At 38.7% G+C, this 115,343-nt stretch carries 105 protein-coding genes and 2 pseudogenes (1 of these 107 running past the window's edge); 4 read left to right on the top strand and 103 right to left on the bottom strand.

All coding sequences use genetic code 11. The features are described from left to right. The 8 genes from glpK to ADM90_RS24200 form a co-directional block, all read right to left on the bottom strand. Positions 1-821: the 5' portion of a glycerol kinase GlpK gene (gene glpK / locus ADM90_RS05405; RefSeq protein ID WP_053994009.1), read on the bottom strand. 673 nt of this gene lie to the left of the window's left edge; 821 of the gene's 1,494 nt are visible here — the first part of the coding sequence; the start codon lies at positions 819-821; its stop codon lies off the left edge, out of view. 18 nt (positions 822-839) lie between these two features. Beyond that, on the bottom strand, positions 840-2,684 hold the full coding sequence (gene mutL, locus ADM90_RS05400) for a DNA mismatch repair endonuclease MutL (protein ID WP_053994008.1): 1,845 nt from the start codon (positions 2,682-2,684) through the stop codon (positions 840-842). A 15-nt stretch (positions 2,685-2,699) separates the two neighbouring features. Further along, positions 2,700-5,270 carry a DNA mismatch repair protein MutS gene (mutS, locus tag ADM90_RS05395; RefSeq protein WP_053994007.1) on the bottom strand — a complete coding sequence of 857 codons (2,571 nt, stop codon included), beginning with the start codon at positions 5,268-5,270 and terminating at the stop codon, positions 2,700-2,702. Positions 5,271-5,398: 128 nt separating this feature from the next. Further along, positions 5,399-6,052, bottom strand: a complete 654-nt coding sequence (cotE, locus tag ADM90_RS05390) for an outer spore coat protein CotE (RefSeq protein WP_235473325.1) — start codon at positions 6,050-6,052, stop codon at positions 5,399-5,401. A 122-nt stretch (positions 6,053-6,174) separates the two neighbouring features. Next, entirely contained in the window at positions 6,175-6,612 is a 438-nt protein-coding gene (locus tag ADM90_RS05385) for a YlbF/YmcA family competence regulator (protein ID WP_053994006.1), read from the bottom strand. Continuing rightward, positions 6,613-8,157, bottom strand: a complete 1,545-nt coding sequence (miaB, locus tag ADM90_RS05380) for a tRNA (N6-isopentenyl adenosine(37)-C2)-methylthiotransferase MiaB (RefSeq protein WP_053994005.1) — start codon at positions 8,155-8,157, stop codon at positions 6,613-6,615. A 249-nt stretch (positions 8,158-8,406) separates the two neighbouring features. Beyond that, positions 8,407-8,784 carry a 2-oxoglutarate ferredoxin oxidoreductase subunit beta gene (locus tag ADM90_RS05375; RefSeq protein ID WP_235473323.1) on the bottom strand — a complete coding sequence of 126 codons (378 nt, stop codon included), beginning with the start codon at positions 8,782-8,784 and terminating at the stop codon, positions 8,407-8,409. Between the two features lie 173 nt (positions 8,785-8,957). Next, positions 8,958-12,374, bottom strand: a complete 3,417-nt coding sequence (locus ADM90_RS24200; RefSeq protein WP_161804054.1) for a cadherin-like beta sandwich domain-containing protein — start codon at positions 12,372-12,374, stop codon at positions 8,958-8,960. Positions 12,375-12,519: 145 nt separating this feature from the next. Here ADM90_RS24200 and ADM90_RS23670 point away from each other — a divergent pair. After that, positions 12,520-13,558, top strand: a protein-coding gene (locus ADM90_RS23670; protein ID WP_152927960.1) for an IS630 family transposase whose coding sequence is annotated in 2 segments (ribosomal slippage) — positions 12,520-13,017 and positions 13,019-13,558 — 1,038 coding nt in all. Because the reading frame shifts where the segments join, the coding sequence is not laid out codon by codon here. Between the two features lie 892 nt (positions 13,559-14,450). Here ADM90_RS23670 and ADM90_RS05350 read toward each other — a convergent pair. From ADM90_RS05350 to ADM90_RS05180, 34 genes are all read right to left on the bottom strand, one after another. After that, positions 14,451-15,059 (bottom strand): TetR/AcrR family transcriptional regulator, encoded by a 609-nt coding sequence (locus tag ADM90_RS05350; RefSeq protein WP_053994002.1) that lies wholly within the window; start codon positions 15,057-15,059, stop codon positions 14,451-14,453. Between the two features lie 167 nt (positions 15,060-15,226). Beyond that, complete coding sequence (locus ADM90_RS24965; RefSeq protein ID WP_161804053.1) at positions 15,227-18,517, bottom strand: cadherin-like beta sandwich domain-containing protein; 3,291 nt, start codon at positions 18,515-18,517, stop codon at positions 15,227-15,229. Further along, complete coding sequence (locus ADM90_RS05340) at positions 18,480-18,707, bottom strand: hypothetical protein (protein WP_053994001.1); 228 nt, start codon at positions 18,705-18,707, stop codon at positions 18,480-18,482. The genes ADM90_RS24965 and ADM90_RS05340 overlap by 38 nt, the downstream gene beginning before the upstream one ends. 79 nt (positions 18,708-18,786) lie before the next feature. After that, positions 18,787-20,097: a hypothetical protein gene (locus tag ADM90_RS05335; RefSeq protein ID WP_152927969.1), complete on the bottom strand. Its 1,311-nt coding sequence runs from the start codon at positions 20,095-20,097 to the stop codon at positions 18,787-18,789. After that, entirely contained in the window at positions 20,051-21,049 is a 999-nt protein-coding gene (locus ADM90_RS05330) for a lysophospholipid acyltransferase family protein (RefSeq protein ID WP_053993999.1), read from the bottom strand. The genes ADM90_RS05335 and ADM90_RS05330 overlap by 47 nt, the downstream gene beginning before the upstream one ends. Positions 21,050-21,328: 279 nt before the next feature. Then, complete coding sequence (locus ADM90_RS05325; RefSeq protein WP_053993998.1) at positions 21,329-21,592, bottom strand: S-layer homology domain-containing protein; 264 nt, start codon at positions 21,590-21,592, stop codon at positions 21,329-21,331. Positions 21,593-22,153: 561 nt separating this feature from the next. Then, positions 22,154-23,192 (bottom strand): IS630 family transposase gene (locus tag ADM90_RS23630; RefSeq protein WP_152927960.1). Its coding sequence is split into 2 segments (ribosomal slippage): positions 22,154-22,693 and positions 22,695-23,192, totalling 1,038 coding nucleotides; the frame shifts between segments, so codons are not numbered across the junction. 215 nt (positions 23,193-23,407) lie between these two features. Beyond that, positions 23,408-24,415, bottom strand: a complete 1,008-nt coding sequence (locus ADM90_RS05310) for an Rpn family recombination-promoting nuclease/putative transposase (RefSeq protein ID WP_053993997.1) — start codon at positions 24,413-24,415, stop codon at positions 23,408-23,410. A 253-nt stretch (positions 24,416-24,668) separates the two neighbouring features. Next, positions 24,669-25,535 (bottom strand): 2-oxoacid:ferredoxin oxidoreductase subunit beta, encoded by an 867-nt coding sequence (locus ADM90_RS05305; RefSeq protein ID WP_053993996.1) that lies wholly within the window; start codon positions 25,533-25,535, stop codon positions 24,669-24,671. Next, a complete protein-coding gene (locus ADM90_RS05300) occupies positions 25,535-27,274 on the bottom strand; it encodes a 2-oxoacid:acceptor oxidoreductase subunit alpha (RefSeq protein WP_053993995.1) in 1,740 nt (579 codons plus the stop codon). The genes ADM90_RS05305 and ADM90_RS05300 overlap by 1 nt, the downstream gene beginning before the upstream one ends. Positions 27,275-27,537: 263 nt before the next feature. Further along, positions 27,538-27,804 carry a stage V sporulation protein S gene (locus tag ADM90_RS05295; protein WP_004224903.1) on the bottom strand — a complete coding sequence of 89 codons (267 nt, stop codon included), beginning with the start codon at positions 27,802-27,804 and terminating at the stop codon, positions 27,538-27,540. Positions 27,805-27,971: 167 nt separating this feature from the next. After that, positions 27,972-28,769 carry a TIGR00282 family metallophosphoesterase gene (locus tag ADM90_RS05290; protein ID WP_053993994.1) on the bottom strand — a complete coding sequence of 266 codons (798 nt, stop codon included), beginning with the start codon at positions 28,767-28,769 and terminating at the stop codon, positions 27,972-27,974. A 205-nt stretch (positions 28,770-28,974) separates the two neighbouring features. Next, on the bottom strand, positions 28,975-30,534 hold the full coding sequence (gene rny, locus ADM90_RS05285) for a ribonuclease Y (RefSeq protein WP_053993993.1): 1,560 nt from the start codon (positions 30,532-30,534) through the stop codon (positions 28,975-28,977). Positions 30,535-31,235: 701 nt separating this feature from the next. Beyond that, positions 31,236-32,297 carry a recombinase RecA gene (gene recA / locus ADM90_RS05280; protein WP_053993992.1) on the bottom strand — a complete coding sequence of 354 codons (1,062 nt, stop codon included), beginning with the start codon at positions 32,295-32,297 and terminating at the stop codon, positions 31,236-31,238. A gap of 161 nt (positions 32,298-32,458) precedes the next feature. Next, positions 32,459-33,718: a competence/damage-inducible protein A gene (locus ADM90_RS05275; protein ID WP_053993991.1), complete on the bottom strand. Its 1,260-nt coding sequence runs from the start codon at positions 33,716-33,718 to the stop codon at positions 32,459-32,461. 17 nt (positions 33,719-33,735) lie between these two features. Then, on the bottom strand, positions 33,736-34,314 hold the full coding sequence (gene pgsA, locus ADM90_RS05270; RefSeq protein WP_053993990.1) for a CDP-diacylglycerol--glycerol-3-phosphate 3-phosphatidyltransferase: 579 nt from the start codon (positions 34,312-34,314) through the stop codon (positions 33,736-33,738). Between the two features lie 47 nt (positions 34,315-34,361). Continuing rightward, on the bottom strand, positions 34,362-35,282 hold the full coding sequence (locus ADM90_RS05265) for a helix-turn-helix domain-containing protein (protein WP_200908516.1): 921 nt from the start codon (positions 35,280-35,282) through the stop codon (positions 34,362-34,364). A 16-nt stretch (positions 35,283-35,298) separates the two neighbouring features. Beyond that, complete coding sequence (locus ADM90_RS05260; RefSeq protein WP_053993989.1) at positions 35,299-36,084, bottom strand: DUF3388 domain-containing protein; 786 nt, start codon at positions 36,082-36,084, stop codon at positions 35,299-35,301. Positions 36,085-36,300: 216 nt separating this feature from the next. Continuing rightward, a complete protein-coding gene (locus ADM90_RS05255) occupies positions 36,301-36,558 on the bottom strand; it encodes a DUF3243 domain-containing protein (RefSeq protein ID WP_053993988.1) in 258 nt (85 codons plus the stop codon). Positions 36,559-36,602: 44 nt separating this feature from the next. Next, on the bottom strand, positions 36,603-37,331 hold the full coding sequence (gene ymfI, locus ADM90_RS05250; protein ID WP_053993987.1) for an elongation factor P 5-aminopentanone reductase: 729 nt from the start codon (positions 37,329-37,331) through the stop codon (positions 36,603-36,605). Next, positions 37,328-38,629, bottom strand: a complete 1,302-nt coding sequence (gene yfmH / locus ADM90_RS05245) for an EF-P 5-aminopentanol modification-associated protein YfmH (RefSeq protein ID WP_053993986.1) — start codon at positions 38,627-38,629, stop codon at positions 37,328-37,330. The genes ymfI and yfmH overlap by 4 nt, the downstream gene beginning before the upstream one ends. Further along, positions 38,626-39,897: an EF-P 5-aminopentanol modification-associated protein YfmF gene (gene yfmF / locus ADM90_RS05240; RefSeq protein ID WP_053993985.1), complete on the bottom strand. Its 1,272-nt coding sequence runs from the start codon at positions 39,895-39,897 to the stop codon at positions 38,626-38,628. Before yfmF ends, yfmH begins: the two co-directional genes overlap by 4 nt. Positions 39,898-40,083: 186 nt before the next feature. Continuing rightward, a complete protein-coding gene (locus ADM90_RS05235; protein ID WP_053993984.1) occupies positions 40,084-41,043 on the bottom strand; it encodes an ABC transporter permease in 960 nt (319 codons plus the stop codon). Between the two features lies 1 nt (position 41,044). Further along, positions 41,045-42,091, bottom strand: a complete 1,047-nt coding sequence (locus ADM90_RS05230) for an ABC transporter permease (protein ID WP_053993983.1) — start codon at positions 42,089-42,091, stop codon at positions 41,045-41,047. Next, positions 42,091-43,638, bottom strand: a complete 1,548-nt coding sequence (locus ADM90_RS05225; protein ID WP_053993982.1) for an ABC transporter ATP-binding protein — start codon at positions 43,636-43,638, stop codon at positions 42,091-42,093. Before ADM90_RS05225 ends, ADM90_RS05230 begins: the two co-directional genes overlap by 1 nt. Positions 43,639-44,052: 414 nt before the next feature. After that, entirely contained in the window at positions 44,053-45,138 is a 1,086-nt protein-coding gene (locus tag ADM90_RS05220) for a BMP family lipoprotein (protein WP_053993981.1), read from the bottom strand. Between the two features lie 52 nt (positions 45,139-45,190). Next, positions 45,191-45,919 carry a GntR family transcriptional regulator gene (locus ADM90_RS05215; RefSeq protein ID WP_053993980.1) on the bottom strand — a complete coding sequence of 243 codons (729 nt, stop codon included), beginning with the start codon at positions 45,917-45,919 and terminating at the stop codon, positions 45,191-45,193. 198 nt (positions 45,920-46,117) lie between these two features. After that, a complete protein-coding gene (locus ADM90_RS05210; RefSeq protein WP_053993979.1) occupies positions 46,118-48,412 on the bottom strand; it encodes an FtsK/SpoIIIE family DNA translocase in 2,295 nt (764 codons plus the stop codon). A 293-nt stretch (positions 48,413-48,705) separates the two neighbouring features. Continuing rightward, positions 48,706-50,376, bottom strand: a complete 1,671-nt coding sequence (locus tag ADM90_RS05205; RefSeq protein WP_053993978.1) for a ribonuclease J — start codon at positions 50,374-50,376, stop codon at positions 48,706-48,708. Positions 50,377-50,778: 402 nt separating this feature from the next. Continuing rightward, positions 50,779-51,678: a 4-hydroxy-tetrahydrodipicolinate synthase gene (gene dapA / locus ADM90_RS05200; RefSeq protein WP_053993977.1), complete on the bottom strand. Its 900-nt coding sequence runs from the start codon at positions 51,676-51,678 to the stop codon at positions 50,779-50,781. Between the two features lie 13 nt (positions 51,679-51,691). Further along, positions 51,692-52,729, bottom strand: a complete 1,038-nt coding sequence (locus ADM90_RS05195) for an aspartate-semialdehyde dehydrogenase (protein WP_053993976.1) — start codon at positions 52,727-52,729, stop codon at positions 51,692-51,694. 82 nt (positions 52,730-52,811) lie between these two features. Then, a complete protein-coding gene (locus ADM90_RS05190) occupies positions 52,812-53,402 on the bottom strand; it encodes a dipicolinate synthase subunit B (RefSeq protein WP_053993975.1) in 591 nt (196 codons plus the stop codon). Then, positions 53,396-54,175 (bottom strand): NAD(P)-dependent oxidoreductase, encoded by a 780-nt coding sequence (locus ADM90_RS05185; protein WP_053993974.1) that lies wholly within the window; start codon positions 54,173-54,175, stop codon positions 53,396-53,398. Before ADM90_RS05185 ends, ADM90_RS05190 begins: the two co-directional genes overlap by 7 nt. Positions 54,176-54,184: 9 nt before the next feature. Next, positions 54,185-54,448 carry a YlmC/YmxH family sporulation protein gene (locus ADM90_RS05180; protein WP_053993973.1) on the bottom strand — a complete coding sequence of 88 codons (264 nt, stop codon included), beginning with the start codon at positions 54,446-54,448 and terminating at the stop codon, positions 54,185-54,187. Between the two features lie 141 nt (positions 54,449-54,589). Here ADM90_RS05180 and ADM90_RS05175 point away from each other — a divergent pair, with 141 nt between their 5' ends. The 3 genes from ADM90_RS05175 to ADM90_RS05165 are packed head-to-tail and all read left to right on the top strand — an operon-like array spanning position 54,590 to position 56,439. Then, positions 54,590-54,967, top strand: coding sequence for a GntR family transcriptional regulator (locus ADM90_RS05175; RefSeq protein ID WP_053993972.1), 378 nt, complete (start codon positions 54,590-54,592; stop codon positions 54,965-54,967). Further along, a complete protein-coding gene (locus ADM90_RS05170) occupies positions 54,968-55,819 on the top strand; it encodes an ABC transporter ATP-binding protein (RefSeq protein WP_053993971.1) in 852 nt (283 codons plus the stop codon). Continuing rightward, on the top strand, positions 55,813-56,439 hold the full coding sequence (locus ADM90_RS05165) for an ABC-2 transporter permease (RefSeq protein WP_053993970.1): 627 nt from the start codon (positions 55,813-55,815) through the stop codon (positions 56,437-56,439). The genes ADM90_RS05170 and ADM90_RS05165 overlap by 7 nt, the downstream gene beginning before the upstream one ends. Before the next feature lie 95 nt (positions 56,440-56,534). Here the strand turns inward: ADM90_RS05165 and ADM90_RS05160 are convergent, their stop codons facing one another. The 61 genes and pseudogenes from ADM90_RS05160 to ADM90_RS04860 form a co-directional block, all read right to left on the bottom strand. Next, a complete protein-coding gene (locus ADM90_RS05160) occupies positions 56,535-57,029 on the bottom strand; it encodes a pyridoxamine 5'-phosphate oxidase family protein (RefSeq protein ID WP_083448461.1) in 495 nt (164 codons plus the stop codon). A gap of 20 nt (positions 57,030-57,049) precedes the next feature. After that, positions 57,050-58,273, bottom strand: a complete 1,224-nt coding sequence (locus ADM90_RS05155) for a M16 family metallopeptidase (protein ID WP_053993969.1) — start codon at positions 58,271-58,273, stop codon at positions 57,050-57,052. A 104-nt stretch (positions 58,274-58,377) separates the two neighbouring features. After that, a complete protein-coding gene (gene pnp / locus ADM90_RS05150; protein ID WP_053993968.1) occupies positions 58,378-60,492 on the bottom strand; it encodes a polyribonucleotide nucleotidyltransferase in 2,115 nt (704 codons plus the stop codon). A 576-nt stretch (positions 60,493-61,068) separates the two neighbouring features. Next, positions 61,069-61,572, bottom strand: coding sequence for a DoxX family protein (locus ADM90_RS05145; protein WP_053993967.1), 504 nt, complete (start codon positions 61,570-61,572; stop codon positions 61,069-61,071). A 220-nt stretch (positions 61,573-61,792) separates the two neighbouring features. Further along, on the bottom strand, positions 61,793-62,062 hold the full coding sequence (rpsO, locus tag ADM90_RS05140) for a 30S ribosomal protein S15 (protein WP_053993966.1): 270 nt from the start codon (positions 62,060-62,062) through the stop codon (positions 61,793-61,795). A 146-nt stretch (positions 62,063-62,208) separates the two neighbouring features. After that, entirely contained in the window at positions 62,209-63,156 is a 948-nt protein-coding gene (gene ribF, locus ADM90_RS05135; RefSeq protein WP_053993965.1) for a riboflavin biosynthesis protein RibF, read from the bottom strand. Between the two features lie 12 nt (positions 63,157-63,168). Beyond that, positions 63,169-64,080, bottom strand: a complete 912-nt coding sequence (gene truB / locus ADM90_RS05130) for a tRNA pseudouridine(55) synthase TruB (protein WP_053993964.1) — start codon at positions 64,078-64,080, stop codon at positions 63,169-63,171. 76 nt (positions 64,081-64,156) lie between these two features. Further along, entirely contained in the window at positions 64,157-64,498 is a 342-nt protein-coding gene (gene rbfA, locus ADM90_RS05125; RefSeq protein WP_004225003.1) for a 30S ribosome-binding factor RbfA, read from the bottom strand. Between the two features lie 77 nt (positions 64,499-64,575). After that, positions 64,576-64,854, bottom strand: coding sequence for a DUF503 domain-containing protein (locus ADM90_RS05120; protein WP_053993963.1), 279 nt, complete (start codon positions 64,852-64,854; stop codon positions 64,576-64,578). After that, positions 64,854-67,118 carry a translation initiation factor IF-2 gene (gene infB, locus ADM90_RS05115; RefSeq protein WP_053993962.1) on the bottom strand — a complete coding sequence of 755 codons (2,265 nt, stop codon included), beginning with the start codon at positions 67,116-67,118 and terminating at the stop codon, positions 64,854-64,856. The genes ADM90_RS05120 and infB overlap by 1 nt, the downstream gene beginning before the upstream one ends. A gap of 14 nt (positions 67,119-67,132) precedes the next feature. Then, positions 67,133-67,441, bottom strand: coding sequence for a YlxQ family RNA-binding protein (locus ADM90_RS05110; RefSeq protein WP_053993961.1), 309 nt, complete (start codon positions 67,439-67,441; stop codon positions 67,133-67,135). Then, positions 67,438-67,716, bottom strand: a complete 279-nt coding sequence (gene rnpM / locus ADM90_RS05105) for an RNase P modulator RnpM (RefSeq protein ID WP_053993960.1) — start codon at positions 67,714-67,716, stop codon at positions 67,438-67,440. Before rnpM ends, ADM90_RS05110 begins: the two co-directional genes overlap by 4 nt. Positions 67,717-67,852: 136 nt before the next feature. Further along, a complete protein-coding gene (gene nusA / locus ADM90_RS05100) occupies positions 67,853-68,992 on the bottom strand; it encodes a transcription termination factor NusA (protein ID WP_053993959.1) in 1,140 nt (379 codons plus the stop codon). Between the two features lie 24 nt (positions 68,993-69,016). Then, entirely contained in the window at positions 69,017-69,493 is a 477-nt protein-coding gene (rimP, locus tag ADM90_RS05095; RefSeq protein WP_053993958.1) for a ribosome maturation factor RimP, read from the bottom strand. Positions 69,494-70,068: 575 nt separating this feature from the next. Next, positions 70,069-71,472 (bottom strand): annotated as a pseudogene (locus ADM90_RS05090) (PolC-type DNA polymerase III); the annotation flags it as partial. A 921-nt stretch (positions 71,473-72,393) separates the two neighbouring features. Beyond that, positions 72,394-75,321, bottom strand: a pseudogene (locus ADM90_RS05085) (PolC-type DNA polymerase III); the annotation flags it as partial. A 256-nt stretch (positions 75,322-75,577) separates the two neighbouring features. Continuing rightward, positions 75,578-77,284, bottom strand: a complete 1,707-nt coding sequence (locus ADM90_RS05080; protein WP_053993957.1) for a proline--tRNA ligase — start codon at positions 77,282-77,284, stop codon at positions 75,578-75,580. Positions 77,285-77,423: 139 nt separating this feature from the next. Beyond that, positions 77,424-78,686, bottom strand: coding sequence for an RIP metalloprotease RseP (rseP, locus tag ADM90_RS05075; RefSeq protein WP_053993956.1), 1,263 nt, complete (start codon positions 78,684-78,686; stop codon positions 77,424-77,426). 46 nt (positions 78,687-78,732) lie between these two features. Beyond that, on the bottom strand, positions 78,733-79,878 hold the full coding sequence (gene dxr, locus ADM90_RS05070; RefSeq protein ID WP_053993955.1) for a 1-deoxy-D-xylulose-5-phosphate reductoisomerase: 1,146 nt from the start codon (positions 79,876-79,878) through the stop codon (positions 78,733-78,735). A 63-nt stretch (positions 79,879-79,941) separates the two neighbouring features. After that, on the bottom strand, positions 79,942-80,742 hold the full coding sequence (locus ADM90_RS05065; RefSeq protein WP_053993954.1) for a phosphatidate cytidylyltransferase: 801 nt from the start codon (positions 80,740-80,742) through the stop codon (positions 79,942-79,944). Then, entirely contained in the window at positions 80,739-81,533 is a 795-nt protein-coding gene (locus ADM90_RS05060; protein WP_053993953.1) for an isoprenyl transferase, read from the bottom strand. Before ADM90_RS05060 ends, ADM90_RS05065 begins: the two co-directional genes overlap by 4 nt. 348 nt (positions 81,534-81,881) lie before the next feature. Then, positions 81,882-82,439, bottom strand: coding sequence for a ribosome recycling factor (gene frr / locus ADM90_RS05055; protein WP_053993952.1), 558 nt, complete (start codon positions 82,437-82,439; stop codon positions 81,882-81,884). Next, positions 82,439-83,164: a UMP kinase gene (pyrH, locus tag ADM90_RS05050; RefSeq protein WP_053993951.1), complete on the bottom strand. Its 726-nt coding sequence runs from the start codon at positions 83,162-83,164 to the stop codon at positions 82,439-82,441. The genes frr and pyrH overlap by 1 nt, the downstream gene beginning before the upstream one ends. Positions 83,165-83,380: 216 nt before the next feature. Next, complete coding sequence (gene tsf, locus ADM90_RS05045; RefSeq protein ID WP_053993950.1) at positions 83,381-84,268, bottom strand: translation elongation factor Ts; 888 nt, start codon at positions 84,266-84,268, stop codon at positions 83,381-83,383. Positions 84,269-84,369: 101 nt separating this feature from the next. After that, positions 84,370-85,092: a 30S ribosomal protein S2 gene (gene rpsB / locus ADM90_RS05040; protein WP_053993949.1), complete on the bottom strand. Its 723-nt coding sequence runs from the start codon at positions 85,090-85,092 to the stop codon at positions 84,370-84,372. Positions 85,093-85,249: 157 nt separating this feature from the next. Next, complete coding sequence (locus ADM90_RS05035; RefSeq protein WP_053993948.1) at positions 85,250-85,822, bottom strand: DUF6115 domain-containing protein; 573 nt, start codon at positions 85,820-85,822, stop codon at positions 85,250-85,252. 15 nt (positions 85,823-85,837) lie between these two features. After that, on the bottom strand, positions 85,838-86,140 hold the full coding sequence (locus ADM90_RS05030) for a hypothetical protein (protein WP_053993947.1): 303 nt from the start codon (positions 86,138-86,140) through the stop codon (positions 85,838-85,840). Positions 86,141-86,163: 23 nt separating this feature from the next. Further along, positions 86,164-86,934: a FliA/WhiG family RNA polymerase sigma factor gene (locus ADM90_RS05025; RefSeq protein WP_053993946.1), complete on the bottom strand. Its 771-nt coding sequence runs from the start codon at positions 86,932-86,934 to the stop codon at positions 86,164-86,166. 524 nt (positions 86,935-87,458) lie between these two features. Further along, positions 87,459-87,827 (bottom strand): hypothetical protein, encoded by a 369-nt coding sequence (locus tag ADM90_RS05020; RefSeq protein ID WP_053993945.1) that lies wholly within the window; start codon positions 87,825-87,827, stop codon positions 87,459-87,461. Continuing rightward, positions 87,827-88,330, bottom strand: a complete 504-nt coding sequence (locus ADM90_RS05015; RefSeq protein ID WP_053993944.1) for a chemotaxis protein CheD — start codon at positions 88,328-88,330, stop codon at positions 87,827-87,829. The genes ADM90_RS05020 and ADM90_RS05015 overlap by 1 nt, the downstream gene beginning before the upstream one ends. Next, positions 88,330-88,962, bottom strand: coding sequence for a chemotaxis protein CheC (locus ADM90_RS05010; protein WP_053993943.1), 633 nt, complete (start codon positions 88,960-88,962; stop codon positions 88,330-88,332). The genes ADM90_RS05015 and ADM90_RS05010 overlap by 1 nt, the downstream gene beginning before the upstream one ends. A gap of 9 nt (positions 88,963-88,971) precedes the next feature. Continuing rightward, entirely contained in the window at positions 88,972-89,418 is a 447-nt protein-coding gene (locus ADM90_RS05005) for a chemotaxis protein CheW (protein ID WP_053993942.1), read from the bottom strand. 26 nt (positions 89,419-89,444) lie between these two features. After that, positions 89,445-91,514, bottom strand: coding sequence for a chemotaxis protein CheA (locus tag ADM90_RS05000; RefSeq protein WP_053993941.1), 2,070 nt, complete (start codon positions 91,512-91,514; stop codon positions 89,445-89,447). A gap of 15 nt (positions 91,515-91,529) precedes the next feature. Next, the gene (locus tag ADM90_RS04995; RefSeq protein ID WP_083448458.1) at positions 91,530-92,684 is read right to left on the bottom strand and encodes a protein-glutamate methylesterase/protein-glutamine glutaminase; all 1,155 of its coding nucleotides are present in this window, start codon (positions 92,682-92,684) and stop codon (positions 91,530-91,532) included. Further along, positions 92,685-93,560, bottom strand: coding sequence for a MinD/ParA family protein (locus tag ADM90_RS04990; RefSeq protein WP_053993940.1), 876 nt, complete (start codon positions 93,558-93,560; stop codon positions 92,685-92,687). It lies immediately after the preceding gene. Continuing rightward, positions 93,557-94,744 (bottom strand): flagellar biosynthesis protein FlhF, encoded by a 1,188-nt coding sequence (flhF, locus tag ADM90_RS04985; protein WP_053993939.1) that lies wholly within the window; start codon positions 94,742-94,744, stop codon positions 93,557-93,559. Before flhF ends, ADM90_RS04990 begins: the two co-directional genes overlap by 4 nt. Then, positions 94,741-96,774 carry a flagellar biosynthesis protein FlhA gene (gene flhA, locus ADM90_RS04980; RefSeq protein WP_053993938.1) on the bottom strand — a complete coding sequence of 678 codons (2,034 nt, stop codon included), beginning with the start codon at positions 96,772-96,774 and terminating at the stop codon, positions 94,741-94,743. Before flhA ends, flhF begins: the two co-directional genes overlap by 4 nt. A gap of 25 nt (positions 96,775-96,799) precedes the next feature. Further along, positions 96,800-97,888 carry a flagellar biosynthesis protein FlhB gene (gene flhB, locus ADM90_RS04975; RefSeq protein WP_053993937.1) on the bottom strand — a complete coding sequence of 363 codons (1,089 nt, stop codon included), beginning with the start codon at positions 97,886-97,888 and terminating at the stop codon, positions 96,800-96,802. A 1-nt stretch (position 97,889) separates the two neighbouring features. After that, complete coding sequence (fliR, locus tag ADM90_RS04970; RefSeq protein ID WP_053993936.1) at positions 97,890-98,663, bottom strand: flagellar biosynthetic protein FliR; 774 nt, start codon at positions 98,661-98,663, stop codon at positions 97,890-97,892. A 4-nt stretch (positions 98,664-98,667) separates the two neighbouring features. Next, positions 98,668-98,937, bottom strand: coding sequence for a flagellar biosynthesis protein FliQ (fliQ, locus tag ADM90_RS04965; RefSeq protein ID WP_053993935.1), 270 nt, complete (start codon positions 98,935-98,937; stop codon positions 98,668-98,670). A 13-nt stretch (positions 98,938-98,950) separates the two neighbouring features. Further along, positions 98,951-99,616 (bottom strand): flagellar type III secretion system pore protein FliP, encoded by a 666-nt coding sequence (fliP, locus tag ADM90_RS04960; RefSeq protein WP_053993934.1) that lies wholly within the window; start codon positions 99,614-99,616, stop codon positions 98,951-98,953. After that, positions 99,613-100,287, bottom strand: a complete 675-nt coding sequence (locus tag ADM90_RS04955) for a flagellar biosynthetic protein FliO (protein ID WP_235473320.1) — start codon at positions 100,285-100,287, stop codon at positions 99,613-99,615. Before ADM90_RS04955 ends, fliP begins: the two co-directional genes overlap by 4 nt. Before the next feature lie 10 nt (positions 100,288-100,297). Next, the gene (locus ADM90_RS04950; protein WP_008180756.1) at positions 100,298-100,660 is read right to left on the bottom strand and encodes a response regulator; all 363 of its coding nucleotides are present in this window, start codon (positions 100,658-100,660) and stop codon (positions 100,298-100,300) included. Positions 100,661-100,681: 21 nt separating this feature from the next. After that, the gene (fliY, locus tag ADM90_RS04945) at positions 100,682-101,890 is read right to left on the bottom strand and encodes a flagellar motor switch phosphatase FliY (RefSeq protein ID WP_053993932.1); all 1,209 of its coding nucleotides are present in this window, start codon (positions 101,888-101,890) and stop codon (positions 100,682-100,684) included. Continuing rightward, positions 101,883-102,878 (bottom strand): flagellar motor switch protein FliM, encoded by a 996-nt coding sequence (fliM, locus tag ADM90_RS04940; protein ID WP_053993931.1) that lies wholly within the window; start codon positions 102,876-102,878, stop codon positions 101,883-101,885. Before fliM ends, fliY begins: the two co-directional genes overlap by 8 nt. Before the next feature lie 31 nt (positions 102,879-102,909). Beyond that, complete coding sequence (gene fliL / locus ADM90_RS04935) at positions 102,910-103,338, bottom strand: flagellar basal body-associated protein FliL (RefSeq protein ID WP_053993930.1); 429 nt, start codon at positions 103,336-103,338, stop codon at positions 102,910-102,912. Further along, positions 103,328-103,549, bottom strand: coding sequence for a flagellar FlbD family protein (locus tag ADM90_RS04930; RefSeq protein WP_053994893.1), 222 nt, complete (start codon positions 103,547-103,549; stop codon positions 103,328-103,330). Before ADM90_RS04930 ends, fliL begins: the two co-directional genes overlap by 11 nt. Before the next feature lie 99 nt (positions 103,550-103,648). Next, entirely contained in the window at positions 103,649-104,617 is a 969-nt protein-coding gene (gene flgG, locus ADM90_RS04925) for a flagellar basal body rod protein FlgG (RefSeq protein WP_053993929.1), read from the bottom strand. A gap of 88 nt (positions 104,618-104,705) precedes the next feature. Continuing rightward, positions 104,706-105,080 (bottom strand): TIGR02530 family flagellar biosynthesis protein, encoded by a 375-nt coding sequence (locus tag ADM90_RS04920; protein ID WP_053993928.1) that lies wholly within the window; start codon positions 105,078-105,080, stop codon positions 104,706-104,708. 15 nt (positions 105,081-105,095) lie between these two features. Next, positions 105,096-105,776, bottom strand: coding sequence for a flagellar hook assembly protein FlgD (gene flgD / locus ADM90_RS04915; RefSeq protein WP_053993927.1), 681 nt, complete (start codon positions 105,774-105,776; stop codon positions 105,096-105,098). A gap of 2 nt (positions 105,777-105,778) precedes the next feature. Further along, complete coding sequence (locus tag ADM90_RS04910; RefSeq protein WP_053993926.1) at positions 105,779-107,053, bottom strand: flagellar hook-length control protein FliK; 1,275 nt, start codon at positions 107,051-107,053, stop codon at positions 105,779-105,781. Positions 107,054-107,082: 29 nt separating this feature from the next. Continuing rightward, complete coding sequence (locus tag ADM90_RS04905; RefSeq protein ID WP_053993925.1) at positions 107,083-107,715, bottom strand: MotE family protein; 633 nt, start codon at positions 107,713-107,715, stop codon at positions 107,083-107,085. Between the two features lie 4 nt (positions 107,716-107,719). Further along, positions 107,720-108,169, bottom strand: coding sequence for a flagellar export protein FliJ (gene fliJ / locus ADM90_RS04900; RefSeq protein ID WP_053993924.1), 450 nt, complete (start codon positions 108,167-108,169; stop codon positions 107,720-107,722). Further along, the gene (fliI, locus tag ADM90_RS04895; RefSeq protein WP_053994892.1) at positions 108,170-109,495 is read right to left on the bottom strand and encodes a flagellar protein export ATPase FliI; all 1,326 of its coding nucleotides are present in this window, start codon (positions 109,493-109,495) and stop codon (positions 108,170-108,172) included. A 5-nt stretch (positions 109,496-109,500) separates the two neighbouring features. Then, the gene (gene fliH, locus ADM90_RS04890; RefSeq protein ID WP_053993923.1) at positions 109,501-110,289 is read right to left on the bottom strand and encodes a flagellar assembly protein FliH; all 789 of its coding nucleotides are present in this window, start codon (positions 110,287-110,289) and stop codon (positions 109,501-109,503) included. Further along, positions 110,282-111,295: a flagellar motor switch protein FliG gene (fliG, locus tag ADM90_RS04885; RefSeq protein WP_053993922.1), complete on the bottom strand. Its 1,014-nt coding sequence runs from the start codon at positions 111,293-111,295 to the stop codon at positions 110,282-110,284. Before fliG ends, fliH begins: the two co-directional genes overlap by 8 nt. Before the next feature lie 15 nt (positions 111,296-111,310). Beyond that, on the bottom strand, positions 111,311-112,903 hold the full coding sequence (gene fliF / locus ADM90_RS04880) for a flagellar basal-body MS-ring/collar protein FliF (RefSeq protein WP_053993921.1): 1,593 nt from the start codon (positions 112,901-112,903) through the stop codon (positions 111,311-111,313). Between the two features lie 121 nt (positions 112,904-113,024). Continuing rightward, positions 113,025-113,330 (bottom strand): flagellar hook-basal body complex protein FliE, encoded by a 306-nt coding sequence (gene fliE / locus ADM90_RS04875; RefSeq protein WP_053993920.1) that lies wholly within the window; start codon positions 113,328-113,330, stop codon positions 113,025-113,027. A 23-nt stretch (positions 113,331-113,353) separates the two neighbouring features. Beyond that, on the bottom strand, positions 113,354-113,815 hold the full coding sequence (gene flgC, locus ADM90_RS04870; RefSeq protein WP_053993919.1) for a flagellar basal body rod protein FlgC: 462 nt from the start codon (positions 113,813-113,815) through the stop codon (positions 113,354-113,356). Between the two features lie 3 nt (positions 113,816-113,818). Next, entirely contained in the window at positions 113,819-114,211 is a 393-nt protein-coding gene (gene flgB / locus ADM90_RS04865; RefSeq protein ID WP_053993918.1) for a flagellar basal body rod protein FlgB, read from the bottom strand. Between the two features lie 528 nt (positions 114,212-114,739). Then, a partial coding sequence (locus ADM90_RS04860; protein ID WP_152927999.1) for a transposase occupies positions 114,740-115,343 on the bottom strand: 604 nt, incomplete at its 5' end.

Below are 115,343 nucleotides of genomic sequence, written 5' to 3'. Positions count from 1 at the left end.
GTATTTAAGAGCATGAAGCAGCCAGTGCCATAGGTATTCTTAGCCATTCCCTTTGTAAAGCAAGTTTGCCCAAAAAGAGCTGCCTGCTGATCACCAGCAATACCTGCAATGGGGACTTTTTCGCCAAAGAAAATACTCGGTGCTGTTGCTGTATAAATTTCTGATGAATTTCTTACTTCAGGTAGCATGGACATGGGGATAGCTAATAGCTGGCAAAGCTCCTGGTCCCATTGCAATTCGTGAATATTATAAAGCATTGTGCGCGCTGCATTCGAATAATCGGTAATATGAGCCTGTCCTTTTGATAATCGCCAAACAATCCACGAATCAATCGTACCGAACAATAAATCACCCTTTTCAGCCTTTACACGTGCACCTTCCACATGATCTAAAATCCATTTAATTTTTGTCGCTGAAAAATAAGCATCTAGGCGCAATCCTGTCTTTTGTTGGAACAGTTCTTCATGACCCTGCTCTTTTAATTCATTGACAATATCCTGTGTTTGACGTGATTGCCAGACAATGGCGTTATAGATGGGCTGTCCTGTCTGTTTATCCCAGACCACGGTTGTTTCTCGTTGATTCGTAATACCAATCGCATGTACCTCGCTGGCTTCATGTCCGCTTTCTGTGAGCACGGCGGCAATCACAGCGAGAATGGAGCCCCAAATTTCATTGGCATTATGCTCTACCCAGCCAGCCTTTGGAAAAATCTGCTGAAATTCCTTTTGCGCAACATGGACAATTTCACCCTTATGATTAAATAAAATAGCTCTGGAGCTTGTTGTTCCTTGATCAATTGCTAAAATAAATTTCCCCATTGCTTCTCCCCCTTTGTACTACATCACTCGTTTGAACATTTTTTCTACTTCATAGGTTGTAAAATGAATCAGCACTGGACGGCCATGTGGGCATGTAAATGGATTCGCTGCCCTGCGTAAATCTCGCAGCAATGCCTCCATTTGCTCCTTTGTTAAATAATGATTCGCTTTAATCGATTTTTTACAGCTCATCATGATGGCTGCATCCTCACGTAGCTTTTTAACATCTGTCTTTTTCGTTGTAAGCACTTGTTCAATTAAATCCTCAATAATTTCTTGCTCCTCGCCTGTAGGAAACCAGCTTGGATGCTCACGTACCACAAAGGAGGACTGTCCAAATTCCTCTAAAAACACCCCTACAGCCTCCAATTCATGCTTATTTTCTCGTAAAATAAGGGCTTCATCAGCTGCATAGTGGAATGTAAGTGGCAGCAATAATGCCTGACGTTCATGCGGATTCACTTGACCAACCTTTTCACGGAAAAATTCGTATTTAATGCGCTCCTGTGCAGCATGTTGATCTATGAGATAAAACCCGTCCTCCATTTGTGCAACAATATAGGTGCCATGAATTTGCCCCACAACCTCAAGCTCTGGAAAAGGTTCTTTCGTGGTTGGTTGTTCTACATCTAGCACTTCTTCAACTGCTGCCGTCTCCTGCTGTAGCATTGGCTGCCAGCTATCCTCCATCACCGTAGCAATAGGCGCTGGCTCTATACTATTATCAAGTGCGGATTCCTTGACAGCTTGTACATCGTATAACTTTTCTACAATGACATTCATTTTGTCAACATCCATTTTAGGTGCTGGCTTCCATATATTTAATTGCTCAGTGGCAGGCTTTACAACCTTTTCTTTTTTCTCCATTTGTGGTACACGCATCACTGAACGGATTGCCCCTCTTATTGTTTCCCCAATTAATGTTAAAAGCTCCGGCTCCTTACTTAAACGGATTTGGTGTTTAGCAGGATGGACGTTCACATCTGTTAAATAGGGATCGCCCTCTATATAAAGAACAACAATTGGAAAGCGCTCAATGGGTAAATACGTATGGTAGGAATCCACAATGGTTTTTTGCACTAAATAATGCTTCACCCAACGGCCATTGACAAAAATGGTCATATAATTTTTCGAAGCGCGTGTTATCTCTGGTAACGACAAAAAGCCAGAAACTTTATAATCATGTGACTCGCCCTGGAAGGACACCATTTTCTTGGCATTGTGTACACCATAAATCGCAGCAAGCACTTGCTGCACATCGCCCCGTCCATTTGTTTGCAGCAATTGCTGACCGTTATGCAATAGCCGAAACGCAATTTGTGGATTGCCAAGGGCCAGACGGTTTATCAGGTCAATGGTATGTCCAAGCTCGGTTTGAATCGTTTTCATATATTTTAGGCGAGCAGGTGTGTTAAAAAATAACTGTGAGACGGTAATATCTGTTCCCTTGCGTAAAGGGCCAGGCTTATGTGTCATCATATGTCCACCCTCAAGCTCTACATATGTACCCGATTCACCATCAGATGTAATCACCGTCATTTTAGAAACGGAGGCAATGGAGGCTAGTGCCTCTCCACGAAAGCCGAGTGTACGAATGCGAAATAAATCATGCTCCTGATAAATTTTACTTGTAGCATGGCGAGAAAATGATTTTAAAGCATCCTCCTCATCCATCCCACTACCATTATCAATCACTTGAATAGAAGTAAGCCCCGCTTCTAGTAAAAAAACATCAATGGACGTACTACCAGCATCAATCGCATTTTCAACAAGCTCTTTGACAACAGAAGCTGGTCGTTCTACCACTTCCCCTGCTGCAATTTTATTGGAGAGCCACTCGTCCATAATTTGTATGTTTCCCACGCTCGTATCACTCCTTTATTTTTTAGCGTTGACTAATTCCTGCTGTAGCTCATATAAAATATTCATCGCCTGCATGGGTGAAGTGCCTAAAATATTGATCTTTTCTAATTTTTTTAGCACCTCTGCCTCAGCTGGTGAAAGAGGCTCCTCCTCTGCAAATAATGACATCTGTACAGGCTGCTCCGTTACTTGTTGCACTTCAGCCACTACCTCTTTACCTGCTTCAAAGTTTTCCAGTAAAACACGCGCCCTTGCTAAAATCTCCTCTGGCAATTGAGCAAGCTGTGCTACATGAATACCATAGGATTTATCAGCCGCACCCTTCTTCACCTTATGCAGGAAGACAACCATCCCATTTTTTTCAGTAGCAGAAACATGCACATTTTGCAGACGTGGCAAATCCTTTTCAAGTGCTGTTAATTCATGATAATGCGTGGAAAATAAAGTATTTGCGCCGATATTATGATGAATATATTCCATCATAGCCTGTGCAAGACTCATCCCATCATAAGTGGAAGTACCACGCCCTATTTCATCAAATAGCAGCAGACTGTTTTTCGTAGCATGGGTAATAGCATGCTGGGATTCAAGCATCTCCACCATAAAGGTTGATTGTCCTGCTGCTAAATCGTCCGCTGCGCCAATACGTGTAAAAATTTGATCGGTAATCGGCAGCTTCGCCCTTTCAGCAGGCACATAACAGCCCATCTGTGCCATCACAACAATTAAGGCTACCTGACGCATATAAGTACTTTTACCAGACATATTGGGCCCTGTAATAAGCATCATATTATGGGCTTCTTCGAGAACACAATCGTTTGGCACATACATTTGTTTATTTAACATTTTTTCCACTACAGGGTGCCGCCCCTCTATAATTTCAAGAGTACGTCCCTCGTGAAATTCGGGCTTTGTAAAACGATATTTTTCCGAAACACTTGCAAAGCTTAGTAATACATCTAATTCACTAATACTTGCTGCTAGCGCTTGTACACGTGGAATAAATGCCTTTAATGTATCACGAATTTCTACAAATAGGTTATATTCTAATGTTAGACTTTCTTCCTCTGCATTTAAAATTAATGCTTCCTTTTCTTTTAATTCCTGCGTAATATAACGCTCAGCATTTGCCAATGTTTGCTTACGCTCATAACGTGTTAAATCAGCCAAATGAATATTGGATTTTGTAATTTCAATGTAATAACCAAAAATACGGTTATAGCCAATTTTTAAATTTTTAATGCCTGTTTTTGCACGCTCCTCCTGCTCAAGCTGGGCAATCCAATCCTTGCCATTGCGAGCAGCATAACGCAGCTCGTCTAAGCGCTCATTATAGCCATCACGAATCACATCTCCCTCTTTAATGGTAATGGGTGGATTATCTGTAATGGCCCGTGCTAAGAATGCCTCAACATCTGCACAACTATCTAGTGCTGTGCCTAATCGTTGAAGTGTGTCCTTATCAGCGTCCAGTAGCTGCTGCTGAATCATCGGCACCTGTCGTAATGAGTCGCGTAGCTGTGCTAAATCACGCCCACCTACATTGCCAAAAGCCACACGACCAGCTAAACGCTCTAAATCATATACTTGTTTTAAAGAGGCCTGTAGCTCTGTTCTAACGAAATATTCCTCCAATAAATCTGTCACAATGGCTAGTCTCATTTCGATAGCTGAACGTGTAGCAAGCGGCTGATGTAGCCATTGCTTTAATTTACGTCCTCCCATTGCTGTCACCGTATCATCCAGTAGCCATAATAGTGTTCCCTTTTGATCCCCACCGCGAATGGATTGAATGAGCTCTAAATTGCGTTTGGAGCTGGAATCAATGTGTAAATAATTTTTGATTTCATGAAATGTGAATGCCTGAATATGTGATAAGGAACGCATCTGTGTTTTATCGATATACGCGAGCAATCGAAGACATGGAATTTGTAATGCTTGTGGTACAGCCTCTAAATAGCTTATCGCTTGCTCCAATGTCATTTCATCTTCTTCAATAGAAAGAACAATTCCCACATTCACCGCATGCTCAGCCAATAACAACTGCAAACTTTCTGTAACAATAAGCTCACAAATACCATACGCCTGCATTTGCATTAACAGCGCCTTGCCATCGCCTTTAATCGAAGAAGCCACTGCTTCACCTGTTGATAAATCCAAATAAGCATAGCCAAATGTCTGATCATCCAGTTGCTCGGCTGCTCCAATAAAATGATTAGATTTCCCTTCAAGCGCCTTGCCTTCCATAATGGTTCCTGGTGTAATCAGCTGAACAACTTCACGCTTGACCACCCCTTTTGCTTGTTTCGGGTCCTCTGTTTGCTCACAGATCGCCACTTTATAGCCCTTTTGCACAAGTGTTTCAATATAGTTTTTAGCCGAATGATGCGGCACGCCACACATAGGAATGCGCTCTTTCGCGCCTGCATCTCGGCTTGTTAATGTAATCTCTAAAATTTGCGAGGCATGAATGGCATCCTCAAAAAACATTTCATAAAAGTCGCCTAATCTAAAAAATAAAAAGGCATCTTTATAATCTTCTTTTACCTGTAGATACTGTTGCATCATTGGCGTATATATCGTCATCTTCAAAATCCCTCACTCTTGCCTAATAGATACTTTTATTATAACAAAAGATACATGCGAAACGCTTTTTTCACCTTTTTTTAAGATGCTAGCATTTCGCATGTATCAAAAAATGATGTTTGATAAACTTATCTTGGGCGTTCATCAGGAAACGATGACGACTCTAACACATACCTGCCTTCTCCATCAGAGCTTGAAGAGGAGCTTGAACTAGAGCTTGAAGAGGAGGATGATGAACTCTCATCTTTAAAGCTCCAATCTTCTTCATAGTCTAGTGGATGCACACTGATACAAATCGTTGTTTCACCCATTACCTCGACAATGACTTCACGCTCTACAACAATTTCAAATTTCGTACCACATGGAGAAATGATGGCTTCAATACAATTTGGCTCCTGAAGAACACGTACTCGTACATCATCACCAACACTAATTTCGCCTTCTCGATAATGCAGCTTTACTTTGTCTTTATAATGAACCGTTTCGGAAAATACAGCTGTCTTCGAGTGATTACTATAGGCATACCACACATTGACATCAAACTTTCCTGTTACCTCCACAAACTTGCCGACTTTTTTCGCGGAGCAAGTATGATTAATCACCCAGCATCCTAAAATACTTGTCGGTTTATTTGTCGGTGATAATGTAACACGCTCTTCCGTTCTTTTCTTCCCCTTGGCAACTACTGCTTTCGTCACGATTTGTCGTAAACGTTTCAGCGCAATTCCTCCTTCGACTCTTTTCACTTCATCATATGCAGGTAGCGCCCATTGGGTGAACATATATTTTTAGAGAATGAAATGTATTGTCCAAATCTTTTTCGCTATAACAAGAGAATGCTTTAATAGAAGAAGACATGAAAAAGCTCGAATGCTGTCATTCGAGCTTTGATTGCTAGGATTTATTAAGAGCAGCTACCTGGCTGAGAGTTAGCTACTTGTGAACCTGTCTCACCGCGCAGTACATCACCGCCTGTTGAACGAACAATTTCATTTGTTACATTATTGGCAATTGTATTCGATACAAGTTGCAATAAATCATTCACATCACCTTGTGATTCTTTAAATTGCTGCACAACAGGAATATCATTAATTTCCTCTTCGATTTTAGCAATTTTATCTTCAATCATTTTTAATGCTTTTTCTTTCCCTAAGTGTTGGAAATTAACCGCTTGTTTTTGTAAGCTTTTTAAACTGGCAATGCGTTCACGTACTTGTTGATTTTCATTAATTTGTGCTTCTGCCTTTTTAAAAAATTCAACCTCTGGCGTATTGGCAATCATATGTGCAATTTCATGTGATTTTTTAATTAAATCCTCTTTTGTATATAAAACTTGTGTCATTTACGCTTCCACCTTTTCATTTTTTACGACTTCCACAAATTCACCAGTAAGTGAATAAGATGTAGTCTCTGTTATTTTTACTTTTACTAATTGACCAATTACCTCTGCTGGTGCTTTAAAGTTAACTAAACGATTTTTCCGCGTATAGCCTGCTAGCACATCGTCGCGTCGTTTACTTGTACCTTCAACTAGTACTTCGACAATTTCACCATTTAAACGCTCTAATGCTTTACGTGAGTATTCACCCACCACTTCATTTAAACGTTGCAGACGCTCTTTTTTTACTTCTTCAGGGACATTATCAACCATTTTTGCAGCTGGTGTGCCTTCACGTGGAGAATAAATATACGTAAACGCTGCCTCAAAGCCGACTTCACGGTATAAAGACAATGTTTCCTCAAACTGCTCCTCTGTTTCATTTGGATAGCCAACAATAATATCCGTTGTTAATGTCACTTCAGGTATTGCGGCTTTGATCTTGTCCACTAATCCAAGGAAATGCTCGCGTGTATATTTACGCGCCATAATTTTTAGCACATCATTTGAGCCAGATTGCACTGGTAAATGAATATGCTCCACTAGGTTGCCCCGTTTTGCAAGCACTTCAATTAAATGATCATCGAAATCGCGCGGATGACTCGTTGTAAAACGAATCCGTGGAATATCAATCTTTCTTAATTCATCCATTAAATCGCCAAGACGATAATCGATATCCTCAAAATCCTTGCCGTAAGCGTTGACATTTTGGCCCAGCAACATAATTTCTTTGTAGCCTGCCGCTGCTAGCTCACGAACTTCAGCAATAATTTCCTCTGGACGGCGACTACGCTCTTTACCACGTGTATATGGAACGATACAATACGTACAGAATTTATCGCAGCCATACATAATATTCACCCAAGCCTTAATGGAGCCCAGACGTTTTTTCGGCAAGTTTTCAATAACATCGCCTTCTTTAGACCAAACCTCTATCACCATTTCCTTCGACATGTAGGCTTCTTTTAAAATATTTGGTAGACGGTGAATATTATGTGTACCAAACACCATATCTACATGCGGGTAGCTTCTTAAAATTTTATTAACAACGGATTCCTCTTGTGACATACAGCCACAAACACCAATCAGCATTTCTGGATTTTTACGTTTATATTTTAGCAGAAAGCCCAGCTCGCCAAATACTTTGTTTTCTGCATTTTCACGAATAGCACATGTATTCAGTAGCACTATATCTGCTTCTTCAATCTTATCTGTTGCTGTATAGCCAAGCTGCATAAAAATCCCAGCCATTACTTCTGTGTCATGTTCATTCATTTGACAGCCATACGTACGAATATAGAAGGTACGATCTTTGCCCATCCCTGTGAATTCTTCTGCTATACTAAAATCTTTGTGGTACTTGACCTCTTCTTTCCCACGCTTTTTAGCATCCTTTAACGAAGGCGCTGTAAAAACCTTCTCAAAATATTTACTATAATCCTTTTCAGGCTTGTCTTCTTTTTTTGGTTGATTGACTTGTTGATTAGCTAAGCGTTGTTCCTCATTCATCGCAATCAGGTAACTCCTTTCAAACGAAATCCATGCACTTGAATTTCCATTTTACTATTATACTGAATAGTTGCTATATCCTACAAGGTTTGTGCATGAAATGTCGTGTTTTCGACTTAAATTAGCAAGCTTGAGCATGGCTAGCTATCCGTCTATCGTTCAGTTCTATCCATTGCTATCCAGCCGTTTTGCCGCTCTATCCATCACTTCATATACAAAGAAAATCTAGGTATACGCTATCTACCTAGATTATGTGGAAAGACCTAAAAATTGAGCATATGTATGTGGCTCATTTTCCTTTAGAATTGTTAAAAATGTAAACGCCAACTGAACTACTGACCACCATTTCATATTGTAGGACATTTCAAAGCGCGCAGGCTCTAACAGAAATACATCCTGAAAAATAGCGAGCGGCTCTATTTGCTCGTCCTTTAAAATGGATAAAAAGCCCAGAAATAATGAATGATCCTTGACCTCAATAAGCCTTTCCTCTACAAGCGCATCAATGTTTTCAGGCTGCTGAAAATTACAGCGCGTAGCTACATAGTGTTCCAAATCCTGAGCGCGCTGCCTTTCCTCACGTTCTCTTTTCTTTGCAATAAAATCAATGACGTTATTCACAGTCATCGCCTCTTTTTTTCTTTTATTGTAGCATAATGTATTATCTGATGTGATATACGAATACTCGCAGTTTACCAACCACTTATTCCTACGAAATAAAAAGAGACGCCATCGAATTCAGACGTCCCTTACTTTATGGCTCGATAAGGAAATCACTCCCTCTTCAAGCCCTTTATTGGTTATTCTTTTTCTATGATTCGATATAAAAATGCTACAAATTCTGCACGTGTGACAGGCACATTTGGATGGAATTTACCATGATCACCAAGCGCAATACCTTCACGCTCTAATACTGCAATATAGCCTGCTCCCCAATGATTGCTACTTACATCGCTAAATGAAGTTGTTCCTGCTGGCGTTAGTCCCATTACACCAACCAGTACCTTTGCTAGCTGGGCACGTGTCGTATTTTCTGTTGGTAGGAACATCCCCTCTGCGCCATCAATAATTCCAGCCTGCTGTAATGTACGTATTGCCTCATAATATGGATTCATTGGTGAAACATCTGAAAAATCATCTGTTGATCGCACCGATTCAAATGAAAAGGCTCTTGTTAATAGTGCGACAACATGCTGACGACTAATCGCTTCATTCGGACGGAAAGTGCCATCCTCATAGCCTTGAATAATATCACGTGTCACTAGTTCCTCAATCATCTCTTGTGCCCAATGGCGTTCAATATCTTCAAACCTCTCGACTGGCTTTGGTGGTTGCTGTGATTCTTGCAGTGGTTCTAGTTCTTCCACCGGCAATGCTATCCACTTGGCATAAAGTACTATATCCTCTCGCACAAGCATCTCCACAACCCATGGTGTTGTCAGCGATTCATCCTGATACCAGCCATCAAATTGGTAGCCCTCTCTTGTTGGCACTGGTAAATCACTAACTCTTGTATTATAGGTAATTTCAATTGGCTCTAGTACTGTACCATTATTTGCATACAATATAATTTTTACAGTTGATGGTGGAGAAAAATCATTATCGTTTATTGGCTGCTGTGTAGGTGTTGGGCTTGGTAGCGGCTCATTCCTAGTTGGAATTTCTTCCACTACTACTAGAGCTGTTGCTGTTTGACCACCATCCGCCGTTGTTACTACAATTTCTGTTTTTCCCGCCGATTTAGCTGTAACCATTCCGTATTCATCAACAGTGGCAATAACTGGGTTAGTACTTCTCCAACTAACACGCTGATTACTCGCATTGCTTGGATATATCGTTGCTGTCAATGCTACTGGATTACTACCTACCTGTAATTGGAACTTTTCTGGCTGTAATCGAACACTGGTCACAGGGATAGATGGTGCTTGTACAAGCAATGTGTAGACACTCTGCTCACCGCTTTGTGCGGTAACTACAATTGGAATGGTCATAGAATGTTCTGTTGTTAAAGTAACTGTATCTGCTGTAGTGGTTTTTCCATTAATCATCACACTTGCATCAACATTCGTTGGCAGTGCTGTCACTTGTAAGGTAGCAGCAGTAAGATCAGGCTGGACGGTATACATTGTTACAGATGAATTGAAGCTTGGATTTAATATACCATGTTCTACTATTAAACTTTGTAAGGTGGCATCATTTGATGGTGCTCGCATTACTATCATTGTGTAGGTCTTTTGCGTTTCTCCATCTTGGGCTGTTACAACTATCGGAACTTGAGTTGCTTGCCCTGCTATCAGTAGGATTATTTCCGATGTTTTTTGACGTCCATTAATAGTCACACTTGCTTGATTATCTAATGGGAGTGCGACAACATTTATTGCTGGAACGCTATGTTCTACCTGTAACGTATAGGTTTCTTCATTTGCCGTAAATGCTGGGCTTAACGTACCATGATCTACCGTTATGCTTTTTAAGGTCGCATCATCTGACAACGCTCGGGTTATTGCCAATGTGTAGGTTTTTTGTATCATGCCATTTTGGGCTGTTACTACAATCGGTATCGTTATGGTTTGACCTGCTACTAGCGCTATCGTTTCCGATGTTTTCTCACTGCCATTGATAGTCATACTTGCTCCATTATTTGTTGTTTCCGCTGTAATTTGAAGCGCTGCTACAGCATGCGCTACCTGTAACGTGTAGGTTTCTTCGCTTGCCATGAATGCTGGGCTTAACGTACCATGATCTACCATTATGCTTTTTAAGGTGGCTTCATCTGATAACGCCCTTGTTACTGCCAATGTGTAGGTTTTTTGCGTCATGCCATTTTGGGCTGTTACTACAATCGGTATCGTTGTGGTTTGACCTGCTACCAGTGCTATCGTTTCCGATGTTTTCCGATTGCCATTGATGGTCATACGTGCTCCATTATTTGTTGTTTCTGCTGTAATTTGAAGCGCTGCTACAGCATGCTCTACTTGTAACGTGTAAGTTTCTTCATTTGCTGCAAACATTGGATTTAATGTACCATGATTGACTGTTAAGCTTTTTAAGGTGGCTTCATTTGATGGCAATCTCTTTATCGTAAGCGTGTACGTTTTTTTACTATACCCATCCTGAGCCGTCACAACAATTGGAATCACATTATCACCAACATTTAGATTTGCCTGATAACTCAATGTGCCAATAGATGGTGGCTGCCCTTCTATGTTAATTTTCGCAAGAGGATCTGATGATGTTGCTATAATGGTTTGCATCGAAACATCATTCCCTACCTCTACCTGATAATTCAATGAAGGTGATAATGTGGCTTCTCCCACCTTTAGGCTAGCTAAGTTTGTATTAGATGGTAACGGAGTCATCTTTTGCACACGTTTATTATCCCTATCTGTCACATACAAACTCCCTGCTGTATCGCTTGCTATTTGAGTAGGATAAAGAAACTGACCATCCCCCTTCCCCTGAGCCCCCCATTGAGCTAAATACGTTCCGTTTGCCGCGTATTTTTGTATGCAATGTCTCATTTTATCCACAACATAGATATTATTATCTGCATCGGTAGCTATCCCATCTGGAAAGTTGAAACTCCCATTAAATTTCATTAAATATGTGCCATCTGCTCTATATTTTCGTAAAACGTCCAAATTCGTAGTATATATATTTCCCAATTTATCTACTGTAATATTATAGGGGGAGTACTCTATATCAAAATGCATTACATATACGCCATTCGATGTAAATTTTTGAATACGTTTATTATACGTATCTGCAATATAAAGATTGCCCGCTGTATCTATGGCAATACTGCTAGGATTATTAAATTGACCAATAGCTGTTCCATAGCCTCCCCAATCCATTATATGCGTACCATCTGCCCTAAATTTTTGTATAGTTGAGTTATTTGAGTTTGTGATATAAATATTCCCTGCAGCATCCACCGCAATTCCTTTTGGATAAGAAATTGACTGTCCACCTATTTGATTACACCATTTATTAAGAAATGAGTTATCCGATTTGAATTTCAAAATACAATTGTCACGTGCATCAATAACGTAAATATTACCGTCTTTATCTACCGCAATTCCTTCTGGCTGATTAAAACCTGTTAATACCGTTCTAAACTTCCCTGCCTCCGAAGCTTCCACAGAGGAGAAAACGACCAAAGAAAACTGCAGAACTATATATAACAGGACAAATAAACGTAGCTTTTTTCCACTCAACGCCATCACCTCCTAAAACATATATTATCAGAAAGTAATATATGTTTATATAAAATTTTTTCAAACTATATAAATTGAACTAAAGCTTCTATCTCCTTCAAAATGGGTAAAGTATACAAACTTATTGTCGAAAGGATGATCCCACATGTTACGCAATGAACAACGAGAAGAACTTCAAACGGCGATGCGACAAACAAAGGATAAGCGACTATTTGAGCGGTATCAGACTGTATTTCTACACCTTGAAGGAAAAAATAACGTTGAAATTGCGATGATCATTCAACGCAATCGAGCAACTGTTGGTGAATATATTAAAGCCTATAAAAAAGAAGGCATAACAGGTTTACGCATGGGGATTTCTACAGGTAAACCACATCGTTTGACCATCGAACAACGTGCTGAGTTGGCTGAGATTGTCACAACGAAAACGCCTGCTGATGTGGGATTTGCACCGTATACGAATTGGACGCTCGCGTTACTCGTTTCACTCGTGAAACGTGAATGGGCTGTGTCCTATTCTTTACGTGGCATGTCTAAATTATTAGAACGCATGCAATTTAGTCATACGCGCCCTACCTATACGTTGGCGAATGCGGACCCAGAAAAGCAAAAAACATTTAAAGAAGAAACATTTCCTGCTTTAAAAAAAGCTATTGTATGAGGAAATCGATCACCTTCTCTTTCAAGATGAGTCCATGATTCGTGACTACCAAGCCATTCAAAAGTCATGGTTTCCAAAAGGGAAACAGCGTCAAATCCCCACATACGGTAAGCATCAAGGCGTGAAATTAATCGGTACGTTAAATTATGAAACAGGTGAAATCTTCTGCGTCGAAGAAGAGAAATACGATGCAGAAGTCTTCCTGCGTTTCTTAGAAAAAGTCATTGCTCATTACCCAAATGGAAAAATTGTCATGATCCTCGATAACGCTCGCATTCATCATGCGAAGCTCATTCAGCCTTTTTTAAAGCTGCATCAAAATCGATTACAACTGGTGTTTTTACCACCTTACAGCCCGCAATTGAATTTAATTGAGGGGCTATGGAAATGGTTGAAAGACAGCGTCATTCATAATGTCTTTTTTTCAAGTACATCGCAAATCAAACTCGCTGTTCGTGAATTTATCCGTTGTCAAAGTGAAGATACACAAGGTATAATCGACCGACTTTGTGTTAGGTTCTAAAGTTCAATCTATATATATAAGTAATTTCAGTTATTTAGGAAATCCCTTAAATTAAAAAAATGGCCGCAACAAACCAATAATAACAAAAAATGGCATTAAAGCCTGAGCATATAGAATTATATGAACGCCAGCGTAATATAAGAAACAATCAATTATGTCTCAGGAGAATTGTGCCTATCGCTAATACTTTCGGTACAAAAGACATTTGCTGAACCAAGATAAACTTTTCCTTTGTCAAGAGCAGACTGCTTGCTCCATTGTAAATTCCGCCACCTAAGGCTGTTGAATTTCCATTAAATTCAACATTCATTAGGTTTCAATTTATGAAAGAGGGTCTATAGTATTATAGACAGCACCTCCATAGTCACCATCACTGCCTGCTGTTAATGCTTTATCTCCAATAAATTCAAGATTTATTCGCACGCCCATCCGTAATTGTGACACCATTAAGAAGTGCTGTTTCATCTAATATATTTGACGGATTAAATAAATGATAGAATACACTATAAGCATTTGTTTCACGAAAAAAATCACCACTTAATATAGTTTTGTGTGTTTCGAAATTTCGGTGTGTGAATACTGTTTCATTCCCTTTAAATCCTCCCAAAATTTCTACACTCTTTTTCATACGGAAGGCTATGCTACGTGCATCTGTTCTATCTGACCTTTTAGTTGGTTTATATATTCCTATTTGGTCGCCTACATTTTCCTTGTCTAATGCTTCCGACTATACAAAAAAGCTGGGACAAAAAGAAAAAATGTTAGACCAAGTTACAATAAGTCTGACACTTTTTTATTTAGAGAGGAATATTCAACTTAATGAAATAAAAAAATTATTATCCATTTTCGCTATTTTTCAAAATAATAGCGTTCTGTTCCAGCTTCTTTTAAGCTATTTTCTATTATTTTCTCTATCCAACATACCCTCTATTAATAAGTCTACAATATCATTGGCTATTTCTTCTGGCCCTTTTTTCTTAGGCAGTAATTGGATAAACGTTAATCGTTCAATCATACCGATTAAACACTCTGCAACCATTTGTGTATCCAGATTTTTACGAAAATAGCCTGCACTTACTTCAAAATCAAGATTTCCTTTAATTTGCTGAACAATTTGTGTCTTGATATCATTTGCCTTTGTAGACAAATAAAACCCGATGCGCGTTAAATTTGGGTTCTTGCAAAAGAATGTTAATAATTCCTTTAAATTATGGACAATACGCGCTTTAACTGTTGGTGACTCTAGCTGAGGCTGTAAACGACTTTTCTTTGCATACTCCATTAGTCGTAGGTAAAATAAATTTTCTAATTCTTCAAAAATAGCCTCTTTATTTTTAAAATATAAATAAAATGTAGGCTGACTTAATGATGCACCTTTTACAATCGAACTCACCTTTGTTTCGTGGTATCCATGCTGTGCAAATTCTTTTGCTGCTATTTCAAGTAGTAATGCCCGACTTTCTTCTCCACTTGCGCCTTTAGGTCTTCCTCTTTCTGCCATCACAGATACCTCCCTTAAAAATAAAAGCTATTAATAGGATACCATGAAAAACTTTACACAAACAATATACTGAATAGAATGGATCAAATGAAAAGCTTGGAAGAAACTAGATACTTCCAAGCACTTTTGTTGTTCATGCAGAACGGGGGGTTCTTTTGAACCAATCCCTACTGCATATACATGATACGATATAAAAATGTAACGAACTGTGCACGGGTCACAGGTTTATTTGGATAGAAATAGCCATTGTCGCCAAGTGCAATGCCTTCACGCTCTAATAAGGCAATATAGCCTGCCCCCCAATGATCGCTACTTACATCGCTAAATGAAGTTGTTCCTTCTGGCTTTAGCCCCATCATCCCAACAAGCACCTTCGCTAGCTGAGCGCGTGTCATTTTTTCGGTTGGCAGGAACAACCCCTCTTCTGTGCCATCTATCATTCCAGCCTGCTGTAATGTGCGTATTGCCCCATAATATGGATTCATTGGGGTAACATCAGAAAGATCATCTGTTGTTCGTACCGATTCAAATGAAAAAGCTCTTGTTACTAGCGCTGCCACATGCTGCCGACTGATCGACTCATTTGGACGGAAGGTGCCATCCTCATAGCCTTGAATAATCCCCTGCGTTGCTAATGCCTCAATCATTTCCTGTGCCCAGTGCTTGTCAATATCTCGGAAAGTTACAATTGATGGCTTAGGCTGTGATTCTTTTGGAGGTTCCGATTCCTTCGCTGGTAATGCTGTCCATTTTGCATAGAGTGTCAGGTTTTCCCTTATAGCTGTTTCCTTAGTCCACTCAATAGTCAATGCTTCATCCCAATACCAGCCATCAAATTGGTAGCCCTCTCTTGTAGGCACTGGTAAATTACTTACTTTCATATTGTAAGCCACCTCAATCGACTCCAGCGCTGTACCTCCATTTGTATAAAATGTAATTGTCATAGAGGTTGGTGGAGAGGGATTATTGCCGCTTGTTGGCTCTTCCATCGGTGCTGGACTTGGTGTTGATTCATTCCCAACTACTACCTGCCCCACGGTGATAAAAGCTGTGGCTGTTTGCCCCCCATCTACTGTTGTGACGTCAATTTCTGCTTGACCTGCCGATTTTGGTGTGATTCTGCCATGTTCATCGACAGTGGCCACACTTGGGTTATTGCTTCGCCAGCTCACACGCTGATTACTCGCATTTATTGGATAGACTGTTGCTGTCAATGCAACTGGGTTCCCCCCTACTTGTAGCCGTAATTGTGTCGGCTGAATCATCACACTTGCAACAGGGATAATCGTTTCTTGCACAAGCAATGTGTAGACACTTCGTTCCCCATTTTGAGCTGTCACAACGATGGGAATGGTCATCGGTTGGCTCATTGTTAACGTAATCGTATCTGCTGTCGTAGTATACCCGTTTATCATCACGCTTGCATCCATGTTCGTTGGCAGCGCTGTCACTTGTATTGTAGAAGCAGCAATAGCTGGCTGCACGGTATAGATCGTGGTTGTTGGCTGGAAGCTTGGACTTAGGATGCCATTATCTACAAGCAAGCTTTGCAGGGTCGCATCGCTTGATGGTGCACGTGCTATAATCACTGTATAGGTCTTTTGGTTTATACCGTCTTGGGCTGTGACGACAAGTGGAATCGACACGGCTTGCCCTGCCACTAGTGTCACTGTTTCCACTGTTGTATGTTTTCCATTTATAGTGAGACTTGCTTGGTTATCTGTTGTAATAGCGGCAACATCCACTGTCGTCACATGATGCTCTACCTGCACCGTGTAATTTTCTTCCTGTGCCGTGAATGTCGGGCTTACCATACCATTACTGACCGTTAAACTTTGCAACGTGGCATCGCTTGATGGCGCACGTGTGACTGTTAATGTATACGTTTTTGTTGTTTTCCCGTCCTGAGCGGTCACAACAATCGGGATGATCTTTGTTTGCCCTACTGCTAGCGAGATGGTTTCCAACATTATTTGCTTGCCATTTATGGTGAAGTTCGCTTGACTATCCATTGTAATAGCCGCAACATCTACTGTCGTGACGCTAGTGTCTACTTGCACCGTGTAATTTTCTTCACTCGGTGTAAACAACGGGCTTACTGTCCCACTACTCGTCGTTAAACTTTTTAAGGTCGCATCACTTGATGGTGCTCTTGTTACTGTTAGTGTATAAGTCTTTTTCGTGTTGCCATCCTGAGCTGTGACGACAATTGGAATAGTCTTTGTTTGCCCCGCTACTAACGATACCGTTTCCGTTGTTTTCTTACTCCCATTAATCGTCGTACTTGCGCCATTATTTGTGGTCGAAGCTGTAATTTGGAGGGCGGATACCGTGTGTGCTACCTGCACGGTATAAGTCTCTCGATTCGCTGAGAAAGCTGGGCTTAATGTACCGTGGTCTAGCGTTAAGCTTTTTAAGGTCGCGTCTGTCGATGGTGCTCGCTTTACAGTTAGCATATAGGTTTTTTTGCTATGACCATCTTGAGCCGTAACAATAATAGGAATACTATTATTCCCCACATCTAGATCGACTTGCTCGCTCAATGTGCCCGTAGCTGGCGTCTTTCCTTCTACATTGATTTTTGCAAGCGCATCCTCAGCTTTTGCCGTAATGGTCAATGTGGATACATTATGAGCTACATTGATTGAATAGTTATCTCTTGTGGATGAAAAGGCTGGATTTAGAGTGCCTGTATTCACAGTTAGGCTGCTTAAAGTTGCTGTAGATGGTAAGGGCGTCATTTTTTGCACACGCTTGTTCCGTGTATCGGTTACATATATATTCCCTGCCGAATCCATTGCGAGATCAGTTGGATAGTTAAATTGACCATTGCCCGTACCAAATCCACCCCATTCCGTTAAATATTCACCATTTGATGTGAATTTTTTAATGCTATGATTACCAGCATCCGCCACATAAACATTGCCCTCTGCATCAATAACAATGCCAGCTACTTCCTTAAAATCCCCAGTCCACTGGGTCAAAAATGTGCCATCTGCTTTATATTTTTGCACCCATTGATTATCACTATAATAATCACGATTCGTCGCATACACATTGCCATCTTTATCTATTGCAACATAAAGAGGTTCCGAAAGCCCACCGAATTGCGTTATATATGTACCATCTGATGTAAATTTTTGGACGCGATTATTTCTAGCATCCGCCACATAAACATGCCCTGCTGAATCGATTGTAATTCCCCAAGAGTAGTCAAATTGACCATTGCCCTTCCCATACTTTCCCCAGCTCTTTATCCAAGTATCATCTGATGCGAATTTTTGAATGCGATGATTGTCATAATCTGTAATATACATATTCCCTGCCGCATCTACGGCAATACAGGCAGGTCTATGAAATGGGTCAATATTCCAATTTGGATCAGCATTATACCAATCTTTTAGATAATTACCATCTGAATCAAATTTCCAAACTGTGTGTGTGGTGATCAACGACATAAATATTGCCATCTTTATCTATATCCATCCCCATGATGCCCCCAAAACTAGGTCCAAAAAAACCTGTCTGTAGTCGAATCGGGTTAAATTGACCTGCCTCTGAAGCCTCTACAGTTGGTGAAACGATAAGAGAAAACTGGATAACGACATACAGCATCATGAAAAAGCTAAGCTTCTTTAAGCTTATCATGATAATTCCACCTCCTTAGTTAATATTATTAAAAAGTAATATATAGTTATACAATTTTCCCCACACAATATTTACAATTTCAGTTACTTAGGTGAATTCTATACCGTAGTAGGATGGCTGCCACGAAGCCACTTATAATGAAAAACGCAATCGCAGCCAGAACGTATGGAATCATATCAACTCCAGCAAAATGGGTAGCAATTGAAAGAAACAGTAGGACCACAGATGAAAGAACAACTGAGTAACTAGATTGATTATTATAGAGGGACAGCACCCACTGTTTGTTTTCTGTCACAGCAAGATGGGTCACGAGTAATCGAGTAAATAAATAGAACAATCCATAGAAATATCCAATGACGATTCCCCAGCCCACCAAAAAGACATAGGCATCAACCGGACGAAGCCATAGACAAAATATTTGGACAATCAATACAGAAGAAAGTATGACAAGTTTATGAGCATATAGCAAGACTCCCCGATATTCCATACTTTGTTTTATTTGGATTGTTCTTTTATTGATAATGACTGAAATGATTGCGGTCAAATTCATAATGGTCAATAATAAACCACCTTGTACAATCGGGTGTTTCAGATGATAAAAATCCGTGACAATAAATATCGCATTGCTTGAAAATAGTAGTGAGCCCGTTGCAGTGCTGATGACATAAATAAGAAACAACCAGTCCTGATACTCCAGTTTGTGTCGTCTTTGATCTAACGGAACTCCTACAGTAGGAACCACAATAGACTGCTTATGCTGAAGCTGTTTCCACACTTCAAACGTAATAAAGCCCGTCAATATCAGCATTAACAGGATATTCGGCCAGCCTATGTCAGCAAAAAAGGAAAAATATACTGGTGCAGCTATCATACCAAGCAGTTGCATCAAGGTAACACTGTTCGCATGCGCTTTAATTCCTGCTTCCGATGTAGACTGAACATAATGTTGATCCAGCCCGTTAACAAGCCATTGCGAAATCGCACGTGCCCAAATAAACGAACATATAAACCATGTAACATTGCCTGTCTCAAGTACAAGAATAAGCGCAAGAAGCAAGGTGACAAACCCTCCGATTGTGAAAATAGTTCGTCTTACTCCTAGCAAGTCACTGACGAAAAGTTGATGTTTATGAGAAATCTGCACAGCCCCGATACTTCCCAACGAGCCTGCCACAAGACAAATGGAAAGCCACAGTTCTTTGGAATCAGGATATGTCACTGAAAAGAAGGCTTGTGGGATTACGTTTTGCAGCCCCGTTCCAATAAAGGAAATAAAAAAATAGAGTAAACTGCGTCGATAATAGGAAGCTATCGTTCCCACCTCTTTCTTATCAATCGAAATTTCAGCTTCTATTTGCCTGTATGTTATTGTCAAGATTCTTGTTTCCATACATCCAATGTGCAAACTGATTTAACCATTGTGCTACCTCATTTGCTGGATAATTCAACTTTCTTTGCTCCATTCCAGCAATCAGCGCCTTGCTTTCAGGCCCCACATCACTGTAGGTAGCAAGTGTATGCAGAAGAACCGCATAGGGTTCTAAAGCTCCTGTTTTATCCATCCAGTTCTTTACTTTTTCTGTAAAATCTTTGTCAGGGGCATAAGGAACTTCCTTGTCATTGGGAATACCCAATTGCTGGATACTTTGCAAAATAATATTTTTTTGTTCTTCTATGGAAAGTAACCGCAATTTATCGGGCAAAATAGGTGTACCGATGTAATAATCTTGGCATCCGAAGCCGACAGGGAAATCAATGCGCTCTAATAAGGGCTCTACTGGCAACCCTCCCGTAAAACGGACTGGAACAATTGGCACATTAGCTTCCATGGCTATCTGAATCACATTCCTATTCATTTGTGTTGATGCTTCGCGACAGCTTATCGCTCTCGTACCCTCAACATGAATCAACAGGGAAGTCTGTTCCTGCTGTAAAATAGTTGACATCTGTTTTAAAATTTTAAAAAATGTCCGAGGCTTCCTTCTGTCAAACAAAATCATGCTACGATGGGGATGATAGCCTGGATATAACGAGCTATGCGAAATCAATTGACCTAACCAGCTTTGTTGATGTTCCATCTTCGCTAATGAGCAAATCGGCGTTTGGGTCAGACCCCCTACAATCATAGAAAACAACATCGACTCAATAGCTGTCTGATGATTCGCTACATAAATAACAGGTTTTCCCTGAATAGTCGCAAAACCATCTGTATCAGCAGCAACAAGTCGATGTACAAATTTAGAATATAGACTCGTATAGATATCTTCTATCAACCAATTTGAGGTAGAATGCGTTGATCTCCAAAAAGTATGAATACTTGAAAAATCAATATCAATCTCCATTGAACCACTTCCTTCACTTATTATGCCTCATCTGACAATAACTTTTTTACAAATATTAGTTATATAGAATTCATGTACAAGAATAACTAGACAGTAAACAAATAAATACCTTAGTTGTAATTCCCTCCTTCTTCTTTAATTCCGTGCCCCATCAGAAATAGTATCATTATCTATTTCTGATTTTATATTACTATAAAATAATATAAAACAATATAAAAATTTTTTGCTATGATCATAATGATGTGAAGCTGTCAGATAGCCTCACTATTTATTGCTGCATTACTCAGTATAAAACGCTACCAATTGGGTTCTTGTCATAGATGCTTCAGGGTGGAATTTTCTATTATCCCCCAATGTAATCCCTGCTCGCTCTAGTGCTACAATATAGCTTGCACTCCAATGATAGCTAGCTACATCCTTAGCAGAACTTGTACCTTCAGTTATGAGCCAATTTGCTGAAATTTTCGCTAATTGTGCGCGTGTGATATTATCTGCTGGATGAAAGACTCTATCAGAGAAAGCTGTTACAGAGCGGATTGCCACAATATTTTCTATCTTTATAATATATTATTTGTTAGTAATATTTAATTATAAAAATGAAAAAACTTATCTTTTTTTAAAATACCCACAAAGCTGAAGCGAACATTTGCAAGCAGAGGCAATACTCGCGAATATAAAAATAGATATCAACACTAGAATCATTTAAACCCTTGTCAATTATCTGCCATGTTGTGCGGCATCTTATGAAATTTTAATGCTAGTGTTATCTATGAAAATTGTTGTGACCTGTATTTCTACAGGATTTATTGCTATATAGCTACCTATTTATCGTCTTCATGATAGGCAATAGCGGAGAAAAAAATGAAAAGACAAACAAAAAGGAGTAACAGCTACACTCACCTGTTACTCTTTGGTTTACTTTGCATATGATAATATGTATTTTTATGGAATATCTGTAGTGCTTGTATCGTCTCATCTTTGCTTGTGTACTCAAAAATACGAATGTCCTATTGCTCAAATATTATAATAACCCATATATGAAAAGGCTCCATGTCTAATAACAATAATATTCTATCCAAAATTGTTATATATATAGATTGAACTTTAGAACCTAACACAAAGTCGGTCGATTATACCTTGTGTATCTTCACTTTGACAACGGATAAATTCACGAACAGCGAGTTTGATTTGCGATGTACTTGAAAAAAAGACATTATGAATGACGCTGTCTTTCAACCATTTCCATAGCCCCTCAATTAAATTCAATTGCGGGCTGTAAGGTGGTAAAAACACCAGTTGTAATCGATTTTGATGCAGCTTTAAAAAAGGCTGAATGAGCTTCGCATGATGAATGCGAGCGTTATCGAGGATCATGACAATTTTTCCATTTGGGTAATGAGCAATGACTTTTTCTAAGAAACGCAGGAAGACTTCTGCATCGTATTTCTCTTCTTCGACGCAGAAGATTTCACCTGTTTCATAATTTAACGTACCGATTAATTTCACGCCTTGATGCTTACCGTATGTGGGGATTTGACGCTGTTTCCCTTTTGGAAACCATGACTTTTGAATGGCTTGGTAGTCACGAATCATGGACTCATCTTGAAAGAGAAGGTGATCGATTTCCTCATACAATAGCTTTTTTTAAAGCAGGAAATGTTTCTTCTTTAAATGTTTTTTGCTTTTCTGGGTCCGCATTCGCCAACGTATAGGTAGGGCGCGTATGACTAAATTGCATGCGTTCTAATAATTTAGACATGCCACGTAAAGAATAGGACACAGCCCATTCACGTTTCACGAGTGAAACGAGTAACGCGAGCGTCCAATTCGTATACGGTGCAAATCCCACATCAGCAGGCGTTTTCGTTGTGACAATCTCAGCCAACTCAGCACGTTGTTCGATGGTCAAACGATGTGGTTTACCTGTAGAAATCCCCATGCGTAAACCTGTTATGCCTTCTTTTTTATAGGCTTTAATATATTCACCAACAGTTGCTCGATTGCGTTGAATGATCATCGCAATTTCAACGTTATTTTTTCCTTCAAGGTGTAGAAATACAGTCTGATACCGCTCAAATAGTCGCTTATCCTTTGTTTGTCGCATCGCCGTTTGAAGTTCTTCTCGTTGTTCATTGCGTAACATGTGGGATCATCCTTTCGACAATAAGTTTGTATACTTTACCCATTTTGAAGGAGATAGAAGCTTTAGTTCAATTTATATAGCAATTTTCGATTCTGGTTTTACACTATTCTTCTAAAAAGAAAAGAAAGGCTTTTCGCTTTTTACAAATTGTTCAAAAACATGCAATGGCGTTGTTATACTAAAAACAAGACGAGGTAACTACAACCTCGTCTTGTTTATTGAAATAAATAGCCCTTTACTTCATCCAAATCACTAATTGTAAAAATATTGGATACAATTTGATTGAGGGCTTCGATATTTGCTTGGCTAATTCTATGCTTTAGCTCCTCAGGTAGCTCACCGAATTTTTGTGTTAGTTGAATAATTGTCATTCTCGATAAAGCTTGCATTTCGCCTTCTTGTCTACCTTCTTGTCTGCCTTCCTCACGACCCTCATTTCTTAAAATCTCCGCCAATGTCATTGCTAGGTCACTTCCCTTCAATTCATGGTTTTCAAGACGTTTGATGATTTTGCTCATATCTTCTTTTGTTAAATCGTTTCCGCCTTCATAAATATAGCGTAACATCGTTTCCACATAACCAACTGCCGATTGTTTGTCTTCTAGCTCCTCTAAATAACGAAAGGCGCGAAATACAGATAAAAGAACTGCTTCCCCGCTTTTAATTTTTATATCGCGGAATAAGGTCAATAAAATACGTGTTTGGACTTCTCCTCGTATTTCTTCATCTGTATAGTTAGATAAATCGTAAAATAAATAGTTAAAATTTGGTACATAAGCCTTTACTGCCTCTGGCAATTCCTCATAGCCATCAAGTAGTTCCCCCAAACTGGTTGGTGAATTCCATTGCCTTTCATCATGATAAATCACCAATGGCAGGACAATTGGGAGCTTCTTTGCACGTTCTTTTACGCGCTTGGCTTCCCAAATATCCAACATATACCGCAAGAGCTGCAAGGTTGTACCCTTATCTGGATAACCCTTATGTTCAAACAATAAATATAAATAGCCTTCTCGCTGACAAATATTTACCTTAAATAATAAATCTGAGAAGCTTTCCTCTAATTCAGGTGTTAAAAAGCTATCCTTCTGTGGTTCTAGTGTGCTTAAATCTAATACTTGCAATACTTCCTGTGGGCAATAATTCAACAAAAAATCCCTCGCTACAGCGACATTTCCAAAGGATTCCTTAAAAAACTTATCATGTGGATTTCGCAATTTCACGTATGGTATCACCTCACTTATGAACAGTTGTTATTACCCTTATTATACAATTTTGTTTACTCAGGTGCGAATGATACCTTATGACATAAAAACGCTACAAATTGAACTTCTGTTACTAACTTCATTTGGGTGGAAATTGCCAACCTCAGCAAGCGCAATGCTCACCTATAAAAGCAATGATTTATTCTTGTTCAATTCACGAATACAAAAAAGCATTTGAGATACAATCATCCCAAATGCTTTTCCTCTTGTTTTACATAAATTCTTGTACAAGCTTATTAAAATCATGCTCACTCATTTTAATATCAATATCTGTTAATGGTAGCTCAGAATAGCCAGGTACTTTTTCTTGATACGATGTTGTTTCAGTATCATGATAAATAATACCTGTTACTAAGCCCTCGTGCTCCATCACCGTACGCATCGCCATACCACGATCTGAGTGGTCATAACCTTCAACATCCGCTAATTTTGTTAGGTTTTCTTTAAACCAATCATATGTGTTCACTTTGTTATACGTTACACAGGGTGAAAAGACATTGATAAACGAGAAGCCTTTATGGTTAATACCAGCTTCAATTAGTGCTGTTAATTCTTTAATGTCTGTAGAGAAGCCCTGTGCCACAAATGTCGCACCACTTGTTAATGCTACCTCTAATGGTTTCAATGATGGCTCAATCGCACCACCTGGTGTAGATTTGGTAATAAATCCAGCAGCAGAGCGTGGCGAAGTTTGACCTTTTGTTAAGCCATAAATTTGGTTGTCCATCACAACATACGTAATATCAATATTACGGCGGATGGCATGAATTGTATGCCCCATACCAATAGCAAAGCCGTCGCCATCACCACCAGAAGCGATGACATGTAAATCACGATTAGCCATTTTTAAACCCTGTGCAATTGGCAATGCACGACCATGAATCCCGTGGAAACCGTAGGAATTGATATAGCCTGAAATTCGACCTGAGCAGCCAATCCCTGAAATAACAGCAAGTTCATTTGGCTCAATGCCGACATTTGCAGCAGCACGTTGAATAGCTGCTTGTACGGAGAAGTCTCCACAGCCTGGGCACCAGTTTGGTTTCACTGTATTACGAAAATCCTTAAATGTTGCCATTAGCGAGTCAACTCCTTCACACGATTTTCTAATTCACCTGGCAAGAATGGTGTACCATTATATTTAGTGATTGTTGCGATCTTATCGTGACCCCCAACATTCATCTTCATAATATTAGCTAATTGGCCAGTATAGTTATTTTCTACAACAATGACTTTTTTCGCCTGTGCTATCAGAGGCGCCATTTCCGCAGATGGGAATGGGTGAATTAAGCGAATATGGGCATGATTAACCTTTATACCCTGTGCAATTAATCGTTCCCGCACCTCTTCAATCGCTCCACGCGTTGAGTTAAAGCCGACTAATAAAATATCAGCGTCATCATATGGTGTATTTGTATAGACAGGCTGCTCAAATTTTAAATGAGCTAGCTTACGGAAACGTTTGTCCATTTGTACTTGACGGTTGCCTGTTGCTTCAGATGGCTTCCCTGTTTCATCATGCTCCACACCTGTCACATGGTGAATGCCATGTAATGTACCAGGAAGCACACGAGGAGAAACCCCATCCTCTGTATCTTTATAACGCTTGAAATAAGCTTTATCTGCCGCTTCTTCCAGCTCATCTGTCACAATTTTACCACGGCGAATGTCAATTTTGCTGTAATCAAATGGCTCTACAGATTGTTTACCTAATGATAATTGTAAATCCGTCATTAAGATAACAGGTAATTGTAGCTCCTCTGCAATATTAAACGCTTGAATCGTATCAAAGAATGCTTCCTCCATTGTAGAAGGTGCAATGACCACTTTTGGAATTTCTCCATGTGTGCCATACAGCATTGCCATTAAATCCGATTGCTCTTGCTTTGTTGGTAAGCCCGTTGAAGGACCTCCACGCTGTGTATCAACAATCACTAATGGCTGCTCTGTCATCCCTGAAAGACCAATCGCCTCCATCATCAATGATAGACCAGGACCTGCAGAAGCGGTAAAGGAACGAACACCACCGAAGTTAGCGCCAATCGCCATTGTTGCTGCGGCAATCTCATCTTCTGTTTGAATGACTGCACCACCGAATTTTGGTAATTTTTTAATTAAGTATTCCATAATTTCAGAGGCTGGCGTAATTGGATATGCTGCCATAAAGCGTGTACCAGCAGCTAATGCGCCAAGTGCCACGGCATCATTGCCAATCATAAACATACGACGTTTGCCATCTGCTGGGGCAAGCGCCCATTCTCCAACACGATCCCCTAAAAGCTCATTCATAATCTGATGGCCGTGTGCAATCGCCTCCATATTTTTTTGAACAACCTCTTCACCTTTTCTGCCAAAAATATCATCGACTACATTTTGGAACACTGCATCCTCTAAATTAAGCAATGAAGCTGTTGCTCCGATAGCCACCATGTTTTTCATTAACGATGTACCAAGCTCCGCTGCTATTTCTGTAAATGGCACAGCAAATAATGGCGCCTGTGAATCTTCTGGCTTCACAGGGTCAAATTTTGCATCGGCTAAAATAATACCTGTGTTTGTTAGCTCTTGATAATTGACATCGATTGTTTCTTGATCAAACGCCACTAAAATATCTAAATCATCCGCAATTGCACGTACTTCTGTTGGACGAACTGTAATCTTATTATTCGTATGGCCACCTTTAATTCGAGAAGAGAAGTGACGATAACCATATAGGAAATAACCTAAACGATTCATTGCCATTGAGAAAATTTCGCCTGTACTCTCAATCCCTTCACCCTGTTGCCCACCGACTTTCCATGAAAGCTGATGTAACATGTCAACAACTCCTTAAATCCAATGTATACTATTATTTTTCCTTCATAAGTTTAACACGAAGAAACCCTTCTGCACTATTGTTTCTCAACGATTTAGGCGAAAATCAGACCTTTGACTGAACATCCTGTTCAAAAAGTTGTAATTTTCAAATCTAAGCAAAATCAAGTTCCTATTTCAAGTGACATCTATCATATGTAAACAGGAAGACGAAAAAATGCCTCGCCACATTATTATGTGACAAGGCATTTTACTTCATTACTTTTTTATCGAATACGTTTTTCCACTAGCAACTTCAAGGCTGTACGTTCTTCACCAGCAATTAAAATATCGGCAAACGCTGGCGCGCAAATTAAATCTGTGCCACTTGGCGCTACAAATCCGCGTGCAATGGCCACTGCTTTCACGGCTTGGTTAAGTGCACCTGCCCCAACTGCTTGCATTTCTGCTTGCCCTTTTTCTCTGATTACCGCGACTAATGCACCTGCAACTGAATTTGGATTAGAGCGTGATGATACTTTTAATGAATCCACAATTATTCCTCCCCGTTTCGCGAATAGTGTTTACGCTCAACAACTTATGTCCCCCTTTTTGGACCTCAAGTTATTGTCCGTAGCACATTTTATGCTCCGCAAGAAGGAAATAGACTAGTTTGACAAAGAAACCTACCACACCCGTTCACAAACATATTTCGACTTCTCTACCCTTGAAATGGGTAATCTTCATTAATGTAAATGCGTTCACAATAAGTAGCTTTTCCTGTTTTATCATTGATCTCTACAAAGAAGCCACTTAATACCTCGCGTCCTTTTTTCGGCACTTCAAAGCGAGCTGGCATATTTGTTTGGAATTTATAAATCACACTATCCTTTATCATGCCTAAAATTTCATCATATGGGCCTGTCATACCGACATCTGTAATATACGCTGTACCATTTGGGTAAATTCTTGCATCGGCTGTCTGTACATGTGTATGCGTACCAACAACGGCTGAAGCCTTACCATCTAAATGCCAACCAAGCGCAATCTTTTCACTTGTCGCTTCTGCATGAAAATCCACGAAGACAAGTGGCGATATTTGATGAGCCTCTTCAATTAATTGATCTGCCATCGCAAATGGATCTTCATGCGGAGGCAAAAAGACACGACCATGTAAATTAATCACCGATAATGTCACACCGTTTTTAGAAATTTGCACCATGCCTTTCCCTGGAGCCTCACTAGAAAAGTTGGCAGGACGTATTAAATAATCTGCGTCATCAATAAAATCAAAAATCTCTTTATTATCCCATGTATGATTGCCCATTGTAATGACATCTACACCCATTTGTAAAAGGCTGTTGTAAATATTATGAGTAATGCCACGTCCTGCTGCTGCATTTTCACCATTTGCAATGACCACATCAGCATTGTATTTCTTTTTTAAGCGAGGTAAATATTTTTCTACTGCATCTCGACCAATCGAACCAACAATATCACCAATAAATAAAACCTTCATTTTTTCAACCACTCTTTCTTTCCATTACGCCTTTTCTTCGATTATAAGGCTATGTTCATAACGCTCCTAGAATAACATTCCTAATTGTAACGCTAGGAGGATAATTAAGCAAAAATATAATAATCCTGTTGTCAATAAAGCTTTCTACTCCAGTAAAAAAGAGGCTCTCCAGATATTTATCTAAAGAAACCTCTAACTTTCAATATTATTTCGCGTACTCCACAGCACGTGTTTCGCGAATGACTGTTACTTTAATGTGACCTGGATAGTCTAGTTCTTCCTCAATACGTTTGCGGATATCACGTGCAAGACGATGGGAAGCTAAGTCATCAATTTTTTCAGGTTGTACAATGATGCGGATTTCACGTCCAGCTTGAATCGCATAAGATTTTTCTACGCCATCATAGCTTTCTGAAATTTCCTCTAGTTTTTCAAGTCTGCGGATATAGTTTTCAAGTGTTTCACTTCGCGCACCTGGACGAGCCGCTGACAAAGCATCCGCTGCAGCCACTAATACTGCGATCACAGAAGTTGCCTCTGTATCACCATGATGCGAAGCAATACTATTAATAACGACAGGATGTTCCTTATATTTTGTTGCTAATTCCACGCCAATTTCAACGTGACTACCTTCCACTTCATGGTCAATTGCTTTACCAATATCATGTAATAAGCCTGCACGGCGAGCTAGTGCTACATCTTCACCAAGTTCAGCAGCAAGTAAACCGGCTAAATAGGCGACTTCAATTGAATGTTTTAGGACGTTTTGTCCATAGCTTGTACGATATTTCATACGACCTAAAATTTTCATTAAATCAGGATGTAAATTATGAATACCAATTTCAAATGTTGTTTGCTCACCTGTTTCACGGATTTGTTCATCCACTTCACGACGAGCTTTTTCAACCATTTCCTCTATGCGAGCAGGGTGAATACGGCCGTCCTGGACAAGTTTTTCAAGTGCAAGTCGAGCTGTTTCACGACGAATTGGATCAAAGCCTGATAATATAACCGCTTCTGGCGTATCATCAATAATTAAATCAATTCCTGTTAATGTTTCCAATGTACGGATATTACGGCCTTCGCGACCAATAATACGTCCCTTCATTTCATCATTTGGCAAATTCACAACAGATACAGTTGTTTCTGCTACGTGATCTGCAGCAAAGCGTTGTAGTGCTAATGATAAAATTTCACGTGCTTTTTTATCGGAATCTTCTTTCGCACGTGTTTCAGCTTCCTTCGTCATCACAGCAATATCTGTTGCTAGCTCTTTTTCTACTTCATTTAAGATAATTGTTTTTGCTTCATCTCTTGTTAAAGCAGAAATACGTTCTAGCTCTGTTTTTTGTGATGCAACGAGCTCGTCCACTTTGCTCTCCATCTGTTCAATATGCTGTTGTCTTTCAGCTAGAGCATGTTCTTTACGCTCTAAGCCTGCTTCTCTCTTATTTAGAGTATCATCCTTGCGGTCAAGATTCTCTTCTCTTTGCAATAAACGGTTCTCTTGTTTTTGAAGTTCTAAACGACGTTCACGAATGTCATTTTCTGCTTCAGTACGAAATTTGTGAGTTTCATCTTTGGCTTCAAGTAGTGCTTCTTTTTTCATTGCCTCCGCTTGTCGTTTTCCTTCTTCAACAATTGTTTCAGCAACATGTTTAGCACCAGTGATTTTTGAGTCATTCACTTTTTTCATGTAGATATAGCTAACAGCGGCACCAACGATGAGTCCAAGCAAAGCGGAGATGATAGTAATTCCATCCATATGAACACCTCCTCTTGCTATTTGGGTAATACAGTTTCAGTCGGCGCATACATCAATGTTATCCTTAGTGAAAAAACATGGGATTTTTGTTACACTTACCTAAAATCCACTCTATTCACAAAGGCTGTATCTTCATCCAGTAGATATTTAGTTATCCACTGGAAAGGAATCACAACGTTAGACCCTTCACTAGGAAGCTTTGAAAGTTGTAATTTCTCTTTATTAAAATAGTTATTTAATGAAGATATAATCAAATGTACTGCCTATTTAAAGTCATAATTCAGAAATTATACATATTTTATTGTATAGCTAGCCTCAAGCTCTGTCAAGGATAGACGGGCGTCTGTGCGCCTTCATCAAGAAAAAAGTAAGTCCTATCCATTCACTGAATATTTTTCCTAATACTTTTACACTAGAAAATATTTTATGCATTCTAGTATTTATTTAAAACCAGTACATAAGAAATATTTTCAAGAGATATAGCAGCTATTTCATGGCTTTTTTACCAAGCCCTATTTTAGGCAACAGTATTTATGGAGTCATTGTAGCGTTGCCTCTACTTTATTCTACACAAAAATTCAATAATATAGACAACAGAGCAGGATTATGGATCTGAATTCCATTTCTTGCACACCGCTAGAAGCGCTGATAACTAAAAAATGCATTGCTCCTACTTTTAGCGCAAGAGCAATGCATTGATCCTATTCTTCTTCGAGAAGAGACAGTAATTCTTCGTCCATTTCTTCCTCTTCATGTGCAGCAATTGTATAAGAAGCAGCAGCAATACCATAGGAAGAACGAATTTTGTTAGCGATTTCCTCCATTACTGCAGGATTTTCTTTTAAATATTGTTTCGCATTTTCTCGTCCTTGACCTAAACGCTCATCCCCATATGCGTACCAAGAACCACTTTTTTGCACAATATCTAATTCTACACCTAAATCGACTGTTTCGCCCTCTTTAGAAATCCCTTCTCCATACATAATATCTACCTCTGCTGTACGGAAAGGTGGCGCTACTTTATTTTTCACAATTTTTACCTTTGTACGGTTACCCATAATATCATTACCTTGCTTAATTGCCTCTGCACGACGTACCTCTAAACGCACAGAGCTATAGAATTTAAGCGCACGTCCACCTGGTGTTGTCTCTGGATTGCCAAACATGACACCAATTTTTTCACGAACTTGGTTAATAAAAATAGCAATTGTTTTGGATTTATTAATCGCTCCTGACAGTTTACGTAAAGCTTGTGACATTAGACGAGCTTGTAAGCCGACATGAGAATCCCCCATATCCCCTTCAATTTCTGCTTTTGGCACTAAGGCTGCAACAGAGTCAATAACAATAATATCAATCGCTCCACTGCGTACTAAAGCTTCTGCGATTTCAAGTGCCTGTTCCCCTGTATCTGGCTGTGATAATAGTAACTCATCAATATTAACCCCTAATTTCTGGGCATAGATTGGGTCCAGCGCATGCTCAGCATCGATAAATGCTGCTTGTCCACCTGTCGCTTGCACTTCAGCAATAGCGTGTAGTGCAACAGTTGTTTTACCTGATGATTCAGGTCCATATACTTCAATAATTCGTCCACGCGGATAACCACCTACACCTAATGCTGCATCAAGCGCTAACGATCCACTTGAAGATGTCGCAATTTCTAAGTCGGTTTTTTCCCCAAGCTTCATGATGGAACCTTTACCAAAATTCTTTTCAATTTGTTTTAGTGCCTGTTCTAAGGCTGCTTTACGATCACTCATTCATTTTCCTCCTTCGAAAACGGTTCATTGTTTTTGTCTATCTCTACTATACTTGCTTTTAAGAAATCACGCAAGAAAAAAGCGAACATTTATTCGTTTATTCTTCAAAATAAAAATTTGGATAGTTTTCTTCTACCCAAATTTCTATTTTTCACCTTATTTTAATAACGCTTTTTATAACCACGTTCTTCTAACTGTTGCATTAAATAATGACACGCAAATTTCACTGCGCGCAGTCGATTCGTATTCCGCATACCAGATAGGTGCAGTAAATATGTAAGAGGCTTTTCATCATTAATGGCAATACCAATCCAAACCGTACCTACTGGCTGATGATCATGTGCTGTGGGACCTGCTTCTCCTGTAAGACCAATCCCAATATTTGTAGCAAATTTTTCACGCACAGCACTTGCCATTGCCGCTGCACACTCGCTACTTACCACACCATGTGTATCAATTAGTTTTTGTGCAATGCCGAGCTGTTTTACTTTCGCATCAGCTGTATAGGTAACAACGCCTCCTATCAGCGCATTGCCTACCCCAGGAATTTCCGCAAGCTCAGATTGAAATAACCCAGCTGTTAAACTTTCCGCAGCAGCAATTGTTAGCTCATTATCCAGCAGCATTTCAACCGTTTTGGAGGCCAGCGAATCATCATTGACCCCATATTGATAGTCACCCACAAGTGCCTGTATCTCTGCAACTTTGGCATCAATCAGCTGGTGTGCTTGCTGTTCTGTTGGTGCTTTAGCTGTGACACGCAACGTTACCTCACCATCTGACGCGAGTGGTGCAACAGTGGGATTTGTTTGAGCATCTAAAATAGCTTGAACGCGTACCTCAAGCTCAGCCTCACCAATCCCATAAAAGCGCATAACATGAGAAGCAATCGTTCCTCCATCATTAAGCATAGCAGCGAGCTTTGGCTTTGCCTCAAATTGGAACATTGGCTCTAGCTCTTTCGGTGGCCCTGGCAGTAAAATATAAGTGTGTTGATCCTTTTTAAAAATCATGCCAGGCGCCATGCCATGATGATTTGCTAACACTTCACTGCCTGCTAAAACCAATGCCTGTTTACGATTATTATCCGTCATTGAACGACCTCGTTTAGCAAAAAATTGCTCAATATACGTTAAGGCAACTTCATCCATTTTAAGCTGGACACCAACATGACGAGCGATTGTCTCCTTTGTTAAATCATCCTTTGTAGGACCAAGCCCACCCGAAAAAATAATTAAATCTGCACGAGACTCAGCCACTTCAATAGCCTGCTCTAAACGTTTAGCATTATCGCCAACTACAGTATGGTAAAAAACATTTATGCCTAGCTCAGAAAGCTGGCTCGAGATAAATTTTGCATTTGTATTCGTAATTTGACCTAATAATAGTTCAGAGCCAACTGCAAGAATTTCAGCATTCATGATACACAAGACCTTTCTTATTTAGACTCAAGTAAAACACGTCGATTTAGATAGAAATAATCCCACCCAGACCATAATGTAAAGAACAATGCAATATAAAGCATAATGATATCGAAGGGAATACCAATAAGTGTAAAGATTGTATTGTGTAAAAGAGCTGCCGCAATCGCTACAATTTGTGCCCATGTTTTTATTTTTCCTAGCTGATTGGCAGCAACGACTTCTCCTCCACCTGCCAAAATTAGTCGCAAACCTGTTACTGCAAATTCACGGCTAATAATAAGAATGATGATCCAAGCTGGTGCCATCTTTAGTTCTACCATTAAAATAAAAGCAGCTGATACAAGCAATTTATCAGCGAGTGGATCTAAAAATTTCCCAAATGTTGTGACAAGATTATATTTACGTGCGTAATAACCATCCACCCAATCCGTTGTGGAAGCTAGGATAAAAATAAGTGCTCCTACAAAATGATGGACGGGCATCTCCGCACCAAACAATGTCAATGTTCCCCAGCCAAAATCAAACATCATCACAATAACAAAAAATGGAATAAGCAAGATTCGAGAGATGGTAATTTTATTTGGAATGTTCATTTTTCTAACACCTTTCATGATGAAAGAAAGTAGTCACCACAGGATGACTACTGTTCTTTATTGAAATTGATGACGATATTTTGCGTGACAATTTGCTGTGCATACGTTAGAGGCTCGTCATTAATAAAGATTTTCGCCTGCGTTGAATTACCAAGACGGATACGCACATAGCTTTCAGCAGTGGCATCAAATTCCACTACCTCTCCAGCATTATAGACATCTGTCCTCTCCAATAACTCCTGTTGCTGTTGGTTACGAATCCCAATAAATGTAGGACCTGAAACTTCAATGCGAATTTTGAGTGCATCTGTACCTGTTAACGTATAAGAAGTTGTTGCTCCGTCTGCTTCAACAGTACCCGCGGAAATTGTTTGCTTCGTTTCTTCATCTTCAGGTTGTTCTTCATCAGCTGGTGTTTCTTCTGTAGCATTTGTATCCTGTTTATCATCTGTCTGAGCATCTTTATTGTCTTTTTTATCTTTTTCGCTATCAATTGGTTTGACTTGCGTATCGTATTCCATTTCAGGCGTTGCATTGTCAACTTCTGTCGATGCTGGGCTATTTCTGGATTGCCATAGCACCCATATTACCACAATAATCACAATAATAAATAAAGCGACAATAATTTTGGGCATGGCCTCCATTAATTTATTGGAAGGGCCTTTTGTTACCTTACGTCTGCTAGGACTATTTGTTATGGATTGGCTTACTTGATCGTTTGGTGTACTTGGCAGTTCATTTTTATAAGTCTCTAAAATTTCTTCTGCGTTTAAACCAACAGCCTCTGCATATTGCTTAATAAAAGCTCGTACATAAAACGAACCAGGCATAATGGAATAATTGCCCTCTTCAATTCCTACTAAATAACGTTTTTGAATTTTCGTTATTTCCTGTAAATCGTCTAAACTGTAGCCTTTAGACAGTCTCGCCTCTTTCAGTCGAGTCCCTAATTCTGCCACTAATAACACCTACTTTAACATCAAATTAAAAATTAAATCCTCCAAATGAATCAGATTCGGACATATGATTTTTTTCCATTATTTCATAAGTAATTTCTTCATCGTTGTGATGACGTAGTTCAATAATATAGTCAAAATCTTCTATCTTATATTCTGAATGCTGAACAAACATGTCAGGATGCTCTACTACTTTGATACATGGCATGTTCATCATTTCACGCACTAACTGCATATGGCGCTCATCGGATGAACGGCGTGTTACAATACCATCTAATATAAAAATATTATTACTACTAAATTCATCTCCCACAAGCTTATTACGAACAGTTTGCTTAATCATTGTAGATGATAGGAAAATCCACTTTTTATTGGCACAAACACTTGCTGCAACAACTGATTCCGTTTTCCCCACACGTGGCATCCCACGTATACCAATCAGTTTATGTCCCTCTTTTTTAAAGAGTTCTGCCATAAAATCGACTAAAATTCCCAGCTCATCCCGCACAAAGTGGAAGGTATTTTTTTCGTCCGCATCTCGAGGAATATAATGACCATGTCTAAGCGCTAAACGGTCTCGAAGTTTTGGCTGTCGAAATTTGGTTACGTTAATATGTTCCATTGTCGAAACAATTGTCCGAAAACGTTCAATTGCTTCATCATTGTCTGTATGCACTAACATACCACGTCGATCCTCATCAACGCCATTTATTGATATAATATTGACACGAAGCATCCCTAAAAGTGAAGCAATATCTCCTAATAATCCAGGGCGATTCACCTGAATTTCATATTCAAAGTACCAATCGCTCAAACACACTCGTTCCCTTCCTATTAGTTAACGTAAAAAATCCTTTATAAGTTCCATCATAGCTGATTTTTTATGTAATGGAAAGTTAGAATGCATGGAATTACAGCGTTATTTTTAAAAACATACTAATTTTTTTAGATGCGTATTAGATAGGCTTACATACGTTCCCGTTTTTAGTGGAAGTGTATAGAAAAAAGAGGAGATTAGCTCTCCTCTTTTTTACTGTACATGCTTATTTTGTACAAGCTTTACGACACAATTCGCCAAGGCATGCTTTTCATCTTCAGAGGCAACGCCCCATAAATCCGACAGCACGCGCTCTTGTTCATTTTTAGGATCGACATTGGCCGCCAAATATTCACCAATTTGTACAGCAGCTTGTTGAATCATTTGCTTTGGCATACCGCTTGATTCTGCTTGCATCACATTTTGTCCTAAAAACGATGTCCATTTTTGCCAGTTTTCTAAAATGGTCATATGCTCCTCCTCCTTTACACATGTAGTATGTGCAAAGGACAGTATTATATGTACCAACCTCCATTTAATCGAAGAATTTGTCCTGTTACATAATCAGCCTTCCCTGACAAATAAAAACGTACCATTTCAGCTACATCCTTTGTTTGTCCAATCTCGCCTAGTGGAATATCTTCTAAAATATAATCGAGTTCCTCTTGACTTAAATGGCTGTTCATAGATGTATTGATAAAACCTGGAGCAATTGCATTCACTCTGATACGAGATAATGCAGCCTCTTTTGCAAAAGATTTAACAAAGGCATGCTGTGCCCCTTTGACAGTCGCATACAGTGCTTCTCCTGCTGAGCCTGCTTCTCCCCAAATAGAGCCAATAAATAGCACATAACTAACAGCATGTTTGCGAAGTTTGCCAGCAAGTAGAGCTGTTAGTCGCATAGGGTTTTGTACATGAACGCGCCATAAGGCATCCATATCCTCCACTGCTGTTTCCTCCAGCAATGCATAATGTGCTTGCCCATTTGCAAAAACAATAGCTTGCACATTAAAAATCTGTGGAGCTACCATATCAGCACCAGTGGATGTTGAAAAATCTCCCTGTACAAGCATAAACTCTTGTGCAGGGAAATTATTCGACAGAAAATCGTATAAAGCCTGTGCTGCTGGAAGATTTTGCGAATAATGTATATAGAGGGACCAGCCATCTTCCGCTAAACTTCGACAAATAGCGTGACCAATCTCACCCGATGCACCTAAGATAAGCGCAAACTTTTTCACTGTGCAGCCTGCTTGGTTGGTAAAATTTTGAATATAGTTTGTTGAGATTCACCTTGAATCGAAGCAAAAGCCTTATGCAAATCATCAGTCGTTAATTCTTCGAGAACTGGGACTACATCAAATAAATTCATATCGTTAAATGAATAACGTGTAAATTGGTTTGCAATAAACTCAATAGAATTGAGTGCACGTAAGAAGAAGCCGATTTTTTTACGCTTTATTCGCTCTAAATCAGCACTTTCAAACTTAGCATCTCCCTCATATTTTGCTAATTCTGCTAGAATGGCCTGTGCCAATTGATTCGGCTCTGTTGAATCAGATCCAATCATAGCAAAGCCAAAGCCCTTTTCTAATGTAAAATCAAAGGCATAGGTTTCATCAATTAAGCCTACTTCATAAACATGTTCATAAAATTTAGAGGTACGTCCAAAAATAATCTCAAGCGCAATTTGAACAGCTAGCTCATGTTTCAACATGTCACGACCGGATAAATTTGTTTCCTTTGCCTTTAGGCCAACATATACCTTAGGCTTTTGTACATCCATATTTAATGTACGTTCTTTAATGGCTACCTCTGTCGGCTCTTTGTCAAAGAAGCGTTGAATGGGTGTAGGTTCAGAGAATTCCTTTTTCCCTTGATTTTCACGAATAAAGGTCATCATTTCCTCTGGATCTACTGCCCCAATTACAAATAATAACATATTGGATGGATGGTAAAAAGTATTGTAGCATGTATATAAATGATCTGCCGTAATCCCGTCAATGGATTCAATTGTCCCTGCGATATCAATTTTCACAGGATGCTGATGGTACATATTTTCAATTGTCCCAAAATATAAACGCCAATCAGGCTGGTCATCATACATGGTAATTTCCTGCCCAATAATACCCTTTTCCTTGTTAACAGTCGCTTCTGTAAAGTATGGCTCCTGGACAAAATTTAATAATGTTTCTGTACTTTTATAAATATGATCCGTGGATGAAAATAAATAAGCCGTACGTGTAAATGATGTAAAGGCATTGGCAGAAGCACCATACTCGCTAAATTTCTGAAAAACATCGCCGTCTTCTTTTTCAAACATTTTATGCTCTAAAAAATGAGCAATACCATCTGGTACTGTTACGCTTTCCGTTTCACCAATTGGCACAAATGTACGATCAACAGAGCCATATTTAGTTGTAAATGTTACAAAGGTTTTTGAAAAACCTTTTTTCGGTAAAATATAAACGTCTAAGCCATTCGCTAGTTTTTCATAATAAAGTGTTTCATCTAATTGCTTAAATTCAATTGTCTTCATTGGGCGGCTTGCTCCTTTCCATATAAGAAATAGACCGCTTCAAGCTGCACTTGCTTCGCCATCTCCACAACATCTTCCTTCGTCACAGCTTTCCACTTATTCGCCCAAGCTTCCACAGAGAACTCCTCGGGTAAATTTTTATATTGATCAAAAATTTCAATTTGTCCACGTGCAGAATCTAAGGATTCCTTTAACTGATTCGTCAGCATTGCCTTTGTTTGCTCCAGCTCTAAATCTGAAATAGTTCCTGTCTGCATAGCAACTAATTGTTCTTTAATTAATGACAATGCTTTTTCTTCATTTTTAGCCTCAATACCAGAAACCACAAAAATTAAACCATAATGTGAAGCATAGGCACTTGAGGCATAATAAGCCAAGCTTTCTTTTTCACGGACATTCATAAATAATTTAGCATGTGGATAGCCGCCAAAAATACCATTAAAAATTTGCATTTTGGCAAAGTCTGGATCACCGAATTTAACGGCTGTACTAAAGCCAATATGCAATTTCCCTTGCTTCATCTCATGCTGTTCTCTTACATAATCATTGTCAGGGTGCTGTTGTGGCAACACTGCTGGCACTTCCTCTGGTGTGCGGTCTTTAAATGGTAGCGCTTGCTGTAATTTTGCTACAATTTCTGCTTCATTAATATCGCCAGCGACATAAATATCTATTTTATCATCAGCAAGCATGGATTGATAGGCTTCAAATAGCGAGTCAGGTGTAATTTTTCGAATTTCCTCTACACTACCATTTGCTGAAATGGAGGCAGGCTCATTTGGTCTTAAAATTTGTTGCAAACGAACCTGTGCAAAACGAGATTTATCATCAAAAATCGATTCAATACGTTGAATAACGGTTTGCTTCTCACGTTCTACAATGGATTCCTTAAAGACACCGTTTTCTAAATTTGGCTCAAAAATTGCTGTGTGTAATAAATCAAGTACATGGTTTAACACACTTGTATTGGCTAAATAATGATCATTCACAGTCTCAACATTCATCAGCACTGTATGTTCATTGCCACGCTTTGATGTATCAAAATATAACACAGTGCCATACAAGTCGTCTAAAAAGCTTCGAAAAGCAGCCGTTGTCTTATATTTAGCATTACTGTGCTGTAGTACATTTGTTAACACTGTACGTTCTGATGCACTTTTAGCTGTTAATGCTCTTCTCCATTTAATTGAAAAATTTACGGTTTTAAATTGGGTCGTTTGTCGGATATGCAAATTGACACCTTTTGCAAAAGGTATTGTTTTAAACATATGAAACCCTCCTATCCTTCTTAATATAACGATGTACTACACATACTATACATGTCTATTGTCTATAATTGCAAAAAGAATCCAAAGTATGTATGGAAAAATTAAAAAATACACTGTACTAGCTAAGTTGACATAGCAAAAAGACTGAGCATCTTTCGCTCAGTCTTTTAAAGCGTGACCTTGTTCCTAGCGTTTCCCTTTAATATATGGTTGTCCGCTAGCTTTTGGTGCATTTGCTTTACCAATAAAGCCTGCTAATGCAAGAATTGTTAGCACATATGGTAAAATTTGCAGATAGACAGCTGGCACATTTTCGATAAATGGAATCTGACTTCCTGCAATACTTAATGTTTGTGCTAACCCAAAGAATAGGGCCGCACCTAATGCACCAATTGGATGCCATTTCCCAAAAATCATCGCTGCAATGGCCATAAAGCCCTGTCCAGCAATTGTTGCATGTGAGAAATCACCTGTAATTGTTTGTGCATAGACTGCACCGCCAAGCCCGCCTAATGCCCCAGAAATGACAACGGCAATATAACGCATTTTATTAACATTGATCCCCATTGTATCTGCTGCCATTGGATGCTCACCAACTGCGCGAAGACGTAAGCCAAATGGCGTTTTATAAATAATAAACCATGCACCAATGGCTACTGCAAAGGCTAAAATCGATGTACTATAAACATCACGGAATAATAAAGGTCCAAAGAATGGAATATTCTCTAAATAGGGAATAGCAAAGCGGCCAATTGGTCGTGTAATCATATCTGTTTGACCTTTATCATAAATCATTTTTACTAAAAAGACAGAAACAGCTAAGCCCAATAAGTTGATAGCCACCCCTGATACCGTTTGATCAGCACGGAAGGAAATGGAAGCTACTGCATGGAAAAGAGAGAAAATCCCACCAATTACAACAGCCGCTAACATCGCTATCCAAATGGTTGCTGCACCTAATTGTGAAGCATACTCTAAATTTACATATATCCCAACAAAAGCGCCAATAATCATTAAGCCTTCTAGTCCGATGTTGACAACACCAGAGCGTTCAGAGAATACACCACCGATAGCTGTAAATATTAAAGGTGTTGCATAAAGAATTGCTGAAGGGATGATGAAATATAACATTTCTAAAAAGCTCATGTTATTGTCCCTCCTTTTTCTTGCTCAGCTTCTGTAAGCCTACTCGAATAATGTAACCTGATGCAACGAAGAAAATAATTAATGCGATAATAATCGATACAATTTCTTCTGGAATACCTGCAGCGTTTGGCATATTAAGAGCGCCATATTTCAAAGAACCAAAAAGAGAAGCACCGAATACTACCCCAAGCGGTGTATTCGCACCAAGCAGAGCAACGGCGATTCCATCAAAGCCAATACCTGTAAAGCCTGGTTTAATGGATGCGTTTTGGAACGTACCTAGCGCTTCCATCGCACCACCAAGACCTGCGAACATACCTGAAATCGTCATGGCTAAAATAATATTTTTGTTAACGCTCATACCTGCATAATCAGCCGCATTTTTGTTAAAACCTACTGCCTTTAGCTCATAGCCACGCGTTGTTTTTTCTAAAATAAACCACATCACTACGACCATTAAAAGGGCCACAATGATTCCATAGTGAAGACTTGAGTTGTCTGTAAGCTCTCTTAAAAATGGAGAACGTAATGAAGCCGACTCAAGAACACGTTCTGTTTTAAAACCGCCATCTGACAATTTTTTAATCACAGCGTTCGCAATATAAAGCGCCGTATAGTTCAGCATAATTGTCGCAATAACTTCATGTACTTTAAATTTCGCTTTTAAGAAACCTGCAATAAAGGCCCAAAACGCCCCTGCAGCTGCTGCCGCTAGCAATGCTAAGGGTAAGTGAATGACTTTCGGTAATTCAAATGCATAGCCTACCCAAGCCGCTGCTAGCCAGCCCAAAATCAGCTGACCTTCAACCCCAATATTAAATAAGCCTGTGCGGAAGGCAAATGCTACTGCAAGACCTGCCAATATATACGGTGTAATTTGACGAATTGTGTTCCCGATTGAATATGAATCTCCAAAAATACCTGTCCAAAGAGCGATATAACCTTGTATTGGATCATAGCCACTCACTACCATAACGATAGCGCCTACAATTAAACCGATAATAATAGAGACGATAGGAACGAGGATATTAATGACACGATTTGACATTAGTCGTTCCCCTCCTTCACATCACGCTTGTTATTTTTTTTACTTTGCCCTGCCATTAGTAAGCCAAGCTCTTGTTCTGTTGTTTGTTTTGGATTTAACTCATCGACAATTTGTCCATCATAAATAACAGCAATACGATCTGATACATTCATAACCTCATCTAATTCAAATGAGATTAACAGAACAGCTTTTCCTTTATCACGCTGCTCAATCAGGCGGGAGTGAATAAATTCAATAGCCCCTACATCGAGACCACGCGTTGGTAAAGCTGCAATTAATAAATCTGGGTTTCGGTCTATTTCACGACCAATAATCGCCTTTTGTTGGTTACCACCAGATAGCGCACGTGCTGGTGTCATTTCACCATTTCCTGTACGCACATCATATTCTTTAATGATTTGACGAGCTTTCTCTGATACTTTTTTATAATCCATCACAAAGCCTTTAGCAATTGGGGCTTGGTAATATGTCTGCAACACAATATTATGACCAATCGGAAAATCTAATACTAAGCCATGCTTATGACGGTCTTGTGGAATATGACCAACGCCTTCCTCTGTAATTTTACGAGGCTTCATGTTTGTAATATCTTGACCGTTTAGCTTCACAGTACCACTTTTAATTTTACGTAGACCTGTAATGGCCTCAATTAACTCGGACTGACCGTTACCATCAATACCAGCAATACCTACGATTTCACCTTTGCGAACATTCAGATGAAGTCCTTTTACTTTATCAATGTTTCGATAATCCGTTACAACCAAGTTCTCAATGGCTAGCACTTCTTCCGTTGGGTTTGCCTCAATTTTTTTCGTTTTAAATTCAACCTGACGGCCAACCATCATTTCAGCAAGCTGATTAGGGTTTGTGTTAGCGGTTACAACTGTGCCTATCCCTTCACCCTTACGAATAATTGTGACACGATCAGATACTTCCATAATTTCCTTCAGCTTATGGGTAATTAAAATAATGGATTTCCCCTCTGCAATAAGGCGTCGCATAATTTGGATTAACTCTGTAATTTCTTGTGGTGTTAAGGATGCTGTTGGTTCATCAAAAATTAAAATTTCAGCACCACGATACAATGTTTTTAAAATTTCAACACGTTGCTGCATCCCCACCGTAATATCTTCAATTTTGGCATACGGATCAACATCTAATCCATATTTTTCAGAAAGGGCTTGTACCTTTTTTGCCGCATCCTTGATATTAACAATTCCCATTTTAGTAGGCTCAGAACCTAAAATAATATTCTCTGTTACTGTAAAGTTTTCTACCAACATAAAGTGTTGATGCACCATACCAATTCCTAAATCATTGGCAACATTCGGGTTTGTAATTTTAACAGCCTTCCCACGAACACGGATTTCGCCACCCTCTGGTTGATACAAACCAAAAAGGACGTTCATTAAAGTCGATTTACCTGCACCATTTTCACCTAGCAATGCATGGATTTCGCCTTGTTTCAGTTGGAGGGTGATGTTATCATTCGCCACGAACTGTCCGAATTCTTTACGGATTCCTAGCATTTCAATCACATATTCCAATTTTGTCACTCCCTTAATAGGCACTATAGTAAGTAATTTTGCCTTAGCGCATACAATGACTGATGGTACAGATTAGCAATACGTCCAGTGCTTGAAATGGATAAGGCTTCGCAAGTTTGTCGCTTAATATGTAGTGCTGGCTAACAAACCCTTGTGCCTTCTTTCATTACCAGAGGCTATACTTTATTCACTGATTTAATCCCACCTATAGAGGTAGGTGTTTTGCTAAATTAACACAGGAAAGGTCATCGTTGAAACCTTTCTTCTATTAATTTGTTCCCATCAATATTTTTTCTTTATGACTACCTCATATGGTCATCAAATAGAGAATTGCAAATAATCTAAATATAACGATAGATTGAAAAATCATCATAAGGTCCTTCAAGAAGTCCCTTATGATGATCAAAAGATGAATTATTTTTCCACTTTTTCTGGAACGACAATTTCACCCTTAGCAATTTTTTCTTTATATTCATCGATTACCTTTTGTACATCTTCTGGAATTGCACCTCGTGAATCTGCAAGTTTAACGCCTTCTTCAGCTAAACCGTATACAAGCGTTTCTCCACCTGGGAATTCACCATTTTTTGCTTTATTTGAAATATCAACTACTGCTGTATTAACACCTTTTAACATAGAAGTTAATGTAACGTTTGTTTGGTCATCCACTTTACCTTCTTCGTATTGGTCAGCATCTACACCGATTACCCAAATATTCGCATCAGGATCTTTTTTCTTACGTTCTTTTGCTTCAGAGAATACACCATTACCAGTTGCACCAGCAGCATGGAAGATTACATCAACACCTGAAGAATACATGCTGTTTGCTGTAATTTTACCAACATCTGCTTTATCGAATGCACCTGTATATTTATCTTCGATCACGATATCAGGATTTACAGCTTTTGCCCCTTCAATAAACCCAGCTTCAAAGCGATTAATAACTGGAATATCTACGCCACCTACGAAACCAATTTTACCTGATTGGGACATTTTAGCAGCTGCTACACCTGCTAAGAACGCTCCCTCTTGCTCTTTAAACAGTACGGATACAACGTTATCTGCTGGTACTTCCGCATCAATAATCGCGAATTGACCCTCTGGATTTTCATCCGCAATAGCAGCCATCGCGTCCTCCATCATATAACCAATACCGAAAATTAAATTAAAGTCACGACGTAATAATGCGTTTAAGTTTGCATCATAGTCTGCATCTGATTTTGATTGTAAGTAGTCGAAGCCACCATCACCTTTTGATAATCCGTGTTCTTTACCGTAAGCTTGAACACCTTCCCATGCAGATTGGTTGAATGATTTGTCATCAACGCCACCTACGTCCGTAACCATCGCTACTGAGAAAGCTTCTTCTGTGTTGTTACCACCTGAAGCATTATCATTGTCTTTTGCAGGTTTGTCGTCGTCTTTTGCACCACATGCACCTAAAATAGCACTTGCCGCTAATACTGATGTTAATACTAAACCAAATTTACGTTTTTTCATGTTTTAACCCCCCAAAGGTATTGTAATTAGCAGGAAAAAATTTAGAAATGTTCTACACCCGTTTACGAACTACATGGAAGCTGAATTTATCAGCTCGGAAATAATTTTTTGAATAAAGCACTACTTGATCATGCTCATCGTAATGCAATTGTTTTAATACTAAAAGCGCTGTTTCACGTCCACAGTCTAAAATCGGTGAAGCTTGCTCATGATAGCCAACTGGATCAATATAGGTAATCGCATAGGCAACATGAATTTTCCCAGATTGTTCGAGAGCAGAGAACAGTGAAACTTCTTTTTTGTCAACAAAGTCAGTAGGCAGGAAGCGTGCTGGTAGTCTATCTATACAATAAACGACTGGCTCACCATCCGCTGTTCTGACACGTTCAATTGTGAGTATTTTATCTTCGTCATCACATTGGAAGCGTTTTAAATCTTCCTCAGAAGGAATGTGCTCCGTTGCCTTTAAAAAACGCGAACCCGGCTCCATACCCGCTGCCTCGATCATAGAAGAAATGCTTGATAACTGCTCAATGCCTGATGTAAACAACGGCTTAGGATTAACAAAAGTCCCAACCCCATGTCGGCGCACAATTACATTTTCCTCTTCCAACAGTCGAAGTGCTTCTCTAAGTGTTGCTCGACTGACTCCTAGTGATTTCGATAATTCAAATTCTGAAGGCAGCTTTTCATTTTCCTTGAAAATGCCAGCCTCAATATCAGATTTTAAACGATCAATTACTTGAAGATAGAGATGACGATGATCTGCTTTAATAGTCACATATATCACCACCAAAATCAGAGATCAGACATCTGATGTACAACATTCCTACTAATCGTTCATAAATATAACACTTTTACATCATGAAATAAATAGTTTTGCATAAAATCTGTTATAGAATTCATTCATTTTTAATTTCCATTACAAATAAATGGACAAGGAGTCAGAAGCAGCCTTTTTTAATAGCCTATTTTTTGTTTAGCTTTCATATTGATGGATAAGCACTTGACGAGGCTTACTGCCCTCAGGTGGCCCAACAATTCCACGTTGCTCCATTTGATCAACAATACGTGCAGCCCTTGAGTAGCCGATACGGAAGCGGCGCTGAAGCATAGAAACAGATGCTGTTTGCATATTGACCACTAATTGTACAGCTTCATCATATAATTCATCCGTTTCCTCTAAAATTGTTTCCTCCTCAGTAGGAATCATTTCCTCTTGGTACTGTGCCTTTTGCTGTTCTATAACAAAATTAACAACTGATTCAACTTCTTGATCGGATAAAAAGGCGCCTTGTACCCTTTTTGGCTTGGAAGCACCAGCAGGTAAAAATAACATATCGCCACGACCAAGTAGGCGCTCTGCCCCACCCATATCTAGGATCGTTCTTGAATCAATGGCTGAGGATACAGCAAAGGCAATTCTCGAAGGAATATTCGCTTTAATTACACCTGTTAAAACATCAACGCTTGGTCTTTGCGTGGCAATAATCAAATGAATCCCTGCCGCTCGTGCCATTTGTGCTAATCGTGTAATGGAATCCTCCACATCATTGGACGCAACCATCATGAGGTCTGCTAACTCATCCACAATCACTATAATATATGGTAATTTTGGATGCTTTTCATCTGTTTGGTCATTCATTCTTTGGACATGTGCATTATAGCCTTCAATATTTCGCGTCCCTGTATGAGAAAATAGATCATAACGACGTTCCATTTCAGCAACTGCTTTTTTTAGTGCTTGCGAAGCTTTGCGCGCATCCGTCACAACAGGTGCTAATAAATGAGGTATCCCATTGTAGACATTTAATTCCACCATTTTTGGGTCAATCATCATTAATTTTACTTCATGTGGTTTCGTACGCATTAGTATAGAGACAATAATGCCATTTATACAGACACTTTTCCCACTCCCTGTTGAACCTGCTACAAGTAAATGAGGCATTTTATTAAGCTCTGCTAAAACAGCCTGTCCCGTAATATCACGCCCTAGTGCTACTTGCAATAAAGCTTCCGGCTTTGCACCATCCTTCGATTCTAATACCTCGCGCAATGTCACAATAGCTACCTCACTGTTTGGAACTTCAATGCCAATAGCCGATTTTCCCGGAATGGGTGCCTCCATCCGAATATCTTTTGCAGCAAGCGCTAAAGCAAGGTCATCTTGTAAATTAACGATTTTACTTACTTTTACACCTATGTCAGGTAAAATTTCATATTTTGTAACGGCTGGTCCTAAATGAACCTGTGTCACCTTCGCCTTGACACCAAAGCTTTGCAATGTCTGTTCAAGTTTTTTAGCATTTGCTTGAATCACCGAATATTCACCACTTTGATCATGCTGAGGTGGTAATTGTAATAAATGATAAGACGGCAATTGATAATCTGCATTTTCTACAGCGTCCGTACCTTGGATATGGACATCCTCCACTGCTTCTTCCAGTTCATTTTCCACCATATGTGGAATATCAAACCCATCTCTCTCCTGTGACACGTTTTGCGTAAAGGCAGAAATAATTGGCTCATGAGAAGGTTCTTCCTCTTCATATACTGGATGATCAGTAGTTTGCTCCTCTGCAGCTATTTCATCTGTATGTTCTGCTCTCGAGCGACGATTATTTGGCTTTTTAGGTGTATTTTTCTTCTTTTCATGATGCTTTTTTTTCCATTTCCCAAATAAATCAGGCATTTTTTCTGCTAAATAAGGCACTAATGCTTTTCCTGTAACAAGAATTAAGCCAATAAAGAAAATAACCCACGCTACAACCTTTGCGCCTGTTGCTTCGAAGAGAACATGCAATCCACTGTATAAAAGCGCCCCAAGCATCCCACCACCTAAAGCGTTACTACGGTGTATAATGCCATCTGTACTGATTAAAATTCGCCATGATTCACGTAACACAGAGTCAGATAATAAACCACCTGATTTTGATAATTGCTCAAATAAGATCCCATGACTAAAAATGGTTAAACTCATAATAATCAGCAACATCCCCAGTATTAAACGATCCTTCATCCCTACTTTTTTACGGCCAATCATCAATAATAGTGCAATAAATACGAGCATAAATGGCACAGCAAAATGCAAATTGCCTAAAAAAAACATGGCGATCGTTTGTAACGTACGCCCAATCACACCATATTCAAAAATCATAATGATTGCTAACGCAATGAAGAGTAAACCTAGAATTTCATACATAAGCGGATGCATTTCTTTTTTCTCAGTTGTTGCCTTGCTTTTAGTCGCTTTTTTTTTCTTACTTACTGCCATCTATTTCACCTTCTTCTGCAATCCATTTTATCCCGTATTAACAATCTTTTTTGTACCGAAAGCGTAGCGTCAGACCTCTACTTCAAAGTTGAAGTGAGGGCGGGCAGCCTGTAAAAACCCGATTAGTGAAATGTCCAATCAGAGGGACCATACAGCCTCCCATTGATTGAAGGTTCACTTTATATATGCAGCTAATCATAGCATGTAGAACCTAATAATTTCAAAAAAAGGATTTTCCACCGTAATTGGGAGAAAATCCTTTCTTTTGCAAAGCTTTAATAATTATCTGATTCTTAATACTCCATAATAATTGGGATAATCATCGGACGACGCTTTGTTTTTTGGAATAAATACGTATTTAATGTGTCTCGAATTTCCTGCTTAATATTTGTCCATTCAAATGTATCTTTGCCAACATATTTTTCAATGACATTTTTAGCAATATCAGATGCCTCAATCATTAATTCCTCTGACTCACGTACATAGACAAAGCCTCGTGATAATATTTCTGGACCAGAGGCAATTTTCTTTTGTGCTCGATTTAATGTCACGACGACAATAAAAATCCCATCCTGCGACAATAATTTACGATCACGCAGCACAATATTGCCTACATCACCTACACCAATCCCGTCAATTAAGACATTACCAGCTTGTACACGTCCACTCATACGCATTTTATTATTTTTATATTCTACGATATCCCCTTTATCAGCGATAAATATTTGTGATTTTTGCATACCTAGCTGCTGCGCAAGCTTAGAGTGTGCAATAAGCATACGGTATTCACCTTGCACAGGGATAAAATACTTTGGCTGCATTAAATTGAGCATAAGCTTTAGATCTTCCTGACTGCCATGCCCTGATACATGGACATTTTTGCTGGAAGTCAAAATTTCAGCGCCTGCTTTTGACAGAGCGTTCATCGTATTTGCCATTTGCACCTCCATACCAGGAGAAGGTGTAAATGTAATTAATACTGTATCGCCCTGCTTAATTTTAATATCACGATGATGCTTACGCACAATTTTTTCTAATGCATCCAGTGGCTCTCCTCGATTTCCTGTTGTAATAATAATAATAATTTCATCATCTTGATATTTTTGCATTTCTGAAATTGGAATAATCGTCTCTTCATCCACCGTTAAATAGCCCAACTGAACACCTAAATCTACAGCTTTTTCTAAAGGTTTACCAACAATTACTACTTTACGGAATGACTTTTGAGCTTGAGCAAACACTTGTTGAATACGAATAAAGTTTGATGCATAGACAGCTACTAAAATACGACCTGGTGCTGAGTGGAATGTTTTTGATAATTGTTCTTCAATCACAATCTCCGATGTCGTATAGCCTGGTCGCTCTGCTTCACACGACTCAGATAACAAAATAAAGACGCCTTCTTCCCCTAATTGGGCCATTTTTGCTAAATCAGGCTTAAATTTTCCTGTCGCGGATTGATCAAATTTAAACTCTCCTGTATGAACAATTGCGCCTTCAGATGTATGGAACACTACCCCTAACGAATCGGGAATACTATGTGTTGTATGGAAGAATGTTACATACGTTGAGTTAAAATTCATACGACTACGGTTGGTTACTTCAAAAAACTTTACCTGATAGGGTGCAGGTAATTCTTTTAAATGTTCTTTTGCTAGAGCAATTGTTAATTTCGATCCGTACACAGGAGCCTTTACTTTTTGTAACACATAGGCAATAGAGCCAATAGCATCTTCATGGCCATGTGTTAAGAAAATACCTTTTACACGTTCTTTGTTTTCTTCTAAGTACGTAATATCAGGAATGACGATATCGATACCAAGCATCTCGTCTTCTGGGAACATTAAACCACTATCCACCACAAATAGCTCTTCATCAATTTCTACTACGTACATTGCTTTTCCAATCTCGCCCACGCCCCCAAGAGGGATGATACGGATTAATTCATTTTTCTTTTTTGTCAATTTATTTCCTCCTAAAAATATCCCGAACAGCAACCACTTAACATTTATTATACGGTTTGCACAGCTTTTGCACAAATTAAAAATACATGTTTCACAGTGAAAATAGATTTTCCTGAAATTTTATACTGCTAGTAGCTGGAAAAACACCAACTGAAGGGCTTTTATTTAGTATCATCAAAGCCATTAATTGAAACAAGGGTCAGGGTTGCTATCACGCCCTCTATCAAAGCTCTTCATATATAGTTGTTTATGAACAAAACTTCTACCCTGTAAAAAAATACTAAAAGACATTGAGCTTGAATGACTCCATGCCCTTTGTTGAATCTGAATCTGTTCATTATAAAAAGCTAGTAGAAAATCAGAGATAGGATCTGATTTTTCTACTAGCCTTATTTTGAGCTATTATCTAAAATTTTTCGCTTTTTCTTGATACGTATCCCAAATTCGGTCAAAGTTCGCCTTTTCTTCATCCGTCATTTCCATCATTGGTAGACGAACATTAAGTGTGTCAAAGCCTAATTTAGTCATCGCGTATTTAATAGGCGATGGATTTGGTTGAGCAAACAGCGCACGTACTAGCGGTAATAAAGCCCGATGAATTTTAGCTGCTAGCTCATGGTTCCCTTCTTCAAACGCTTTAATCATTAATTGCATATCATTACCTACTACATGGGCAGCTACCGAAATAACGCCTGCTCCGCCAATTGCCATGAGCGGCAATGTTAAACCATCATCCCCACTATACACTAAGAAATCATCAACAGGATCAACATTTTCAATAATATCGCCCATCTGATCTAAATTGCCACTTGCTTCCTTGATCCAAGCAATGTTAGGAATCTTGCTTAAGGCAACAGAAGTTTCATAGGTCACATTCACACCTGTTCGTCCAGGAACATTATAGAGCATAACTGGTAAATTTGTTTGTTTGGCAATTGTTTCAAAGTGGGCAAAAATACCTCGTTGATTTGGCTTATTATAGTATGGTGCTACTAGCATAATACCATCTGCACCATTTTCCTCTGCCTTATGTGTCATCATAATTGAGTAGGCTGTTTCATTATCTCCTGTACCTGCAATGACAGGTACTCGACCTGCTGCTTTCTCGACAGTAAAGCGTACAACCTCAATTTTTTCCTCAGTCGACATTGTTGGATTTTCAGAAGTTGTACCGCAAGCAACAATACAATCTGTACCATTGTCGATTAAATGATTAATAATACGTTCTAATTCTGGGTAATTAATTGTGCCATCATCTTTAAATGGCGTAATCATGGCTGTTCCAATTCGACCTAAATTCATCCTTACACCCCTCTTATAGTAAGTTATCCTCAAGCATTGCCTCTGCAATTTGAATAGAGTTTAATGCCGCGCCTTTTAATAGATTGTCAGAAACGATCCATAGATGGAATCCTTTTTTATTATCTAAATCTTGACGGATACGTCCTACAAAAGTAGCATCCTCACCTTCTGCATAAATTGGCATTGGGTAAGTTTGCGTTGTAATATCGTCCTGCAATACCACACCTGGTGCATTGCGTAACACGTCAAAAATATCTTCGACTGATACTTCTTTCTCTACTTCAATATAAACAGATTCAGAGTGACCTGAAACAACTGGCACACGAACGCAAGTAGCAGCTACTTTTAGTGCTGGTGCATGCATGATTTTTTTTGTCTCATTAATCATTTTCATTTCTTCGTATGTAAATCCATTATCTGTGAATTTATCAATTTGTGGGATAACATTACGAGCGATTGGGTAATGACGTTGATCGCTAGCAGCTGGTAAAATATTTGCTTCTACATTTTTGCCAGCTTCCCAGTTTTCGCTTTGTGCTTTTAATTCTTGGATAGCCGAAACACCCGCACCTGAAACAGCTTGATATGTTGAAACAATTACTTTTGTTAATCCAAATGCTTGTCGAATTGGTTCTAACGCAGCAACCATTTGAATTGTCGAACAGTTTGGATTGGCGATAATGCCTTTATGCTTTGCAAGGTCGCCACGATTCACTTCAGGTACAACAAGCGGTACCTCTGGATCCATACGGAAATGACTCGTATTATCAATCACAACTGCTCCACGCTTAGCTGCCTCTGGTGCAAGTACAGCCGATACCGAACCACCAGCGGAGAATAAAGCGACATTGACGCCTTCAAAAGCTTCAGGTGTCGCTTCTTCAATTGTATATGTTTGACCATTAAATTCGATTGGTTTGCCTGCTGAACGCGCAGAGGCTAAAAATTTAATTGTTCCTATTGGAAAGTTACGTTTAATTAATTGCTCCATCATTTTTGAGCCTACTGCCCCCGTTGCCCCAACAACCGCAACTGTTAACTGCTTTGTCATCTATCATCTCTCCTTGAATACAAGTTCCATAATGTGTGCTATTGTATCATAAAAATACTGAAAATTGTGTGTAATCTATAATTTATTTAAAATATTGTATCAATAGTGGTTGTAATTGTTTTTTTTGCGTAATTGCTGCATGAACCGTTGCTACCATTTGATCAAAATCAGCAATTAATGAATTTGGTTTTGTTTGGGGAGCATCCTGACCAAATGGGATAAAATAAATATTTTTGGCATTTAATAATTTCATAATATTAATGCCATTTAAACCAAGAGCATCATTTGTGGAAATCCCTAAAACAACAGGTGAACCATTACGCAATGTTGCCTTTGCAGCCATTAATACAGGGCTATCTGTTGCCGCATTAGCAAATTTACTAATGCTATTACCTGTCATTGGTGCAATGACCATTGCATCTAATGGATTGGATGGTCCAAATGGCTCTGCCTCCTTGATAGAAGAAATCACCTTTTCGCCTGTTAATGCCTCTATTTTTGCTATCCACTCCTCTCCTGTGCCAAAGCGCGTAGCAGCATGTAAGACCGAGTGTGTAATAATGGGAATAACGGTTGCTCCTACATCAATAAAATTTTGAATTTTAGGTACGACATCTTCATACGTACAATGAGAGGCTGTAATACCTAGCCCAATTCGTTTCCCCGTTAACAATTTTCTTCCTCCTCTATTGCTTTGCACAATATTTTCGCCGCATCATGTGCAAAGTATTTCCCAGGCAATGATGGCAAGAGTACATAAGTTTGCAATTGCTCAGCATCTATATCTAAACAACCAGGCTCTGAAGCTAAATCATATAAAGTTGCTGGAATATGCTCCCTAAATGACTCTGTAATCCATTTAGCTGGAATGGTATTAATAAAAATGCTCTCATGAATCGACCATTTACGATCATCTAAATTTGTTGCTTTATAGCCATATGCTTTGGCTTCACTTACTTGCACAACAGAGCGTGCCACAATATGCACATCAGCACCCATTTTAACAAGTAAAGAGGCGAGCATTTTGGCGATGCGTCCAAAGCCTGCGATGGTAAACTTTTGTCCGTAAATACATTTTTGCTCGAGTCCGTAAAACGTAGCGATAAATCCCTCTGCTGTTAATCGAGCATTTTGCCAAATAAAAGATTCTTGCTGCAAATAGCAAATAGATTTATTCATTGCTAGTAATTGCTTCCAATGCATCGTTAAACGACCTGTATAAAATTTAACTTGTGAAATGCCATATAACTGTTCTACTTCTATTTTCAATGGAAGAATAGGTAATACAATTTTATTAGGCTGAAATTCTAAAACAAGTTTATTTAACTCCTCATTCCAAACAGATGTTCTTTTATAAAATACTGTTCTCGATGGACTTCTAAGCATGGCTGCTAATTCCTTTAATCTGGAGTCTTCACCAATAACAAGCCACTTTTCGTTTTCCAAAAGCTCACCTCACTGTAAATATTCTGATTGTACGGTCGATGTCTTATTAAATAAAATACGATCTTCACCGATTAAAATAATTTCATGCCAAGGTATCATTTCACTAACCTTCATTTTCTTTTTTTGGAATGGTAATTTATCTTTCACAATTTCAAAACCATGTATTTTACCTGTTTGTACATCCAATAGACATTCTGTATGTGCCAAAATGCCGAAATGGACACCACCCTCAACTTGAATTAACTCCTTATCCACCATTTCAGATAGTAACATGCCTCATCTCCCTCCTTGAGCCGTTATCCCAATATATGCCGAGTTTTTGCAAATCGTGCCCCTACTTAAAGAAGGAATATATTGCATTTCTGTTGGCTACTGTATATATTGTATATATACAGTTATAAGAGGTGAGGATTTGTGCATATCCATTTAAGCAATGCCAGTGATAAACCTATTTATGAGCAAATCACTATCCAGCTCAAAGAAGCCATTCTAGCAAATAAATTACAAGCAGGTGATGCACTGCCATCAATACGTGCGCTAGCAAAGGATTTAAAAATAAGCGTTATGACAACCAAACGAGCTTATGCCGATTTAGAACGAGACGGCTTTATCGAAACAGTCGCTGGAAAAGGTAGCTTTGTCACCGAGCGCAATCAGGATTTTTTACGTGAGGAGTTACTTCGGCAGGTGGAGGAGCATTTGCAGAAGGCTGTAAGAATTGCCAAAACAGCTGGTCTATCAAAAGAGGAATTGCAGGGGTTACTATCATTAATGTTAGAGGAGGACAATTAAATGAATGTCATTGAAATTCATGATTTACATAAGAGCCTTGGAAATTTTTCATTAAAAGATGTAAGCTTTGCAGTGCCTCAAGGAACCGTTATGGGCTTTGTCGGCGAAAATGGCGCTGGGAAATCAACAACGATTAAATGCATGCTGAATTTACTAAAAAAACAATATGGCGAAATCTTGCTTTTTGGCAAAGATATTGTCGAACATGAATTATCGATAAAAAACGACATCGGTGTCGTTTTTGACGATTTATATGTACCCGAAACGCTCAATGCGACACAGCTCGACAAAATTATGAAAAAGTTCTTTAAAACATGGGATTCCAGCTATTATTTTGAACGATTAGTTCAATTTAACGTACCAAAGAGGAAGAAGGTGAAGGAGCTATCGAGAGGGATGAGGATGAAGCTATCGATTGCCTTGGCACTGTCCCATCATCCAAAGCTTTTAATTTTAGATGAACCAACAAGTGGACTCGACCCAATTATTCGCGATGAAATTTTAGATTTATTTTTAGAATTTATGCAGGATGAAACCCACAGCATTTTATTTTCTTCCCATATTACAAGCGATTTAGAAAAAATTGCAGATTATATTACGCTTATTCATAATGGTGAAATTTTATTGAGCGAAAGCAAGGATGTTCTTTTATACGAATACGGTATTTTCAAAGGCTCAAATGAGGAAGTAAACGACTTGCCAGAGCACGCTATTATACGAACGCGCAATGGCACATTTGGTATGGAAGCTTTAGTGCTGAAAAATGAAGTGAATCAGGCATTTAAGCTTGAAAAACCATCCATTGAGGATATTTTATTATTTTATGTGAAAGGTCGTGTTGAAAGATGGTAGGTCTTATTTTAAAAGATTTAATCACGATTCAGCGCCAATTCAAAACACAGGCCTTTATTGTGCTATTTCTTCTTATAATGGCGATTGTTACGCAACAAAGCGCCATCCTATTAACGCTTGTTGTTTTTATTGTGACAATGCAAGCGATGATTGCTCTTACCTATGATGAACAAAGCAAATGGGATCGCTTTGCCAATACACTTCCTCTTACAAAAGGCGATATTGTGCTTAGTAAATATATTCTTAGCTTTTTATTGCTGATGATCGGTCTGATTATTGCCTTACCTCTCGTTTTGCTTATTCATTTTTTCACACAGCAAGAAATAATCACAGACCTATTCCTAAACTTTTCGCTAATTGCAGCATTCGCCCTTTGTCTATTAGCTGTATTATTACCAATTTATATTCACTTTGGCTCCATAAAAGGTCGCTTTGTCCTGATGGCTTTTTGTTTTATGCCTGGTGCTCTAGTAAGCTTGTTTAAAGAGTATTTACCAAATATAACGATAACACTAGCAAATTTAAAGCAGTTTGTTTACATAACACCCTTTGCTGGTTTATTCATACTTTGGCTATCCTCTTTACTTGCAACAGCTATCTACCAGCGAAAAGAATTTTAGAGGGTGATCCCAGATAGGCTTTATTATTTTTCGAAAATGCTATTATTATATGGAAAGAGAAATTGTATAAAAATAGGCTGCCTTCACTAGGCAACCTATTTTTTATCAATCACAATATGGGTTAATGTATCCGTGATAGGGTCAATCGTAAAGGCTTTACCAAACCCAATAATATAGCGACCTTCGAGTGGTGTTAGTTCGAATAGAGAAAAATCGAGAGAGCGCAATATCACCATCAAATTTGCATGAAATTGTTGATCAAAGGCTGCGAATATTTCCTCATAGCCTGTATTTCCTAAGTATTGAGGTTGACATTGCCAGCGTGCTCTTTCTATGGCAAATGGATTCGCTGTTGCTGCCTCATCTGCGACACATAGTACATCCACTACCGTTGACTGCTCCATTAATGGATAATGCTCGGCAATACGGCTCATATACACGTAAAATTTGCCATTTAGATATACAAATGGTGTCGTGCTACTAAAAGGCTTTCCTTCTCCATCAACAAAGCTTAATACACATGTTTTTTTATGTTGGAGAAATGCTTTATAGCTTTGTGTGATTTGTTGCATATCAAGCGGCTTTGACATACGACTTCTCCTTTAACGTTTTATTCACTCGGTCCAATAATTGAAATCGCTGGTTCGGCTTTTAAAATTTTCGCAATTAAGCGATCTACTGACTCCATGGAGATCGCATCAATGGACGCTAGTACCTCATCCACTGTACGATGCTTGCGATGCACAAGCTCACTTGTCCCATTGCGATTCATGCGTGCACCTGTGCCCTCTAAGCCAAGCACAAAGCTTCCTTTTAGCTGCTCCTTCGCATTGTCCAGCTCTTCCTCTGTTACACCAGCAGCAACAATATCCAATAAAGTAGCATCAATGGTATGCTGAAGCTGTCCTAGTTGCTGACGACTTGTGCTACCATAAATCGTAAAAGCACCAACGTCTGCATAGCAGGATTGGTAAGAGAAAATAGAATAAGCTAGCCCTCGTTCCTCACGTACTTCTTGAAACAATCGGGAGCTCATATTGCCACCGATAATACTATTTAGTGCAATAAAGCTATACATATCAGGGTCCTTTACACCAATTGCTGGATAGGAAATGGCTAGATGTGCTTGCTCTGTATCGCGTATTTTCATAATTTCCCCTGCATGAAACGCTGGATAGGTTAGGACAGGTTCAACAGCAAGCGGTGAGGGCTGGTATTGCCCAAAGAGCTGTTCAATCATTGCAAGAAGCTGTGCTGAGATATTGCCTGCAACAGAAATAACAACAGACTCAGGGCCATAATGCTTTGCCATATATTGTCGTATTGTTGCTGCTGTAAATGTTTTTAATGTAGCAGCCGTGCCTAATATTGGGCAGCCAAGGGCATCATTGGGATACATTACACTCCATAGCTTTTCATGGACATCATCATCAGGCGCATCTTCACTCATTAATATTTCCTCTAATACAACTTGTCGTTCTTTTTCCAATTCTTCTTCGGCAAATGTAGAGTTAAAAAACATATCGGCTAATATAGTAACAGCAAGCTCTGTATGATGGTCTAAAACCTTGGCATAATAGCATGTATTTTCTTTGGATGTAAAAGCATTCAGCTCTCCACCAATTCGATCAAATTCCTCAGCAATTTGACGTGCTGAGCGAGTCGTTGTTCCTTTAAACAGCATATGCTCAATAAAATGTGTAATACCATTTTCTTCAGGCAACTCATAGCGAGAGCCTGCATTGACAAAAATACCTAAAGCTACAGATCTTACATAATCAATTTGCTCGGATACGATACGCACACCATTCTGGCATGTATGTACTTGAACCAAAAAATCTCCCCCACTTCTCTCTTTCTCTCTTACTAGTAATCGTTCTAGCATTTTTTACGGCTATTTAAAAAGACTGCGCATGGTACGCAGCCTTTGAATAATCATTATTTATCTTGTGTAGCGCGTTCTTTTTCCTCTTGTATCACTACTTTACGAGATAAGTTCACACGACCTTGCTTATCGATTTCAATCACTTTCACAAGTAGTTCATCACCGAGTTTTAAAACATCCTCTACTTGCTTCGTACGTTCCTCTTGAATTTCGGAAATGTGTAACAAGCCATCTTTACCCGGGAAGATTTCACAAAACGCACCGAATTTTTCAATACGCTTTACTGTTGCTAGGTAATATTCGCCTGCTTTTGCTTCACGTACGATATCTTCAATAATTTGTTTTGCGCGTGCATTCATTGCTTCATCAGCAGAAGAGATATAGATTGTGCCATCTTGCTCTGTATCAATCTTAACGCCTGTTTCTTCAATAATTTTATTAATTTGTTTACCACCAGGACCAATAACATCGCGAATTTTATCCGGATTAATTTTTACAATGACAATTTTTGGTGCAAATTCAGATAATTTTTGACGTGGTTCTGATAGTGTTGCAAGCATAGATTCTAAAATATGCATACGTCCTACTTTAGCTTGTGTTAGTGCCTCTTCTAAAATATTGCGAGATAAACCATCGATTTTAATATCCATTTGTAAAGCTGTTACACCTTTAGCCGTACCGGCAACCTTAAAGTCCATATCACCTAGATGGTCTTCCATGCCTTGAATATCCGTTAAAATGGAATAATGCTCGCCTTTTTTGATAAGACCCATTGCAATACCTGCTACTGGTGCTTTTAATGGCACACCTGCATCCATCATCGCTAATGTCGATGCACAAATAGAAGCCTGAGATGTTGAACCATTTGATTCAAGCACCTCTGATACACAGCGGATTGTATATGGGAACACGGATTCATCTGGAATAACCGCTTCAAGTGCACGCTCCCCTAAAGCACCATGACCAATTTCACGACGACCTGGCCCACGGATTGGTCCCGTTTCCCCTACAGAAAATTGCGGGAAGTTATAATGGTGCATAAAGCGTTTTGACTCTTCCACACCTAAACCGTCAATAATTTGTACATCACCAAGCGCACCTAATGTACAAATAGAAAGTGCCTGTGTTTGTCCACGTGTAAATAGACCTGAACCATGTGTACGTTGTAATAAGCCTGTTTCAGAAGAAAGTGGTCGGATTTCGTCGAGCTTACGACCATCTGGACGAATCTTATCTTCCGTGATTTGACGGCGTACTTCTTCTTTTACCATCTTATCAAGAATTGTATACACTTGTTTCATTGTTTCGTCATCTGCTTCTTGCTCTTCATAGGAAGCGATAACTCGATCTTTAACAGCTTGGATTGCCTCATCACGTGCGTGTTTCTCTACAGTTTGAATTGCATCATGCATATCAGTCTCACAAGTTGCTTTTATATCGGCTTGAATGGTTTCATCAATTTCAAATAGTGTCACTGGTAACTTTTCTTTACCAACCTCTGCCACAATCTGCTCTTGGAAGGCAATGATTTTTTTGATTTCTTCATGGCCAAACATAATTGCTTCTAACATTGTTTCTTCTGGTACTTCAAGTGCACCAGCCTCAACCATATTAATCGCATCTTTGTTCCCTGCTACAGATAAATGGACAGTCGATTGATTTGATTGCTCCACCGTTGGGTTTACAATAAATTCTCCATCAATATAACCAACTTGTACACCTGCTATTGGCCCATCAAATGGAATATCAGAGATCGCTAATGCTAATGATGAACCAACCATTGCTGCCATTTCAGAAGTACAATCAGGGTCATTTGACATAACCATTGAAATCACTTGTACTTCGTTACGGAAACCGTCTGGGAACATTGGGCGAATTGGACGGTCGATTAAACGGCTTGCTAATATCGCTTTTTCAGATGGGCGCCCTTCACGCTTAATAAAGCCGCCAGGAATTTTACCTGCAGCATATAGACGCTCTTCATAGTTAACTGTTAATGGGAAGAAATCAAGTGGTTTTGGTGATTTTGACATTGTTGCTGTAGCAAGTACAGAAGTATCGCCATAGCGTACTAATACGGCTCCGTTTGCTTGTTTTGCTAACTGTCCAACTTCAATCACAAGTGGACGGCCAGCCCATTCATAGGAATAGACTTTCTTTTCGTTCATTTAATGAACCCCTCTCTATTTATAAAACACTTACTTCGTCTGTATGTACTAATAGTAAGTGTACCAAAAATGCTTGTTCTATGCTAAAAAATATTTCATAAAATCATCATACATGTAAATTCAGTTATTGCCAATTTATTTAAGATTTATTTCGATATTTTATTGAAAAAGCATTTTATCCTTATATACTGTAGTTTTTTCTTTCATAGCGTTCTTCTCGATTAGTTATAACTACTCCCCAGCACAATGTTTTTCAAGGGCAGATTTATCCAATAGATTTATTATAACATGTATAGTATCCTAATCGACTAATGATGAGCGGAAAGATGTCGCAAGGTCAATTTCCATTACAATGCTGTGACTCCAATTAACTATTATATCCTCTCGCCAGTGCGCTTATATGTTCTCACAATAGGGACGATCAACAAATTCCTTATACTATATAAAATTGTTAGCTATTTATTGGAGAAAATCCGCTCTCTATGAAACAAAAGGTTTTATGAACTGCCCCGTTTTATTAAGAGATTGTGACTAGGAGATCAGTCTGTACTATGTATTTTTAGATATAGTTTTCGTTTAATTATCACTTGTATTCGTTATTTTTAATTCTTCTCTAAACAATGGTATCACAAAGCGATCTAGTCCAAATTTACCCGCATTATAACCTGCTGCAGCAATAAAGATGGATAATAAAATATCCCAAGGATTACTGGATACCGTACCTGCTAGTAAAAAAGCAAAGTTCATTACCATGCCGAAAAATGCTGCATATGTTGTTAAACAGCCAAGAATTAGTCCAAGCCCTACTAACACTTCTCCCCAAGGAATCAGGATATTAATAAGCGGCGCATTTGGTAAAGCAAATGCTTCCATAAATTTCACATATAATGGGTACATTATTTCTCCATCACTACCACTTGTCACTGGATTTGCTACTGCATTAGCTAAAAAGCCAGTGGCATCAAAATCATTTACTACTTTTCCCCAGCCTGCTGTCAGCCAATGCCATCCTAAGTAAATGCGAATAACGGTTAGTATGCCAGCAACAATCGAATTTTCCCGTAATAGTTTATTAAACACTCAACTCACCCTTCTTTAGTAAACAATAGTATTAAAATCATCTTTCATTTGTTCACAGTCTACACAATGTTTGAATGAACGATAGGAATAGGAGATGCTTAGAATCTACTAATTTTGCATTTCATATAAAAAGTTATGACTTTTCTAATGAACAAAATTATATGATAAAAAAAGACTGTAGACAATCTTAATATGTCTACAGTCTAAAACTTGCTATTAATTAGCGACGTAAGCCTAAACGGTTGATTAGTTCACGGTAACGTTGTACGTCAGTTTCACGAAGATATTTTAATAAGTGACGACGACGACCTACCATTTTAAGAAGACCACGCTCAGAGTGGAAATCTTTTTTGTGTGTACGTAAGTGTGTGTTTAGCGCGTTAATTTCTGCTGTTAATACTGCAACTTGTACTTCTGGTGAACCAGTGTCACTTTCGTGAGTACGGTACTCAGCGATAATTTCGTTTTTACGTTCTTTTGAAATAGCCATTTATATGGACCTCCTAAATAATAATGTATCCCCATTAGCACAGTAAACGTTGGAGTCATCGATCTACCGAGCTAAGGTTAAGCAGTTATGCACTTATGAATGTTACCATAAAATAATTAGTCAAGCAAGTAAAAACATTGCCCTGACTAAAGATCATTAAAGTAGCGAATCGTTTCTTGTTTATCCTTTTCAATTTGGGTCTTTAGTGCCTCAATACCTTCAAATTTTCGTTCACTTCGAATACGTTTATACCAAGTGACATGCACTTCTTCCCCATAGATATTTTTATTGAAGTTTAAAATATGAACTTCAATAGATAGCTGTTTATCATTGGGATCTTTAAAAGTCGGTTTATAGCCTACATTACAAACAGCATCATACCAGTTATTTTGAACAAGTAAACGCACCGCATAGACACCGCTTGCTGGAATATACGTTCCCTCTAATGCTTGAACATTTGCGGTAGGGAAACCTATTGTACGACCACGTTTATCACCATGAATAACAATACCACTAATCTCAAATGGTCTGCCCAATAAGGCTTTTGCAGCTTCCATCTCACCATCCTGTAAGAGCTTACGAATACGGGTAGAGCTAATTTTCTCAACGTTATCATTTTGTTTCTCGACAACTGTCACACCATAATCGCCATTACTTAATGCACGCATCTCGTCCATTGTACCCTTACCAAATGCACCAAATGAAAAATCAAACCCAGCTGTCACATGTTGAATATTTAACGCACGAATAAATGTATCAATAAATGCGGCTGGTGAAAGCTTAGCAAAATCAGATGTAAAATGAACAACAAATACAGCATCCACCCCGAGCTCCTTGAAAAGCTGTAATTTCTGCTGTAAAAGTGTAATATAAAAAACTTTTTCATTGCGTCCACCAAGGACTAGTGAAGGATGTGGATCGAATGTCATCACTGCAGTTTGAATGTCTCGCTTGTCTCCCTCTTCCTTCGCTGCCTTAATTACTGCTTGATGGCCTCTATGTACACCATCGAAAAAGCCTAGCGCTAATGAATACGGCTGCATGCTTTTTCGTTGCTGCAATTGATGTGGGTATTTTAAATGAATGACCTCCATTGAAAAATCCTCCTACTCTATCATCGGAAACATTTTATGTGGTTTCATCAGCCCTTCCTTTGTTGGGTGAGCTTGATAAACTGCCACTGCCTTGCCATTGATTCCAAACACAATTTTATCATGTCTCTTTAATAATGCATCTGCTGACAGCACTTGTCCATTGAAAATTTCTTTTTCAAGGGCAGTAGTTATCTCTATATATGGATAGTCTGTTAATGCATACTCGACAGGTAAGATACAGGTAGCTATCTGCTCATCCTCCATCAGCTCCGCAACCTGTGCTAATGTAAAGCAATTATCCCGTGTAAAGGTACCCGAGGCAGTGCGTACGAGCTCTTTCATATGTGCTGGATAACCGAGAGCCTCACCTATTTGTACAGCTAATGTACGAATATACGTCCCTTTACTACAGGCGATGCGGACAGGAAATGTAATCTCTTGTCCTTCGTACCATTCTAAATCATCTAAAAGCTCTAAAGCATAAATAGTGACTTGACGAGTGGGTCTTTCAATAGTTTCCCCTTTGCGGGCGTATTCATAAAGACGTTTACCATTGACTTTTACTGCTGAAAACATAGGAGGGGTTTGTTCGACAACCCCTGTTAATGAAGCTAAAACCTCTAACAACTGCTCACGAGAAAACTTTTTTATTGTAGGATCTTGCTCAACGGTTTCGCCTTCTGCATCCTCCGTTGTTGTGGTACGACCAATTGAAATGATCGCCTCGTAGGTCTTACCTGCATCTGTTAAATATTCTGCTATACGGGTGGCTTGTCCAATACAAATTGGTAAAACACCCTCAACACCTGGATCTAGTGTACCTGTATGTCCAACCTTTTTCGTTTGCAAAATTTTTCGTAGCTTAAAGACACAATCATGGCTTGTCATGCCCCGTTCTTTCCAAAGCGGTAAAATACCGTTCATATGTTCCTCCCACTTACTTGCTCTACAAGAAAAAGCCTGCCTGCATGACGATGCATGTGGCAGACTTTTTATCAGCTTATTCTTTGTGTAAATCCCTTAACAATGAGTCAATACGGTTACCATATTCAATCGATGAATCAAATTCAAAGATTAGTTCTGGTGTACGTCGTAAACGAATGCGTGAACCGATTTCTGAGCGAATAAAGCCAGAAGCTTTCACTAAAGCTTTTAGCGTTTCCTCTCGTTCACGTTCATTGCCTAAAGATGTAATATAAATTGTCGCTTGCTGTAAATCACCTGTTACCTCAACACCTGTAACAGTCACAAAGCCAACACGCGGGTCTTTGATTTTACGGCCAAGAATATCACCAAGCTCCTTTTTCATTTGCTCAGCAACACGATTTGAACGTAGAGACATAATTTGTCACCTCTATTTCGATGTACAGATAGTTGTATACTCATTTCTCAATCGCTACCACAACTATCTACTATTACTTATAAATAGTCTCGCCACACATTTAGCTGTTCCCAAGACGGATTAGACTCTAAATAATGAAGCGCATGATTAATTTCTCGTTCAGCTGCTTCCTTTGATGAGGAAACAGCTACGAGGGCTAATTTGGTACGCTGCCATACATTTTGATGGTCAATTTCCGCAATGGATATATTAAATTTTTGCTTTGTGCGCGTAATCATACGCTGTAAGACAGCTCGTTTTTCCTTTAACGAATGGGCAGTTTGAATGATGAATTCAACCTCTGCGTAAACAATCATTAGACGCGTTTAACTTCTTCCATAATATAGGCTTCAATAATGTCGCCCTCTTTAATATCATTGAAGTTTGTAATGGTAATACCACATTCGTATCCTTTTGCTACTTCTTTTACTTCGTCTTTAAAGCGCTTCAGTGTATCTAATTCGCCTTCAAAAATAACAACATTATCACGGATGACACGTACACCAGAATCACGTGTTACTTTTCCTTCTGTCACATATGAACCCGCAATCGTCCCAACTTTTGATACTTTAATGGTTTGGCGAACTTCCGCTTGACCAATGATTTTTTCTTCAAATTCAGGATCAAGCATACCTTTCATCGCTTGTTCAATTTCTTCGATTACTTTATAAATAATGCGGTGTAAACGAATATCTACGCCTTCTTCTTCTGCTGCACGTTTGGCGTTTATATCTGGACGTACATTGAAGCCAATAACAATCGCATTAGAAGCAGCAGCAAGTGAAATATCAGATTCTGTAATTGCTCCAGCACCTGTGTGAATAATTTTCACATTAACGCCTTCCACATCGATTTTCATTAATGAAGCAGCCATTGCTTCTACAGTACCTTGAACGTCTGCTTTCACAATTAAGTTAAGCTCTTTCATTTCACCTTGGCTCATTTGTTCGAATAAATTGTCCAGCGTTACACGTTGTTTCTCTGAACGTTGAGCTTGAATGACTGACATTGCACGCGTTTCTCCAACTTGACGTGCTGTTTTTTCATCTTCAAAGACAACAAAACGGTCACCTGCTTGTGGTACATCATTTAAGCCTGTAATTTCCACTGGTGTTGATGGTCCAGCTTCTTTCACACGGCGTCCTTTATCATTGACCATTGCACGCACACGACCATGCGCATGACCGACAACGATTGGATCACCTACTTTTAACGTACCATCCTGCACTAATAAGGTAGCTACTGAGCCACGACCTTTATCAAGTTGAGCCTCAATGACTGTACCGATTGCTAAACGATCTGGATTCGCTTTAAGCTCGCCAACTTCCGCAACAAGTAGAATCATTTCTAAGAGTGTATCAATGCCTTCACCTTTTAAAGCAGAAATTGGTACAAAAATTGTGTCGCCGCCCCAAGCCTCAGGAACTAAGCCATGTTCTGTTAATTCTTGCATTACACGGTCTGGATTTGCTGATGGTTTATCCATTTTATTCACAGCCACAATAATTGGTACTTCCGCCGCTTTGGCATGATTAATAGCCTCTACCGTTTGCGGCATAACCCCATCATCAGCAGCTACTACTAAAATTGTTAAATCGGTTACTTTTGCACCACGTGCGCGCATCGTTGTGAACGCGGCGTGTCCTGGTGTATCAAGGAATGTGATTTTTTTATCACCTTCTGTTACTTGGTAAGCACCAATATGCTGTGTAATACCTCCAGCTTCGCCTGCTGTTACTTTTGTATGACGAATAGAGTCTAATAATGTTGTTTTACCATGGTCAACGTGCCCCATAATTGTTACAACTGGCGGACGTTCTGATAAATCTGCCTCGTTTACTTCTTCCGTTTGCTCGAAGTGTGTTTCTAAATCCGTAATATCCACACGAATTTCTTCTTCCACCTCTACGCCATAGTCTGCGCAAATTAATTCAATTGCATCCTTATCTAATTCTTGATTAATGGTTGCCATTACACCAAGCATAAATAATTTTTTAATGATTTCAGATGGCTCACGGTGTAATTTTTTTGCTAATTCTGCAACTGATAATGATTCTACAAATGTAATTTTTTCTGGAAGTTCCTTTTGTTTTACTGGTATAGATGGTTGATGCGTTTTTGGATGGCGACGTTTGCCTCCGTGAATTCCTGGTTTTGGACGTTGGTTATAACCACCGCCGCCTCTACGATTATTATTATTGTTATTTTGTGTCATATTTCTATTTTGATTACCTTTTGTATTCTTAGATTTTTCGTTAGACGAATTTGAATGTTGCTGATTGTTTGCTTTTGGCTTAGACGTAGCAGATTGCTGTCTTTGTCCTTCTTGTTTTTTTGCCGAATGTTGCGTTTTTGCCTGACCATTTGTTTGAGATCTTTGTGAGATATTTTGCGTTTGTTGTTTTCCTATATTTTTCACAGGTGTTGCTTTAAATGATTTGTCTAACTTTGCCACAGCATCCTTTTCTAACATGGACATATGGTTTGTTACACTCACATTTAGTTTAGTTAGTGCTTCAATAACCTCTTTACTCGTTTTATTCACTTGTTTCGCATATTCATGAACTCTGATTTTGGTCATCTGCTCACCCCCGATTAGTTTTCGTTGAGTAGACTAGACAATTTACTTGCAAAACCTTTATCGGTAATCGCTAAAGCCACTCGGGCCTCCTTACCTGTAGCATGTCCTAGATCATATCGATCGCCAATTACATGATACTCAACGTTGTAGTACGTGCACTTATCTTGAATTTTCTTACTAGAGTTTTTAGAAGCATCATTTGCAAGCAGCACTAGCTTTGCATTGCCATTGCGGACTTCCTTGACAACTAACTCTTCTCCTGAAATCACTTTACGGGCTCTTGCCGCAATCCCAAGCAAATTAAATATTGCTTGATTCTTCATAAAATTGACTCCCTACGAATCAGCAAAATAAGTTCCTCATAGATTTCTTCAGGAATTTTCACATCAAGCTGATGGCCTAATACATTTTTTTTACGCGCAATGTTAACGGCTTCCTCTGATTTAGAGACATACGCACCACGCCCAGGCTTTTTTCCTGAGACATCTACACTTACTTCGCCCTCTTTTGAGCGCACAACACGTATCATCTCTTTCTTTGGTAGCATTTCTCCAGTTGCTACACATTTCCGTAGCGGTACTTTTCTATTTACAACCATAAGAATCACCATTCCTCTCTGAAGCTTGTCGTAAGAGGTGGACAAGTCGTGCTCTACTTGACGCTCTGACAGTATTCAGTCGGCGTAGGGGGCCCACTGAATACTGCCAGTTAACTTGTCACACGGGCTTTCTTACTTATTCTTCGTCATCTCGATATAAGTCAACTGCTACTTCATCAAAATCACTACCTTCATCCTCAGCAGGTATGAACGTGCTTGTAGCAGAAGGATAAATACCTAATTCACGAGCATCTGTTTCACTCTTAATATCAATTTTCCAGCCAGTCAGCTTCGCAGCTAGACGTGCATTTTGCCCACGTTTACCAATTGCTAACGATAATTGATAGTCTGGTACAACAACTGTTGTCGATTTTTCTTCCTCATCTACTTGCACATCCAGAACTTTTGATGGACTTAGTGCATTTGCTACAAATACAACTGGGTCCTCAGACCATTCTACAATATCAATTTTTTCACCATTTAGTTCATTGACAATTGTTTGTACACGGGCACCCTTTGCACCAACACATGAGCCAACTGGATCAACTTCCTCATTATGTGCATAGACAGAAATTTTAGAGCGATCACCTGCTTCACGAGCAATTGATTTAATCTCGACAATTCCCTCATAAATTTCAGGTACTTCCATTTCAAATAAGCGGCGTAATAAACCTGGATGTGTACGAGAGACAATCACTTGTGGTCCACGTGTCGTACGCTCAACTTTTGTAATGTATACTTTAATACGATCATGCGGCTGATAGGATTCACCTTGAATTTGTTCATTGATGGGCAAGGCTGCCTCTACTTTACCTAAACCAACATAGATATTGCGAGCATCTAAACGTTCCACAACACCTGTTACGATATCATCTTCACGATCTACATATTGTTCATAGATTAAGCCTCGCTCCGCCTCACGTACACGCTGTGTTACCACTTGTTTCGCTGTTTGTGCTGCAATACGTCCAAAGTTACGCGGTGTTACCTCTTGCTCCACGATATCTTCTAGTTGATAAGCAGGATTGATGACTTTTGCATCTTCTAAAGAAATTTGCAAACGCTCATCCTCTACCTCTTCCACAACATCCTTGCGTGAAAATACGCGAATAGAGCCTTTATCTAAGTTTAAGTCAACTCGAACATTTTGTGCTTGGTTAAAGTTGCGTTTGTAAGCTGTAACTAATGCTGCTTCAATAGCTTCAATTAACACATCTCTCGAAATTCCCTTTTGCTCTTCTAGCGCATTTAGCGCATCTAACAAATCACTGCTCATTTTATTTTCACTCCTAAATATGCATTATACTGAAAAATCAATGGCTAATCGTGCCAATGCGACTTTTTCTTGTTCAATTGTTACGGTTATTTTACGTGTTTTAATGCGCACTTCCATCACCAATGTATGCTCATCATATGATGTTAAGTAGCCTAGGAATTCCTTCATGTCCTTAAGGGGCTCATAGGTTTTTACATAAATAAATTTGCCAATTGCTTTTTCAAAATCAGCATCTTTTTTTAGTGGACGCTCTGCTCCAGGTGAGGAAACTTCTAAATAATAGTTTTGTGTAATGGGGTCTTTTTCATCCAATAGTAAACTGAGTCGCTCACTTACTTGAGCACATTGGTCAATATCAATGCCACCTTCAAGCGTATCAACATAGACACGTAAGAACCAGTTACGTCCTTCTTTTATGAACTCAATATCCACTAGTTCAAGGTTTAACTCATCCACAATTGGTTTAGCGAGCTCTTCAATTAAAGCTGGTACTTTGCTCATTATTTCCTCCTGTATCTATCAAATTCTAATGAACCATAATCAATTACGCCCCAGCGTAATTGTGTCTGGATTTTTTCGAGCTCGCTTGAAAAAGCTCCTCTCCAAAACCCATAACAATGTTTTCTGTACCGAAAGCGCTAGCGTCAGGTACATCCGCCGGGGCTTTTATCTTGATTCAGTGGGCGTTTGGACATCCACTGAACAGAGGTAAAAATAGGCATTCATCCCCTTCCTAATAGAGGAAGAGGTCTTCTGTATGTGCTGCTGACGCTTCGCTTTCGCGCAAAAAAATTTGGGCTTCGCTTTCGATACAAAAAGAATTTGCTGAATCAAAATAAAACAGAAATTCCACCAGTTGCTTTGGTGAAATTCTACGGTCTTGCCTGCTGTTAGTCAAAATTTGCTTTGCTATGGTATAACAACAGAAAAGAGCGGGAATGTCCCACTCTTTTGCTGGAAAAATATCAACAAATTATTACCATTAGGATAGCACAATTCATTACACAATGCAAATTCCTTCATTGCAAGGCAATAACTTTTTAGAAGCAATGAACACTAGCAGGCCTATTATGCCTTTAGAACAGGGATAGCTGATTGGCATCAGGCATACCTTCTAAACAGCCAAGTTGATCCATATATTCAATCAATGTTTTTGAGACACGACCACGTTGCTGTAAATCTTCCTTCGATAAAAATTCCCCGTCTGCACGAGCAGCTACAATCATTTTCGCTACGTTTGTACCGAGTCCTGGGATGGCATCAAAGGGCGGAATTAAAGAATTGCCATCAATGACAAACTCACTTGCTTGCGAGCGATATAAATCAACTTTTTGGAAGCTCATCCCACGTTCACACATTTCTAATGCAAGCTCCAGCACAGTTAATAAGTTCTTCTCTTTGGTAGAAGCATCTAAGCCCTTCATATTGATTTCATCAATACGCGCACGAAGCATCTGTGAGCCTTGAACCATTGCAATTAAATCAAAATCATCTGCACGAACTGTAAAATAAGCTGCGTAATAAAGAATTGGAAAATGTACCTTAAACCAAGCAATCCGTACCGCCATTAATACATAGGCAGCTGCGTGAGCCTTAGGGAACATATATTTTATCTTTTTACAGGATTCGATATACCAACCTGGGACATTTTTAGCGAGCATCTCCGTTTCAAATTCCTCAGTTAAACCTTTCCCTTTTCGTACAGATTCCATTATTTTAAATGCTAGTGACGGTTCTAGCCCCTGGTATATTAGATATACCATAATATCATCACGACAGCCAATTACTTCTTTCAGCACACATGTACCGCTTTGAATTAATTCCTGTGCGTTGCCTAGCCATACGTCTGTTCCATGTGAAAGTCCAGAAATTTGGACAAGCTCTGAGAATGTGGAAGGCTTTGTATCTTCGAGCATTTGACGTACGAAACGTGTACCAAATTCCGGGATACCCAATGTTCCTGTCTTACAGCCAATTTGCTTTTCTGTGACTCCTAACGTTTCTGGAGAACTAAAAATTTTCATTACGACAGGATCATCGGTTGGGATTGTTTTTGGATCTATTCCAGATAAATCCTGCAACATCCTGATAACCGTCGGATCATCGTGTCCAAGTATATCAAGCTTTAAAATATTGTCATGAATAGAGTGGAAGTCAAAATGGGTTGTCCGCCATTCTGCATCCTGCGCATCCGCTGGGTATTGTACTGGGGAGAAATCATAAATATCCATGTAATCAGGTACTACAATAATCCCCCCTGGATGTTGCCCCGTTGTTCGCTTTACACCTGTACAGCCTTGTACTAAGCGATCGACTTCCGCACCTCGGAAATGTAAATTATGATCGCTTGCATAGCCCTTTACATAACCATATGCTGTTTTCTCTGCAACTGTACCAATTGTTCCAGCTCGATACACATAGTCCTCGCCAAAAAGCACCTTTGTATAGTTATGTGCCTGTGGTTGATATTCACCAGAAAAATATGACGATAGGTAAGCCTTTGAAGTTATCACCAGCTTTTCCCCCGTCCCACACCGTGCATGAGGCTTTCACACTCACACGGCGTTCCATCGTTAGTTTTGTTGAATGTTATAGACTAAGCTTTGGATTTCCTACTTCCGTTCTTAGCCTGTTTAATTTGTTCATTGCTTTTGCTTCGAATTTACTTAATAACTTTTGATACTCTTTATTCCTTAAAGGGTCTGAATTGTGAATGAGCATATGATACTTTCTATCTTGTGTAGGTTTGTTTTCAACACTAACGACTTGTGCCCTTCCCTCAGAAATGTTTTTTCCTCCGACCTATTTGCTATTCAGTCATCGCTGGCATTTCATCATCGGTACTACGGCACTACTGCCACTCCGTTAAAACGAGTTATAGCTAAAAGCCTTTCCTCGTACCGTCGTCATCGACATGCAACTGTCTCTTACGTTTGGAGCTTCACACGTTCCACTATTTCTATCTGTACATCTTCCCTTAGGTTCCCCCTAAATTCCGCTAGGCTTGCATGTGCCTGTAACACAAGATGGATTTTCAGAATCAAACGCTTACTCATCCACACCTAGAAGCCCTAATTTGGACCCCACAGCATTTCTACTGCGTGACATTCACGAAAAGTCAATCGAGGGTTCGTCCCAGTCAATCTACTGATTCTAACCATAGAAAGTTTATAGACGCCAGACCTATCATTCACAGGATGTCTCCTTTTCCACAGCTGTACTGTTTGGGTGAACTTCAGCCCACTTTAACGAGCTTCATACAAGTTTCAATTTTGCAGTCATCCGCTTGCATGTCGTAGCTTCAGCGAGTGTGTTTCGGGGCGTTACTCCGTCATTCCACACTTCGAAATAGCAGTTCTACCATTAATGGTGGCTAATCTTTTCAATTAGCAACGTGTCGCACTCAAATCGATGTCAGGTACCTTATCTCCTTTAAAGCCAAGGAACGTTTCGAATGGGATATCTTGCCCGTCCTTTTTATAAGATGTACCACACTCTGGACAATCTTTATTCGGCAAGTCAAAGCCTGAGCTGACAGAGCCATCGTCAAAAAACTCCGAGTGCTTACAGTTTGGACAAATATAGTGCGGTGGTAATGGGTTAACCTCGGTAATTTCCATAAAGGTCGCTACTAACGAAGAACCAACAGAACCACGAGACCCTACTAAATAGCCATCCGCTAATGATTTTTTTACCAGCTTGGCAGAAATTAAATAAATTACCCCAAAGCCATGCCCTAAAATCGACTTTAGTTCTTTTTCAACACGGGCTTTAACGATTTCAGGCAACTCCTCACCATATATACGATGTGCCATTTCATAGGTTAAATTGGTTACTTCATCATCAGAGCCTTCGATTTTTGGTGTATACAAATCATCTTTAATCGGCTTTACATCACCAATGCTGTCAGCGATTTTTTGTGCATTGGTTACAACTACTTCTTTGGCAAGATCAGGACCTAAAAAATCAAACTCCTTCAGCATTTCATCCGTTGTTCTAAAATGAACCTCAGGTAGCTTTGATCGATTTAAAATATTGGCGCCACCTTGAGAGCCAATCAGTATTTGCCTAAACATAGCATCTGTTGGATCTAAATAATGGACATTACCTGTTGCCACGACAGGCTTATTAAGTTTTTTCCCTAGCTTGACAAGCTTTCGAATAATATCCTCTAATGTCCATTCATCACGCACAACATTGCGTTCAATCAACGGAGCATAGACCGCTTTTGGCTGTACCTCGATATAATCATAAAATCGAGCAACCTGCTCCGCTTCCTCAGGAGATTTATTCATCATGGTTTCAAATAATTCGCCATTGCTACAGCCTGAGCCGACTAATAGCCCTTCCCGATATTGCTCCAGCACTGCTCTGGTCACACGAGGAACACGATAAAATGTTTTTGTATGAGCATGTGAAACGATTTTAAATAAATTTTTCAAGCCTGCATTATCGACAGCTAAAATTGTGCAATGCATGGGTCTGCCTTTTTTGTAGGCATCGCCACCACCAATATGCTTATTAAAATCATCATGGTATTTAATGGCGAGTTGCTCTGCATCTTTTAACAGTTGTAAAAGTAGATAGCCTGTTGCCTCTGTATCATAAATAGCTCGGTGATGCTGTGTTAATTCAATATTAAATTTCTTACATAATGTATTTAAACGATGGTTTTTCATTGTTGGATAAAGCAATCTGGCAAGCTCCAGAGTATCAATAACTGGATGTCTGGTTCCTTCAAGCCCATATTTTTTATAGCCTGTATATAAGAAACCTATATCAAATGATGCATTATGGGCAACAACAATGCCATCCCCAATAAATGCATGGAACTCTTTAATGACCTGCTCAACCTCTGGTGCATTTCGTACCATATCATCCGTAATACCTGTTAGCTCGATAGTTGTTGCTGACAGTGGATGATGTGGATTGGCAAAGCTTTCATATTTATCGATGACATGTCCATCTTTAATTTTGACAGCGGCAAGTTCAATAATGGTATCGTAGGCTGTTGATAACCCTGTTGTTTCTACGTCAAAGACAACATAGGTTGTATCCGCTAATAAACGATGCTCTGGCGCATATGCAATCGGGACACCATCATCTACTAAGTTAGCTTCCATGCCATAAATAATCTTGATGCCATGCTTTTTCCCAGCCGCGTATGCTTCAGGGAATGCCTGCACAACAGCATGGTCGGTAATAGCAACTGCTGGGTGGCCCCACTTTGCAGCCTGTGCAACAAGCCTATCAACAGGTGTTACAGCATCCATTTGACTCATTGGTGTATGCAAATGCAATTCGACCCGCTTCTCACCCTCTGGTGCTAAATCCTGACGTGTTTGCTTTTTAATTTCATTAATATCATTTGCCATCACAATTAAATCACGGATAAATGTATCTGTTTGGACAGAGCCTCGTACTTTCACCCACATACCCTTTTTCAGATGCTGCATCAATTCTGCATCATCATTGTCGCGTGAGAACATCTTGACAATGATTGAATCGGTATAGTCCGTAATTTTAATTTGTAATAACGAACGGCCACTTTTTAGTTCTTTAATTTCTGTATCAAAGACAAATCCTTCGATAACGACACGGCGCTCTTCCTCGATAATTCGTTTAATTTCCATAATTTCATCATCTTTAATATGCATACCAAGCTGGAATGGTCGATCACCGAGGCTTGCCGCTGCTGGATTATCCTTTTTCTCTTTCTCACGTTTTTGATAATCTTCCATCGCTTGTTGTGCGAGAGCTACTTCCTCCATACGCTTCTGTTCGACAAATGCTTCCTGTGCTGCAAGCATTTCTTCTGATTGCTCTTGCAGGACAAAATCAAATGCCAAACGAGGAAAGCCAAATTGACAATAGCTTTCTGCCAGCTTGTCAGCATACTTTGTTTTTAGCATCATATATTCCATTTCCTGCATACAGGACAAGGTGATTTTTTGGCCATTCCACATAGGAACTTGAGAGATAAGACAGCTTTTCAGCGTTGGTGCCATCTCATCAATTTGCTCAACAACACTTAACCAGTAAGCTTGTACAAGTTCCTCTGTTACATTTTTCTCGATTGTTTCAAACGTTGTATAAATTTGAGCAATCGCTGAAAATTTCTCTGTTAAACGTGTACGGAAAAGCTGGTATAACGAAAAAGGCAGTATATCCTGCAATATAATGGTGAAATGCCAAAGCCGATCCTTTTTACGGACGGTTAAACGTGATAATTCACCTGCTTCAAAAAATGACATATAGACATCATCTGTTAATTCTAGTTGCTGCAAGAGCATTCGAAATCTCGATCTTGCCTCTTGTTGCTGTTCCAATCGATCAACACCTACTTTCAGAAAAAAGGTTATCTTGCTAAACCCTCTATTCTTTATTCGTCTTAAAGCTATGATGAGCATTCAAGAAAAAAATTCGCTTCCTCACTGTGGGCGCACTTCAAGCTTAACAGAACAATCTGTCGTTTCTTGCTTGACTCACGGTTCCACAGAAGTATCGCGAATTCTTTACCACTATCTTATCAAAATTTAAGAAAAGCCTCTATTAGAAACATTGCTCTTTCTGGAAGCTTACTTATTAGTTTTTACGGAAAAATTCATTTAAGCGATCAATAACTTCTTCTTTTTTCCATTCAAACGTTTCACTTGTTTGTCGGAATTTCACTTCCACAATGCCTTCTGTTGCTTTTTTACCGACTGTTACACGAACAGGTAAGCCAATTAAATCAGCATCTGCAAATTTAACACCTGCACGTTCAGCACGATCATCCAATAAAACATCATAACGGTATGATTTTAATAAACCATATAGCTCATCCGCTAACGCTACTTGCGCTTCATCTTTTGTATTCACAGGCACAACGTGAATATCATATGGCGCTAATTGTATTGGCCAAGTAAATCCGTTATCATCCTGGAATTGCTCCGCCACAGCAGCTAAAATACGGGAAACACCAATGCCATAGCAGCCCATAATAAACGGTTGAGCTTTCCCTTGCTCATCTAAGAAAGTACCATTCATTTTTTCAGAGTAAGTTGTACCCAATTTGAAAATATGCCCAACTTCAATACCTTCCGCAAATTTAATTGTGCCTTGTCCATCTGGAGAAGGGTCTCCCTCCTGAATAAAGCGAATATCTAAATAGTCGTTAACAGCGAAATCACGCTCTGGGTTCACATTGACTAGGTGGAATCCATCTTCATTTGCACCAGCAACACCATTACAGATCGCTTTAATAGCATGGTCTGCTACTACTTTTACGTCTACTGGTAATTTTACTGGACCAATCGAACCAACGCCACAGCCTAATAAATCACGAATTGCTGCTTCACTAGCAAGCTCGACAGAATCTGCATCAAGGGCATTTTTTAATTTAATATCATTAATGTCATGATCTCCGCGTGCAAGGACAACCACTAGCTCCCCATCTACATCAAAAACTAGAGATTTGATAACATCGGCAGGCTCTACATTTAAAAACGCTGAGACAGCTTCAATTGTTTTTTGCTCTGGCGTTGCTACTTTTTCAACTTCTTTTAAAGCGGCATCAGATGGTTGATAGTCAACGATTACTTCAGCCATTTCGATATTTGCTGCATAATCTGAAGTATCAGAGTAAGCAATTGTATCTTCCCCGATGGCTGAAAGCACCATAAATTCATGTGTGCCCTTTCCACCAATAGATCCTGCATCCGCAATAACAGCACGATAGTTTAAGCCAAGGCGCGTAAAAATATTTGAATAGGCACGGTACATATCCTCATATGTTTCATCTAGGCTTTCACGTGAAGCATGGAAGGAATAAGCATCCTTCATAATAAATTCTCTGCCTCGTAATAGACCAAAGCGAGGACGTTTTTCATCACGGAACTTCGTTTGAATTTGATATAATGTGAGCGGTAATTTTTTATAGGATTTAATTTCATCGCGTACTAATGTTGTAATCACTTCTTCATGTGTTGGCCCTAACGCAAAATCACGCTCATGTCGGTCTTTCAAGCGCATTAATTCTGGACCGTATTTTTCCCAGCGCCCTGATTCCTGCCAAAGCTCAGCCGATTGTAAGGATGGCATTAAGAGCTCAATCGAATTAATCGCTTCCATTTCTTCACGAATAATGGTTTCAATCTTTGATAATACACGTTTGGCAAGCGGTAAATAAGAGTATACCCCACTTGTATTTTGACGAACAAACCCTGCACGTAGTAATTGCTTATGTGATTTTACCTCAGCATCAGCAGGTACTTCACGTAATGTTGGGATAAATGTTTTACTTTGCTTCATTCAGTGTTCCACCTTTTTTAAATAAATAAGTTATACTCTCAATAGCATAAACAAATTTAGCTTTGAGCGCAATGTTTCATCGAAAATGCACTCAAAGCTAGAAAATAAAACTTCATTGAAATCCAACAATATCTAGTTATTAAAAGAAAAATCGTTGTATATCATTCCATGTCACAACAACCATTAGAATCATTAGTAGCACAATGCCGACAAAATGCACAAGCCCTTCTTTTTGGCGGTCAATTGGTTTACCACGTAAAGCTTCAAAGCCAAAGAATAATAGGCGACCCCCATCAAGTGCTGGTAATGGTAGTAGGTTCATAATCCCTAGGTTAATACTTAGCATTGCTGCCCAGTTCATTAAGTTCATAATACCGTACTGTGCTACTTGCTCTGTCGCTTTATAAATACCGACAGGACCCGACAGTGCATCTATTGTGAACTTACCTGTAATCAGCATACCTAGAAGTTCAAATATTTTTACAGTCATATTATAGGTTTCTTGTGCCCCATAGACAACAGCCTTTAGTGGATTAAATTCTCTTGGGCTCTCATAGCGCACACCAATTTGACCATATTTTTCGCCATCCTGTTGAATTTCCTTGACAGTCATATCCAAATTAACCGATTGGCCATCTCGTTCAACAGTGACGCTAATATTTTCATTTGGATGATCTTGCACGATAGTGGCTAAATCCTGCCATTTTTCAACGGCTTGTCCATCAATCGCTGTTACTTTATCCCCTGCTAGCATCCCTGCCTGTGCAGCTGGATCATTTTCTACAACTTCTGTAATAATGGGCTCATAAGTTGGGACACCATGGATTAAACCAATTACCAAATAAATGACAAATGCAAGAATAAAGTTAAATAATGGTCCTGCAAAAATTGTCATAGCACGTTGTCCAACCGTTTTTGCATTAAATTGACGATCCTGTGGCGCAATAACAAGCTCACGACCATTTTCCACGAGCACACAATCTCTTGCTACTTGATAACGTACTAAGCGCTCTTCTTCATCATAGCCTTCTACAAACAAATCCTTTTCTAAATCAGCACGTTCAACTTCTAAAAATAATAAATCTGGTAATTGCTTATTATTTTGATTAAAAATAATTTTTTGAACGATATTATCTTCATTGACAATTAGCCCTATTCGATAGCCTGGCTGTAACTCTGTGCCATCCATGTCCTCGCCTGCCATACGCACATATCCGCCGATAGGCAATAAACGAATGGTATACATAGTTTCCCCATGTGTCTTCCCATAAATTTTAGGACCCATTCCAATAGCGAATTCACGTACTAGAATACCTGCACGTTTGGCAAATAAAAAGTGCCCAAGTTCATGAAAGAAGACAAGCATACCAAATATTAATATAAATGCAATGGCTGTTTGCATAATACCCCACCTTTAAAAGCGTTTAGTTAACGATGTCTTGCTTACGTTATTTTACCATGTCTAACACTATTTTTCTTGTTTCACTGTCCACCTGTAATATCGTTTGTAAATCTGGCACTGCAATGTTTGGATGTGCTTGCATGACGCGTTCAATTGTTTCGTCAATTTCAAGGAAGGTGATTTTCCCTTGTAAAAAGGCGGCAACTGCCGCTTCATTGGCTGCATTCATAGCTGTTAAAATCGTACCACCTGTGCGCCCTGCCTCATACGCTAAGCGCAATGCCGGGTAACGCTCAAAGTCCATTTCTGTAAAATGAAGCTGGCCGATTTGTGCTAAATTTAGACGTTGACCATTATGCAAAGGTATACGATCTGGATAGCTTAATGCATATTGAATTGGGACGCGCATATCGGGTGTGCCTAGCTGTGCAATCACACTAGTATCATGATACTCAACTAAAGAGTGAATAATACTTTCTCGATGCAAAAGTACATCTATTTTATCATATGGCATACCAAATAATACATGTGCTTCAATGACCTCTAGCCCCTTATTCATCATAGTAGCTGAATCAATCGTAATCTTTGCGCCCATCGACCAATTTGGATGATTCAGTGCATCTGCCACTGTTACATGTTTTAATTGTTCACGTGTTTTGTCACGGAAGCTACCACCTGAAGCGGTAATAATGAGACGCTCAATATTTTTTGGGTTTTCACCATTCATAGATTGGAATATAGCAGAGTGCTCACTATCAACGGGCAAAATCGTTGCATTGTATTTTTTAGCCTCCGCCATTACTAAATGGCCAGCTGTTACCAGTGTTTCTTTATTGGCAATGGCAATTGTTTTCCCCATACGGATCGCTGCTAATGTGGATTCAAGCCCAACACTGCCAAGCACAGCATTGACAAGCACTGTTGAATCAGGGTGCGTAGCCACCTCAACAAGCCCTTGTGCACCAAATGTAAATTGGATGGTTGGATAATCTTTTGCAAGCATTCGTGCATCTTCCTCTAATTGCACGGATACAAGCTCAGGCTGCAATGTATCAATCATTTCTCGCGTTTTCTCGATATTTTTTCCTGAAGAAAAAGCGACTAATTGAAAAGCCTCACGTTGCTCTTTTAAAATATCGTAGGTTTGCCAACCAATTGAACCAGTTGCGCCCAATAAACTAATTTTTTTCACAACATCTTATCCCCTTTTTTCTATCTAAGCAATGATTTAGTAAGATATCTTTTAGACTATGTGTTAATTACCAAAAAGATGTAAAAAATGTAGGAGAGGCACGACAAATAATAAACTATCAAAGCGATCTAAAATACCACCATGCCCTGGTAAAATATTTCCTGAATCTTTTACATTAAAATGACGTTTAATGGCAGATTCGACCAAGTCCCCCATTTGACCAATAATGGAAGCAAAAATGGTTACAAAAATAAGTGAGAGCATACCATTTGCAAATGGATAAATAAGCTGCATCGCCACAGCAAAAATAACAGCAATCACAATTCCACCTATAAAGCCTTCAATCGTTTTCTTTGGTGAGATTTCTGGCCATAGCTTATGCTTCCCTAATTTTCTTCCTACAAAGTATGCGCCTGAATCGGTTGTCCAAACGACTAATAAACAATAAACAACATATTCTAATCCAACATTTCTTGTTTCGATTAAATAATGGAATCCTAAGCCTACATAAAATGCACCTAATAAAATAAAGGCAACCTCATCAAAGGTTATTTTATTTTTGACAAGCACCACATAAATAAGTAGTAACATCACAAGACCATAGACGATCATTAAATTGGAGGAATAGCCTATGGTCGCTACCACTTTCTCACTCCAGCTCTGTGGTATAACAAGCAAAGTTAAGGTGATAAGCCCTAAGAAGCCAGGCACAGAAAAAATCGAAATACCTTTCATTTTGAGTATTTCATAAAAACCGACAATAGCCATTGCAAGCACAAGTATGGTAAATGGTACTTTGCCATAGATGACGAACGGAATAAAAAGTGCTGCTGCGATGATTGCCGTGATAATTCGTTGTTTCAAGTTGTTTCTTCTCCCTTCAACCCACCGTAACGGCGATTACGTTTCTGATAGTTTTCTACCGCTTCGAGTAAGTTTTCCTCACTAAAATCTGGCCACAATGTATCTGTAAACCAAAATTCTGTATAGGCGAGCTGCCATAACATAAAGTTACTTAATCGCACTTCACCACTTGTACGAATTAATAAATCGGGCTCAGGCAAATGGGCCGTCATTAAATGAGCTGTTAAGCAATCTTCTGTTATGTCCTGCATTGTTAATTGACCGTCCTGTACTTTTTGAAGCATCATTTTCATGGCATTGACCATTTCAGAACGACTGCCATAATTCAATGCAAAATTTAAAACAAGCCCTGTATTATGCTTCGTTTCTTCCATTGCTTCATACAACGCCTTTTGTGTATGAGCAGGTAATAAAGATGGGTCTCCAATCATTTCAACACGTACATTACGCTCCATCATTTCAGGTAAAAAAGAACCTAAAAATTCAACAGGTAGGCGCATCAAAAAATCGACCTCAGGTTTTGGTCGTTTCCAGTTCTCTGTAGAAAAGGCATATACTGTTAACACTTTAATACCTAAGTCTGACGCAAATCTTGTTACCTTACGTACGGTCTTCATTCCTTCATGATGACCAGCAACACGTGGCATAGCTCTTTTCTTTGCCCAACGTCCATTTCCGTCCATAATAATCGCTACATGGGCAGGAATCGGCTCGCTTTTAGTAAGAGCCACACGCTCCTCCAATGATAGTGTATCCATATTTATTTGTTTACCTAATAGCTTTTTAAACATGCTAACTCCCCCACTACAACTAATCGGACGTATACTAATCTATCATAACAAACAAAAGTGCTCTTTGTCTTTTTTTTCCCTCTAAATTGACTATGTATAAACTAGCTTATTTTAGAACTATACACACAATGAAATTTTCATATAGACTTTTAGAAATGAAAACCTACCAGCATCTTTAATGGAGATGATGTATTATGTCCATCCACTCTCTTCATAAAGAGTATGACTGAATATTATCCTTTTCCCTCTTCTTAGCTTACTAGATCGTAAAGAGAAAAGACGTCCTGTTAAGTATAGGACGCCTTTATCTCATCAAAAAGTTCCATCATAGACATGTAAAACGTCTGTTTACACCTCTAAAATTTCTTTTTCTTTATCTTTCATTACTTGATCTACTTTTACAATGAAGTCATCTGTTAATTTTTGAATATCTTCACCATAGCCACGTAGATCATCTTCTGTGATATCGCCAGCTTTTTCAAGTTTTTTCAAATCGTCATTGGCATCACGACGAACATTACGAACAGCAATTTTTGCGTCTTCTGCTTCTTTCTTCACTTGCTTCACTAAATCCTTACGACGCTCTTCTGTTAGAGCAGGGATGGTTAAACGAATAACAGAGCCATCATTTGTTGGGGTGATCCCAATATCCGATTTCATAATTGCCTTTTCAATATCTCCTAAAATCGTTTTATCGTAAGGTGTGATTACTAATAAGCGAGCTTCTGGTACAGAAACCCCTGCAAGCTGATTGATGGGTGTTGGTGCGCCATAATAATCAACTGTAATACGATCTAGTAATGATGCGTTGGCACGACCTGCACGAATTGAAGATAATTCACGTGTAAAAGCCGCAATTGTTTTGTTCATTTTTTCTTTTGCTTGTTCTAATACTTGTTTAGCCATTATGCATTCCTCCTAACAACCGTTCCGATTTTTTCGCCTTGTACAGCACGTTTAATATTACCTGGCTCCGTAATTGAGAAAACAATTAGCGGAATATCGTTATCCATACATAACGTAGAAGCTGTCGAATCCATTACTTGTAAGCCTTGTTGGATAACATCTAAGTATGTGAGTGTATCATATTTAATAGCTGTTGCATCCAATTTTGGATCTGCTGAATAAACGCCATCAACATTATTTTTCGCCATTAAAATCGCATCTGCATCAATTTCTGCTGCGCGTAATGCGGCAGTCGTATCTGTTGAGAAGAATGGGTTACCTGTTCCCGCTGCAAAGATCACAACACGTTTTTTTTCTAAATGGCGAACTGCCTTACGACGAATGTATGGCTCTGCTACTTGTGTCATCACAATAGAAGATTGAACACGTGTTTCAATGCCTAGTTTTTCAAGCGCATCTTGTAAAGCAAGGGAATTCATCACTGTCGCAAGCATGCCCATATAGTCGGCTGCTGCACGATCCATACCCATTTCACTACCAATTTTCCCACGCCAAATATTACCGCCACCTACAACAACAGCAACTTCTACATCGAGATCTACTACTTCTTTTACTTCTTCTGCAACAGCTTTGATTATTTTGGGTGATAAACCGAAGCCCGCTTCTCCTGCTAACGCTTCACCACTTAATTTAATAACAACTCTTTTATATTGCGGCACACTCATTGTAAACCTCCGTAAGACTTTATTTAAAACTACTCTATTCCCTTTTCCATTATAGTATATAGTACAATAATTGCTAGCTGTGAATTAAGGCAGAATAGAAAATTATCTTGTTTTTTCTTTTATTTCGGAAAAATAGGGAACACGCTATGTTGTGTTCCCCATTTTTTTGCCTAGAAAATCTAGTGATTATTTGATTAGGATCAAATGCAAGCTAAATTAGTTACCTTTAACTTGGCTCATTACTTCCTCTGCAAAGTTATCTTCACGTTTTTCGATACCTTCACCAACAGCGTAACGTACAAAGCTGTTTACAGAACCACCAATTGAAGCTACAAAATCACGTACTTTTTGATCTGAGTTTTTAACGAAAGTTTGGTCAAGTAAGCAAACATCTTCGAAATATTTACCAAGACGACCTTCAACCATTTTCGCAACGATGTTTTCTGGTTTACCTTCATTAAGCGCTTGTTCAGTTAATACTTTACGCTCACGTTCAACCTCTTCAGCAGAAACTTCCTCGCGAGAAACGTAAGTTGGGTTGATTGCTGCAATATGCATTGCAACATCTTTAGCAGCTGCTGCATCTGTAGACCCTTCTAAAGTTACTAATACACCAATACGGCCGCCCATGTGTAAATAAGAACCGAATGCATCTGCATCCGTTTTTGTTTTAATTTCGAAACGACGAAGCGTAATTTTTTCACCAATTGTTGCAACAGCCGTTGAAATTTGGTCAGCGATTTTTACGCCTTCTGCATTTGCAAGCTCTAATGCATCTTCTACTGATGCTGGTTTAGCAGTAAGTAATTGCTCTGCTAAAGAAGCAACAAGTACTTGGAATTTATCGTTTTTTGCAACGAAGTCAGTTTCAGCATTTACTTCTAAGATAATTGCTTCATTACCTTGTTCTAAAATATAAGTTGTACCTTCTGCAGCAACACGGTCAGCCTTTTTAGCAGCTGAAGAAAGACCTTTTTCACGTAGGAAGTCGATCGCAGCTTCTAGGTTACCTTCAGTTTGTACTAACGCTTTTTTACAATCCATCATACCAGCGCCAGTTTTTTCGCGTAATTCTTTTACTAATTGTGCAGTAATGTTTGCCATTTAGTGTTTCCTCCTCAAATTGGTTGAACAAAATTTATTGCTAGGTTCTAAAAAAGGTGATAAGAGGTTTGAGCCACTTATCACCTTTTTGTAAACGTGAATTACTCAGCAGCAACAGCTTCAGCAGCTGGAGCTTCCTCTTCACCTTGTTTTGACTCGATTAAAGCGTCAGCCATTTTAGCAGTTAAAAGTTTAACAGCACGAATAGCATCATCGTTAGCAGGGATTACGTAGTCGATTTCATCTGGATCACAGTTTGTATCAACAATACCTACTAGAGGGATGTTTAATTTACGAGCTTCAGCAACTGCAATGCGTTCTTTACGTGGGTCAACCACGAACATTACGTCTGGAAGTTCATGCATATCACGGATACCGCCTAAAAATTTAGTTAGACGTTCGTGTTCTTTTTTAAGTTGAATTACTTCTTTTTTAGGTAGAACTTCAAAAGTTCCTTCTTCTTCCATTTTTTCGATTTGTTTCAGACGTGCAACACGTTTTTGAATTGTACCGAAGTTTGTAAGAGTACCACCTAACCAACGTTGGTTGATGTAGTAGTTGCCTGAACGTTCAGCTTCATCTTTGATCGCTTCTTGTGCTTGTTTTTTCGTACCCACGAAAAGAACTTTACCACCGTCTTGACCAACTTGACGCATGAAGTCATAAGCTTCCTCTAATTTTTTAACAGTTTTTTGTAAGTCGATAATGTAGATCCCGTTACGCTCAACGAAGATATATTTCTTCATTTTTGGGTTCCAACGACGAGTTTGGTGACCAAAATGTACACCAGCTTCAAGTAATTGTTTCATAGAAATTACTGACATTTGTATTTCCTCCTAGTATGTTTGGTTTTGATCCTCCGCATTTATCATTTGCAACAAGCTACTCTTAACATAAGAGCACCACTTACTACATCAAAATGCGTGTGTAGTAATAACACCATTTGCAACTATACCATAGCTTTAGGCTATTCGCAACAATTTAGTGCTGAAACTTCAGTAAAAGCTCGATTTCTGTTTTGCCCTTTTGCAGTTGTTTCGCTATTTCTTCTGATGTTTTTCCTTGTTTCATCAATTCTAGCACTTGTTGTTCTAATGTTAACGTCTGTTCTTTCTTTTGCACTTGATTGGTTGTCGTTGGAGCTATAGGACTATTATTAGTGCTAGCTTGCTGCTGACGTGAATAAGCATTGGCTACTATATTTTTAGGTATATAAACGCGCGTATCCGCTTCTAGTATTGTAGAGCTATCATCTTTTTCCTGTTGTACTGTTGACGAAGAAGACTGCTTTTGTTCTATTACTGGTGCTGTGTGCTGAATGCTCACTGGTGCTAGTTCTGGCTGTGAAACATTTTGTAGTTCTTGAATAAAGCGGTCATTCTCATCTTTCATTTCCGTTAAATACATACTAATCGTGTCATCCATTTCGCGCATTAAGCGCTCTTGCTTTTTTTCTAACTCCTTAAATTTTGCTAGCTTTGTGTTTAAAATAATCAGGAAATAAAACGATAGTAGCTGTAAAAAGAATAGTACCGCTATTAGTATGGTTGTCATTGTTAACGTAAACTCCTATCCACTAAAATCCACAAAATTCCCTTTAAATGGATGTTTCGCCTGTTTTTTAAGCTTGTGCTTGTTCTTTTTTTTATAAATTCCGTTTATATATTCGCCACCTGCTTCTTCTTCCTCACTAATTTCATCCATACTCTCTGATGTATTAACGATTTTTTGTTTGCGTTCCACTTCTTTTTTGAGCGCTTCATTTGCATGTGCTTGCTGAGCCAATACTTGTTGCTGTGCCTGATCTGCCATTTTACCAGCTTCAAATGTTTTAGGAATAGCAATTTGCAATTCAACACCTTTTAAACTCATTGGAATCTCTCCCTTAAGAATATTTACGCATTAATCATTTCGGTAGATAAGAGCTTTCGTAGCTTTAATAACGCTTTTGAATGGATTTGTGAAATACGCGATGTTGATAATTCAAGCATTTCACCAATTTCAGTCAACGTCAATTCCTCTGTGTAAAATAAACTAAGGACGAGCTGTTCTTTGTCATTAAGCTTTTGAATATTTTCGGCTAAATCATCCAACAGCTCTGATTTAATCATCACTTGCTCAGGTGTTTGCATTGTATCATCTCGAATGACAAAGGATTTACCATCCGCTTCTTCTTGGTCTTGCTGTTCGTTAATCGACAACACATTTGAAAAAAAATGCTCCTGTACCGTTTGATAGACATCTTCAACAGGTAGCTTCATGTGCTCCGCAAGTTCCTCTGGCGTTACATGACGCATATATTTTTGCTCGAGCTGTTCAATTTGAGCATCTAATTTTTTAGCCTTTTCACGCGCTGAACGCGGTAGCCAATCTTCCTTGCGTAAGCCATCTATAATGGCTCCTCTTACTCTGAAGGAAGCATATGTATCAAATTTTAAATCTCTGTTAATATCAAACTTATTTAACGCGTCAAATAAGCCTACCATTCCTAGGCTTGTTAAATCATCGCGTGATACGCTCTTTGGTAAACCCGCAGCGATGCGTTGGACATGATAGGATACTAAAGAAATATATTTTTTTATTAATAAATCACCTGCATCTGGATCACGCTTATTGATCCAGCGATTCCATAGTTTTTGCTCATCATTCGAAATTGGTTGTGTCATGAAATCCACCTCTCTAATAAACGCCTTTACATGTCTATGTACCACGAACTACTCACGTTACAAAACTTCTCATTCATAAGGATTTCTTGGTTGTTCTTTTTGATTATGTATAAAAGCATCCTTGCCAAACACAAAGTTGTTTTCTGTTACGCTAATGATGAATCTCCATGTTTGACAAAAATCTCATTAAGGTCATTTTAATTATTAATATTAGAATTGTTAAAAAATCACAAGCTATTATTATCTTTTCTATATTATAACAAGAATCCATTGTAATTTCATTTGTTTCTCCTCGCCTCCATAATATTCCTCCGTATTATTTGTCTATTATCAAACATGTTTATTATACAAATTTTATATAAGCCATGGTCAGTTGACGAATAGCTATTTGCGATGAAAGTTACATGACAAAAGCATACGCTGAAAATCCATTTGTTTTAGCATCAACTGTATGGAAAAAATATAGACACCACTGATTTCTTTGCCAATCACTAAAAAAGAGCCGCTCTAGGCGACTCACTATTTTATACATTTACCTGTTCCTCTTCTTCTCGATTCATCATTGTGCGTACGACTTGTGCAATTTCTTCTGAATTCTCATCTTGAAATTCCACCGTTGACTGAGCTACTGGTGTTTCTTGATTTTGCTCTTCAAGACGCTCTTTTCCTTCATCTTGTTCATCCTCAATTGCTTCTTCATTATCCTCAGGTGTATACAGTATATAGGCTATTAAAAAACGTACTATATACATAGCGATAAACGCAATGATGGCTGCAACAAAGGAGCTGATAATAATACGAAGAGGTGTATGCGGTTTTTGAAAGGTACTAAAAAAATAAATAGAAAAGGCAATTAGCGCTCCCCAAAGGTTGTAAAATATAGAACCAAACATTAGATTTCGCTCACTCCTTGGTTAACCGTTCGAATGTGTAAGATTGATGTTTCAGGATTAAATTCAATCGTTCGGCCACTATTTCCACCAGTATCCTCAGCCACTAAAGGAATGCCATGTCGCTTCAATTCATTCTTGACAGCTTCTACATTGCGGGGACCAATACGCATTGAATCCTTATCGGAAGTAAACTGGAACATCTGTGCGCCACCTGCAATTTTCGCCTTTAATTTAAATTTTTGAACACCTTCTAATCTTAATAGATCTATCATTGCTGCAATACTTGTATCAGCAAATTTTGCTACATTCAGTGACTCCGTTCTTCCTAAGCTAGAATCTGGTAACATTACATGGATTAAACCAGCAATTTTCTTTGACTCATCATATAAAATAACGCCAACACAGGAGCCAAGACCTGAAGTTCGAATTGTGTTTGGCAGCTTTACTACATCCATTTGTGCAATTCCCACTTTAATCACTTGCCCACTACTATTTAGCATCATTATGAAACTCCTAATGCTTTAAAAATAGCATCAAAAGAATCTGGATCTGGTAGCAAGAAGAAATGACCCCTTACTGTTTCGTGGTCCTCCACACCTTCTTCAAAAATGGATGTATTTATGACAATCACATTATCACTGACGTGTGATAATTCAATTAAACCGATACTAATAATCGCACCAAACATATCAACGCTTAATCCAGGCACAGTCGGGTAAATTTTTAAATTCGTAAAATCAGATAAGGCCGATAAATAGGAGCCTGATAAAATATTCCCCATCTCCTGCATCGCCGATAAGCCTAGCTCAGAAACAGGTCGTTTTTTAAAATCAAATGTCTCATCATAGAGCAAGCGACGAATAAAGCGGTTTGCTTGCTCAATAGGTAGGATGAAGAACATGCTACCTTCTGCATCGCCTTCAATGCGAAGGTAGATACCAACAACAACATTTTCTGATCCGCCAGCAAGCTCCATCATATCATGGAAGGAGACCATCTCTACCTTTGGGACACGCATATCAATTTTTTTCCCAAGTAAATTGGAAAGTGCTGTCGCGGCATGCGCAGCACCAATGTTTCCAATTTCCTTCAATACATCTAAATGTAGTGATGTAATTTTTTGATTAAATGTCATTATTGATCCCTACTTTAGTGGATTTAATACTTTCTCTAAATGTAATAAAATTAATAACCGCTTCCCTACTTTTGCCACACCTGAAATAAATTCCTCCTCCAATGAGCCAACCACCTCTGGCTGCGGCTCAATAGCATTTGCAGGAATATCAATTACATCATTGGCAGAATCCACAACAAAGCCCACTTCCATATCTTCTAATGAAATAATGATAATGCGTGTTGTTTCCTCATGTTTAGAGATCGGTAATTCAAAGCGTTCACGTAAATCAACAATCGGTGTTACGACACCACGTAGATTAATAACACCCTTCACATAATTCACTGTTTTTGGTACACGTGTAATATGCATTAATTTTTCAATTCCTTGTACATGAGATACAGGAATAGCATATTCTTTATCTGCTAATTGAAAAACAATAACTTTAATACTTTCTTGTTCCACTGCATTTGTCATACTTTACACCTCTCTATTCATTCACCTTATTTAATTAGTGCGTTGCAATCGACAATTAAGGCTACTTTCCCATTACCTAAAATTGTTGCACCTGAAATAGCAAAGATATTTGTTAAGTAATTCCCTAGTGATTTCAAGACTATTTCTTGTTGACCAATGAAGGAATCTACCACTAAACCAGCAAGTTTTTCACCTTTACGAACGATTACTACAGAGTGGAATTCCTCATCTTGCTGCTCTTTACGAGGCACTTCAAAGATTTCCTCTAAGAATACCAATGGCACAACCTTACCACGGAAGTCGATTACTTTTTGATTATGTGCATTCATAATCTCTGATGAACGGATAATAGATGTTTCAATAATAGATGATAGTGGAATTGCATAAATCTCCTTTTCAATCTCCACAAGCATTACTGAAATAATTGATAATGTCAACGGTAATTGAATAGAGAATTTTGAGCCTACATCTTGTGTAGATTCAATGGAAATATTACCACCCAGTGATTCAATTGTTGTTTTTACAACGTCTAACCCTACACCTCGACCTGACACATCAGAAATAACATCTGCTGTTGAGAAGCCTGAAGCTAAAATTAGCTCATTAATTTGCCTATCAGACATTGCGTAGGATTGTTCGAGTGTGACAACGCCTTTAGCAATAGCTTTTGCTAATACCTTTTCACGATTAATACCCGCACCATCATCTTCAATTTCAATAAAGACATAGTTCCCACTATGGTAAGCACGCAGGACAACCGTTCCCTCTTCAGGTTTACCTTTTGCACGACGAGCAGTTGGGTTCTCAATACCATGATCTACAGAGTTACGGATTAAGTGGACAAGTGGATCGCCAATCTCATCAATAACTGTGCGGTCAAGCTCTGTTTCAGCACCGATAATTTCAAGATTAATTTTCTTATTTAAGTCACGTGATAGCTGACGAATCATTTTCGGGAAACGATTGAACACTGTTTCAACTGGAACCATTCGCATCGTTAATATAATTGTTTGCAGATCGCCCATAACACGACTCATACGCTCTACCGTTTCATTAAGCTCACCATGGTTGACTTCTGTTGAGATCGATTGCAATCGACCACGATCAATCACTAGTTCCTCAAATAGGTTCATTAAAATATCGAGACGCTCAATATTGACACGAATCGTTTTATTGCCAACAGGCGCATGTTGACTTTTATCAGCCTTTGCAGAAGATGCTGCCTTTTTAGGTTTCACTACTGGTTCAGCTTGTGGTGGTGCAGCAGCTGGTGTAGCCACCTCCGCTACTGTCACAGCTACTTCTTGCTGCGGCTCATACTCTTTTTCACTAAATGCCTTTTGATTAATCAATGTCACGGCTACTTCCTCAACCTCAGAAACTTTCATTAACTTTTTCTGCATATCCTCAGCCGATTCTTTTGTCACAAATGCCACATAAAACTGTTGATCAAATTGTTCATCCTCAAGCTTTTCAACAGATGGACTTGCTTTAATAACATCCCCATCTTTTTCTAAAATCTCAAATACCATAAATACTCGTGCAGCCTTCAGTAGACAATCATCACGTAATTTTACTGAAATCTCATATGCGTGGAAGCCTTGTTCAGAAGATTGGCTAATCACCGTTTGTTCAAAGCTATCATACTCTAATGCGCTTTCTACTGCTGGCTCAACAACTTCCGTTGCCGCCACTTCCGGCACCACTATGGCTTCCTCACCTAATTCTATCCGTTTAAGCTGTGCCACTGTTGAAGATACATCTCGCTTGCCATCTCCACCGCTTGCAATGTCCATCACCATTTCTTCTAAATGATCAACAGATTCAAAGACAACATCTAAAATTTCAGGCGTTACATGAATTTTCTCATTACGAATTGCATCTAACACATTTTCCATTTTATGTGTTAAATCTGCTAAATCTTCAAAGCCCATTGTGGCAGACATACCTTTTAATGTATGTGCTGAACGGAAGATTTCTCCTACAATTGCCAAATCATCTGGGCTTTTTTCTAATTCTAATAAATGCTCACTACATGCTTGTAAATGCTCTTTACTTTCTTCAATAAACATCTCTAAATATTGATTGACTTCCATAAGAGGACACCCCTTTTAAGGCAAATATTTCATTATCGTTTGTGCAATATCATCTACATCTGCAACTTCATCAACAAGTTGCGTCTCTACTGCTGCTTTTGGCATACCATATACAATGCAAGTTCCTGCTGATTCAGCAATAGCTATGACATTTCCAGTATTTTTTAATACCTTTAGTCCGTTAGAGCCATCATGCCCCATCCCTGTCATGATTACCGCTATTTTATCAAAATCACTATATTGACTAACATCTTCAAACATAACATCTACAGAAGGTCGATGACCAGCTCTAGGGGCTTCCTGATTATCAAGGACAATGCAAAATGTCGTTCCTACTTTTCTAAGTTTTAAATGATAGCCACCAGGTGCAATATAGGCTATGCCATTTTGCAAAATATCGCCTTGTTCAGCCTCTTTTACAACAATTTCACTTAGCTGATCTAGGCGAGTAGCGAGTGATTTAGTAAATCCTGCTGGCATATGTTGAACAATTAAAATAGGCGCTTGAATAGACTTTGGAATTTTAGTAATAACCTCCTGCAGTGCACGAGGTCCTCCTGTTGATGTGCCAATTAACACAATTTTCTTTCCTGCTTTACTCCATTCTCCCTGTGGCCTGGCTGCTTCTACTTTAACAGCTATTGTATTTATAGGAGTTGGCATTCGTTGATGCTGCTGGGATTCTTTCATTACAGTACTCGCTCTTGTCACTGATTCTTGTTGGTGTTTACTAGTAGAAAGTTTTTTCAATTTAGAAATTGGCACCATCGCTGCTTGCTCTACTTTATACACAAGTTCACTTTGAATTTTATGTAAATCAAGAGAGATTGTTCCGCTTGGTTTAGCGACAAAATCGACTGCTCCATTTTCAATTGCTACGATGGCGTTTTCTGTCCCATGTTGCGTGGTGCTGGAGAGCATTACTACAGGAACTGGGCATTGTCTCATAATTTCTTTTAAAGCGTCTAGCCCGTTCATTTCAGGCATCTCAATATCCATTGTTACAACTGTTGGTTTCAAGGATTGAATTTTTTTAATTGCATCTTTTCCATTTCGAGCTGTACCAACTACTTCCACTTTCGAGCTGCCTACAAAAAAGTCGCTAATTAGCTTTCTCATAAAAGCAGAATCATCCACGACTAATAGCTTGCTTTTATGTAAAAAGTCCAATTAATCACGCCCTTTCGAAAAAATACTTCTTAATTTTGTTAAAAATTTCTTTGTTGTCTGGTCATGTGCATGAATTTCTTCTGCACGATATTCCATGAAACGAACGACTATTAGCTGTAATGTTTTTGAAATCAGTGCATCTGGATGAGCAAGTGAAAACGGTACTTGCTCACGTACAGCCTTACGCACAACAGGATCTTCAGGTAAAGAGCCTAGAATGGTAACATCTTTATCCAAAAAGCGCTTCATGGTAAGCTTTAAACGTTCATTTGTTTCGATGCCTTCTTCTTTGCTAAAAGCACGGTTACAGAGAATATAAAATTGCTTCTCTGAATCTCTTACATGAATATACTTCATCATGGAATACGCATCTGTTATAGAAGTTGGCTCTGCCGTTGAAATAACGATAATTTCATCAATCGATGTCAGTACATCTAACGACCAATTTGTTGCACCAGCTCCCATATCAAATAAAATATAATCATAGTTCTTTTGAAGCTGTTCAAAGGCATGGATAAGTCGCTCAAACATAATTTCTGACCAATCCAGAACGCTCGTCATACCAGATCCACCTGAAATATACCTTAATTCTTGGGGTCCTTCAAATATTACCTCATCCAGTAACTTATTTCCTTCTAAGTAATCTTTTAAACTATAAGAAGCATTTTTTCCAATTAGAATATTGATATTCCCCATGCCAATATCCATATCTACAATAGCAACTTTTTTTCCTTTTTGAGCCAGGGTTATAGCAAAATTCATGGTGAAGTTACTTTTACCAACTCCACCTTTGCCACTTACAACTGCAATTGCTCTTCCTAATTCGCCTTGCCGTCTCATCATTTTCAAGCGTAATGTTTCAGCTTGGTCTCTCATTTTTCTTCACCTTGAAAAAACAAATTAAGTACTGCTTCTAAATCAGCTTCTTCAATATCTTCTGGTACTTCTTGACCATTCGTATAGTAAGCAAGTCCTTTAGTATATTTAATCATTAAATTGATCATTGTGCCAATAGAATTTGTTTCATCAATTTTTGTAAAAATGAATTTTTCAATTGGTAACTGCTTAAATTGGTCTACAATGTTCGCCATATCCTTTTCTTTCGTAGTCATCGCAAGCACTAAAAAGGATTCTGCTTGATCATCAAATTTAATAAGACGTTGGAGATCATCTACATATTTTGTTTCTTTATAATTTCGACCAGCTGTATCAATAAACACTAAATCTAAATACGATAGTTTTTGAATGGCTTGTTCAAAGTCCGTTGCATTATAAGCAATTTCCACAGGGGCCTGTAACAGCCCTGCATATGTTTTTAATTGCTCAATGGCAGCAATTCGGTAAGTATCTGTTGTAATAAAGCCTATTTTTTTCTTTTTTTCTAATACAGCTCTCGCTGCCATTTTGGCGATCGTCGTTGTCTTGCCAACCCCTGTTGGCCCTAAAACATTAATATATTTCCGTTCATAGGATAACCCTCCAATTGGAAGGCTCTCTAACTTTTTACGCAATAAATTTTTCGTGATCAATTTGCATTGTGAAAAATTTATTTCTGACGCTTCTCTGAAATACATAAAAAGCTCATCACCAATCGTTGTGATGAGCTCTTCACTTAGCTCTTGCTGTTTTAAGTATTCAATGAAGGGTAAGAGTTCATCGGGATATTGAGCTTTGGTAGTCTTTTTATGCATCGATTGCATTAAAGATTTTAAATCTGCAATTTCCTTCCTCAATTCTTCAGAAATACCAGTGTCCTCATTTACAGTAACCGGCTGTGGTTGGTCCTGATGAATTTTGGCTTGAATAGCATTGGTAATCTCTTGTAACCTTGCATTGTCTTTTGTTGTTGCAGGTAATATTGCAGGTGTTGGCACCACATGATTTGGTTCTATTGTATCGACCCCTGCAACTACTTCAAAGCTTTTCTTTTTAATCATACCGAAAAATTTCTTTGTTATGATTACTTTTGAGTTTAAAATAACAGCGTCCTCACCTAATTCTGCCCGCACTTGCTTCATCGCTTCTGGTATGGAAGATGCATAATATTTTTTCATTTTCATTGAACATTCACCACCCCAACACTTTGAATTTCAACCGAAGCATCCAATTCATTATAAGAGAGAACTGGAATTTGCGGGAAATAACGTTCTGTTAACTGTCGTAAGTACATACGTACTGCTGGCGAGCATAAAATAATGGCGGATTGTTCCATAAAGGAAACGCGCTCTACTTCTCCAGCAATCGTTTCTAATATTGTTTGTGAATCTTGTGGGTCCATTGCTAAGTAGTTACCATGATCTGTTTGTTGAATACTATCCGCAATCATTTTTTCTACTTTTCCTGACACTGTGATTACCTTTAGCGCTGGGCTATCGCCAACATACTGCGCTGTTATTTGGCGTGCTAGTGACTGACGCACATATTCCGTTAAAATATCTGTATCACTTGTTAGCTTAGCATAGTCTGCCAATGTTTCAAAAATAATTGGCAAGTTACGTACCGAAACATTTTCTCGTAGCAGTTTGCCAAGTACCTTTTGGATTTCTCCTATAGATAAAGGTGTAGGTGTTAGTTCTTCGACTAAAATTGAATGTGTTTCGCGTAAATGGTCGATTAGTTGCTTTGTTTCTTGACGACCTAGCAATTCGTGTGCATTTGCACGGATCACTTCTGTTAAGTGTGTTGATACTACACTTGGTGGGTCTACAACTGTATAGCCAAACATTTCTGCCTCTTCTTTTACTTGCTCTGTAATCCATTTAGCAGGTAATCCAAATGAGGGCTCAACTGTATCAATGCCTTCAATCGAATCATCGTCCCCTGGGCTCATTGCTAAATAATGATCCAGCAATAGCTCGCCTCGTGCCATTTCATTTCCTTTAATTTTAATGCGATATTCATTAGGCTGAAGCTGAATATTATCACGAATACGAACAACTGGAATCACTATTCCTAATTCTAATGCTAGCTGACGACGAATCATAATAACACGATCTAGTAAATCTCCACCTTGAGCAGCATCTACTAAAGGAATTAATCCATAACCAAATTCAAATTCGATAGGGTCCACATTTAATAAATTCACAACGTTTTCAGGGCTCTTCATACCATCTGTTGCCACTTCTTCCTCAATTTCAAGTAAGTCCTCTTCATCCTCAGGTTTCTTCCGCTCCATCATATAGGCACCCCCAATTAATGAAATACCGATTGGGAGCGTCACCCAGTTAGGAATAGGCGTAAATAATCCTAATAATGTAATTGTACCACCAGCTACATACAGCAATTTTGCTTGGGCAAATAACTGTCCTGTGATATCCTCTCCAAGACTTCCTTTAGAAGAAGCACGTGTTACGACAATCCCTGTTGCCGTTGAAATCAGCAGTGCAGGAATTTGAGAAACAATACCATCTCCTACTGTTAGCTTCGAAAAATGGGTCGCTGCCTCGGCAAATGGTAAACCCATTTGCACGACACCGATGATAATACCGAATAGTAAATTGATAATAACCATTACCATTGAGGCAATGGCATCTCCCTTTACAAATTTTGTAGCACCATCCATCGCCCCATAGAAATCTGCTTCTCCTGCTACTTTTTCACGTCGTTCACGTGCTTCTTTTTCGGAAATAATCCCTGCATTTAAGTCAGCGTCAATACTCATTTGTTTACCAGGCATCGCATCAAGCGTGAAACGAGCTGCTACCTCAGCCACACGCTCCGAACCCTTTGTAATAACAATAAACTGAATGAGCACAAGAATTAAGAAGACAACTAAACCAACAAGAATATTTCCTCCAACTACGAAGTCACCAAAGGTTTCAACTACAGCCCCTGCATCACCATTTGCTAAGATCGCACGGGTTGTTGAAACACTTAAGCCTAATCGGAACAAGGTTAACAGTAAAATCACTGAAGGAAAAATTGAAAAATCCAATGCCTCCTTCATACTCATTGCTGTTAGCAGTACAATTATGCCAAACGTAATATTAATGACAATTAAGAAACTTAATATCCATGGAGGAAGAGGGATGATGAGCATCGCAACGATTAAAATAACCGCACCTAAAACCCCGATATCGCGAACCTTCATTTGTGTCCCTCCTACTTAAAAAGCTTTAAATTTTTCGCTTCATGCGATAAACATAAGCGAGTACCTCTGCTACTGCTTTAAAAAATTCTTCTGGTACTTGATCGCCGATTTCTACCTGATCGTACATGGCACGTGCTAATGGTCTATTTTCAACCATAATAACGTCATGCTCTTTTGCAATCAGTTTAATTTTTTGAGCAATAAAGTCAGTACCCTTTGCAACAACACGAGGAGCATCCATACTATCCTCATCGTATTTAAGAGCAATCGCATAGTGAGTAGGGTTGGTAATAACAACATCTGCATTTGGCACCTCTGACATCATTCGACGCATTGCCATTTCACGTTGACGTTGCTTAATTTTCGATTTAATCAGTGGGTCACCCTCACTATTTTTATATTCATCTTTAATATCTTGCTTAGACATTTTAAGATTTTTTTCATATTCATGTTTTTGGTACATCCAGTCTAAAATGGAGACACATAGTAACACTAAAGAAGCTGCTATCCCCATAATGCCCACAAGCTTACCTACCGTCATTAATGTCATCCATGGGCTTTTAAAAGAAAGTGCTAAAACCTCTGGCAAGTTTGTCCAAACAATAATGGTTGTGACACCACCGATAAAGCCAATTTTTAATACTGATTTTAACAGCTCAACAATGGCCTTAACTGAAAAAATTTTTTTTAGCCCTTTAATAGGGTCCATTTTTTTTAAATCGAATTTCATTGGCTCCAGTGTAAAGAGAAAGCCAAATTGCATAAAGTTACCTGCAAGTGCTCCAACAACAGCTATCGCCATGATTGGAACAACAATAAAAGCCATTTGTACCAATGTTTCTGAAAATAAACGCATCACACTATCAATTGTTAGTGTTTCAATGCGTATGTTATGAATAAAGGTTTGCCTAAAAAAAGCTAATAGATCATCACGCAAAGAGCCTGCAAAGAAAAATAAAAAGATAAACACCATCAGCATCACAATGGCACTCGTAATATCCTGACTTTTAACAACTTGCCCTTTTTTTCGAGCATCCTGACGCTTTTTTGGCGTTGCCTTTTCGGTTTTTTCCCCCGCAAAAAACTGGATATCTAAATTGAGTAGTAGCTTCATACTATCCACCACCTAAAACAGCCATTAAATCACGCATACCATAAATCATAATAGTAATTAGCTTTTGAATGACTTGTATCATAACAGCTATCATTGTAAACATCACTAAAAAACTAACACCAATTTTAATCGGAAAACCAACCACAAAAATATTTAACTGTGGTACTGTTTTTGCAGTAATTCCCAAAGCCAAATCAACTAAAAACAATGTTGCGACAACAGGAGCAGCCATTTGGAAAGCGATAGCGAAAACAGCTGTAAATGTTGTGATAATAAACTGTATATAGCTTTCCTTTGCAAATTGCGGAAATTGATCCATGGGTAAAAGTTGGTAGCTATAATAAATGCCATTGAGAATCATATGATGCCCATCAATGGTTAACAGTAAAAGAAATGCAAGCATATAAAAAAATTGACCAATTAAGGGGCTTTGAGCTCCTGTTTGCGGATCAATAATATTGGCAATGGCAAAACCCATTTGAAAGTCGATAAAGCTTCCCGCAATCTGAATGGCAGACATGATGATATAGCCAACAAGACCAAGTAATAGTCCCACAAGCGCTTCTTTCATCACTAGTAATATGTACTCATCATTAAATACAAATGGCTCAACATCTAACGTATAGTACATCATCCAAGCCAAAACCAGTGCGAGTGTAATTTTAACCTGTGCTGGAATCGTCCTATACGAAAAAAAAGGAACCGTCACAAAAAATGCGGAGACACGCACAAGCACTAATAAGAAAACCGTTAAATGCGGAATTAATTCATCCATAAACTCACCCTATATAACGCGTTAGGTTCTCAAAAATGTCTCTCGCATAACTTGTAACTTGAGATAACATCCATGGGCCAAAAAATACAATAGCCACTAAGACAGCAACAATTTTTGGTACGAATGCTAACGTTTGCTCTTGAATCGAAGTTGTTGCTTGAAAGATACTTACCGCCAAACCACTAATTAAAGCAACTAAAAGTAGCGGACCGCTTGTTAGAAGGATAATCATAATGGCACGCTCTGCAACGGAAATAACCAATTCACCTGTCATACTGTATCATCCCCTAAAAACTTTGTAGTAATGATTTCATCACAAGATACCATCCATCCACAAGTACAAATAATAGAATCTTGAATGGTAGTGAAATCATAACTGGCGGTAGCATCATCATCCCCATTGACATTAATGTACTCGCAACAATCATATCGATCACTAAAAATGGTATAAAAATCATAAACCCAATTTGAAATGCGGTTTTAATTTCGCTTAGCGCAAATGCAGGCACCAGCATTGTCAGCGGAATTTCTTCCACAGATGCTGGTCTTTCTGCTTGATTATACGATAAAAATAACTCAAGATCTTTTTGTCTTGTATGCTTACTCATAAACTCTTTAAATGGCACACTCGCGCGATCATAGGCTTCTTCCAGCCCGATTTCCTCCGCAAATAACGGCTGTAATGCCTCGTTATTAACCTCTTGAAAGGTTGGTGCCATAATAAAGAACGTTAAAAATAATGCTAAACCAATAATCACCTGATTAGGCGGCATTTGCTGTGTGGCCAATGCTGTACGCACAAAGGATAGTACTATGACAATCCGCGCAAAGGATGTCATTAAAATTAATATACTGGGTGCTAGTGATAACACCGTTAAGAGTAGTAAGAGTTTAACAGATGTGGAGACGTTTGTTGGATCGCTACTGGAAAAAATATTGATTAAATCATTCATTTATCATCCTTCTCCTTTTGCTTCCATCGCTCGATCTCTTCACTGCGCTCCTGTTTAATTTCAGATATCTTTTTTTCAAATAGTTGACCAAATGAGTCTTGTTGTTGCTCATTTTGTATGCTCTTTTTATTTTTTTTTGTAAACTTAGCTAATAATTCTGCAATATAAGGTGATGTTGCTGCAAGTTCTTGCTTTTCGTTATATAGCGCTAACAGGGCTTCTATTTCTTCTGGATCAGTAATTTCACGCAATAGCTGAACGTCTTCACCAACACCTACTAAATACAATGTTTTACCGACCTGTAAAAGCTGAACTGACTTTTGCGCCCCTAACGATAAACCGCCTAAATTTTGTACCATTTGATTACGTTGGAAGCTTAAATTTCGTTTATTTAAAAACTTCATTAACCCATAAAATAGCATAACAACAAAAATAAGCGCTAAAACCATTTTTATGTATTCCCATGCAGATATATCTCCAGCTGCTGATACATCTGATTCCTGTGTAGCAGCTGGACTAGTAGTATCTTCATTACAAGCTTCTGGATTATTTATGCAATCTGTGACACTATGTTTATCAGGGGCTGCATAGACAGAAGTTGTAGTTGGGTACAAAAACAGAAAAGCTACAAGAAATGCAAAAATCATCGTTAAACGAAATGATTTTAACATTTGCATGCAATCATCCTAAAGCTTTTTGAATCGCTTCAATTACACGATCTGCCTGGAAAGGTTTGACGATAAAATCTTTTGCCCCAGCTTGAATGGCATCAATCACCATCGCCTGTTGCCCCATTGCTGAACACATAATAACGGTAGCACTTGGATCAGACCCTTTAATAGCTTTAAGAGCAGCAATACCATCCATCTCGGGCATTGTAATATCCATTGTTACTAAATCTGGCTTTAATTCATTGTACTTTTCAACAGCCTGTAAACCATCAGCTGCCTCTCCAACAACTTCGAATCCATTTTTTGATAAAATATCCTTGATCATCATGCGCATAAATGCAGCGTCATCTACAATCAAAATTCTTTTAGACATGGTTAACTCCTCCAATTAAAACTATCTTAAATTATTTAAACGCTCTGCTTGACTTAAAACATCTGTAATACGTACACCAAAGTTTTCATCAATAACAACAACTTCCCCTTTAGCAATTAAACGACTATTGACTAAAATATCGACAGGTTCCCCCGCTAATTTATCTAGTTCAATAATCGAGCCACTTGATAGTTCTAAAATCTCTTTTACAGAACGTTTCGTACGTCCTAACTCTACAGTAACTTGCAATGGAATATCAAGTAGCATATTTAAATTTCTAGCTTCAGATTGCGAGATTACATTCGTATCAAAGCTAGCAAACTGTGCTTGTTGTACATTCACAGGCTGGGCTGGTCGCTGTGGTTGCGCAAACTGCTGTGGCTCCTGATAAACCGGTTGTTGCATTGGGGCTGCCTGCTGCTGACTAACTGGCGGCGCAGGTGGTGGTGGTTCAGGTGCTTGTTGTTGTACAGGCGGTGGCGTAACTGGTATTTCAGGTGCACTTGTTGCAGCTACAGGAGCCTCTACATTTGTCTCTCCTAACAATGATTTTACAATGTTTTGACTAAATTTAAGTGGCAATAATTGCATAAGATTTGAATCAATTAAATTGCCAATTCTTAATCTAAATGATACTTTTACTAGTAAATCGTCTTCTGGAATATTTTCTCGACCTTCATCTTTAGAAATATTCATCAAATCAATTGTTGGTGGAGAAATATCCACTTTTTTATTAAATACTGTCGACATTGATGTGGCCGCTGAACCCATCATTTGATTCATAGCCTCTTGAACAGCACTTAATTGAATTTCACCTAAATCAGGCTTTGGATTTAATCCATCGCCCCCCAACATTAAATCAGCAATAATAGCTGCATCTGATTGCTTGATAACAAGTAAATTCATACCTGTTAAACCAATTGTATACTCTACTTGCACGGCTACATATGGATGAGGAAACTCCTCTTCTAATTTATTGCGATTAATCATGGAAATACTTGGGGTAGTAATATCCACTTTTTGACCTAGTAACGCCGAAAGAGCTGTGGCAGAGCTACCAAAGGAAATGTTCCCTACCTCACCTAGTGCATCTTGTGCAAATGAGTCAAGGTAATCCTCAACCCTTATCTCATCATTTGCAGAAGCTCCAGTGTCGCTGTTTTTATCTTCCAACGTCTCGCCCCTTAATAATGCTTCAATTTCTTCTTGGGAGAGCATTTCATCACTCATCTTCGTCTCCTCCTTTCAAAGGGTCGATAATCTGGATTGCTAATTTTTTACCTTGCTTTCCTGGTTGAACTGTAAATTTTGGCAATGTCCCAACTTTAAGGATAAGTGGGCTATCAATTTTTTGCTCTAATTGTATAACATCCCCGACTTGCATTGTTAAAAAGTCTTCAATGGTGATATCAGTCACACCTAATTCAACGGAAAGTGGTAATTGTGCTTGTTTTACACGCTTTTCAAGCATTTTTGTTTGCTCTGGAGACATTTCTTTTGTATTGGTTTGCATCCAATAGCGAACAGAGAGATTAGGAACAATTGGCTCCAATACAACATGTGGAATACAAATATTAATCATCCCACTTGTTTCTCCTATTATCGTATTCAATGAAATAACAACAACCGTTTCATTTGGTGATATCATTTGTAAAAATTGCGGATTTACTTCAAGCTCCACTAATATCGGATCAATTTCCGCTACATTTTCCCATGCCTCACGTAAATTGTCGAATGAGCGTTCGAAAAGGTTTGTCATGATTTTTGTTTCAATTTCAGTTAAATTATCCACATTACTATGACTCGCCCCACTCCCCCCCATTAAACGATCTAACATTGAGTAAGCAATGTTCGGATTGATTTCCATCAATATGTTACCATCTAATGGCGGCACTTCAAATACATTTATGAGTGTCATATTTGGAATGGAACGGACAAACTCCTCAAATGGTATTTGGTCTACTGATGCAACTGTTATTTGCACATAGCTTCTAAGCTGTGCAGAGAAGAAGGTTGTTAATAGTCGTGCAAAATTTTCATGTATTCGGGTCAAACTTCGGATTTGATCTTTTGAGAAGCGAAGTGCTCGTTTAAAGTCATATACTTTAACTTTGCGTATCTCATCTTCCTTTTTTATGTCATCTGCTGACATTTCCCCAGTTGATATTGCGGAAAGCAGCGCATCTATCTCAGATTGAGATAACACCTCTCCTGCCATTTGCCCACCTCCATTTCAAGCAGTTTCTGTTTTATTGAGTGATGAAGGAGGTAAAATATACTTCCTGAACTTCTCCCTCTTGCATCAATTCATTTATTCTCGTTTTTAATGAACTTTGGAAAATTTGTTTCCCTTGTTTGCCTTCAAGATCCTTTTTCTCCATTTCGGAAAGCTCTTGAATTGCAATGTTTTGCACTTGGAAAATGCGTTTTGTTAATTCATCAGCAGCATCTTTATTTGTCGTTTGAATTTTTAATGACATGCGCACAACCCGATTATCTGCAAGATTGGTCGTGATTTCAGGAACCTCGATCGTCGCTTCTACAATTTCATCAATCGAAGGCTCCACAACGCCTGTCGGTTTATTAAACTGTGTTAACAAGACAAATACAACAACTCCGATTAATATAACTGCTACTAGCACAATAATAATCATCGTTAACATTTTATTATTCTTCATCTTCTTCACCTCGTAGATGCGGGTTTGATAGTACTTGGATATTTCGATAAAAGGCTGTTACCTTTTGTCGCACCTCATCTTCACTCTCTAAAACAATTATTTTTGTCCCAGTTGTTAGTGTAATTGTCGTATCTGGAAAAGATTCGACTATTTCTATGTATAAAGCATTTAACGAAAATGCTTTGCCATTTAGACGTGTTAGTTCAATCATTGAATTAGGGCCGGGTCTAGCTTGAGAGCCGGCCCGACCCTCCCTCATATGAAATTATGTTAGTTGAAACGTCCATTATTATTTAAAAATTAATGATTCTTAACGTTTTAAGTTTACTAGCTCTTGTAAAATTTCATCAGAAGTTGTGATGATACGTGTATTGGCTTGGAAACCACGCTGTGCCACAATCATCTCTGTAAACTCTTCTGACAAGTCAACATTTGACATTTCTACAGCCCCAGGAACTACTTGCCCCATCCCTGCTACAGTGGCAACTTGCCCATAAGCAACACCAGAACTCGCTGATTGTTGGTAGTAATTCCCACCAGTCTTAGAAAGACCACCAGCATTCGGGAATTTAGCCATAATAAGCTGTCCTGCCCACTTTCGTTCACCATTCATATCTACATACTCAATGACACCATTTGATCCTATGTTAATTTCTTTCGCATTTGTTGGAATACGAATTGGTCCTACATCTCCAGCAGCAGGGTCTAATTCCCCATCATCATCAAATAGGTTTTCTCCAGCACCTCCGGAAACATTTGGTGCAGCATCGGGATCAATACCAGCATCAGTAGCTTCCATGACAATGTCGTCACCAGCCGTTACACCAACCAAATATTTACCATCACCATTGACTAAATAGCCATTCGGATCCATATAAAAAATACCATTTCGAGTAAACAAAATATTATTGAAGCCTTCATCATCAATAAAGCCGCTATCAGGGTCTGGAGCACCGTTAGCATCACCTACCATAAAGAAGCCGTCCCCATCAATTGCTAAATCCAAGATGCGCCCTGTAGTTTGTGTAGAGCCACCCCCATGGATAGTATCAATCGCCGCTAATTGAGACCCTAAACCAACTTGTTTTGGGTTCACCCCTCCTCGTGTAGCCGTTGGAGCAGATGCACCTGCTTGCGTTTGAGACATTAAATCTTTAAAGTTTACGCGACCCTTTTTAAAGCCCACTGTATTAACATTTGCGATATTATTCCCAATAACATCTAGTTTCGTTTGAAAATTTTTAAGACCTGAAATACCTGAATACATAGCACGTATCATAATTTGTTGTTCTCCCTTCATTTCCTAGCTGTGTGTGCTTCTCTCAATCAGCAACACCAAGGCTTCCTTACTTAAGAAGGTCCAGCCCTTAAAGCACAATCGTGCCATCAATATTGGTAAATAACTGCTGTTTTGCTTCCGTGCGATCCATTGCTGTAATGACAGTCGCATTTTTAGCGCTGACAATTAAAGCAGCTTGATCCATCAAGACTAACGGTTGTTTGACACCTTTTGAGTGTGCTTCAAATACCTTATCTGATACAGCCTGCCATTCTTGCTCCGAAATAGTAATATTACGTTGAATAATACGTTCATGCGCATGTTTACTGACCTTCAACTCTTGCTTGGTTGCTTCCTCTAAATGCGCTAGAAAGGTCTTCTGCGTTTGAATTGGCTTATTATTAGGCTGTGTTGTGCGAATAGATGGATGCAAGGGCACACGATGAATTGAAAACTTATCCATCACCATTCCCCACCTTTATTCGCTAATCACGGTAAAATCTTTATCTGTTAATTTTTTATCATTATCTAATAAATAATAAATAACCCCATCTTTATTGGAAACAGAAACAACACGACCTTGTAGCTCCTGTTCATCTTCCATATAAGTTACATGTTTACCAATTAGTTTACTAGCCTGTACAAGGGGCGATTCTGGTATAGTATTATTACCACCTGAAGTTGCTCCAGAGCTACCTAAAATCCCTGAAATATTACCAGGTGTGATTTCTTTTCCATCTGTCAATAGGAAAACTACACTGCCATCTACAAATTTTAGTGACTCAATTACACCTGTACCTTCAGTGATTACAGGCTCATCATCCTCATTTTCGCCTACTTTCATTTCATGCCATTTAATTTCCTTGCCAATAAAGTTTGTATAGCTCATCATTTGCGTTTGTTGCTGTGATGCTAACAATGACTCCATTGCCTTTGTCATATTTTGCATTTGCTCTAAAGAAGAAAATTGTGCCATTTGAGAAATAAATTCTCGGTCATCCATTGGATTTGTTGGGTCCTGATGTTGTAATTGGGTAATTAATAGCTTAAGGAAGGCATCTTTGCCAAGCTCGCTATTCCCTGTTTGTTTTGTTGGTGGTTTATAGTTTGAATAGTATAAATCATTCGTTACTGGTCCACTTACTGCTTCGTTTGCCATACTCACACCTCCTCATTTATTAAATAGTCACTAAAGGACTTGCTGTCCTCGTCTTCGTCATCTTGTTGATCTTGTGCTTGCTCCTCTTGCTGTTGTTTAAAGAAATTATTAAAGAAATTTTGGTCACGTTGCTGACGATCTGCATCTTGTAAAGATTGTGCAATATCAAGTCGATCTACCTGAATATTCTGCTGGACAAATGCTTGTTTTAACTGATGGACTTGACTATCTAGTAACTCACGTCCATGCGCTGTAGAAGCTAATAAACGCGCCGTTAGAACACCATCATTTTGAACAAGCTCAATACGAATTGTTCCTAAATTTTCAGGATATAATTTTAATGTTAAACGTGTGATTCCTTGTGCATTGGAAATTTGCGCTTTATTGATAATTGCTTGCATTTCTTTTAATAAAGCCTCTGACTGAGCAGGTTTAGCAGCGGGAAGTGTAACTTGGAATGTGTCTGCCTTTGTTTGCACTGTTTGTGGTGTCACCATTTCATTTGTCGTTGTCTCGCTTTGCTTCGTCACTTGGACTTGCTGCACAACTTGTTGGAAACCTTGTTGGAAACCTTGTAATGGTAATGCAACAGTTGTCTTTGTTGTTAGTTGCTGAGCATTGTGCAACGTTTCCACCTGCGTCTGCACGGTTGTTAATAGATTTTTAATATTGGCTAAAACATTTTCTTGTGGAGCTGTTAGATCTGTTTTTTGTCCTACTAATTGTGCAAACTTTAATACTTCAAGTAATGGTGTTGCTTCTTTTACTGTTAGCTGACCTTCACCTTGTAGCAATGTGCTAATTTGCGCTTGTAGTATTGGCGCCTGACCATCCACTAAAGCTAGTAGCTCCCACACATCACTAGCAACTTTATCTTCACCCAAAAATTGCTGTACTAATTTTTGCAGTTGTTCTTCATCAATGTCTAATACCTTTAGGATGTTTTCTAGCGTAAGCATTTCATCCATTGCAATAACCTGACCATCTTCGCCAACTTGTAGCATCAATAAGCCATCATCATGCGGAATACCTAGTACATCGAGCAATTCCTCCACAGACTCTGCATTTAATACTGCCTGTAAATCAGTAATATCACTTGTTGCTGTTGCTTGTGAAGGTTGATTAGGTTGACTTGAAGCTGAAATCACCTGACCAAATACAGCACCAAATTTTGATAATGCATCTTTATTTGCCATCCCAGTTGTTTTGCTCTCTAAACCACCTGTTGCTTTCGTAGGAGCTGTCTTTGTCATCGTTTGTATCATTGCGATATCCATTCTTTTTCACCTCCTTTCAATATTTATTTTTATTGTTGAGCCTGAGCTTGGGGTTGCGTCTGCGCCATTAATTGTGCATATTTCGCTGCATCAACAGCTTCCATTTTTTCTAAAATAGCCGCTAACTTATCAGGCTTTAAATTGGTTAAAATTCGCAATGTCTCCGTATCACTCATATTGGTAAGGATAGCTGCTGCTTTTTTAGGTGTCATTTTATCAAATGTTGTTAAAATTTCATTAAAATCACGCTTAACCTCATCCTGCTCTTGCATTAATTTTTCAACTTCAAGTTGAAGCTGTTCCTTTTCTATTAGTAACTGCTCATTTTCTGCTGTAGCTGTATCAAGCTTTTTTTGAAGCTGCGTCATTTCTGCTTCTTTTTCTTGTATTTCTGCCTTTAAATTAACCATTTTAGAGTCGTTATTAACAACAGCATCTTTCGCCTGCTGCTCTGCTGATGGTGTAAAAGGTAAATAATCTATTGCCTTTTTCCCTAAATCAAAAACATTCGTATTCATTAATGTTGCCACAACAAGCAAAACTGCTACAACAAACATAATCGGTAGTACAATCCATGTGAAAAGCTTTAGAAAGCCACCTTTTTTTCTCTTCGGTTGCTCTTCCACTAGTTCTGCTGTCAACCGATTATCTTTTTTTGCCATGAAATCACCTGATTTCTCTCTTGTTATACGTTTGCAATGAAATTTCATCTAAAAAAAGGCTTTCGATCCGATCCTGTTCTTGCTGAAATAGCTTAAAATCCTTTTCTTTCATTTTTTCAAATTTACGTACTTCCAAGTTTTTTTCTAATAGTTTTTCTTCGTGCCAATTCATCTTTGCACGAGCCTGTATCACTTTCTGCTGTACATCTATAATTGTTTTTTCAAGACTATCAATAAAACGGCTATAGTGGTGAATTTCATCTATTGATGAGCCTACAGTTAAGCGCTCCTGTTGAAAAATCATTAAATTTTCTTTCTTTTTTAGCAATTCATATAGTTTTTCGGCAATCTCTTCGAAGGAACGGACAGATTCTTTATAAGCCATTTCGGTTTCATTTTTTTCTTGCTCACGAATGGTTAACACTTTTTCAAAACGATACATATAATTAACCATCTATTTAGCACCACCGTTCGATATTGTTATTAACTCAGCTACGCTTTCTTCTAACGTCACTTTATCTAAATAGCCCTGTTTAAGATATGCCGTAATAATCGGTTCATAATGAATCGCCTCATCAATTTCTTGTGATGTTCCTCGTTTATAGGCACCGATATTGATTAGATCCTCAGATTTATCATATGTGTAATAAAGCTCTCTTAATCGTTCAGCAGCTTTTTTATGCGCTGGCTCTGCCACATGATTCATCAAACGACTCACACTCTTTAAAACATTAATCGCTGGATACTGCCCTTTGTTGGCAAGGTTGCGATCTAGCACAATATGACCATCCAGAATGCCTCGCACTGTATCAGCAATTGGTTCATTCATATCATCACCATCTACTAAAACCGTGTAAAATGCCGTTATGGAGCCTTTTTCATTCGTTCCTGTACGCTCAAGCAACTTCGGCAAAATCGCAAATACGGATGGTGTATAACCTTTTTGTGCTGGCGGCTCACCCGTAGCAAGACCAATTTCACGCTGTGCCATCGCAACCCTTGTTACTGAGTCCATCATAAGCATGACATTTAAACCACGATTTCTAAAATACTCGGCTATCGCAGTTGCTGTAAATGCGCCTTTTATCCGCATTAAGGCTGGTTGGTCAGAGGTTGCAGCAACAACAACAGATCGACTTAAACCTTCAGCACCTAAATCACGTTCGATAAACTCTCGCACCTCACGGCCACGCTCTCCTATAAGTGCAATGACATTCAAATCTGCTCGTGTATTTCTAGCAATCATACCTAGCAATGTACTTTTCCCAACCCCTGAACCAGCAAAAATACCTACACGCTGTCCATTCCCAACCGTTAACATACCATCAATCGCTTTCACGCCTACCTCAAGTCTTTCATTAATCGGTGGACGAGTAAGTGGATTTGGTGGATCTTGCTCAGTAGGAACGGTTGTTAATCCTTTTGGTAACAATGTACCATCAATTGGATTGCCCATGGAGTCTAAGACTTTTCCAACTAACTCAGGGCCTACTTTGATTTCGAGAGGAGCTCCTGTTCCTTCAACAAGACAGCCAATTGATATTTCACGTAGGGAGGTAAAGGGCATTAATACAACAATTTCATCTTTAAAGCCAACAACCTCTGCTAAAATAATTTGATGCCCATTGTTTACTGTTTCTACATGAATTTTACAAACATCGCCAATGGAACTATCTGGACCTTGCGACTCAATCATTAAGCCGACAACTCTCGTTACTCTACCAAACTTTTTAAACGTTGGTACATGAGGAATATGTTCGATTAACTGAGCCGTTTTCATCTCCATCATTCCTTACTTTCTAATATTTCATGTAGCTTTAAACGCAGTTCATTTAATTGCTCATCAATACTTACAACAATACGTCCATGATTCGTTTCGATATAGCAATCTGTATCATTGTCAAAATCTTCATTCACAAATATCATCAATGGGACATCAACTGGAAACATTTCTGCTAATTCATCCCGATTGGCAGTGATTAAAGCATGGTAAGCAGGTGAAACATAGATTTTAATTTCTTTCATTTCCCGTGCTTCCTTTAATCCTCTACGCACAATTGAAACAAATAGTTCCTGATTATGCGCTAAAGAAGTAGCCATAATACGCTCTGCCGCCGTTAAACCTAGCTCTAAAATAACTGCTTCCTGATCCTCTATATATTTTTGTGCATTTTCTTGCGCTTGAATAATAACTTCATTCGCCGTTTGAAGAGATTGTGCCATCGCTTCATTGGCTTTGTTTATGCCATCTTCATAGCCTTGCCCAAAGCCTTCATCATAAGCCTCCTGCACCCGATTAGGTCTTTCCTCTTCCCAACTTTGCTTCAAATGCTCAATTTCCTGTAAAAACCTATGCTTTTCTTGCTCAAACAGCTCATGCTCTGCTTGCAAAGTAGCTCTCGCTTCTGCCAGCAATTGGTCACGCTCTGCTAGTATTTCTGCCATCGTTATCTGAGGCTGAGGGGTGTTTTCCTCTTCTTCTCCAGTTATCGTTTCAAACATATCACGAATTTCAATCTTTTTTACACTATCGTTACTGGACTGTGTATAAATTGAACGGATGATCCTAGACAATGACGTCATCTCCTCCACCACGTGCAATAATAATTTCACCAGCATCCTCTAAACGACGAATAACACCCACAATTCGAGATTGTGCCTCTTCTACATCACGCAAACGTACAGGACCCATAATTTCCATTTCCTCTTTAAATGTTTCAGCCATACGCTGGGACATATTGCGGAAAATAATATCTTTTACTTCATCACTTGATACTTTCATTGAAAGCAATAAGTCTTCATTTTCACAATCACGAATAACACGCTGAATCGAGCGATTGTCAAGTGTAACAATATCCTCGAATACAAACATACGTTTCTTAATTTCTTCTGCAAGCTCTGGATCTTGGATTTCCAGTGCATCGAGAATGGTTTTTTCTGTTTGTCGATCTACACCATTCAGTACTTCAACGACTGCATCAATACCACCTGTTTCCGTGTAATCCTGTGTCACTGTAGATGATAATTTACGTTCTAACACCGATTCAATTTCACTAATTACCTCTGGTGACGTTGATTCCATCATAGCGATACGTTTGGCAATATCAGCCTGCACCTCTTGTGGTAATGACGATAAAATAACGCCTGCTTGCCCTGCCTCTAAATAAGAAAGAATCAGGGCAATCGTTTGTGGATGCTCATTTTGTATAAAGTTAAAAATTTGCGCTGGATCAGCTCTGCGTGCAAAATCAAACGGTCGTACTTGTAACGAGGATGTTAGACGATTAATAATCGTTTGTGCTTGCTCGACACCAAGCGCTTTCTCTAACACTGTTTTCGCGTAGCCAATACCACCTTGTGTAATATAATCCTGCGCAATGGCGATATTATGAAATTCTTCTATAATTTCCTCTTTTACGTTTGACTCTACCTTTTTAACACTAGAAATTTCTAATGTTAAACGTTCAATTTCTTCCTCTGATAAATGTTTATAGACAGAAGCCGAAACTTCAGGACCTAATGAAATTAACAAGAGAGCAGCTTTTTGTTTCCCTGTTAATTCCTTATCTTTCTTGGACACAGCCGAACCTCCTCGTTAATCCTCAGCAATCCAACTACGCAGTAACTTCGCAAAATCGTCTGGCTTTTCTTTTGCCATTTTTTCAAGTTGCTTACGACGCATTGTAGCTTCTGTTTCAATTTCTTCATTAATATCATCAATGATTAATTCTTCTTGTTCTTCCAAGATGCTTTGCTCTTCTTCTGCTTTCGCACGTTTACGAGAGCGGATAATAAAGAATGCTAATAGTAAAATAACAGCTAATAAAATACCACCAATTACCCAAACCCACCACGGAATAACAGGTGTTTCCTCTGCAACATCTGTTACTTTACCATATAAAGGTTGTACAGATACAGCTACTTTTTCATCAATTTGCTCTTGTGTTAGCTCATCTACTACATCTTTAGAAATTGTTGTACGAACAACCGTGCCTAAAATTCTCTCAATATCTTCACGAACACCATCAGGTAATGAAGCAGCATCTTCTGCTGTTGGTGGCTCAACAATTACTTGAATGCCAATATCTTGAATTTTATAAGGCGCTTCTTGAATATCTCTGTTGATACGGTTAACCTCATTATTAATGGTTTCCTCGGTACGCTCATAATCACCATCACCCATCGCACCTTCGTTGTAGGTAGTGAAATTATCCGTAGGCGCTTCAGCTTCGGGTTCTCCCGCAGCAGCCGCACCTGCACCAGTATATTGCTCCGTAATACGCTGTGCACTAATGGCGATACCTTCCATGTTTTCTTCATCAACAGGTGTTACAGTGTTTTCAATACGCGTTTCTTTTTTGAAATCAACATCTGTTGTGACAGAAACCATTACTTTATCTTGCCCCATCAATGTACCAAGCATCTTTTGTATTTGACGTTGTAAATCACGTTCTACTAATTTTTTCATTTGCAACTGACCCTCAGCTGTCGCTGTAGAAATCCCGTCCATTGCTACTTCATTCAAATCAAAGAACTCTGAATATTGATTGGAGATCACGATATTCTCAGTTTTTAATTTTGGAATACTCTTAGAAGCTAAATTATACATTGTTCTAATTTGTTGCTCTGTAAATTTATAGCCTGGGTCTGTGTTTAATATAATTGATGCAGTTGGCTCATCCTGAACATCTGTTAGAAAAATTCCTTCTTCAGGTACAGTAATTTGGACACTTGCATCTTTTATGCCTTCCAAACTTTTAAAAAGTTTCGCAATTTCAGTTTCAGTCGCTGCCTTTTTCAGTAGATTAAACTCATTATCTGTCATCCCAAATCCTGAACTATTAGCAAATGAGTAATCAATTGTACCTGTTTGTGGATATCCCTCTGAAGCTAATTGCACCAATAAGGAATCAGCCTGTTCCTCAGGCACTAAAATAGCCGTTCCACCTGGAGCAATTTCATATTTCACACCTTGGGCATCCAACGCTTCCTTTACTTGTCCGATTTCTCTTGTTGATAAATCTTTGTAAAGTGGTACATATGTAGTTTTAGAAGCAAAAAATGTTATAACTGCTGCAAGTACAAGCACACTTACTACGGAGCCAATCATAACTATTTTTTGCTTTTTACTTCGACTTTTCCAAAATTGACTGGTGTCATTTTTTATTTTCGTCAATCTTTCATTCATTATGAATCCTCCGGTTATAGTGAATAACCTAGCAATCAATAATTTGCGAAAACAACGAGCCCACCAAATCGGTGGTTGTTAAGCTATATCGACAGTGAATTTTCTCACATTCTCAATAAAGTTAAACACTCATTCGCATTATTTCTTGGTAAGCTTCAATCACCTTATTGCGAACTTCTATTGTTGCGTTTAATGTAATGCTAGCCTTTTGTGATGCAATCATCACTTCATGCAACTCTACATTTTCACCTTTGATAAGCTTTTGCGTAAATGTGTCAGATGTAATTTGTTGATCATTCACTTTAGCTATTGCTTCTTTTAATGAGTTCGCGAAGCTTTGTTGTGCTTCATAAGGTGTCGTATTAAGCTTATTTGCTTGATTTACAACTTGAGTAGGTGTCATTAGTGAAACGGATGAAATTGGCATTATGTATCTCCCCTTATCTTTATTTATTTCCCAATCTCTAAAGCCTTTGTAAGCATTGATTTATTTGCGTTAAATACCGTTACATTTGCCTCATAGGAACGAGTTGCTGACATTAAATCTACCATTTCTTTTAATGGGTCTACATTTGGCATATTAACATAACCGTCAGCGTTTGCATCTGGATGCGTTGGGTCATAAACAAGCTTGAACGGTGTTTCTTGATCTTCTGCTATCCGCGTAATTTTAACGCCATTCCCAACAGCGCTTTTAGTATTTCTACCAAGTGCTACATTTAAAAATTTTGAAAATTGTCCTTCTTGTGCAGTTAATGTAACAGATTTACGTCGATATGGCTCCCATTCCCCATTTACTTGACGAGCACGTGTTGTGTCTACGTTTGCCATATTAGAAGAAATAACATCCATGCGTAATCGTTGCGCTGTTAATGCTGAGGCAGTAGTATTCATTCCGTGAAAGATAGACATTTATTACTTACCTCCTTTAATTACAGTATTTAACGTGTTTAATTTTCCATTCACACGATCAATTAAAGCATTGTAGTAAATTTGATTTTCTGCTAATTTTGCCTGTTCAGCATCCATATCGACTGCATTTCCATTATTTCGATAGCGTAGATTGTCAATATTACGAACACCAGGAATTGCTTGCTGAATGGTGAAATCATAATGTCTATTATCAGTGCGATATGCTGAAATCGCTATACTTTTTTCTTTTTCCAACATATCTTTAAAACTAACATTTTTCGCTTTATAATTAGGTGTATCGACATTCGCAATATTATTTGCGATCGCTTTATGATTCAAAGTGGCGTAGGAAAGTCCGTGTTCCAGGCTACTAATCGTTCCTCCAAATAAATTCAAACCTGTTCACCTCATTTTATTTCAATTTATGTACTTGTTATTTTATCCAATAATACAATTGTAATTAAGATGATACCTAGTGTCTATTGTCTTTTGTCACTTTTTAATAGTCTATACGCCCTATTTTTTCCTCTATTCAACCGGGACAAAACTTCCGTATCCCTTCTGCCACTAGGGTTTATTCAAGGTTAACAAATATCTAGTTATTTTAAACTATATCTACAGTGTTTATGTTTTTAGTATAAAATATAGCTTTTTTCGTGCTCTATCGCCTATGAAAAAATAATTTTCACAAGGTTCCTTTTTACTAGCTATTTCGTTATTCGAATATTAAGTGAATGAAAATAGAATGATTTTCCACTCCTATACTAAAGTAATAAAGAGATGGTTATATCATCATCTATATATGAAAAGTAGTGATAATTTTTTGAATACAGATAGAAAAAAAGTTATAAATGAATCAATTTCATAAATCGATTTTTTCAAGAGCTTAGACTGCTCCTGTGTCTGATTTTTGTTTTTTAAAATTTAAGCTGCGTTGTTTTGTAGCTGTAAACGTACATTCATCCGATCGACTGCTAATTTGCAGGCATTATAAATAAACGTCACAAGGTTGAAGTGCAGTTTAGCTTTTCTACCGGTTTTGTGACGGACGTTGTTTAACTGAAAAAATTGCTTTAAATAAGCATTTACTCGTTCGACAGCTGTGCGTTCCTTGTAAAGTTTCTTCCATAGCTCGGAGCCACGTGCTGGAAACGTGTATTTGCGGATATCGGTTTCACACTTGATTTTAAACACCTTTTGACAGAGCGAGTCATCACGTAATGGACAGGTTGCGCAATCTTTTGGACGTGTGAACTTAAGCGTTTGATACTTTTCATCAAAGCTGTCGTAACAGTAGCTATGTTCACGCACACAGGTTGGACGGAAATGTTCATCAAAACCGATCATTTCGCCCTCACGTCTTTTCACATATGGAATCACAGCTTTCATCTCTTGTATTGAAATCTGGCGGTAAATTGCTTCATAGTCATAACCTGCATCGAAAATAGCCGTTGTGAAATGGTTAGGCATGATATGGTTCATCTTTTTTAGTAACGGAATCGCCGCTTTACTATCACTCAGATTGCCG

It is taken from the genome of Lysinibacillus macroides (assembly GCF_001281525.1).
GTDB classification, from domain to species: Bacteria; Bacillota; Bacilli; order Bacillales_A; family Planococcaceae; genus Lysinibacillus; species Lysinibacillus macroides.
Note: the sequence above shows the minus strand (reverse complement) of the source record. Positions and strands in the feature narration are given on the sequence as shown.

Excerpts from the sequence above, each read along its gene's own strand:
- mutS (WP_053994007.1), bottom strand. The coding sequence starts at position 5,270 with ATGACGATATATACGCCAATGATGCAACAGTATCTACAGGTAAAAGAA.
- cotE (WP_235473325.1), bottom strand. The coding sequence starts at position 6,052 with ATGTTCACCCAATGGGCGCTACCTGCATATGATGAAGTGAAAAGAGTC.
- ADM90_RS05385 (WP_053994006.1), bottom strand. The coding sequence starts at position 6,612 with ATGACACAAGTTTTATATACAAAAGAGGATTTAATTAAAAAATCACAT.
- miaB (WP_053994005.1), bottom strand. The coding sequence starts at position 8,157 with ATGAATGAGGAACAACGCTTAGCTAATCAACAAGTCAATCAACCAAAA.
- ADM90_RS05375 (WP_235473323.1), bottom strand. The coding sequence starts at position 8,784 with ATGACTGTGAATAACGTCATTGATTTTATTGCAAAGAAAAGAGAACGT.
- ADM90_RS05350 (WP_053994002.1), bottom strand. The coding sequence starts at position 15,059 with ATGGCAGAAAGAGGAAGACCTAAAGGCGCAAGTGGAGAAGAAAGTCGG.
- ADM90_RS24965 (WP_161804053.1), bottom strand. The coding sequence starts at position 18,517 with ATGTCGTTGATCACCACACACACAGTTTGGAAATTTGATTCAGATGGT.
- ADM90_RS05340 (WP_053994001.1), bottom strand. The coding sequence starts at position 18,707 with ATGATAAGCTTAAAGAAGCTTAGCTTTTTCATGATGCTGTATGTCGTT.
- ADM90_RS05335 (WP_152927969.1), bottom strand. The coding sequence starts at position 20,097 with ATGGAAACAAGAATCTTGACAATAACATACAGGCAAATAGAAGCTGAA.
- ADM90_RS05330 (WP_053993999.1), bottom strand. The coding sequence starts at position 21,049 with ATGGAGATTGATATTGATTTTTCAAGTATTCATACTTTTTGGAGATCA.
- ADM90_RS05305 (WP_053993996.1), bottom strand. The coding sequence starts at position 25,535 with ATGGCAACATTTAAGGATTTTCGTAATACAGTGAAACCAAACTGGTGC.
- ADM90_RS05300 (WP_053993995.1), bottom strand. The coding sequence starts at position 27,274 with ATGTTACATCAGCTTTCATGGAAAGTCGGTGGGCAACAGGGTGAAGGG.
- ADM90_RS05290 (WP_053993994.1), bottom strand. The coding sequence starts at position 28,769 with ATGAAGGTTTTATTTATTGGTGATATTGTTGGTTCGATTGGTCGAGAT.
- rny (WP_053993993.1), bottom strand. The coding sequence starts at position 30,534 with ATGGATGGAATTACTATCATCTCCGCTTTGCTTGGACTCATCGTTGGT.
- recA (WP_053993992.1), bottom strand. The coding sequence starts at position 32,297 with ATGAGTGATCGTAAAGCAGCCTTAGAACAGGCACTAAAACAAATTGAA.
- ADM90_RS05275 (WP_053993991.1), bottom strand. The coding sequence starts at position 33,718 with ATGAATGCTGAAATTCTTGCAGTTGGCTCTGAACTATTATTAGGTCAA.
- pgsA (WP_053993990.1), bottom strand. The coding sequence starts at position 34,314 with ATGAACATTCCAAATAAAATTACCATCTCTCGAATCTTGCTTATTCCA.
- ADM90_RS05255 (WP_053993988.1), bottom strand. The coding sequence starts at position 36,558 with ATGACCATTTTAGAAAACTGGCAAAAATGGACATCGTTTTTAGGACAA.
- yfmH (WP_053993986.1), bottom strand. The coding sequence starts at position 38,629 with ATGAAGACAATTGAATTTAAGCAATTAGATGAAACACTTTATTATGAA.
- yfmF (WP_053993985.1), bottom strand. The coding sequence starts at position 39,897 with ATGTTTAAAACAATACCTTTTGCAAAAGGTGTCAATTTGCATATCCGA.
- ADM90_RS05235 (WP_053993984.1), bottom strand. The coding sequence starts at position 41,043 with ATGAGCTTTTTAGAAATGTTATATTTCATCATCCCTTCAGCAATTCTT.
- ADM90_RS05230 (WP_053993983.1), bottom strand. The coding sequence starts at position 42,091 with ATGTCAAATCGTGTCATTAATATCCTCGTTCCTATCGTCTCTATTATT.
- ADM90_RS05220 (WP_053993981.1), bottom strand. The coding sequence starts at position 45,138 with ATGAAAAAACGTAAATTTGGTTTAGTATTAACATCAGTATTAGCGGCA.
- ADM90_RS05210 (WP_053993979.1), bottom strand. The coding sequence starts at position 48,412 with ATGGCAGTAAGTAAGAAAAAAAAAGCGACTAAAAGCAAGGCAACAACT.
- dapA (WP_053993977.1), bottom strand. The coding sequence starts at position 51,678 with ATGAATTTAGGTCGAATTGGAACAGCCATGATTACGCCATTTAAAGAT.
- ADM90_RS05195 (WP_053993976.1), bottom strand. The coding sequence starts at position 52,729 with ATGACAAAGCAGTTAACAGTTGCGGTTGTTGGGGCAACGGGGGCAGTA.
- ADM90_RS05180 (WP_053993973.1), bottom strand. The coding sequence starts at position 54,448 with ATGTTACTATCTGAAATGGTGGATAAGGAGTTAATTCAAGTTGAGGGT.
- ADM90_RS05170 (WP_053993971.1), top strand. The coding sequence starts at position 54,968 with ATGAATGTCATTGAAATTCATGATTTACATAAGAGCCTTGGAAATTTT.
- ADM90_RS05165 (WP_053993970.1), top strand. The coding sequence starts at position 55,813 with ATGGTAGGTCTTATTTTAAAAGATTTAATCACGATTCAGCGCCAATTC.
- ADM90_RS05160 (WP_083448461.1), bottom strand. The coding sequence starts at position 57,029 with ATGTCAAAGCCGCTTGATATGCAACAAATCACACAAAGCTATAAAGCA.
- pnp (WP_053993968.1), bottom strand. The coding sequence starts at position 60,492 with ATGAACGAAAAGAAAGTCTATTCCTATGAATGGGCTGGCCGTCCACTT.
- rpsO (WP_053993966.1), bottom strand. The coding sequence starts at position 62,062 with ATGGCTATTTCAAAAGAACGTAAAAACGAAATTATCGCTGAGTACCGT.
- ribF (WP_053993965.1), bottom strand. The coding sequence starts at position 63,156 with ATGGAGGTCATTCATTTAAAATACCCACATCAATTGCAGCAACGAAAA.
- truB (WP_053993964.1), bottom strand. The coding sequence starts at position 64,080 with ATGAACGGTATTTTACCGCTTTGGAAAGAACGGGGCATGACAAGCCAT.
- rbfA (WP_004225003.1), bottom strand. The coding sequence starts at position 64,498 with ATGTCTCTACGTTCAAATCGTGTTGCTGAGCAAATGAAAAAGGAGCTT.
- ADM90_RS05120 (WP_053993963.1), bottom strand. The coding sequence starts at position 64,854 with ATGATTGTTTACGCAGAGGTTGAATTCATCATTCAAACTGCCCATTCG.
- infB (WP_053993962.1), bottom strand. The coding sequence starts at position 67,118 with ATGACCAAAATCAGAGTTCATGAATATGCGAAACAAGTGAATAAAACG.
- ADM90_RS05110 (WP_053993961.1), bottom strand. The coding sequence starts at position 67,441 with ATGAAGAATCAAGCAATATTTAATTTGCTTGGGATTGCGGCAAGAGCC.
- rnpM (WP_053993960.1), bottom strand. The coding sequence starts at position 67,716 with ATGGTTGTAAATAGAAAAGTACCGCTACGGAAATGTGTAGCAACTGGA.
- nusA (WP_053993959.1), bottom strand. The coding sequence starts at position 68,992 with ATGAGCAGTGATTTGTTAGATGCGCTAAATGCGCTAGAAGAGCAAAAG.
- rimP (WP_053993958.1), bottom strand. The coding sequence starts at position 69,493 with ATGAGCAAAGTACCAGCTTTAATTGAAGAGCTCGCTAAACCAATTGTG.
- ADM90_RS05080 (WP_053993957.1), bottom strand. The coding sequence starts at position 77,284 with ATGAAGCAAAGTAAAACATTTATCCCAACATTACGTGAAGTACCTGCT.
- rseP (WP_053993956.1), bottom strand. The coding sequence starts at position 78,686 with ATGCAAACAGCCATTGCATTTATATTAATATTTGGTATGCTTGTCTTC.
- ADM90_RS05060 (WP_053993953.1), bottom strand. The coding sequence starts at position 81,533 with ATGTTTAAAAAGCTATTAGGTAAACAAATAAATATGGATACACTATCA.
- frr (WP_053993952.1), bottom strand. The coding sequence starts at position 82,439 with ATGGCTAAACAAGTATTAGAACAAGCAAAAGAAAAAATGAACAAAACA.
- pyrH (WP_053993951.1), bottom strand. The coding sequence starts at position 83,164 with ATGAGTGTGCCGCAATATAAAAGAGTTGTTATTAAATTAAGTGGTGAA.
- tsf (WP_053993950.1), bottom strand. The coding sequence starts at position 84,268 with ATGGCAAACATTACTGCACAATTAGTAAAAGAATTACGCGAAAAAACT.
- rpsB (WP_053993949.1), bottom strand. The coding sequence starts at position 85,092 with ATGTCAGTAATTTCTATGAAACAATTACTTGAAGCTGGTGTACATTTT.
- ADM90_RS05035 (WP_053993948.1), bottom strand. The coding sequence starts at position 85,822 with ATGACAACCATACTAATAGCGGTACTATTCTTTTTACAGCTACTATCG.
- ADM90_RS05030 (WP_053993947.1), bottom strand. The coding sequence starts at position 86,140 with ATGAGTTTAAAAGGTGTTGAATTGCAAATTGCTATTCCTAAAACATTT.
- ADM90_RS05025 (WP_053993946.1), bottom strand. The coding sequence starts at position 86,934 with ATGACACAACCAATTTCGAATGATGAGCAAAAACTATGGAATCGCTGG.
- ADM90_RS05020 (WP_053993945.1), bottom strand. The coding sequence starts at position 87,827 with ATGTTTGGTTCTATATTTTACAACCTTTGGGGAGCGCTAATTGCCTTT.
- ADM90_RS05015 (WP_053993944.1), bottom strand. The coding sequence starts at position 88,330 with ATGATGCTAAATAGTAGTGGGCAAGTGATTAAAGTGGGAATTGCACAA.
- ADM90_RS05010 (WP_053993943.1), bottom strand. The coding sequence starts at position 88,962 with ATGACATTTAATCAAAAAATTACATCACTACATTTAGATGTATTGAAG.
- ADM90_RS05005 (WP_053993942.1), bottom strand. The coding sequence starts at position 89,418 with ATGACAAATGCAGTGGAACAAGAAAGTATTAAAGTTATTGTTTTTCAA.
- ADM90_RS05000 (WP_053993941.1), bottom strand. The coding sequence starts at position 91,514 with ATGGAAGTCAATCAATATTTAGAGATGTTTATTGAAGAAAGTAAAGAG.
- ADM90_RS04990 (WP_053993940.1), bottom strand. The coding sequence starts at position 93,560 with ATGAGAGACCAAGCTGAAACATTACGCTTGAAAATGATGAGACGGCAA.
- flhF (WP_053993939.1), bottom strand. The coding sequence starts at position 94,744 with ATGAAAATGAAAAAATATTATGCATCTTCCATACCAGAAGCGATGAAG.
- flhA (WP_053993938.1), bottom strand. The coding sequence starts at position 96,774 with ATGAAGGTTCGCGATATCGGGGTTTTAGGTGCGGTTATTTTAATCGTT.
- flhB (WP_053993937.1), bottom strand. The coding sequence starts at position 97,888 with ATGAAGCTACTACTCAATTTAGATATCCAGTTTTTTGCGGGGGAAAAA.
- fliR (WP_053993936.1), bottom strand. The coding sequence starts at position 98,663 with ATGGATGAATTAATTCCGCATTTAACGGTTTTCTTATTAGTGCTTGTG.
- fliQ (WP_053993935.1), bottom strand. The coding sequence starts at position 98,937 with ATGACAGGTGAATTGGTTATTTCCGTTGCAGAGCGTGCCATTATGATT.
- fliP (WP_053993934.1), bottom strand. The coding sequence starts at position 99,616 with ATGAATGATTTAATCAATATTTTTTCCAGTAGCGATCCAACAAACGTC.
- ADM90_RS04955 (WP_235473320.1), bottom strand. The coding sequence starts at position 100,287 with ATGTTAAAATCATTTCGTTTAACGATGATTTTTGCATTTCTTGTAGCT.
- ADM90_RS04950 (WP_008180756.1), bottom strand. The coding sequence starts at position 100,660 with ATGTCTAAAAGAATTTTGATTGTAGATGACGCTGCATTTATGCGCATG.
- fliY (WP_053993932.1), bottom strand. The coding sequence starts at position 101,890 with ATGAGTGATGAAATGCTCTCCCAAGAAGAAATTGAAGCATTATTAAGG.
- fliM (WP_053993931.1), bottom strand. The coding sequence starts at position 102,878 with ATGGCAGGAGAGGTGTTATCTCAATCTGAGATAGATGCGCTGCTTTCC.
- fliL (WP_053993930.1), bottom strand. The coding sequence starts at position 103,338 with ATGAAGAATAATAAAATGTTAACGATGATTATTATTGTGCTAGTAGCA.
- ADM90_RS04930 (WP_053994893.1), bottom strand. The coding sequence starts at position 103,549 with ATGATTGAACTAACACGTCTAAATGGCAAAGCATTTTCGTTAAATGCT.
- flgG (WP_053993929.1), bottom strand. The coding sequence starts at position 104,617 with ATGATACGTGCTATGTATTCAGGTATTTCAGGTCTTAAAAATTTTCAA.
- ADM90_RS04920 (WP_053993928.1), bottom strand. The coding sequence starts at position 105,080 with ATGGATAAGTTTTCAATTCATCGTGTGCCCTTGCATCCATCTATTCGC.
- flgD (WP_053993927.1), bottom strand. The coding sequence starts at position 105,776 with ATGGCAAACGAAGCAGTAAGTGGACCAGTAACGAATGATTTATACTAT.
- ADM90_RS04910 (WP_053993926.1), bottom strand. The coding sequence starts at position 107,053 with ATGGATATCGCAATGATACAAACGATGACAAAGACAGCTCCTACGAAA.
- ADM90_RS04905 (WP_053993925.1), bottom strand. The coding sequence starts at position 107,715 with ATGGCAAAAAAAGATAATCGGTTGACAGCAGAACTAGTGGAAGAGCAA.
- fliJ (WP_053993924.1), bottom strand. The coding sequence starts at position 108,169 with ATGGTTAATTATATGTATCGTTTTGAAAAAGTGTTAACCATTCGTGAG.
- fliI (WP_053994892.1), bottom strand. The coding sequence starts at position 109,495 with ATGAAAACGGCTCAGTTAATCGAACATATTCCTCATGTACCAACGTTT.
- fliF (WP_053993921.1), bottom strand. The coding sequence starts at position 112,903 with ATGAATGAAAGATTGACGAAAATAAAAAATGACACCAGTCAATTTTGG.
- fliE (WP_053993920.1), bottom strand. The coding sequence starts at position 113,330 with ATGCCAATTTCATCCGTTTCACTAATGACACCTACTCAAGTTGTAAAT.
- flgC (WP_053993919.1), bottom strand. The coding sequence starts at position 113,815 with ATGTCTATCTTTCACGGAATGAATACTACTGCCTCAGCATTAACAGCG.